Raw genomic sequence first — 115,343 nt, forward strand, 5'->3', positions numbered from 1 at the left:
CTCACTGCGTACCGACCCTAGCAACCGGTTTGCCTACGCGGGCAATCTTGGCGCGGATCAGGTCCTACAATATCGCCTCGACGCCAAAACCGGCGCGCTCACGCCCATCGGCCGCGGCTACATCAGTGTCCCGAGCAATACCGGGCCTCGGCACCTGGCCTTTTCCCCGAATGGCAAATACCTGTACGTGGTCGGTGAAATGAGCGGCACCGTCACCGCGTTTTCGATCAACGACAGCACCGGTGCATTGACTCAGATCAGCGTGGCGAATGGCATTCCCGAGCGTTTGAAACTGGCTCACGGCGAAGTGCGTGACGCGCGCAACAACGACCTCAAGGACGACCCCACGCCACGTATCTGGGCCGCCGACCTGCGGATCTCGCCGGATGGCAAGCTACTGCTTATGACCGAGCGCACCAGCAGTTCGGTGTCGGCGTTCGCAGTTGATCCTTCCACCGGCCACTTGAGCTTTCTCGAAAACTATCCGGTGGAAGAGAAGCAGCCACGCAATATCGCGTTTTCACCCAACGGTCGCTGGTTGCTGGTGACGGGTGAGAAAAGCGAAAAAGTCGGCACGTATGCCGTCAGCGACAAGGGCGCCTTGAAACGTGTCGGCGAAGCGGCATCGGGCAAAGGCGCGCTGTGGATAGAAGTGCTGCAGACGTCGGTGGAGTAACTTTCGGGAGCAAGAAGCACCGGACAGGGAGGTCGGGGCGGCGTGATTCGAACACTCGCCCCTCGCCTTCCTCAACACCCTGTGCAGGCTCCCGAGTGAGACGCCACAAACAGCATCACATGACCAGGATGTTCAGGCCGGACGCCATTTTGCACCCGAAAATGATGCATCGACGTTCTTGCGCAATGCCTCAACCAAGAGCGTAAACGCGGGAGACTGCTGACGTCGGCTGGGAAAATAAAGGTGGTATCCCGAGAAAAACGGGCACCATTCATCAAGCACCTGAACAAGCTCACCGGATCGCAGTTGTTCCTGCGCAACGTCCTCAGATATGAATGCCAGGCCGAAACCTTCCACCGCCGCTTGTTGCACCATGCGCATGTTGTTGAACGTCAGCGGGCCATCAACCCGTACATTCAAGTCACGTCCTTGGTGATGGAACTCCCAGACGTAGAGAGCCCCCGAGGACGGCAGGCGCACATTGATGCAGGCGTGACGGGTCAGGTCGTGCGGCCTGGTGATCGCTGGACTGCGCGCCAGGTACGACGGCGATCCGACGACGATCATTCGCAGATCAGGACCGATCCGTACGGCGATCATGTCCCGATCTATCTGCTCACCCAGTCGCACTCCGGCATCGAAGCGATCAGTGACGATATCGGTTAATGCCGAGTCGCTGGATATCTCGACCTTGATGTCTGGGTACTCGAGCAACAGCCGTGAAACCGTGGGCCAGAGAATGCCTTCCGCCGCGTGCTTGCTCGCGGTAATGCGAACGCTGCCGGCCGGTTTCTGGCGCATTTCACTCAGCTCGCTCAGCTTGGCTTCAATGTTGCCAAATGCAGGTCGTACGGTTTCCAGTAACCGTTCTCCCGCCTCCGTCGTGGCCATCCTTCGGGTGGTGCGAGCGAGCAATCTGACGCCCAGGCGAGCTTCGAGCCGGCGAATGGTCTGGCTGACCGAAGACTGCGACGTAGAGAGTCGGGCGGCTGCGCGAGTGAAGTTCAGCTCCTGCGCCACGACCAGAAAAACCGCCAGATCGCCGAGCTCAGACCGATCCATTTATTATCTCAAAGTATAAGTTCATGCAGATCCTAGCATCTAATCATGTGGATGCTGGCGATCTATATTGGTCAGCCATACGCCCCGCGACGGATGAGTCCGACACCCTTGAAGGTGTGTTGTCGGGCATGGCGATCCAGGATCACACGCACTTTTCAGTAAACGCTCACAGGACAAATACATGTTGAGTTGCATGGCGCACGTTGACGAAAGCTCAGAGATTATTGAAGTCCTGAACGCCTATCACACTGCCATGGTGGAGGCTCGTACGCCCGATCTTGATCGCTTGCTTGAACCGGGTTTCTCACTGGTGCATATCACCGGCTACGTTCAGCCCAAGCACGAATGGCTCGATCTCGTCTGGTCGGGAGACTTCAACTATCACCGAATCGAACTGGTGCAGAACTCGCTTGAAGTCAGCGTCAAGGGAACAGGCTCCACGGTGCAAGGCCGCGGCATTTTCAACGCCAGCATTAACGGCATGACTGCCCCCTGGAGATTGAGATTCGTTTTAGAACTCAAGCAGCACGAAGGTGCATGGATGATCGCGAGTGCCCGCTACACCGCGTTCTAAAGAACTGCGTTTGAACAGTGGCTGAGATGGTTAGTGATCTGCTGATCGGTGGCGGTGTCATAGCGGCAATGCGCGCAGGCAAGTTGCCCACTCCAGGCTGAAAATCATGGCCTGCGATTGCTTGCGAAAGCGATCAACCGGATGAATCAACTCAAGCCTGACCAAGGATCTGCTCATGAAAAATTATTCAAAAGTGATTGTCGTTATAGGCGCCGGCTCGATCGGCCAAGCCATTGCCCGCAGAGTCAGTGCCGGTAAGCACGTCGTATTGGCAGATCTCAAGCAGGAGAACGCCGATGCCGCGGCCAAGGTCTTGCTCGACGCAGGATTCGAGGTCACTACGGCCATCGTAGACGTCTCTTCTCGCGAGTCGGTTCAGGCGTTGGTGCAGACCGCAACGGCAATTGGAGAGATCACCGGCGTCATCCACGCTGCGGGTGTTTCACCTTCTCAAGCGCCCGTTGCAACCATCTTGCGGGTTGATTTGTATGGCACGGCGGTCGTTCTTGAAGAGTTCGGCCATGTCATCGCCGAAGGCGGCTGCGCAATTGTGATCGCTTCACAATCCGGCCATCGCTTGCCCGCGTTGAGCGTCGAACAAAACAAGGCGCTGGCGACCACACCAGCGGATGACCTGCTCGCGCTCCCGATGCTTCAAGCGGACCAAGTCACCGATCCTTTGAACGCTTACCAAATCTCCAAGCGTGGGAATTCGTTGCGGGTCATGGCAGAAGCCGTTCGCTGGGGTAAACGTGGGGCGCGAGTCAATACGATCAGCCCGGGCATCATTTTTACCCCATTGGCGCGGGACGAGTTGAGCGGCCCACGTGGCGAGGGCTACCGGCGCATGATCGACGTGAGCGCGGCAGGACGCGGTGGAACGCCCGATGAAGTGGGCGCCGTAGGAGCGTTGCTCATGGGGCCGGAGGGCACGTTCATTACCGGCAGCGATTTCCTGATGGATGGCGGTGTCACGGCGGCTTACTGGTACGGCGATCTGGCGCCCCGGTAGCGGGTGCGCCACGACCGGATTAATGAACACACCTCATCAGCCCTTGCCGATTTACCCGTCTAGTCCCCACCCGATAGCTCGCTTACTGTTTGCACAGCGCTATTGCACCAATCCGACATTCACTGACCACAGCCTTGTCCGATCTTTTATCCGCAAACCCCATGCAGATCGCGACAAGCAGGGAGATTGAAATGCAAAAACGCAAACTCGGAAACAGCTCTCTTGAGGTATCCGCACTGGGTCTGGGCTGCATGGGGCTCAGCCATGGCTACGGCCCGGCGACCGACACGAAACAAGCCGTCGCCCTGATCCGCACGGCAGTTGAGCGAGGCATCACCTTCTTCGACACCGCCGAGGTGTACGGTCCTTACCTAAACGAAGAAGTGCTCGGTCAGGCGCTGGCGCCGGTTCGCGATCAGGTGGTCATCGCCACCAAGTTTGGCTTTACCTTCGGGGCCGATAACAAACAACAGATCCTCAACAGTCGCCCGGAGCACATCCGGGTTGCCGTCGAGGGCTCGCTGCGTCGGCTGAAGACCGACTTCATCGATTTGCTCTACCAGCATCGGGTCGACCCGGACGTACCCATCGAGGATGTCGCGGGTGTGGTGAAGGCGCTTATCCAGGAAGGCAAGGTCAAGCACTTCGGTCTTTCGGAGGCGGGGGCGCAGACCATTCGACGTGCTCATGCTGTCCAGCCGGTTACCGCGCTGCAAAGTGAGTACTCGCTCTGGTGGCGAGAGCCTGAACAGGAAATTCTTCCGACACTTGAAGAGTTGGGTATCGGTTTCGTGCCCTTCAGTCCGTTGGGTAAAGGTTTTCTCACTGGAACCGTGGCGGCAGACGCCTCCTACGGCAGCGACGATTTTCGCAGCATCGTTCCCCGCTTCAGCCCCGAAGCCCTTCAGGCCAACCAGGCATTGGTGGTGCTGATCCGCAAGCTCGCGGCCCAGCAGGCTGCGACACCCGCCCAGATTGCACTTGCCTGGCTGCTCGCCCAAGCGCCCTGGATTGTTCCAATTCCCGGAACCACCAAACTGCATCGCCTGGAAGAAAACATTGGCGGTGCGAGCATCACGCTTACCGAAGTCGATCTCAAGGCGATTGATTCGGCGCTGTCGCAGATCCGCATCCAGGGCGACCGCTACCCCGAGTCTCTCAAGGCTCGAGTCGGGCGCTGACGGTGAAATGCCGTGAGTAACGGAATTGAACCGTATACGCCTCGATGTCTGAAATTGGAGTAGATCAATGAAAATTCGCAAGCTGGGCAACGGCCTGGAAGTGTCCGCTCTGGGCCTTGGCTGCATGAGCATGACCTCGGCCTACGGGCCAGCCGCTGACAAACACAGCATGATCAAGCTGATTCGCTCCGCGCATGATCAAGGGATCACCCTGTTTGACACCGCAGAGGCGTACGGCCCGTTCAGTAACGAGGACCTGCTGGGTGAAGCCCTGCAGCCGATCCGCGACCAAGTGGTGGTGGCCACCAAGTTCGGCTTCGACATTGACCTGATCACCGGCGAGCGAGGTGGCGGCACCAACAGCCGGCCGGAGCATATCCGGGCGGTGGCAGAGGCCGCGTTGAAGCGCCTTCGAACGGATCGCATCGATCTGTTCTACCAGCATCGGGTGGATCCCGAGGTGCCGATTGAAGATGTCGCCGGCACCGTCAAGGATCTGATCGCCCAGGGCAAGGTGAAGCACTTCGGCTTGTCCGAGGCTGGCGTGCAAACCATTCGCCGTGCCCATGCGGTTCAGCCGGTGACAGCGGTACAGAGCGAATACTCGCTGTTCTGGCGTGGCCCGGAGCACGAACTCCTGGGCGTGCTGGAAGAGCTGGATATCGGCTTTGTACCGTTCAGCCCACTCGGCGCCGGTTTTCTCACTGGCCAGATTGATGAAAACACCCGGTTCGATGCGTCCGACTTTAGAAATTTCGTACCGCGCTTCTCTCCTGAGGCACGCAAGGCCAACCTCGCACTGGTCGACGTGGTGAAGTCCGTCGCACAACGCAAAGATGCTACGCCCGCGCAGGTGGCGTTGGCTTGGCTGTTGGCGCAAAAGCCCTGGATCGTCCCGATACCTGGCACGACAAAACAACACCGGCTGGAGGAGAACCTTGGGGCTATCGAGCTGGAGCTGACCGGCGAGGATCTGCGCTTGATCGATGACCAAATGTCGCGGATCCAGGTGCAAGGTGAACGCCTGCCCGAGCCGGCGCTGAAGATGACCGGGCTCTGAAGCCTCCTATAGTCGTCGGCTCACCACCTTGCAGGAACGCTGCCTATGAATCCGTTGATTGCTCCGCTTGTTGCCTTGTCGCTCTTGGCCGGGGAAACCTGCGCCCAGGACTCTAACGAGATCCGCATCACCCACGTCGGCGCTCAGCCCTCAATCAAAGGCGCAGTAGAAAACTTCACGGGCACGGTGCGTGTTGATGGCTTGTTCAAGGGTGACCTGCCGGCTCGCATCAGCGGTGGCACAGTGACCTTCGAACCCGGCGCGCGCACGGCCTGGCATACCCATCCGCTGGGGCAAACGCTGATCGTCACCGCCGGCGTCGGCTACGTACAGCAAGAGGGCGCGTCCCGTCAGGAAATTCGCCCGGGGGACATTGTCTGGATACCGCCGCAAACACGCCACTGGCATGGGGCGACTGCCGACAATGGCATGACCCATATCGCAATCGCCGAAGCCGAAGACGGGAAAACCGTCGCATGGGCTGAAAAGGTTTCGGACGCGCAATACGAAGGCCGAACGCCCGCTCAGGGCCTGTAAATGAAGTATCAGGATGTGTCGGCGCCACTCACTCGACGCGGCGGCTTTGCGGCAACAAACAGCGTGTGCCCCCCGATTTTCCGGCTCTGCTTCATGGTTTCAACGCCCCTTGACGCTTGGACTCATGAGTTATCTTCATGAGTGCTTGCGCAATATTGGGGTTAATCGTCACAACCATCCTCCGTACGATCCAGTGACATCGACAGACAAGCCATCGTTGACTTTTCTCACAGCCTGTCTACATCAACCTCATTGGAGCACTGCCTGCCTGGAGCAGCGCTGTGCAATGGATGGAGCCTTTTACGATGTCCACTGACACACCGATTGCACATCGCAAGACCACCCCCCTCCCCGCGCTGATAGTCCTGTTTCTGGGCCTTGGATTGGTGTCGGGTATTGCCATTCAGAACGCCGAGGCATCGCAAACCATGACCAGCTCACAACCCGTGTCAAAAACGCTGTCGGCCAAGCAGCAAAGCATTCCACTGATCGCAGCATTCATGGCAACCAGTGACATGCCCAAGCTCAGTGCTGCATTGAATCAAGGCCTGGACGCCGGCCTGACGGTCAGCGAGGCCAGGGAAATCCTGGTGCAGCTGTACGCCTATGTCGGTTTTCCGCGCAGCCTCAACGCATTGAATGAACTGATGACGGTCGTGCAAGCGCGCAAACAACGTGGCATCCAGGATGCCCCCGGACGTGAACCCGGCCGTGCCATTCCAACAGGTGAGGCCCTGCTTGCGGCAGGAACAGCCAATCAAACCCGAATTTCGGGCGGCCCGGTCAAGGGGCCGGTGTTCGAGTTCGCCCCGGTCATCAACCAGTTTCTGCAAACCCACCTGTTTGGCGACATCTTCGAGCGCGACAACCTGGACTGGCAAAGCCGCGAACTGGCGACCGTCGGAGCGCTGGCGGCGACGCCGGGCGTGGAATCGCAATTGCGCTCGCACATGCAGGCGAGCATGCGGGTGGGCCTGAGCGCCGATCAGTTGAAGCAAGTCACAGAGCTACTGGCCAAGCACGCGGATGAACCAACCGCCAATCGTGCAAGCGCAGCGCTGACGCAGGCACTGGCAGCGTCTGGAGGTTGAAGATGAAGGTCGGAAAAACTCTGCTGGGCATAACCCTGCTCGGTTGACGCCGCTCTACGCCAGAACCTTGTGATTCGAGGACGTCTGCCAATTCTGGTTTCGCCGCCCCTACCGCGCGCCGCTGAGTAACACGCGTCCCGGACCCAGGCGGGACACAACTACATCGGATAATCCCGCGCTCCTCATGACAGGTTCCCATCAATGTCCCGAGCCAATCTCAACGACCTGCAAGCCTTCGTGGTCATTACCCGCGAGGGCAGCTTTACCCGCGCTGCCGCACAGTTGGGCGTTTCACCCTCCGCCGTGAGCCATACGATGCGCGCTCTTGAGGCACGGCTCGGCGTTCGACTGCTGACCCGAACCACGCGTAGCGTATCCACCACCGAGGCAGGTCAGCGGCTCTATCTCTCCATGGCACCACGCTTTGAAGAAATCGAACTTGAATTGGCTGCTGTCAGCGAGTTTCGCGATACCCCGGCGGGCAATGTGCGGATTTCAACCTCCGAACATGCAGCGAACAACATTCTTTGGCCCAAGCTATTGAAGGTTCTTCCCGACTACCCAGACATCAAGGTCGAAATCACCGTCGACTACGCCCTGTCCGACATCGTCGCGCAGCGTTATGACGCAGGCGTGCGCCTGGGCGATCAAGTCGCCAAGGACATGATTGCCGTTCCGGTCGGCCCTCAGTTGCGCATGGCGGTAGTGGGTTCCCCAGGATACTTAAAGCGGCAACCCTCACCGAAAGTGCCTGGCGATCTCGCGGAACATAATTGCATCAATCTGCGTTTGCCTACCCACGGAAGCCTTCTGCAATGGGATTTTGAAAAGGACGGCCACGAACTGAAAGCGCGTGTTGAAGGACAATGGACGTTCAACAGTAGCGTGCCAATCCTGCGTGCTGCTGTCGCGGGTTGCGGGTTAGCGTTCCTGCCAGAAGATATGGTGACGAAGGAGCTTGCCGACGGAAGCCTTGTGCGGGTACTGGAAGATTGGTGCCAACCTTTTTCTGGCTACCATCTCTACTACCCTAACCGTCGCGAACAGTCGTCAGCGTTTGGCGTAGTGGTTGATGCGCTGCGCTATGAGCCATGAGCCGTCCATCATTGAGGTGCTTTGGCGGCTACAGGAACAGTCGTTTTGTGGGGGTAAAAACGACCAGACATAAAAAAGGGCCGCGAGATAAAATCTCGCGACCCCTTTTGAATAATATGGTCGGGACGGAGTGATTCGAACACTCGACCCCTAGCACCCCATGCTAGTTCCTGGAAAATTTCAGCAGATCGCAAAATACCCAAAAAGAACCAACCAAGCTAGTATTTACAGGGGCTCCAGCACTCCTCTATGTCTAACGTCATCCAGCGAAATCCATCGGTAGCTGACGTCTTTGTGGGGGTAAACGTGGGGGTATTTTTTGGGAGGATAAAAATCATGACCAAACTCACTGCCAAAGAACTGGAATCATTAGACGCAAACGACGCAGGTCGAGTCGTCAGGGAAGACGGCGGTCTCTCTGGCAAGGTCCAACTCAAGAAAAAAGGTATCACCGTCGCGTTCTATTACCAGTTCCGATGGGAAGGGAGATTCACCGGTATTTCGTGTGGGACATGGCCAGGCACACCGCTGCCGGAAATACGCAAAATACGGAACATCGCCCGCGATCTTGTGGCGACTGGAGTGAACCCCAACGATCATAAACGAGCCGAAAAAGCGAGAGCCCGCGCAGAGCTCAACGCTCAACTTGTCGCCGCCGAAACGCTCAGGGCAAAGGAGTTGACCTTAGGAGACATGGCAGAAAAATGGCTGCTGAATGGCGTAGCGAGGAAAGACGGTAACGCTGAACTGCGCCGACGCTTCGCCAAAGACCTGTACCCCACACTGAAAAACAAAACATTGTCTTCCGTAAATGAGCACGACTTACGGAGCGTCGTGCGAACCGTCGTCGGTCGCGGGGCCAATCGACAGGCCATTGGTTTGTTTGCCGATATCACTCAGATGTTTGCATGGGCAGAAAAGCGCCAGCCCTGGCGGGCTCTGCTGGTTGATGGTAACCCGACCAACCTAATTGAGATTAATAAGCTGATCCCATCTGATTACCAAGAGGAAAGAAGCCGTATTCTCTCGCCTGGTGAGTTGTTGGACCTGCATAACCGCTTCCAGCAAATGACTATCGACTACAACGCCCTCCCCGCCGGCCAAAAATACGAGGGCATTCGGCCGTTAAAGAAGGAAACCCAACTTGCGCTCTGGATCAGCCTGGGCACCTTGTGCCGGATCGGCGAGTTGCTGCAGGCCGAATGGAAAAATGTCGATCTGGACCAGCAAACCTGGTTTATCCCGAGCGAAAATGTCAAAGGCTCCCGGGGCAAGAAACAAGACCACCATGTTTTCCTCTCGCCCTTTGCCCTGCATTTCTTTCAGGAACTCAAGACCCTCACGGGAGACTCCCGGTGGTGCTTTCCGAACAAGCAGGATGATCAGCATGTTGATGTGAAAGTGGTGAGTAAGCAGGTAGGCGATCGCCAGGCTCGATTCAAAAACCGCAAGGCTCTCTCACGACGGCGTCACGACGATACCCTGGTCCTTGCTGACGGCCAGAGCGGCGACTGGACGCCGCATGACCTGCGCCGCACGGGCGCGACCATGATGCAGGCTTTGGGAGTCAGCTTAGATGTCATTGATCGCTGCCAAAACCATGTACTGGCCGGCTCTCGGGTGAGGCGCCACTACCTGCACCATGACTATGCCGAAGAGAAGAAGCGCGCCTGGAACCTGTTGGGTGATCGACTCAGTGCCGTGCTGTCCTCAACCTACGAGCACCCACCAACCGTGTCGATGCTGTCTTTTCCAGCGTTCGCGGTTACAGAGACGTGGCCTCCCTCATAAGGGTGTTGCTTCCAGAACTCTTCGGAATTTAACATCCGCGACAACCCGTGTTGTGACCTAAAATTCGCGATGAACAAAGGTGACAGACTTCATGTACAAATTCGTGAGCTTCACCGTTGAGGAACTGTTCGAAAAAGTATGGGAAACGCCCATGGTCAAATTGGCCCACGACATTGGTGTTTCAGACGTCGCCGTCGCCAAAGCTTGCCGCAAAGCCAGTATCCCTCTCCCAGGCCGTGGCCACTGGGCAAAATCTGAAAAGCAGCGACAGCGCAAACCCAAGCCTCCTGCAGCCGAAGGTCAGGTCCGATTCCAGGTTCTCGACCGTGACACTCTGCCCGCCAAGACTGGCACTGATTCGAACTCTATAGTCCGGCGAACGATTGAAGCCCCCTTTGAATTGACCGAGCCTCACGCGCTAGTGAGTCAATGGCTAAAGAGCGCAAAAACGTCGAAGCTCAAGGACGGCTACCTCGATTACGCAGGCAAGCGAGTCTTGAATGTGATGATTTCGCGACATTGATCGAACGCTGCGCAATCCTTTTTGATGCGCTGATCAAAGAGAGTGAGGTTGAGGGTTATTCATGGAAGATCAACGCTGAAGGAAAAACCATTGTCACTGTTAACGGCGAGCCGATGGCCGTGCGACTCATGGAGCGTTTAGACAAACATCCGATACCGCCACCGCCTCCCCCCAAACGACGCCCTGGTGCTCCTTGGGAGCCTAATTTCATGTCCCTGCGAAGCCCGCAATTTGAATGGACCTCAACGGGCGAACTGACTTTTCAAATCGAAGCGCGGATGGATTACGGAGAACGGAAAAACTGGAAGGACACCAAGACCGCAAGCCTCGAGAAAAAACTTTCTAGCATCTTGGCGGGCTTGAGTTCCGCATCAGTTTCTATCAGTGCCCTCCGAGAGAAGGAGGAGGCAAGAGAACGTGAATGGGCTGAAGACGAGAGACGTCGTCTTGAACGCGCCCGCAATTCAGAGACTCAGCGTCGCCTCAGACGTAACCTCGTTAAACATACAGAGCTATGGGAACGCGCCGAGCGCTTAAGAGCCTTCATAAAAGGGGTGGAAAATCGCCTGAAATTTTCCCCACTAGTAGAACAAGAAATGGCGCAGACATGGGTTGATTGGGCTCATAAACAGGCCGACCTCCTGGATCCTATGCAAGGGAATCTGGCACTTATCACCACCTTGGACGTTCAGCTAGAAAGCTGGTTCAGTGGCTCACACTACGGTCAGGTGGAAAAAGGTTGGTGGCCTGAATAGTTGCCGATCCGCGGCACTATTGTCGTCCGTAGTAGGTAACACTGACCCGACTTTCACAGCCGACGCCATTCATTATTTCCATGAGGTAACTAGTGCAAAAAATCATAGATTCAACAGTAGCGATACTAATTAAAACTATTGACTCCAAAAAGGATAGCCGAAAGATTGCTTTGCAATTCATTCTTGAAGAACTCGATGCAGCAAGAAATGGAAATGACTTTGTTAGAGATAGAATTAAAAGCTTTTATTTTAATGAAAATGATTACATTGGCGCAATGGACCAAAGCTGGGAAGATGTTGATGGAGAATCTGGGCCTCAGCAGATTCTAGTTACGATTACCATAGCGCTTTCTCAGGAAGTAGGGGTTGATACGGCGGCGATGGTGAGAATATCCATCGCTGAATATTTAGCCCACCATTATAAATTTGGACGATTTTATAAAAGCTCAGAAGTTAAAGCCGCCTCGAAACCTCTAAACCTTTTTGAAATACTAGTTGATAATGAGAGCCTTCTCCATCCTCACTTCAAATTTTTATTAGAAAAAGAAAACAAGCCTATATGTGATGTATTATCTCGCTGGGCAAGTGGCTTTGAAGACAGAGACAATAAATTTAACTATGAATTTCAAACTACATTTAACTCGTCTTTTTGGGAGATTTATCTATACCAATGTTTTAAAGATTTAAATATGACAGTTGACTTTTCTAAAGCCAGCCCTGATTTTACAGTTAAGAACCCAAATGGGGAAATCATCAACATTGAAGCTGTAACGGCAAACCACGCTCATAATTCTGCCCCTGAGTGGAGCGGAGAGGAATTCAAACGCAATGATGATTTTTTAAATTTTGCTTGTGTAAGGATTTTAAATGCAATAAACAGTAAGCATAAAAAATTTTTTCAGACGTATTCACAATATGAACATGTCAAGGGTACACCATTTGTTGTTGCGATAGCCCCTTTCGAACAATCGATGTTTTTTATACAAAACAACGAAGCAATAAACAGAGTTTTATATGGACAAGGAATTGATAAATACAATGACTTTGTTGACATTGAGGTTCCTGTCGCCATAAAAAATGAAAATGTACCTCTCGAACTTGGAATATTCACAAATAACAAATACAAGGAAATTAGCGCCATCATTTTTTCGACTACAGCCACTATAGGAAAAGCTATCACGCAGACTTCATTAGCTAGAGATATAAGATCCAGTCGCTATCACGAGCAACGAGGCTTGATAATGGAGATAACGGAGAATGCAAAACACTTCGAAACACATCTTGACGGGTTACAAATTTTTCACAACCCTTACGCAATAAATAAACTCCCACCAGGTACTTTTGAACGTTACGAGGTGTCGCATTATCATTATGATACTGCCTCAAAAACTATTGACAACCAGCAAAAAAGCTACACTTTAATTTCAAGAAATATTTGGCCATCCTCATCGTCAGACAGCTAACAAGTTACCTAAACGGAAACAGTCGGCGATCGCCCTGCGATTATAACCAACCATTACTTTCCGCTTAACGAAGGAAATCGACGGTTTTGGCCGATTGCTGCCGATGGCAAAAAATAGGCAATATACCCATTGCGGACACTGCCTCACGGTTAAGCTAAAGGCTGCGGCACGCAGCCCCAATGAGTGCAACGAACTTTTGAAACTGGACGTAATTAATGGCGCTAGGACTAAATAAAAAGGCTATTGCCGCCAAGCCTAAAGGTAGAACTGCTGAACGCGAGTTTAGTGTTAGTCACGCTGGACGTTGGAGTTCCGTGATCATCATCTTATCGCGCGCCCTAGCGAGGGCCGTTGCACTTTCTTATTCTGCCCACTAATAACGAAGGGAAATCTTCTCGCCACAAGCGGGACACGAAACATCTACTTCCTTGAGGGCGCGTCGAGTTGGCTGCTCATAGGTCTCAGCTACAAGATTGGCACGCTTGCAATGCGGGCATTTATAGGAGGTTTTAAATACACTAAATCCGTTACCCAGGCTATGAAAATCGGCCCCTTCAGATGCGGCATTTAAAAACACTTGCTGATTTTTATCCATAGTGTGCCCCTTGCTTCAAGTAAATAAAAAATTGAGCGACGTCATCATACTCATCAATTGGTTGGCCTAAAGCAGTCGGACGTCGAATAGCACAAACTTATCGATCGCCACGCTACCTGCGTTTGCGTACACAATCGAGGGAGTGATTAAATTTCCGGCAGTAGATTTATTCGTCAACTTCGCCATCAGGCAGGTCGAGTTCGCCCCATAGGTCGTCGTCAGAAAGCTTTCTGAACTCAGGCATTAGATTTTTTGCAAGAGCCGAGGGAGCGCCCTCTAAGGCTGATGACGCAACTAGCGCATACCCGCCCCGATCAAGGCGAACTGACACCACACCTAAGTCCTCAAGGGCATCTCGAACGCTCACAACGAAAGACTCGCGCAAAGTACTTCGTCCCGCAAGGATGCGTAGGGTCTTTTCACTAACGCGAGCGCGTGTCTTCTCAGACCTCTTCAACAGCACGGCTAGCCTCAGGGCGACCGTCTCAGGCGTAGGGTATTTAGACCGCATGAAATCCTCCTCCAGAATCCGATTAGATCCCATAGTAGGATCTTAATTACAATCTGTAAAGGCCTCTAATTACTAACCAAGGTTTGAGCTAGCTTAGCTATTGGCGGTTCTTCGTCGTCGAATGCTGAGGGTCAGCGCCATCTGACAGCCCTACGTCAAACCACCCAAAAATTGGTCATCAGCGACAGCCTGCATAAAGCTTTCGTTGCAGATGATTGCTCAAATGGATGTACCGAGCACGACACATGCTTGCAGGATCTAACCTGTTAGCATCTCGACCAGACGCCGGCAAAGCGTCACCACAAGGCCCGCTCCACCAGCACTTGTCCTCTCCTTCCATCCAACCACCAACTCCGGACATCGAAATGTCCCCCCCGAATCCACCCTCCTACAGCGCTGGCGCAACAACGCCCAATCCTGGATCGAAGCCAAGCTCGCCAGTACGCGATAGTCGGGGTCGGGGTCGGGGTCGTGCTCGGCCAATGCCATTGTCGATCGTTGCCAGCGTCGACTATGACGCGCAGCTTCATGCTGCGCGCCCATAGCTGTGGCGTTTGGGGGATAACGATATGATTTGGATAAGCCGGCATCAGCCGGGTGTTGTATGTGAACCAGACACCCAAAGCTTGTAACCCCCTCCGCCGGCCGACGTTGCTCGACAAGCGCAGGCGTTGCGAATATCTGCGCCCCTATGAGCGAAAGTCCGCTATAGGCATTCATTCGGGCTCACACCTCTGAGGGAAATGATCACGTCCTGCAATTGCGATAGCGGAAGGGGGGCTGAGGTTGTCGCACAGGATCAAAGTGGCATCTGTCACCCGAGTGGGTCCAATGCGCCGCACAGTGCCAAGCAGCATATTGTTCTGTATAGCTTCGTTGGGGTACGTGGCCTGCGTGCCATCAGGCATGCTGACGATGCGGCGTAAGGCGCGGACGGGTACCCCATCCTGTGCGTCCTGTTGCACTGAACATCATTCCCCTGTTGGCCACCATGAACATAGCAAAGCCAAAGTATGGGTGAAGGGGCGGCCATTCGGGCGCGCTGACCGCGCTCATTCTACCCACGCCAATCCGGAAAAACGGCCTTCCCGATGCTTTTATTGAATCCCAAAGTTGGGTCGATAACAGAGTGACCCAGCGTCTGCAGCGAAGTCCCCAGAGTAATCAACTCCGCTACCGGTCCTTGACCCGCTCTGGTCAAGCATTGCAGATGTCCAAGGATGATGACCGCCTCACGTGCCCTGGACAAAGCCACGTTGATTCGATTTCTGTCCAACAAAAACTCGACGGGTCCAGAACTGCGCGTAAACAGTAGAATCACGATGTCTGCTTCATCGCCCTGTACGGCGTCAACCGTGGTGATAGCGCAAGAAAAACCCAGGTTGACCTGCGCCAAAGCGTCTTTTATCGATTCCTTTTGGGCTTCATAGGGGCAAATGATTAAAAACTTAAAAGCCTGGGCTTCCTTGCGCTTAGCTAATTGCCGTATCAACACTAACAGAGCTGCCCGTTCAGTACCGTTGACGCTGGATTTCGAAGCACCCACTTTCTTGTGTTTGTAGGACGTCACCTCTGAGAAGTCCAAAAACAGCGTCCGTTTGCGAGTGAGAGTCCATCCTGGCTGGTGGCGACTGGACTGCAGTTGATCGTCGTAAAACAATCGGCTCACCAACTGACCAATGTGTTCATCCATGCGGTGCTGCACCGTTAGCATCCCTTTGTTGCCAGCCGGCAACTGATCGAACCATTGCTGGAACATGTTTTCCTTCAGCAATGCTTCAACCTCCTTTAGAGGTAACCGGTAGCCCACCTCCTCAGAAAGCATTTCCGATGTCACGGTCGGCGGAAGCTGGTTGTGGTCACCCACCAGCACGACTTTATGAGCAACAGCGGCTGGTAAAAGAAGTTCGGCACCGAATGCCTTCCCCGCCTCGTCAATTATCGCGATGTCAAAGCTTGACCTACTCAGCGCGTAATCCTGACGCGCCATCCCGACGCACGTGACGGCATGGATTTTCCTTGGACCGAGCAACCATCTTGACGCACTGGAATATCCCGACGGCTCGTCCAGGAGCTTGAGCCAATCACGCCTTAGTTCGCCGTTGTTTTCCTCTTCGTCGCCCTCCCCCCGCACCGACTTCAAAAGATTGGGTTGCCAGCGCGTCTCGATTGGCGTGCCCTCGATGCGGTCGGCCGAGCCGTAACGGACAATTTCCTCTTCCAGCCAGGGTACTTCCTTGCGCAGTCGGCTAAGAAGATTGTCGACCGCTACATGGGTGGGGGCAGTAATCAGTATCCTTGGCCACTGCGTTTCCAACCCTTGCTTGAAAATGGTTTTGAGCCAATCGACCATCAGGGTCGTCTTACCGGTACCAGGTGGGCCCCAGATCGCAACCACATTCGCCTTGGATTGCAACAGCGCCATTACCTCATCGCGCCCCTTGTGTTGATGCGTAACGACCTCTGGAGACAATCCCATCAGCGTGTCACGGACGTTCGCGGACGCAAATTTCCCCAGCACCGCATTTTCAAGGGCGCGCGACAAAGTTTCCTGTTGATTACCCTCCATGGCCCGTTCAAGGCGATTGAGTGATGAGTGATCAATATCCTTGGAACGCATGCCCTTGGGTAGTTTGAGCTCAAGTCTGCAGGCACCGAGCGGTTGATCAATCCACTCGAATCTGGCTACTTGAAAAGCCTGCCACTGTCCGGATATCCGGAGACGAGGTTCGGCATCCTTGCTATCGCGGGTTAGCCATGAGTATTCAGTGCGTCCAACCAACACACCTTCGACAATTCTCCCTGCGCCGTCGGCACGTGCTGCGACGAAGCCACAGGAATTGACATCAGAGTAATGCTGCTGCTGATCTTGGTAAATTAACGAGAGCTTTCGCAAACGCGAGGCACTTTGCCGTTGTGACAGCATGGCCTTGTGTGCGTCCAACTCGTGGTGAAGCGCCAGAACAAACGGCATGAACAATGATCGGTCGGCATTGGTCTCATCTGCACCACCGATGACAAAAACAGTCAGCTCCGCATGCAAACCTAACGACACTGCCGATTTTGGGAGGTCATACGCAATGCTTTGAACCCTAAAGGCGCTCTTGTGCTCATCAACATGCGTCAAGATTGTGACTTTGCCCAACGAAAAAGCGATGTGTCCTGAATCGGCAACATGAATGCGAAGACGGCGAAACATATCGCCGCTCGCTTCAATCTTTTGATACGCCTCTACCAAAGCCGGCAGCTGCTCATCGCTGACTGCCAAGGGGATCGGTGACCAGCGCTCCCGGGTTCCGCTTACACGCTGGTGGCGCTGTACCCGCAAGCGCTTTGCGCCATAGCGAGCGATGTCCTGTAACCTCCAGATATCTGGGAAAACGTCAACGGTCTGACCCGGTTGCAAATCTTGATGATCTTTCCATCCGCAGACCAAGCTCAACTCTGCTGCCTGAAACTGGAGCACAATGCCATGGTCGTCGCGATCGACCACCTGAGCGCTGATCTGCTGGCCGCCATCGAAAGTAGCAGCCTCGAACAGCGCTCCCGCACCGGCGCAGACCACAGCAGAGCGGTGCTGGTGGTCAACGCTGACAAGCAAGCCGCGACGATCGACCACGAAGGGAGCATCAGTGGCTGTCAGACGATAACCGTGCAACCACCCTTCCCGTACTTGCGCTAGGGTGACAAGCCCCCCCTCGCGAGGAAAGTCTACTGGAAGCGCGAGAATGCCGGTGCCCGGCAAATCATCCGAATATCCCTCCAGAAAGCGTCGTGCGTACTCAGGCAATATGCGCTGTACAAACATAAGGTAAGCTCGCTCAGCCTGTACTTGCCCCAGCGCCAGATCCAGTTCGAACAAGCATTGACGAAAGGAGACACTTTCATCCCCGCCAAAGCGTTCGCTAACAATTTGTACGGCCTTGTCCCGACAGATCGTCAGTTCCGTGGCGATTGAGTTGCGTCCTTCAAGCTCGCCTGCGACCAATGCCAGCAGACGTTCGATATAAGCGTTTACGATCCCTGAACGCTTAGCTCGGTCGGCTGCGCGTATAACCTCAAGTTGGCGCTCCAGATCGGCGATCTCGCGCTTAACCTCCGCGGTGAGTTCACCGTTCCACCAAGTGACGGTCGAGGCAGCCAGCGTGATTCCCATCAGTAGCAAAAGTAACACGTGATTTAACCCTTTCTGAGTTCGACCATCTTTCCCGTAAGATCGAGCAAGACAGCCCGCATCTGGTTCTCTTCGGGAGAAAGCAGAGGGATCTGTTTCAACCGTCCCATCTGCTCATCAAAAAAATCGAAGATTCGCTGAAGGATTTCGTCCAACTGTTCCTGGTCCCTCATCCTGATCTGATTGTCCGATTGGGTCTTGGCCAACTGCACCTTTGCCTTTTCCAACTCGGCGTAAGAGATCTGTGCCCGACGCACCCACTGCGCCTCAGTATCCTTGTATCTGATATAGGCACTGCCTAGTTCCACGAACTGCCCGATTAACCCAATCGCTGCCTGCGCCGTCTGCATTTTGTGTGCGTAGTTCTTGGCGCTCGTCTCGATCGTGAGTTTTTCCAGCGTATGTGCATCGCGCTCAACTGACGCTGTGGCTGACTTCGCGACACTCGACACCTTCGGTAGATTCAACTTTCCAGCCATGCTGTTTTACTCCTCATCATCCTGGCTCAAATTCGACAGTGCCTGACGTAAATGGTCGTGTGCTTCTTCAAGTTGCTCATAGACCCGATCGAAGGCATCCAAATCAGGAAGGTCCGACTGACGGATATGCAGAAGCTCTTCAAAAGCCCCCTTACAACTTATTGCGCAGGCGATGACGAGTTCACTAATCCTACGATTGATATCGGCCTGTCGTTCGATGTCCCGCTTAGCAGACTCAAGAATCAGGGCTAACTCTTGCCGCTGTATGGCCAGCCGGTTGCTTTCACTCGACAAGGTTTTTTTCAATCCGTCGCGATGAGCCTCAGCATTCTTAAGATTGATATATGAGTTGACCGCTTCGAGCACAGCACCTGCTGCCTCCAAGACCATCAAGGCAGGATTTACCCGTGCACCAGCTTTGGCCACTGCCGATTTGAACCCATATTGGCCGGCATAGCGGGCGGTGTGAGTCATGAATATCAGGGTCTGCTTCATTTGATCGTCATCCTGCACCATTGGTGATCGATGCTGTACGGCTCGTCGCTGCAGAATCCGGGAATGAGCACAGAAAGGTCGATATATGGGATCGGGCTGACCACGTTATTCAATAGTTTTTCGTTGAAGGCGTCGGTGTTTTTTTGCAACCAAAAGGTGCTCGTCAACGGTTCGTAATAAACCATCGTCTCAATAAGTTGCCGTTGATTATCATGGGTGTGCATAGCGCACTTGATGATCATTCGAATTATCAAAACCTGTCGGCAACTACGTCGAGGTTTGTCCGCAGACCTCCAGGCACGAGGTCCTAGAGGATCGAAGGATTTCCACAGCCCACCTAGCAACCAATCAATGGGGACGTCAACATAGACTGTCTTCCAGGACTTTTTTCGTAACACGCAAATCCTGAGACGGGGATCATCTTGCAAATACTGCAATTGATCTCTTTGCGCAGCGCTGGCGATACCCTCCAAGACCAACTCGGTTACGGCTTTGCCGCCAAGCTGCGAGAACCGGCGCTCCTGCGTTGCATCGTAGGGGGGCCTGGGGAAACCCACTTGATCCTCGGGGGAGGAGTGAGCGCTGGCTTGCAACACGATTCGTCTGGACTCATCAGCAGCACTCAAAAAGAAACCTGATACCGCATTCACCCTCGACTCCCGCTCCAGGGCAACCGCTTCGACAAGACGATGACCGGCTAGAGTGGGTATCCCTTGCTCAAGCAAGCCGACTTGCGCCATCACCAGACCAATCGCTTGTACGGAGCTAAGCGGGAAACCCGTCACGGCCCCCAACTGTCCCATCGTGACCCCTTCACAGAGTCGCTCCAAAAAAAAACACAGGACACTGTCGAAGTCCGACGGTCGGTGTGCGACCGCTGTCAATTCAAAGGGCACTGCGCTGAAGGGCATTTTAACCGTCGGTACGTCAGGCTTTGGTACACAGGCGCGCAGGCTTCCTTCCAATCTGGTTTTGCGTTTGCGATCCTTCAGCCATCCAGAGGGACACTCCAGTCGCTGGAGGCTTACGGTTACGCTCGCTCCTAATCTCACCACTTCGCCAGCGTGGGAGATCCATTCCCACGACAATTCCTGCATTGGCACCCATATTTCATGAGCGTTCCAATCCAACTTGACGCCAGCACGCAAAATATCGACGACGACGGCGACTACCTGGTCGCCTACACTCATACGCGCAACAACCTGGCGCAAGCGCGCCTCACGAACGGCAGACAAACTGCCCTTCCACTCGCCAGCTTTCTTTTCGCTGGGTGCAAGCAGCAAGAACTCGACGGACTGCCCCTGCTGAACCACATCTTCGCAATGACTGATTCGACTTTCAGCCATTTCAGCTCGGAAGATGACGGCTTTAATGCCATCACAGGAGACCTTGATGAAGGTTTCGGCCACAAAGTCCACCGACCCGCTCAAAATATCTCCTTCCGAAACGCTGCGCGGGGTGTAGGACGGCGTCGATCCAGAATGTCTGGAGTTGCCCGGAGCAGACGGAGCAAACAGGGCACCAAGCAACTGATCTAAAAATGAAGACAACGGAGACTCCTTCCCTGGGATGGCTCATCGACATCAATAGCCTATAGCATCGGCCTCATGCATAAAAGCTTACGGGGCAAGATGAGAGTCGTTACTGCGGCACACTGTCACGGTCAAGCGTGAACCAATTTTAGCTGTAGACAAACCCTCCTCCAACTCACAATCAAAGCTCAGTGCCTCACGCGCAACGCGCGATGCTTGGCGCAACAAAAAAAATGCCGCTCAAATGAGCGGCATTTTTGCGTATGCGTATGGATCGGGAAACGAGACTCGCATCTAGCGTCCAATCCATTGAAGTCTAGGGGTTTTTTCCTGAGCAGGAAAAGACTCAATCCTGGACTTGTTTTTGGGGTATTTCAAGAGCGAAAAAAGGGTCAATTCAAAGCAAGGCTATTGGATTCTATCCAAAGCCAACGGACGAACGATCATCAAGCTGGCAGTGTCATTTTCAGAGGATCAACAGGGTATGAGTCCCCCCGAAAAGAAGTCCCAACCTCCCACGTTCACCAGTCAACTCACAACCGACACATAGGTGATTACGCCAACGATGCGCTACGCCTGTTGCTCAATCATGTGGGCCTTCCTTGTAATAACGCGGGTCTTGCTATCGAGATTGACGCGAACATCGTTCAGGCAAACACTGCACTCAATGTCGTAGGTGACCTGGACCCAGGCGATCTCGATTCGACTCTCGCCGATGTGGAAAACATGCTGCGCGAAAAATGGGATTGGGCGCTGCCGGAGCCTTTGCTTATGAAGTCTTTTGCTTCGATATCACTGGATATCACGAGTGCAATCCATTTCGCACAGCGGCAAACTAATAGTTAAGACCCAAAAGGAAGAGACAATGGAAGTCGTGATTTTGATCCCTGGCATCATGGGCACCAGCCTGGTTCTCCCGGCAAAGAATCCCGGCGATACAGAAGAAGAAGTCTGGCCGCCAACGCCGACCGAGGCGGCGCTGAGGTACAAGCGCCTGGATAAGTTGATGGACCCCGCCCTCAAGCCCGGCAGTCCGATTGACAAGGTCGCCTGTTATAACTTTTACAGCCTGCTGCGAACTCACCTAGACGATCTTAAGTATCCCCACGACGACAGCGCCAAGCGTCGGGTGGAGTTTGGCTACGACTGGCGACTCGATAACTTTCATACCGCCGACCTGCTCGCGCAGCGTATCGAGGCCGAGTATGCAAAGGGCGCCCGCAGTATTTCCCTGGTGGCACACTCCATGGGCGGGATGGTCGCCCGGCTGCTGCTGGAAGGCGGAAAATACGACGAAAGGCCCTGGTTCAAGAGCGTCCGGCTGCTGGTCACCCTGGCCACGCCCCACCTTGGAGCACCGCTGGCACTGGCCCGTATCTTCGGCCTGGATGGCGTCGCAGGGCTTAACGCGGCTGACGTTGCCAAGCTGGCCAATAATCCGGCGTACCCCTCGGCCTACCAGTTGATCCCGGCCCCGGATGAGGCGGCCATTTGGTCAATGGACAGCCCGGACCTGGCCAGCGTAGATCCCTACGACGCCGATAGCGCAAAAGACCTGGGCCTGGTCCCAGAATTGCTGGAGCGCGCTCGCGCCGTGCATGAGGTGCTGGCGCGCGAGCAACGCCCCGAGCATGTGCGATATGTCTATTTTGCCGGTAGCGGCCACCGCACCCTCACGCGAGTCAATGTGGTTCATACGCCTGGGCAAGCGGTTCAGCATTCGCAATCGCGGCTAACCTTCACGGACGACTCCGGCGACGGAACCGTGCCCGTCTACAGTTCATTGCCGAGCAAAGGGCAGCGCCAGATTGTTATCAATGAACACTCAACGGTGTTCAAGGGCTCTGCTTTTCGTCGAGCGTTCTTTCGTCTTTTGGGCGGTGATGCTGGCACGGCCCTGGAAAACGCGGACAACTTGGACCTAGAAGGTAACCTGCTGTCGGGTTCGCTGGACCGTCAAACCTATTCAATGGGCCAGGAAGTCGAATTGACGCTGCAGGTTGTCAATCGAAGCCAGGCGGATGAAGCGCCGCCGATCGATATGATCGCTGGTGAGCTAGTCCTGGAACGCCTGGACGCAGACAGTCTGAAGCCCTTGACTGTCACCCGTCTGCCCCTTGCCTACCAGGGCACGCCGCTGCGGCGGCTGAGTACTCTGCTTGCCAATATCACCTCAAACCCTGGACTTTACCGACTTACTTTCGAAGGCAAGCCGAGCCTGAGGGAGCCGCTGCCGTTTGTGGTCACCGCAAATGACTGAGATCGAGCAGTTTCGGCAACGCCTTGCCGCGGGTGCACTGTCAACGGGCCAGGAGAGTCAACTCGGCGCTGCAAACCTGAGCCCCGCGCGACGCGAGGCCTCCCTTGAACGATTGGCGTCCCTGATCAACGCCCGCGGGTTTAGCGGTGACACCGCAGGCCGTCAGTTGCTGATCGATGCAAGTCGTGGCCTGGATGCGATTGCCCCTGGCGCCGCCGTACCGCTGACCAGCGCCATGCGCGTCGGTATCGAAGCAATCATCCATGCCGACGGATCCCGGCCTTCGGTGATGACGTGCAACGACAGTATCGACGCACTGGATCCGACGCTGGGGTCGTGGCAGGTCAGGCTTTTGCAGGAGCCGGTGCAACTGCGCAAAGTCATAAGGGCCGTGGCCCGAATCAGCATTGTTTCCGCCATTCCGGAGCGGCCGATCCGCACCGTGGGTACCGGTTTTCTGACTGAAACGGGGCTGCTCACCAATCGCCATGTGCTGCAATGCATCGCCGTACCGGACAATCAGGCCCCCGGCCAGTGGCGTTTCCACGAAGGTGTCATCATCGATTTCGGGGCCGAGCGCGCCAGGACCGAGCCCCTGGCACCTCGTGCACTGCCAGTCCGCGTACTTGAATGCGGACCCGATGAGATCGGCCAAACCAGCAATCCGGCCTTGCTTGACCTAGCGTTGATCGAAGTGCAGGCAGACACCGCGGCTGTCGCGCTTCCGGCTTTTCTGGAGATTGAACGGGACAGCGCCAGTCTTCATTCAGGCAAGAACGTGTTTGCGGTCGGCTTTCCCGTCAGGCCCCAACCCGGCACCGAGGGTGGCCAGATTCTGCTGCGATTGTTCGGGGACGTGTTTGAGGTAAAACGCGTCTCGCCTGGCCTGGTGGACCTGGTACACGGTCAATTGGTTGGCGACAGTAATCCCCCCCGCTGCTTCAGCCATGACGCCTCCACCCTCGGCGGCAGTTCCGGCTCATGCATCGTTGATCTGGAAGGTAGTTGGAAAGTGATAGGTCTGCATTTTGGTGGTCGATCAGGTGTACGCAACCTGGCACATGAACTGGCGTGCGTTCAATGAGTGTGGTCATCAGCGACGACGACCGGCTGTTGGCGGAGCACGTCTGTGCGGGCGATTCGGCCTTTGCCGAGTGCTTCGCGGCAGCCCAGGACGGGGGCGACACAACCATTGCCTATGATGCGGTTGCCCCCTCTAACATAGCGTTGAAGGAGCGAATCGCTGCCGCCTTTGCCTACGCGCGCCTTGGGAAATGGCTTACGGAGCTTTGCACTCAATGTGTGGCTGAACGCGTGGTGTCACGCGACTTCATTGCAGCAGCCACCAGGCAGACCCCAAGTCTTAGGCTGGTGGGCTGGCAGAAGATGGTTGAACAGGACTCGCCCTTCAAACATACCGCTTTGCATGCAAAGGGTTTGATCTATGTCACAAACTATATTTGCCGCATTGTGATCGACGGACAACACGCAGGCACCGGCTTGCTCGTGCCCCCCGACATGGTGATGACAGCCGGGCATGTGTTCCTCAATCAAGCCCCGCTGATCCAGGGAGGCGCCGTGGAACCCCATTCATGGGAGCGAATTGAGGTGTTGTTCGACGACCGATTCGATTTCATCGAAAGGGATCTTGTGCGTGTGCGCCTCAAACCCCGCCCATTCAAGGTTGTAGAGAATTGGTTGCTGGCCCATGAGGCCCCCCTGAGCAACTCCGGCGGTGTCGCCACTGCCGATATCGATAAGCCGGACTATGCCCTAGTCCGTCTAGCCGGATCACCGCTCCCCTACGCCCGCCCGCTTCACATGCAAAGCGCCGCCCCCTTCCACAATGATCCGCTACTGATCATCCAGCATCCCCAGGGTAGCGCCCTATGCCACCATGATGGACTGGTCAAAGAACCTATCACTGGCTCAACGGCATTTCTGCATTCGGTCAATTCACAACCAGGCAGTTCCGGTGCACCTTGCTTCAACACCAACTTCGAGGTCGTTGGGGTACACACTGGCGAAGCGATAGGCTCGGACCCGGCGAGGAACGTCGCCTTGGGCATTAGCCTTCCTGCCAAAGAAGTAGCTAGATGGGTTGCGGAAGGCGAACCTGTCAGACCTTATTTTTACCGGTGCGCCAAGGGCACCATCCACCCGATTGTGCAACGGGAAAAGACACTCGACTGGCTGAAACAAGCGACCACCGGCGACAACAGTCGCATCCTGGCTATCAGCCCAGCCCCACGGTGCAAGACCGGCATGAGTTTTACAGCCGACCTCATCTCAGCGTTGCTGCCTAACGCAGAACATCGCGTTGTAAAGCTCTCCGCGCTGCAGTTTCACTCTCAAACGCCTCTGGGCTTTGTGCAAATGCTGATCGAAGCCTGCGGTGCGCCCTCCCCAAGGGATCTTCCTCTTCTCGATGGCGAGACCACCGCCGTGGCCTACATGCGCAACACCTTGGTCCCCGAGTTGATTCGCAAACTGCAGAAAATTCGCGACGGGCGCCTGTTCTGGCTGATCCTGGATGACTTGCGACGCCCGGACGATAGTCACGTCCCGCTGTCGGAGGGCACAGGCTTAAGGGAATGCCTGGATTTAATCTACGAGTCGGTGGCGGGATATGACTGGTTGCGCATTGTTTTGTTGGGTTACGACAGCGTGGCACCCGACAAAATCAAGAACTTCTGGACCAACGAAAAATTTGAGGAAGTGCGCCTGAGTGCATTTGTGGACTACTCACGCGGGCTTATCGATCGTATACCCGATCAAGGCCAGCGAAATGGCTACGGCTCTCTGTTTGACAGAAACCAACAGCAACTTGAAAACCTCCCACCGGAGCAACAATTGCCTATCGCGGCTGACTACGCCCGTTTTTTGCTGATGAATCTGGGAGTACAAGCATGATGGAGACTGAATCAAAAGCTCAATCTGCCGAACTCCTCGACGCATTCAAAGCTGGCCTTGAGGCCATAGGCACAACCGATCAGCCGGGTGACCCAGCCTCGGACCCGGTCGCCTGGGTTCTGGCGCTGGCCGCGCTTTGTGGGCCGTTCGATGTTCATCGTCTGGTGCGATTCGCCCGCGAATCCGAGCAGATGATGCTCGTAACAGAACTGATCAACAGAACCGAAGGCCTGACTGTCAACGGGCGCCGCCGACGCATGTTGGCGATCACCACGCGCCGCCGGATATTGGCCGATGTGCTTACCCGCCCTGGCTTGCTGCAATCGCTGCTCAACTCCTTTGCGCCGGCTCGCGAGGACGCCCAGGGCCGTGTGCTGCGCAAGCTACTCGCGGGCTGGCGGCCGGACCTGCGACGGCTTAGAGCCGAGCGCCTTAGCATCCTTTGCATTGCTCTGGGCTGGCTGCAAGGGCTGGCACCGCCCAAAGACGCCAATGGCCAGGACGGATTACCATGGCCGCAGATCGGCGAGGTCCAGCGCGAACAGGCACGCCGAGGGCGTAACTCGGAAATCCGCAGCTTGCTCTCGGGTGGCGTGGTTGGACGCGAATCAGATCTGCGCAACTTGCTCGCCTTCGTCGACAGCCCTGATAAGTCTAGCGCCATCATGATCGTTACCGGGGCCGGCGGAATCGGAAAGTCCACGCTGGTCGCCCGCCTGGCGAGTGCCTTGGCGACCCGCAAGAACCCGACGCCCGTGCTCAATTTCGACTTTGACCGACCCGCTCTTGATCCCGTTGGCCCAGGCCTGACCCTGGAGCTCACCCGGCAACTCGCCCAGCACCTGCCCCAATCCGCGGATGCGCTGTCCGAGGCAAGAACCCTGATCCGCGAAACCTTCGAACGCGGCGGCGGCCAGTCGGACTATAAGCAGAGCACCGAGACGAGCGCGGTGTCATCCAGCGGCGAGGCCGGCTTGATGATTGGTCGCGAGATCATAGGCACCAACTTTACCGGCAAGTCCGTGCTCGTCTTGCTCGACTCATTCGAAATGGCCGCCGCTCAAGGCCATACAGCGGTCACGGCGCTGCGCGATTGGCTGGCGTATCTGACTCATGACGTCGGTATGCGAGGTGTTCGCGCCATCGTTGTTGGCCGGGCAGCCGAATCAGCGGCGAACCTGTTGCGCATTAAAGAAGGCGCCATCTACCGGCTTGGACCATTGACCCCGCCCAATGCCATACGACTGCTGAAACAATCCGGGCTGGATGAGAAGCGCGCGGTAGAGGCAGCTAGTTCGCTGGGGGGCAATCCACTGGTCCTGCGCCTGGCCAGCCGTTACCTGCTCGAGCATCCCGAGGTCTCAGGAGATGCACTGCTTGAGGGTGTCGAGGTCAACGAAGCCCTGACCCAGGGTGTGTTGTACCGACGCATTCTCAACCGCGTGGGTAATGGCGATGACGATCCGTTACGTAAGCTGGCTTATCCTGGCCTAGCATTAAGGGTGATCACACCTGGGTTGTTGCGGGATGTCCTGGCTCCTATCGTGCTGAAAAACAGCGTCCACGGTGCAAAGGAAAACGCTGCACTGTTTGAGCGCCTGGCTCAACAGGTCTGGCTTGTGGATCAGGAATCCGAGCGCCGTGTGCGTCATCGCCGTGACCTGCGCGAGATCACTTTGCGTTTGCTGCGCAACGACAGCGCCATGGGCCCGCTGGTCGATGAATTGCACTCGAAGGCGATCGAGTATTACACCAACATCCGTGACCCTGACCTGCCCGCGGATCGGGCGCGTCTTGAGTTGGTGTACCACCGCTTGATGCTGTTGGCCCCCGACGAGGATCTGCCGGCCAGTGAGCGCAGTCTCGTAAACGTCACCATGGCGGGAGAGTTCGATGAACTACCACCCCATACAGCCGCCTTAGCGCGCTTTCATTCGGGGCAGCGCCCAACAGTTGATGACCTCAAGTTTTTACCGGAGGTCTATCAACGCGACGCCACCGCAGAGGTCGCGTGGGCCGCCATCGATACAGGCCGCCCCGAAGATGCGTTGGCACTCTACCGAGAGCAGCGTCCAGTTCCCGTGTGGCACCTGATGGCGCTGCATGACACTGTGCAATGGCGACTCCCTTTACGTTATTTAGACCTCGAATACCGTGCCAGGACTGCCAACGAACCCAACACGCAACGTCGCGAGAGCATTGACGAGTCAAGAGCTGTGACCGCTTTTCTACACTTGTGGCGAAGAGAGTTTTATGAAATCGCAAGCCCTGATGATGAAGCATTCACAATCAAACTTTCATCAAGTACGAGAACCGCTCACTTGCGGGCTGCCGCAGCATGGGGAGTAGCCGCTTTGCTTGATGGAGAACTCAAGCATCCGGGGTGGCTTGCGATGCGAAAGATGCTTGGGCCCGAATTCAAACATGGCCAAAGAGATGCGCTCGTTGCCAAAGCAGAGGCCCGGCTGTGGTTGCTACTTTGGAGCGCTGGGCACTTGAAACCTGATGACAGGATTCCGATTCTGGCTGAGTCCCTTGCACTGACCCCTAGTTTTTCGAGCAAACTGGTCAGTCTCTGGGATGACGTCCCCAATGAGCACCGGAACCAGGAAATGCACCAGGAAATGAAGATTCGCTTGCCCGCTCCAGTCGCGATGCTGACCGGAAAACTGGCACGCAATATTGAATTTTCCATTCAAAAGGATCGGGTCAACCAGCGAAGTAACTTGGAAGCTGCTGGTTTTGCTCCTCAGGATTTCCTGCCTGGCCTGATGACAGAACTTCAACCCGCGACCCGTAGATTGCTGCGATTGTTTGTCTCCAATAAGCATTCACGAGAAACCCTCGTTCATTCTCTGCTTGATTACCCCCACTCCCTATTTTCCGACTTTACGCCGAGTGACTTGAAACCAAATCAGTGGTTCAAGGCTGCCTCTGAAGGTGATGGCCTGCGAGCGACCTTGCCACTGATTGAATGGTGTGGGCGACTGGGGCAACTCTCCCAAGTGTGCCGCGTCGCTGGCAATATGTCCGATGAGGAGACCGGACCCTCGCTGCTTGAATTGGCGAGCGCCTGGCGCATGCTCGAAGGAGTCTGCGCCAGGGAAACGAATTACATACGACGGAAATTAACGCCTTAACGATAAGGTTCCAGCTAATTTGGGTAAGGCGCAGGCAATGTCCACTCGGCCTTGTCGACGCCCAGCTCTTTCGCCGCAAAGTACGCCTAATGCGGATCAGCCAAGTGCGCACGCCCCACGGAGACCAGGTCCAGTTGCCCGGCCACCGCAGCGTTCGATTAGCTGGTCAATTAAGCTATCTGAAAGTCGCTCGGCGACACCGGATCAGTAACGCTGTACAACACGTGAGAAGACAAGCTGGCGTCGCGCGGGCTTACGTGACTCACGGCCGGCTACTCAACCGTACCGTATTACCTGAGTGTACAAATCCTGCCCGGCATCGATCTCTTGACGCGCTATCACCTCGAGTTCCTTGGCAAATTGCGTCATGGTTGACTGATAATCCTTGCCGTCGGCCGGGTCTAGGATATAGGCCTTGGTATTGTCGAATGTCCCGTCGCCCACCACTCCGCGTAGCACTCGTACGTGGCGACGCAGCCCGCCGGCGTCCAGACCGGCCGCGATCCACAGCGGCCCGTGCTGCTTGAGCAGGCTCTCATACCCTTGCGGCTTGAAGTTTTGCGGCGCTTCAACTCCCATGCCCAGACGCGAAGCGAAATCTGCAAACTGCGGTCCGCTCAAGCCGGTGCCGTTATTGAACAGGCTCACGTACTGCGGGCCGGCCATCGTCGCCACTTCCAGCTCCGAATAAGCCCTGCCCTTCTTCCAGCTTACCAGCATGGCGGCAGCCGCTGCCCAGCAGCTCCAGCCTGTTGTTTGTTTGATCGGTTTTACATCCAGCATCGTATTGAGTGTGGCCATCACTTTTCCCTCTTCATGTAACAGATGGAGGCACCTGGGCGCCGCCGGAGCGATCGAACTTGACCAGTTCGACCCTGGAATCGGCGCCCGCGACTGTTGCCCAGCGCCAAATAAACAAAGCTCGGCGCCGCACCTGACCCAGCGCAAGGTCGCGCGTCAAATCCTCGAATTCGATGCGCTGCGGTAGCGGCCCCGCAGCATGCAACACCACCGACATCGATTTTTCTTCCGCACCCGGGCCGATCACCGAAAATACGCAGGGCGCCGGTGCAACCACTGCCTGGGCGACGATATCGACCTCCACCACCAACTCATGCGTGGCGTCGTAAAGCATAGACAAGGTCAGCCGGTCACCGGGGAGCAAAGCCGAACTGGTACTGGCTTCTTCCGGGGAGTACAACTGCGACAGTGCAATCGCGTACGGTTTGCCCTGGTCCAGTGGGTATCGTTTGTCGGGGCCGGGCGTCACATCTTCCACCGCCAGTGGAGCGGACAGGACGGGTTTATGATCGCGGTCCCCCGCACGGGAAAAAGTGATGCGCAAGCGCGGTTTGAAATCGCTGTCGTCCTTGGCAAACAAACCGGACTCGCGGGCCGTCACACCGAACGCCAGATACAAGGTCGACCCGACGTCATATTCCTTGCGGTCGGTCGCCAGTACGATGCGTTTGCTGTTCCCGCTGCCTGCGACTTCCTTGGCATGAAACCTGGTGGGGCTTGCCAGTTGCCGGTCGTACGAAGGATCCCCGAATGCGATGGTCGTGGTGCGAACCGGCAGCACGCTGCGGATGCCTGGATCGAGCACCAGCCTGATCGTGCACAGGCTTACCGTCGCTTCCGGCAGCGCGGCCGCGTTGCCGGAAGCGACATTCGATGGGCGCACCCAGAACAACAGGCGGATCGAAGTATCGACGCTGGCCGCGCGCAACAATGCGCGCACCTGCGCCACTTGCGTACATTCCCAGCTGAAGTCAGCGCTAAACTCCACTTTATTGATGACGCTCAGCGCGAACCTACTGCTGCCAATCTCCAGGCTCGCCGCGCGATCAAGCTCGAGGCCGGCGATCTTGTTGCCCCCCTCCACTCCGCCTGCCTTACGGGCGCTGACAGCGACCGACAGCTTGCCATTCCAGTTCTGCCCGATCAGTTCGCCGCCGAGGATGCGTAAGGCCACCCTGACTTGTCCTGTGCCGCCGCCGATGCGCAGGATGTCGACGTTGCCGTCAAAAGTCTTGAACAACGTGTAATGGCCTGCGCTGTCGAGGTCGGCCTCCGACAGGTAGGTTCGTCTGCGAAACGCCAGCTCAGGCAACCCGGTCTTCTGCGCGATCAACTCATCATCAGCATCGCCCGGCAACAGCGGCGAGCGCGGTGAGCGCAACTGGTGCGCGGCCACAGGCCCCGAATTGCCGGGCCGTCCGAAGCGGGCATGGTCAGGATCGAACGACCCCTCGTCGGCCGGAATCGTCAGAGACGCCACCGCCACCTCGAACACACCGGGACGGCGCCCTAGCGTGGCGCGCTCGATTCCCGGCAGCAGCAGCGGCTCGGCTCCGCCGGGGACACCCGTCAACTCCAGCAGGGCGCGTTCGACACTGCTACTGACCGGAGCCCGGCGCCGCACCGGCGCAGGTATCAGATGGCGCGCTGGCGGACCATCGAATGCCAGCGCGGTATCGCGATCATAGGCCACCCGGTTGGCGAAGCTGAGGTAGTACGCCTCGGGCGCGAGCGGCCCGCCGACGCCATCTTCAGGAAAATCTTTACACACCGCGAACGCGGGCCAGCCAAAACGCTGAAAGCGCGCCGCAAAGCCTGCTTCGGGCGACAGCACTGGCAGTTCGGCACCAAGGCTCGGCCCCATCCGCTCCAGTCCTTGCAAGGCGACCGAAGACGGCCAGCCTAGTGCGCCTGAAGGACCGATCCGGGGCATGAATTGGATCTCGGAGGCCGGCCGCGTCAGCCAATCGTCGAGCCGACCGGGAATCGACGCCACTGTGATCAGAGGGGCACCCTCGTCGCCCACTTCCTGGATCGCGATCAGGGCTGCGCGATCCTCATCAAGAGCACGCTCTACCAGCGCAGCATTGAGCTTGCTTCGCGGGCTGCCCATCAGGACAGCCTTGGCAACCAGACGGTATGCCCCAATCCGGCGCGCGCCATCGCGTGACAGCACGACCAGATCGGCAGGCAGCATCGTCACTGGTTCGCGATACGGTACTTGCCGTTGCGTGTCAGCGCGGATCTCGACCCGAATCACGCCCGGTCCCCGGGACGCATCGCCGTCAGTGGTGCACGGGTGCAGCGACGCGACATCCCATCCAGACACGGGCGGCTCAGGAACCGAGTCTACTCCGCCATCCTGGTACCAGCGCCGCGCCACAACCAGCAAAGTTCGCAAGAAGAACGGCGCTCTGGACAGGTCGGCGGCGGCCATCGGCATCGGTCTGGCCTGCTTCGAATCCCATTTTTCAAAAAAGCTTTGTTCAACGGGCAACATGTCGGCCAGGGACAGCCCGGGCGACGGTCCGGCCACTCCTGCTGCAGCAAACCGCCGTGCAACGTCGGGCGCGTCCACATCGGCGGCCAACCCGATCGCACGCAGCGACTCCATATTTGCCAACGAATGTGCCGACCAGATGTCGACGCTGGCGGTATGCCAAACGCCGCCGCGCTGCTCTAGCATGATGTCATTGCCGGGTAACTGGACCCATGGCATCACGGCCAGCAGCGAGCGCTCGAATTTGCCGAAGCGGAACTGAAGGGCCGAGCTGCCCAGAAAAAGCGGAGTGTGGGCGTGATCTCCGGCCAGCCCCTTCCATAGGTATTCAATCATGGAAGCATCGTAAAACCCCGACAGCGCGCGCGACATCGGCGCCAGTGTAGCCCTGATCAACTGGTCATCACCCGCGGTGCGGAATGTGCCGAACCGGTAGCGCGGTGCCCAATAGTAATAGCGTTTGCCAGGCTCGGCCGATACGTCGATGGCCTCCAGCATCGCCGCCGCAGTGGTGATCGAGATGGAGTCGAGTGACTGCCAGCGCGCCTCACGCGCAGGTTTGCCGGTTGGCACGTCGACCTGGATCAGCCGGTGCTCGGCTACAGCGAGCAGGCGTATCGGGACGCGCACGGTGACACGGGTATGGCGTACCAATTGGGCGGCGTCGATGCGATGACGTTTGAGCTGCAGCGTGACTTCATGCCGGGCAAGCCGGGCATCGGGCGCGATGCTGAATACGCGGCTCAGCGGGTTGAGCGGTGCCCCCGCCAGCCCCGGTTCGAACCAAGTGTCATCTTTCAGACCGAACTCGACCTCACCTGGCTTTCTCATGCCATTCAGCGGCCAGGCGATCGCGCTTTTGACGACAACCATTGCGTTGATGTCGAGCACGTGTTCGGTCTTCGCGGGTCCAGCCAGCAAGCGATGGTCGATGGCAGCATCGCCGGCCTTGGCAATGCAGGACACGCGCATCCATACGCTTGTCATCGGTATGCAGGTCGTGTTGTGTGTGAGGGGCCGGAGCGGGGGCCGGGCCGCAACGACAGCCTCGATATTTCCACTCACGACGTAATCGGTGTGCGTGATCGCGAACAGTGGAGCGCCGGTTCCAGTGCCGCTCAAGCTTGCGCTCACCACGCCGGTGTTGTGGTCAACCCACAGCACGGAATTGAGCGCCGCGTCGGCTTTCAGATCCAGCCATTGCCAACTACCGGTGCGAAACACGGCCAGTGCCGTAGCCACTGTCGGGGCAGTCGCGCCGTCTGCCATCACCGCCAGCGCGCCGTCGATACGCAGAGTCGAGCCGGCCTTGCGGATCGAGACGGTTGTGGCGACGTCGATCAGCCAGATGCCGTGCATGTTCGGGTCGTGCGCATCCGGCGCCGGTGCAGTAAATACCAGGTCTATGCCATCACCGACTTGTTTGTACGCCTCGCAAAAGAGGATGGCATCATTGCCGAATAACCGCGCACGCAGCGTGGCGTCACGACTCGTCAGTCCCAGACTGATCGTCGCCGCCACCGGTTTTTTCGAGCCGATGCCCTCGGCCGATGCGGCGAGTACGACCGAGCAGCCGACGTTATCGTCCTTTCGATCCATGAACTTCAACAGCCCGGTCTTGTCGTCGTGCACGCTCGCTACCGCAAGCCAGCTGTGGCTCCACGCGCTCGTAGCGGGATCGTGCTTGAGGGTGAGCTTGAACAGGTCGCCCCCACGGTAGACTTCATCAGGGCCGAAGGGCTTGGCGGCTTCGGCCGACAGTGCCGGATCGAGATCAAGACGCATGCTGCCGACAACCTGAATATCAGTGGGCACGCCATCGCTGTCGAAGCTGGCATGGAGCAGGCGTAGCGGCTTGAAGCGGAACGGGCCATAGGCGATATCGTGGCGCCTGACCTGCTCGGGGCCGTCGGGCGCCTCAAAAAAGCGCCATTCGTGCAGTGAGCCCGGAAAAGCAGAAGGCAGGAACGCTTGCCCGGTAACGCCCCGTGCGCTTTCCACCGGATTTTCGGCGCCCTCAAACTTGCCGTCAGCCAGAGCGAGGTCGCGCACATAAAAACACAAGTCGAGCGGGAAGCCCGGGTCAGCCTTTTTCGCACTGCCCTTTCTGAACGACACCACATCGGCCATCGTGAACAGGTTCCACTCTTTCTGCTTCACCGCTCCGTCTTCGTCCCGCATGCGGTGCGATACCAGCCGGCCTGAGGCCGTTGCCTCGGGCGCCATTCCGAAGCCGCGCGAATCCCAGCGTCGGTTCGCTGAATCGAACAGGCTGGCAGCAAAGCCGGCAACATGGATTGACCCCTTTGCGTCCGGCTTGAGTTCCGTGTCGTCAGCGATGAATGTCGCCCGATCCAGGCCGCCCACTGCCCGCTCGGGGGTGTATTCGACACCGTCGAGCGTGTAGCTACCGTACAGGCTGCTTGTGATGTCCACCTTGAACGATGTTTTCCAGGAGTAAGGCTCCACCAGCCCATCAACGGCAATCGCGGTGGCGGTTCCCCCCACCGTCTGCCATGGGCTGGCGAAGGCCGACTGGGTACGCGTCAAGGCCAGCCGCACCCGGTTCGCGCCCCACACCTTGCGCATGCCCTCCAGGTCGAGCGAGGTCACCGCGACGCTCGCAATCTTCTCGGGGGACACTTTGGTGTCCCGCTCAAGTGGCGGATCAGACCAGGCGAACAATTCGTCCAACTGCGGCACGTCGAACCGCAGCGCTGCCTCAATGGCCAAAGGTTGGCCGGGTATCGGGGGCAGAAACTCGATCCCCGCCAGGGAAGGAAGCAACAAAGTATCGGCCCGGAACTCAGCGCCGCGCTCGGGGAACACGTAATGCCATGTGAGTGCGCTTTTCGGGAGCAGACGCGGCAGTGCCGCATTGGCCTCCAGGCTCAGTGTGAACGTTGCCCCCAGGTTCATCGGCAACAGGCTGCGCGAGATCGATGGCTCGGTGGCCGAGGCGACGCTGCGAGTGAGCGTGTGATTACTGATGAAGGGGTTGGGCCCGGCCGGTAGCCAGGCAATGTGCTGCACCGGACCGGTGTCGAGGTTGCCTCCGACTATCTGTTCGACCTCGAGCTGCCAGCTATCGTCGGCAGCCTGCCAGGTGAACTTTCCCTTCAGGCCTAGTCGTGGGGTGCTGGCGCCCAGACAGATCGGAAGTTCGCGCGTGGCTGCCGGGCCGCGACGCAAGTCGGGCAGTGCCTCGGCTGCGGTGGGACTGGTCTCGGCAGCAAACAGGAAGCCACGGTACATCGCCTTGGCCCCGCTCACGGTCAACTGGCCCCGGCGCGCGCGGATCGGCCCGACGCCCGTCTCCCAGTGCATGGTCAGCGCCAGTGCCAACGCGTCATTAATCCGGATGCCTCGTCCTGCGCCGGTTCCAGTACCTGCCACGATGTTCCCCGCCAGCACCGACGCGGTTTTTTGAACGGACTCCGGCGGCTGCGCAGCCGTATCTTTCTCCTTTGGCAGGCCCAGTTGCAGCCAGCCACCAGCCACCGGGAAATACAGGAACGAGGGGTGCTTGTCATCGGGCGCTTTGGCACGCGCCTGACGGTACAGATTGAGCATACGCCCGGCGTGTTCGAACAAGGGAACGGTCACGCTCTGGGCGCCGGCCGTGCCGGTCAGTGCCGTGGTCCAGCCGTCGTCGGCCCCTTTGGTAAAGGCCAGGCTCAGCTCCGGGTTCTGGAGCGTACCGGCTGTCAGGTGCAAATCGAACCCGGCGGCCGTCTTGATCCACCTGATGCGCTCCACCAACACCGAGGCCAGCGCCGTCACCTCGCCCGGGTAATTGCTGCGTGTACGCAAGCGCACCGAAACCGCGCTGCGGTCGATCTCCATCTCGAAATCACCCGCAGACCCGGCGACAGGAATCAGCGTCAGGCGGTTGCCCTTGAGTTTCAGGGGCCAAATCAAGGGCGGCACCAGCGGCCTGCGGTCCAGACTGATGGCCAGCGGCGACTCCCCCTCAAGCGCCAGATCGGTGAATGCGGCTCCGATCCTCGCTTCCAGGGCGTCCATGGGGGCGCGGTCCGCACCCGGCTCAGCGACCAGCCGCAGCAGATAGCCGCCGTCCTTTCGGACCTTGTCCCGGGCCAGATCGTATTCGAGCCGGAATCGCCCCTTGATGGACGCATCGGCCCGGCCGCCATAGTCGCGGGTGGGGTCGGGCAGCGAGCCAGTGAATTCGATGCCTTCGGCCATAAGCGCCAGCGGCAGCCGAGAAACCGCCTCCGTCTTCAGGCCGCCGAACAAGCTCTTCTTTTCGGCGCCCAGGAGTATGCACAGTGAGCTGTCATCGAGCTGCAGCATCAGTTGCGTGTCCCCACCCTCGACCCGAAAATGCGGAACACTGGCCTGGGCCTTGTTGTGATCGGGATCCCACTTCCCGGACTTTTTTTCAGTGTCCGTCTGGTCCGGCCACTGTGCCGAGGCCGGCGTGACCAGCCAGTCTCCATAGTCGTGACCGGCGAGCGGCAGCACTTTGCCCTCTTTGCCGCCCACTCTGAGCCGGTCGGCGTCGTATTCCGGATACGCGGCTGCATGCAGCCGGAGTAAATAAGGCGTATGCAACTGCACTGTTCCGCCCGGATCGATCTCCACGTTTTCGGTGACAGTCGACATTATGAGCGCCCGCAGGCCCGCCGTTTCCCTGACCACTTGGTCGGTGACAACGTCTTTCAAGCGCAATGCGGCGCGCAGTTCGGCTTCATAGCACGGGGTATCGGGCCTGCCGCCGAAGACTTTTACACGTCCAAGCAGGGTATTCGGTACTGAAGTTGCCATTCGCTCTGCTCCAGTCAAGGAAGTTGCTTACGGCCGATATCGCTCAAAATGGGGCGGAGCGCGCCTTTCATCGCCGAGAACACCAACCGCCGGCCGTCACCGAACAATTGTTGCTTCGCCAGACCGTACAACCACTCACCCAATTCGCCGGACTGTTTGCCGATCAAGACCAGTTCGTCATCCGTGGGCGCGCGTCGCAGTACCACGCTCTGAATGCCAACACCCCAGTCAATCTCCGGTACGTCTCCACACAGTACAGTGAGCGCGGGCTTGACGCTGTCGATCAGATGGATCGGGAGTGCCAGTCTCAGCACAGTGCCAGGCTCTGGTTGCACGGCCCAGGCCAGCAGCGTGCCCAGCGCTTCTGGCGCCCGCTCAACCCCAGCGTTCACCTGCAGCAAGGCAACCACCGGATCCCACACGGCGCTCCAATCGTCAACGCGGGCCGCCTTGGTGAGCGTCACTACGCGCAAGCCGTCAATGGCACGTGCCAGCAACGCAGGTACAGGCATTACTGCCAGCGCAGTTTCCAGTGCATCACTCCACTCGGTGTCGAGTGGGGCACTCAAAGGCCGCGGTAACGCCTGTGCGTCGACGTACAGCGGCACCCGGATACGCCATTCGAGCGCATCGCTGTTTCGCAACGGAACAGGGTCGATACGCAGCGGTCCCGCATCACTGCCGTTGGGCGACAAGCGCAGGCGCGAGCCGCTCCTGTGCGCCAGATACAAGCCCTGGTGAACTGCCGGGGGGGTGCCTGCCTGAGTCGCCGCCGGGGCGGGAGTAGGCGCGGGCAAAAGGTCAACTTCGGTCTGGCGGGCCAGCGGTTCGTAGATGCGCTTGCCGTCCAGGCGGGTCTCAAGTGCTGTCTCGACCGCGATGCGGTAGCTCACGCCAGGTTCGGGCACATGCACTACGGATCGGATAAATTTCCAATGTTCGCCGTCAGCGCCGAACCACATCTGCGCTTCGTCCACAGGCATGCAATCGATGAAGCGCACGGCTGGCAAATCAAGCAGCAGCATCAGGTCTTCATTATCGCCTTCGCGCAGAACTTCGTAGAAAGGCGCAGCGGCTTTCCTGCGCCCTTTGTAGCCGCCCTCTTCATGCGCGAAGCTCAGGGTCGATGCGCCTTCCTCGAAGGTGGTTCCGGTTTGCTCCGACAATACGATGCCTGCCGAGAAATGCAGCAACGCATGCACACGGAAAAAGTACGGCGGCGGCACTGCCGTCACCATGGTCGCGCCCAGCCACGCATCGGGCACGCGCGCGCGCAATTCCACCAGCCGCGAAGCCGCTTTATCGGTGTTCAGCGGCGGCAGAATATGCTCGGGCACCTGCGGCGCGATGCTGCCGAATGGCGCCAGCGCATCAAATGTCACGCCGGTATCGCTGGCCAGCGCGGCCAGGGCGCGCAACCAGTCGCGGTGAGCAAATTCACGCCAGTAACCCACGGACAGGTCGAGCGGCGCCAATTGCGCGTCGTTACGCTGGTTGGCCTGGCCCAGCACCATGTCCAGCCCGTGCGCGACCACCAGTTCCAGGCGCCCGCTCGCTTCTCCATTTTCTGAAAGGTGGCGCATGGCCGACAGCACCACTGGTTTTTCCAACGGCTCGGTGCGTGGCAGCGTGAGGTCGAAAAACTGCTCGGTGGAATCCTGCAGCAGCGCACCTGCCAGGGTCGCCTCCCGCTCGAAACCGTTATTGGCAGCCTTGACCCAGCTTTCGTAACGCCCCACTGGTCGAACCGCGAACTTGCGCCGTGCTCCGCGCCGGCTCATGTCGGGAATCAACACCGAGATGTTGCCCTCCATATCGGGCGCGCAGCGCCACTGGCCCGGATCAGCCACGGTGCCGAGCGAGAAGTAAATTCTGCTCTCGCTCGCTGTGGCTGGCGCGCAGTGCTCAATGAAACGCAGCCAGAAGCGTACAAGGGAGGCAGCGACCTCGGCGCGCTCCTGGCGGGCCTCGGCGGATTCGACATTTACGCGATCTTCCTGCACCACGGCTCCTTGCCTGACGGTCAGGCGGGCAAAGCGGCGGCCTGCGTAGAAGGACAGCGTCTTGTAGGCCGTAACCGGCGCCACGGTATAAGTCTTCTCACCGCCCACCGGCCGGAACAGCGCATCAGCCCAGTCTTCCCCGGACAGCGCGTCGAACTTGCCAAACGCCGGATCGGTGACTGCGACCTCGCCGTCCTTGAGATTCAGGACCCCGAGGGTCAGTTCCTGCAAGCAGAAGCTGCGCGACGTCGCTACTTCTACTTCTTTATCGTTCCCATCAATCAAGCGCAGCTCAATCTGGCGCAGCTCAAGTGCCGCTTCGGCCAGTGCACGCGGCGTGCCGCTGCCTTGGCCGATCCGGGTGGCACGCACCACCGCAATGCGCTCGCCCTTTGCTGGCCGTGCACGCAACTGATACGGCGTAGCATCGGAAAGCCGCTGTGGGTGGTTGGCCACCAGGCTTTCGGTGCTGGCAAGCACGTCGTAACGCATCTGCGGCGCTTCGTTCGGGGTCGGCGCCTTGAGCGCGACGACCCAGTTGGCGATCTCTGCCGGCACCTTGTCGTCGCAAAGAAGCAGTTCAAAGTAATGGACATGAGGTCCGCCGTTCTCCTGCCCGACGCTCATGCCCAACCGGTCGGGCGCCGGCCGCAGGGCAATCTGCATCACCGCCAGCAGCTCCTTGCGGATCAAGTCCTTGCCCTCTGCCCGGTTCAGATTGCGGTAGCCGCCATCGAACCAGAACAGCTTGGCATTGCCCCACGGACGGGTCAGCAGGTCAGCGAATGCCTGGCCGTTGTAGCGTCGCGGCAAGCCCTCTTCATCAAGGTCGCGATAGCGGGCGAGCGCGCGCTCCATCGCGTCGTTGACCGCCGTCAATAAGTCCTGACCTTTGACATACTCGCCCGCTTCTGGATCGTACAGCCGAAAGCCGTACGCCAACCCGAGCGTACGCAAGGCGCCCCAGCCGTGCGGGTCGCGCTCGGGAGGCGATTCGTCGATCCAGTCGCCGAAGGTACGCGCCTTGGTTTCGGGCGCTGCATCAGGCACCAGCGAATAGCGTCGGTACACCTGCCCCGGCGATCCCGCTCCGCTCACAGTTAGCGGCGCATAGGCCAACAGCGCCAGTGTGTCGGCCAGCACCGGATGCAGCGTCGGCGCCAGGTCGACCAGTACTTCCTGAGTAGCCGTCACGGCCAGCACCTGCGACGAGGCTTTCCGACTGGGCAGGTAAAGCGCCTCGACCTTGACGTTCACGGCGGCCAGATAGTGCGGGTCGTCGATGCGCTGCTGGAGCACAACATCTTCCTGATCGTACGCCTTAAGGAAGTGTTCTTCGTTGGGCACCAGGCACAGGCTTTGCAGCAGATCGCGCACCAGTGCGACCGTGATCCGTCCGGGTTGGGATCCACCGTAAGCGAAGTACGCCACCTTGACCGCTTCCGGGTTGTCGGGGGCCACGACCGTCAAGTCCCCGTCCACCGCCTGCAGACTCCCCGCGGGGTTTTCTGCCCTGCGAATATCCCAAGCGCCCAGCGGGTCGGCGTTCTTGAGGTTCCAGGCCGGAATCGATACCCGGATCACAGTTGGCGCCCCACCCGCGAATAGCGCGGCCAGCATGTCCTCGTCGGGATCGGCCATCAGGGACCGGCGGATGGCGGGCCGGGGAAACAGTGCCGTGCTCTCGGCCAGCGAGAACCACGCGGCCTGGCGTACGCCCGACGCCCCCGACGCGGAAGGCGCCTTCAACTGGCGCAGGGTATCGCTCGGATAGGCGCTCTCCAGGTTGCCGAAGTCGCCGAAGCCTTCCTGTTCCAGCCCTGCCAGTGATGGCGGCAACAACGTGACCCGGCCCAGTGGACTGGCGAAGTTTGCCAGGTCCGCACCTTTGGGCACCCCGTCGATATCAATGCGGTGCAGGTCGAAGCCACCGACCCAGCGAAACAGGTTTGACACGGGAGTCTTGACTGCAGTCGGAGTGAGCTGCAAGCGCTCGGGCCGCGCTTTCCACGTCAGACGCGAGGCGGTGCGACGGGTGCGGTCGCGCACGGTCTCGAACGGATCGATGCCTTTGTCGACCTCGGCACGCACCAGCATCGACAGGTCAGTGCCGGCGCCGGGCTGGATGATGTGCAGGCGACCGCTTTCGCCAGACACCATGTCGCTTCGGGACAGTGCGCGAAATGCCACGTCGACCGGCTGCTCGAACTCTTCGACCATCGCGCTGATGTGAGTCTTTTCGAGGTCGGCCACCACGATGTTCGCATTCACGGTTCGCCATTCGCCATGGACTTTCTCGTCCAGCAGTGCAAGCGATGGAAGCTTGCTGGAGGGGGTGCGCTCGAAGTCGAGCCTGCGCAGGAACAGCCGATGAGTCAGGCCCACCTGAGCAAAGTCTGCACCCAATACATTGGCGATGTTTTCCATGCCTGCCAATACCAGCGCGGAGCCGGAAATCCTGTGTATTTCCAGCCGATACCGCTGCAGCGGAAACTTGCCGGGATCTTCGCCTTCCGGCACGTACTCGCTGACCAGTTGTCCGGGCCCAGTATCGCTATCGGCCAGCTTCATCTTGACGGTAATGAGAAAGTCGACGACATCGTCGCCCTGCAAGTTGTCAATGGCACCCTCGTCGAGCCGGCGCCCGGTCGCGTCGATGGCATCGGTACCGTAAGCGCCGGTGGCGCGCGCCGGTTCTGACAGAATCCGCAGTTGGAATACCTGTTTCTCGTCCGGCCACTGAATCTCGTCCACGTTATTTATGGTGACGATGCCGGGACGGGCAAGCAGGCGCAACTGTGGCGTCTGCGGTTGAGCGGGAAACTCCGGCAGGCGGCGGTACACCAACTGCAAGGTCACCTCGCGAGGAGACACAGGCCGCCGTTTGGCCATTTCAAAACCGGTTACAGAATAAGGCCGTCCGAAATCGCATGTACCTGCGATATCGACCGCGACAATCTGGTAATTGATCCGAACATTAGAGAGATCATCCGTTCCAACCTCATTCTTCCATTCTTCATGACTGCCCTGCCCCAGCAGCACGTCGCGGATTGCCTGCGGAATGTCCTCCTCGCCTCGCTCATTCCAGGCACTTCCCTGTCTGCGCAGGTCGTCTACAAACTGGAACGGTGGACGCATATACGTGGCGCGGATGGCGCCCGGGGTATCGGCATCATCGGTGATCGTCACCGGCGCGGCAGCTTTGACCATAAACTCGGCGCGGAACCGCCGTTCGCCAATCCCTTCGATGGTGCGCACGATGCGGTAATGCTTGAGGTGGAATTCGGGGTCGTGATAGATGCCCTGCGAGTTGCCCCAGGACGGCTCAAGGTCCCAGTCGAGCTTGATGCCTTGCGGTTCGATCTTATGAGCCGGGGCGAACGCAGGCTGGGCCTCGCGGAACATGCGCTCAGGCGGGTTGAACAGCAGGACACTGCCCGCTCCTGCGACGTCCGATTTGGTGACGGTGAAGCGTCCACGCCGTGGAACCAGCTCGCCAAGGTCCTGGAATAGCTGATCGACAGCCTTGCGGTTCAGCAAGAATGTCAATCCGAAGTCGCGGGCGTCTATCTCTGGATGACGCTTTGGCCAGACACCCCCTGCAACTCCCTGCTGCGCCAGTCTGGCGGCACTATCAACGACTGCGGCGAGCACAGCGGAGCGCGATTCTTCGATTTCCGCTTCGCGTTTGGCCAAGGCCTGAAGATTGGCGCGGGTGCGGCCGGAACGCGCCAGTTGCCGCGCCGAGGCTTCACGGTCTGTATTGAGTTCATCGAGCCCGGAGGTGATAAGACGGGGCCGGGGCTCGCCATACGAACGAACTTGAGTGTCGTCTTTTTCCCATTCCAGGAACAATCCCATCAGAAGCGTATGGATAGTGACATCGTCGCTACCCTGGCCGGGGCCGGCCTTCTGCACCACCCCCCCGAGATTGACCGGGTGTCCCTCATCCCATCGCTTCGGCGGGGCCAGATCCAACGTCTTCTCGCAGCCCTCCCACAACGCAGGCACGATGATCGCGCCGGTGCCCTCAATGTTTGTCGAGCACTCCACAAGGTGCGCTACCGTGCTGCCCGTGTCGCGCGGCGAGGTATAGAAGCTGGCAGGCGCAGCGCTCCAGTCCATGATGTGGTCGTCGTGGCCGTCGACCGGGGTATGGTCACGCGGGACGATCTGCATCACATACCAGTCCCCCGCCTGGCCGGCCGGCGGGACGGTCGGGAACAGCATGGCCCAGAAGTCGGTTTGAACGATAGGACGTCCGTACAGCTCCTCGGCATCGTTGGCGGCCTCGGTATCAGGCGGTGCGGCAGCATTGTCGTCGACCACCTGATCGCCGATCGCAGCCACTTCGCTGCGCTGGGGTTGCGGCGGCGGGTTGTTCTCCACCCGACTGCCATCCTTACTGCGATCGGGCACCGGTGCCGACAGCCCCATTACACTGTAGCGCGCGACGCGAGCTCTTGCTTCAGCCAGCAAACCGTTATTGAACGAAAACCCGATGCCGATCGAGGCCGAGCGGCCGAAGGCACGGATACCCACCGAGGCATGAGCGCGTCCGCCCAGCCCTCCTTTGGCGGACAGCACGGCCTCGAGCGCGATCGATACGGCCAGATAGAGCGCGAAGCCGGTCGATAAATGAATGCGGTGACCGAACACTTTGAAGCTGAGCCAGACTTCAACACTGACCTGAATCGTCACATCGATTCGCAGTTCACCGTAGAACATCGTTTCAGCGGGTGAACGCAGCGACATGAAGGACAGGATCTTCGCTTCGATGGCGAAATCGGCGTGTGCCACGGCGGCCGCACCAAAACTGCTGGAACCGAAGCGACCTTCCAGGTGCACCGCACCGACGGCGCGAAAGGCCATCCCGAACAGGACCGAAAAATCCTCCATCCGGTGGATCAGGCCGCCGTTGATCTTCATGTAGAAGTTGTCAGTCGGCTTGCCCAGCTCAATGCCCAGCTCGTACGGCCAGCCCAGTTCGAAATGGAACAGACCGGGGCGGATATACAAAGTAGCGGAAAAATCGGTGCCGCGAATGGCGTCGACCAGTTGGGACGGCAATTGGGGATGGACGCCGATGTGGCCAGCCTTATTGGCGATGAAACGGCCCAGGAACTCCTTGCGCGGTACCGAAAAGTACAGGTAGCCACGCATGGTTGGATTGGTACGCCACACATCGCCTGGCGCAGCGGTGGTCCAGTCGTGGTAGTTGACTGCAATCCAGGCCCGCACATTGATCAGGAAGGTCAGGTCGGTGCGCAAGGCGGCCACGATATCGAGCAGCAGAGGATTGGGGAGATCCTTCTCCTTGTCGGCGTTGTAGCTTCCCCGTTCCGACGCTGCCGCCATCGAAAACATGCCGCGCAGGGCGAACGTCAGATCGGCGTTGTCGTAAGTCGGCTGCCACGCTTCGAAGCGATCCAGACTGCCCTGAAATCTGGACACCTCATCGAGGATCTGGATCAGTTCATTCGGACTCTTGGCCGTTTCGGCCCGGGCGATGCCGGCCAGAGTGTAGCGGTAGCCAAAACCGAAGCCGTATTCGCGCAGGTAGATGCGCCCGACTGGCGTGTCGATAGGCTCAGTCTGCTTTTCAAGCTGCCCGTAGATAAAGAAGGCATGGCGCGGTGCGCTGTTCTTGTCGTTCTTGTTGCGCAGCTCAAGGAAACCCATGGCTGCCGTCATGGGCGACCAACCGGGAAACTCGATCTTGCCGGACGCGAGAAAACCGTGCGCCGTGACATTGGCCGGCAGCACGTCGGGCTTGTACAGACTGGGCAGGCCGCCATCGACCGTGATCGCAGTACCCTCGACCTTGACGCCGCCCAGCGCCAGCCCCACGGTCAGGCCGTCGCAGCGAAATCGCGGCTTGCCGTCACCGAACGAACACCAGAGGTCATGGAAGTCCATGCGGACAGTGTTCTTGTCGCCGCTCTTCATGAACTTGATCTGACCGCCGATCGAGATGGCGGGATCGCCGTCGAAAGCGGGCGACGCGGGATGATAGCCAAAGGAGCGCAACTCAAAGCTGAAGATGTCGAATGCCTTGATGGTCTTGACCGGGTCGACCTTGACCTTGAACGACATGGCGCGCATCAACACTCGCGGGTCGGCTGCGACCGGGGCCTTGTCGAGCTTGATTTCGACACCGCCGAAATGCTTGAGCAGCCCGTTGGTGAATTCGCCTTTACCGGGATTGAAGCTGGCGCTGCCCGTGACCTGGAAGAAGAAATGGTAGCTGCCTCCTTCGCGCACGAAGTCGAAGCCCAGTTCCGTAATCTTGAGGTCGAACCGGGTTGCGGTGCAGCGAATCGGATCGCCGCTCTTGTCAATGCGCGCCGTGGCTGCTTCCACCACAATGCTGTTGTCCCGCCCGGCCAACGTCAGGGCGATCGAAGCGTTGGCTTCGCCGATCAGCGACTGCGGTAGCTGGCCGCTGCCTGTGAGTGAACCGCCGCTGAAACGCGAACCGCTGATGGCAATGTGGCCCGCATCGAACTTGAACGGCACATCCACCCCGCCGAGCGTGACCGGATCCGGCTTGATGTGCGCTTCCAGATCGATGCCGCCGCGCCCCACCCGAAACACCGGCACCCTGAACTGCAAGCCCTTGCCACTCGACGACACACTGCCGTAGGAAAGCTCGGCCACCGCTTCCGACCCCAGCCCCATGCTCTCGCCGCCATGGGCCAGGTCGAGGTAGAACTGTTCATAGTCCTTGTTATCGGGCAGATCAGCGTTCTGTGGGCGGACCAGCAACTCCACCCCGAACGGGGTGTAGCTCTTTTTGCCCTTGCCCCGAATCGCAATACGGTCACCGCCGGTGAGCTTGACGGCCAGGTTGTTCAGATCGACCGAGACAATCAGCTTGGTGTCGGGTGCGAAATGGGTATCGAGGTGAACCTTGATTGAAAATTCAATTTCGAGGTTGCGATCATTGAAACGGGGTGTGACTTCGATGATCTCGATTTTCTGTTTGAGCTCGTCCAGAACCCCGCCGCCACTTGTCGGCGCACTTGTGGTGTCGGCCTTGGGCATGAGGGCCAGCACCTGCTCCTTGAGTTTCGCCACATCGGCACTGTAATCGACGATCAAGTCGTTGCTCGCGCCCGTACCGATGGTGGCGTCAACCAGCGGGCCGGACTGGCTCAACGAAATGACCGGCGCATTGGCGCCAATCGGTAACTGGATCTCGGTAGGCGCTGCGCGCTGCACGGGTGACTGGATTTTCTGGAACAGGCGCAGATTGCCGCGCTGGACCGCAATCACCACCAGTTCATGCGCTTTGGCTCCGCCCGCGGGATTGTAGGCTCCTGGTTTCGCGCGAATCTGAATCAGCCGCTCTTTGGCCGCCCGTTGTGGGTTGTCTACCGTGCTGACTGGCTGGCCAGGGCCTGTCTCCCGGTTCAGCCACAGGTCAGTCCCGAGCGTAATTTCTGCGCCCACCTGCGGCTGCACCACCAGACCGAACCACTGGTCAGGACCGAAATCGATCACCAGCGACGGTTCCAGACGGGCCGAAACTCGCAGGTCGAAATCGAGCGCACTCAGGTCCAGGTCGCGATCAAAGGCTTTCCAGCCTGTCGGTTGCAGAATGATCTGCCGCAGCTGGTATGTCTTGGGGTCGAGTCGGACTTCGATGATGACGTGGCTGAATGCCTGTTCGCCTTCCTTGGCCAGGGTCTCGATCAGACTGCCGAGGGCTTTGGCCACTGACTCCAGCAGTCCCGCCAGCATCCCCGCGGCGGCGCCAGCCTGACGTGCCAGCCAGGTAATGGCCGAACCGAGCATACGGCCCAGGTGCGCCAATAGTCGTTTCAAAGGGTCGGCGCCCGGCGCTCCCGCCTTGGGCAGCGCGACCGGACCGACCAGCCGGATCAGTTCGCCCACGGCATTAGCAAAGTAAGCTGAGCCCTTCTTGATCAGTTCGATCGGATACGGTGCCACCACTTCCAGTGTGGTCACACGGGTCGCCAGCATGCCCTCGCTGGAACTCGTCTCTAGATGGAGGTCGAGCGTTATGAACAGATCAGGCTCGGTGCGCGATACGATTTTCAGACCGCTGAGCTGGTAGTTGATCTTTATTGCAGGAGCTTTTGCATTCGCAAGATCGATGGCGGCGATCTCTGTTGTCACTGCCAGCTTTTCGACATTGAGCAAAAAGGGCAGCCACGACTTGTCAATGGTGACATTGTCCCGCATGTATGAAGAGGTAAAGGGTTCGATCGTAGCGGTGAAATTGAGACGGCCATTTTCGAGCAGCAGCGTGAGGTCTGCGACGCCCAGCATTTTTTCGACGCTGCCATCGGCCTTCCTGGACTGGAATTCACCTGCACCGGGCTCCGCCGTGGTGATTCTGATCTGGCCATCGCTCGCCGCGATATCGAACCTGGGTGCCTTGGTGATTTCAAACAGCATGTCCTTGCCGAAAGAAGGGAACGCCAGGTCGAACAGCGACGGGAACCAATTCTCTGGCACCTTGAACCTGAGCCCGTCGAGGTTGAGATTCGGCAGCGGAATCGCGTGCAGCTTCAGGTCGAACCCCGGGAATGCCGGCATGTCTACATCGAGTGCAGCCATTACGGCTTTGGCGATGTCTTCCAGCTTGCGCCGCCGCACTACAATGTTCAGGTTCAGCCACCCGGCAAGCTCGGGGGGCGCCTTGTAACTCTTCAGTGCGTAACTGAATTTGAGTTCTCCGACAGCCTTCAGCTTTAAAATCCAGTCATCGAGTTCGATGCCTTCCAGGCCATCGAGAATGGCAGGCGAGATTAAGCATGAAGCCTTGATGGCAGCTGCGCCGCAAGCGCGCACGCCGAAAAAATCCTGGGTGGCGTCGCTCAGCGAGAGGACAAATGGCTGGGCCAAACGCTGCCGCACCCGCTCGCGCAATGCCGACAACTCGTCCTGAGGCAGCTTGACCAGTTCCTTGCGAGACGCCAGGGAATACTCACCGGTCGCTTCGTCTTTTTTCAGCAACTTTGCTGGCAGAACCAGACCCGTGGCGACTTTGGAATCAATTGAAAACGAAACGTTCTTCCCGCTCGCCTCAAAATGAAGTCTTTGAACATGAAGATCGTGCATGTCGGCGTCACCGCCAACAAGGGCGGCGTCAGCAGACAGCTGAACGGTGTTGTTTTTATCGGCAAACAGAACGAGCTTGGCCAAGGTAATCCCCTTTGCATTGCGACAGGGACGACGATGGACACCTTCCCTGGCGCTTCGGATTGACGCAAATGTTCAGAAGCAGATGTTCAGTAACATGCAGACAAAAAACGCAGGCGAAATTTAGTGTAAGGAAACTTATCTTAATAATATCGATGCAGATCAAATAATTATTTAACAAAGGACATTGTAGTTAAGAAAATGGCCAGCGCTTCACAAAACCCACTATTTGTAGGTGGAAAAGTGTTCGGAGCAAATCCATCGCTATCGCGATGGCTGAACCCGTCGGTGCCAATCGCCGTTTTTCGTCTTTTCAGTGCAAGCTCACATGTTCATCGGCTCGGTACCTAACCAGATCGAATCTACGGAAATCATCGCAGCATGGACTCGGCGCGCTGGCGCTTGAGTATCGCTGCAGGCGCCCGAGAGGAGAAATGCCCCGCTTTATAAGGCGCAAAAATATGCTTGCATTGACCTCTCCAACATTGAGTTCAAGCCGTTTGAAATCTTCAAGCTCACTGGAGAATGTCAGCCTTAAGCGGCAGTTGAACATCGGAATTACTTGGCATGCTCGCTTCAGAAGATGTTTGGCGCGAAAAATTGAAAAGCAGACTGATGAAGATTCCCACAATAGTCTTGCGGGTCAACTCACTCAAAAGTGGTTGGCGTCAGAACCTTTCATTCTCCTGCGATCCGGTAACTGAGCCATAACTGAACATACCTCCTGATTCGGACGTCACCCTGGTAGTCAAGCACCGAGCCAGGCAGCAACTCCTCCTCTTTATCCAGAAGTCTCTGTGCAGGATGATCGACATCTAGCAAGTCAAGGAGCTCAACAGCAACTGCGCGATCACGGCTTCCCTCCTCCAACATCGCCGTGTTCGACGAACTGCAATCGCATGGGTTAGTCGAGTCGACCCCAGAAGGCAAAGCCATCCGGACCGCGCTTGTCGCTCAGGGAAACTGGCAGCAGAGCTTTACCTTTCTGCGCCTTCAATCGGCGTTGATTTGGGGGAGCGAAATTCGGCCTGAGGCCTTCAGCGGAACCGTGGGCGTTATAGCTGATGACCAATCGAATGACGCTTCGGCATCACCACCGGCGCCGAAAATTGTCAGTACAGGATCGCATCAGAGCTCTTCGCCGAGAGATCCCATGGCGAAGGAAGATACCGACTACCTCGGCACTCTGCTCGATATGTTCGAGTTGGAGGGGCCAGAAACCAGTGACTCGCCGTCAGAAAGCCCGCCCGAAACTTCCCCCTCCCATCGGATAACCCTGGCCAGGCATTCCTAAATTGGGTCAAAGAAGGCATCCAGAGCCACAAGCTGATCATCAACGACAGCAAGGCTAAAATCCACACGGTGAGCGGTAGCGTATTTCTGGTCACGCCGGGACTTTTCCAGCGCTATGTTCAAGAGTGTCCGGCATCTCACAGGGTGCGGATCAAGAGATTGAATAATGGCGCTGTGTGCAGAAGTAGGTTGAGAAACTAAAAATCCACAGGAAGCGTGAAAATGGCTTGAACATCTGGACGTGCCAAATCGAAGGTCCGCGGAAGAGAGCGACACTCAAAGGCTATTTACTTGAAGAATCAAAACTGCTGTTCGAATCGATACCATCCGATAATCCCTTTCTTAAAATCGAAAAACCTCCAATGGCATAGCGCCAAATAAGCCAGGCGCATAATTCGGTGGGGCACCGCGACTTACCTGGGCACGGACGGGGCCGTCACATACATCGTCTTACTAAGCTCATGGTTGGCGAAGGACAGTGGCAGCTACATTGACAGCATTATGTCTTTTAGCCACTAATACAAATAGATGGAAATCATCAATGGCCACCGGCTCTGCGATCAAGAAGATCACAAGGGAACCCACATGACATCGCTTACCAAGGTAAAGGCCCCCAAGGGTTCACTTAAGACTCTACTGGAGCAATGGACGGCGATGGTGGAGCGTTACGCGGCGATCCATAAGTATGTCGATAACTGCTGGTGGTACAACGAGCGTGCCACTCTTAGCTCGCTGGCCGGCGCCGCCTGGTCCATGGAAAACTGGGTGGCCTTGGAGGAGTTCTCCACGGGCAAGCGCCACAAAGTTAAAGCAGATGGCGTGGAATCGGGCGACCTGCGCCCGGGACGATGTGATCTCTATGTCACCAATCGCAAGGTTTGCTTCGGTTTCGAGGCCAAGCAAGCTTGGCAACGGGTTGGGCCACGCTCCAACCCGACACGCAATGTGCACAAGGGCTTGCAAGCTGCCTGGGAGGACAGCGGACATCTGGCTAACGATACAGACCAACGTTTCGCCGCCACCTTCATCGTGCCTTCGCTGCCACTAAACGCCGTCACCGACGAATTAGGGAATGTGGACCCGGAACAAGTCATGGCGCTGCTAAATACCTGGCTAGAGGGGCAGCGGGGATTTGTACGCCCCGGAGGCAAAGAAACCAGTTATGCCTACACCTTTCCACACCTCGGTCATGAAGGCTTCATTTCCGGTCCCAGGTATTACCCCGGTGTGGTGCTGGTGCTCGAAGAGAGGTTCAGGGCGGCTAAGTTGTTGGATGGGGAGAACTGAGTTTCGGTGCAATGCAACGTTACCGGATTAGCACCTTTGGCACGGGATCGCCTGACACCATGACCTGCCTTGCTCACTCGATACATACGCCTTGATCAGCGCCCAAACATTACTCCACCTCAGTATCTAATTGTATCGACACGACTAACGCTCGACGATAATGTAAAGGCGATGCATGCAAATCAACGACCAGCACGTGAGGTGCAACGGACACCAATGTCTTTATCCGTTCCACAGGAACTGAGACGTAGACCGAGAGCAATCGACCATTTGCGCTCATCGAGCCAATACTTGGAGTAACAGATTCTTTGGGGATAAAGGCAACCCCTTCCACCAATTGAATCTCTATCTCCGGATACTTAAATTCCTCCGGACAAACCACAGTACCTTTGAAAATGAGGACAGCGAATTCTTGGATAGCGTCCTCCCCAGACGATACTTCGCGTCGGGTAGCCATTCGAAATGACCACGAAAAGTCCCAAGAAGTAATCTTCGCTTGGTACCATTTAAGAGAATATGGTGAACGAGTCTGAGCACGTCTAGCACTTTTACATCGACCGTTGTTAGGCTTGACCATATCCACCTCCCTACAGGGCCGAGCTAGACAAGAAAATCAACCACCAAACTCGACAATGAAAGGGTAGACCTATCCAGTGAACTACACACTGCGCATAGTTCTGCTTTCTTTACACGAGAGTGGTTATACCTCCGGCCCTCTATAAATACATCCACTTGTACATGTCTCGTGAATACGTATTGCGGATAGCTCTGGAAGCAGTGGCTTTAGTTCCTGCCAAACCCAAACGGCTAAAACCTCGCTCGTCGGATTTTCCAGTCCGGGAATTTCATTAAGATAATTGTGATCTAAGCGTTCATACAGAGGCGCGAAAATTTCCTTTATCTCGGAAAAATCCCTGACCCAACCCGACGTTCTATCGACAGGGCCATCAATATAAATTGCAATACGAAAGGAATGACCGTGCAGACGCCCACATTTGTGCCCTTTTGGAACATTGGGCAGTCGATGAGCGGCCTCAAAAACGAACTCTTTAAAAATCTCCACTGATTCCTCCCGTATCTCACGCGACAAAAAACAAAACAGCTAGACTAAACCTTCCAAGACTCAAGATCGACGCATAACGTTTCAAACAAAAACTCTACAACTTTGGCTCGCCCCTCACCCAGCGCTGATGCAATGGTGATCACGGAAACCAAAATGGAGTTAACAGTGTGCAAATCGGTTACATCACTCAAACAATTCAATATTTCTGCGAATTTCCCCAACATAGCAGTTTGGGAAAAATTTAATGCCTGCACCACATGGGTAGATGGCGTCAGGTAGAGAATATTCGCACGCGTCCGCAAACCGTAGGCTTCAGTCAGCATGCCATACCCTTCCGAAGGGAAAGCTTCGTCCTGCCCTGCGAGCCTCCTCAATGCCTCCTGAAAAGCCATGGATAGATGAAGAATGACTTCAGAGAACTCTTTTACACTGGCGTCACTGGCCAGGGCTGGAGCCAGATCCGAGGAAACCAAAGTAGTCATAATGCCTCCTAAATATTAGTAATGAGCACCAGTTAGCTAGATACGAGTTCCGAACTTCGAACCACCCTGGTCAAATGATCAGTCAAAAGATGAATATCACCATGTAAATTCTGAACTCCATTCCACGGCCGGTTGCCTGTTTTAAAGGACCACTCTCCCGAATCGAGCGTCCAAGCTGTATATCCTTGTAGCTTTCTGAGGCCTAACTTGAATACTGGGGCCAGTGGCGCTCCTGTAGCACACAACTGTTCCATGACGAACCCCATGGAAATAATCCCCGCGCTATGGACGAGACGAGAGCTTTTAGGTGTATGACCATGCCAAGCATTTCCAAACACCTCCTGGACCGCCTGGAAAAACTCACTGATGGCCAAGAAACACCGATCCTCACCTCCCGACGATTCAATCACCTCCCGACAGTAACCGTCGGATAGGGAATTCATTACCAGTTTTTGGAGCGACGTATCGCCGATGACTCCTGAGGGGTTGGTATGCTGCTTAATCTGACCTTGCAAAGAAGATCGATCGTCATAATTCAGCATTTCTACGATGCGGGCTGCGCGGGCGCGGGAAGTCATTCTGAATGGAAGGCCGCTGACAGACGGGAGCAGTTCATATACCAGCGACTTCGGTAATGGGCTGGTGTTGTTGACGAGAATAAATTGCCGGCGAAGTTCTTCCTGATTTTCACACACGAGAGCTGACACCAGTAGCTGGAACGAACTCCCCTCGAGCCCAGCTAACGCAGATAGGCGCTGCTGGCCATCCACAACGAACCCAGGAGGGCCGGATGAAATATCCACCTCAATTTCTGCATAGGCTCCATTTCCTTCCACCACCCGGACTCCACTGGTAAACGCTAACACCACAGCATTGGGCATTACCGCATCGGGACGGGAGAGGTAGTCGCGGATCTCTCGTATGTGCTTGGACACCTGTGGCCGCTGAAAGCCATGAAGGGCGCCACGATCGTCACGCTTGACTCGGTCGATGCTAGCGATCGCCAAAATCTGCTCAACGGTAGCCGCAAACGATACCACTTGGTGGGTGGGGCTCTGTAACGCCTTGATTGCGCTGAACTTAAGCAATGAGTCTCTTCCTTCATCGAACGCCCCCCCCAGAAAGAGGGGCAGCAGCAGTATTGAGGCTCTTATACCAACCCTTCCGCATAAAAACTAGCCTAAGCGCATTGGCCCATACAGTTATTAAATGGTAAATTGTCAGCCTCAGATAAATGCAACACCCGTCAAAACAGGCCTACAGTTTTCCCATGAGAACCGTCATCATCACCAACTGCACCAATCGAAAACGTCTCGACGGCCTGCCACCGGTGGTGCTGAACGACGAGTGTTATTCATCGATTGCAGCCATGGCAAAGGCGTGGAAGGGGCAAATAGACGAACGCCCCACCACTCTGATGGCATCTTCACTTTATGTGGGCAGAAGCGTTTCTGACGCGAGGCGCGTAGCAACGAAGTTGGACGCGAAGCTAATGTTTGCGTCGACCGGCTTAGGGTTAATTGAAGGCGATCAGAGATGTCCACCGTACAACCTGACGGTGGCTCAGGATCCGAATTCTATCATCCCACGTCTCGAAAAATTGGGTGTGCGCGCATCAGATTGGTGGGAAGCCGTGAATGTCACCCAATCAAAGGGAAGCGCCCTCGCGGACCTCGTCAGCCAACCCGACATCGACTTGGTGCTCATTGCCCTCTCTTCAAACTATGTCCAGTTGATAGGCGAAGACCTTGGAAAAATCAGGGACACGCAGATCGACAAGCTCAGAATATTCACTTCGCGCCCAGGCATCGAGATGCTTCCCAGCCATTTACGACGCATCGCGATGCCCTACGACGAACGCCTTGAAACCTCAACATTACCCGGCACTCGCAACGATTTCCCTCAGAGAGCCCTGCGTCATTTCATTGAGATTCTTGAACTGTCGAGTGCTCCTGCTGAGATCGCTCGAAAGAGCGTCAGCGCGGCGATGGATCTTTTATCCCTAGCAAAAACGACCATCCGGCGGCGCGCATCGGACAGTGAAATTGCCTACATGCTTGAGTGTGTGTGGGCTGACTACCAAGGCAGTTCCACCCGATTGTTACGCTACTTAAGGGACGACGCCCTGGTGTCGTGCGAGCAATCGCGCTTTCGGAGGATCTGGCAGGACATCAAAGGTCAAGACAGCATAGAGAGCAAAGCATGACGAGCGAAGATGCGATTGTGGTGCGTGCACTACGCACCACGCAAGGCGACAACCTTGATGTGTATGCATTATTCATCAGGGGATCTGACCTGGTCCGAATTGCCGACATCAGCCGCCTGTCGCGCGAAGACAGCAGCCCCCTCAAGGGTTTTCAGCGCCCCGAGATTAAGAGTCATGTCAAAGGGATCACTGAGTACCTCAATCAGGGAAATGTACTTTTTCCCAATGCAATTATCTTAGCGCTGTCTCCTGACCTGCGTTTTGTTGCAGCACGCGGAAGCAAGCCGACAGGCGACGCGGGGCTTTCGCAAGCGGGTACGCTGACGATCCCTATTAGGGAGGAAGGAATGAGGTCTGCCTGGATCGTGGACGGGCAACAACGCTCATTGGCGTTGGCGAAAGCGGCCAATTCGGATCTTCCTGTGCCAGTGATCGGTTTTGTATCCGACAGCCTGACCACCCAGCGCGAGCAATTTATTTTGGTCAACAAGGCCAAACCCTTGCCCACTCGACTGATCAACGAACTACTGCCGGAGACAGGCAGCATCCTTTTGCCCCGCGAACTGAGTGCTCGCAAGGCACCAGCTGAGTTGTGCGGGCTTCTTAGCCGCGATCCCAACTCCCCTTTCCACAAACTCATAAAGCGGTCGTCTGAGCAAAATAGCAAAGCAGTGATCACTGACACCGCTGTAATAACGATGATCCGCAATAGCATCAGTAATCCGTTGGGGGCGTTGGCCCCCTACACCTCCAGCACCGACGGTGCGGCGAACGTTGAGTCCATGTACAACCTGCTGACGACCTTCTGGCGGGCAGTGCGTGATACGTTTCCAGAGGCGTGGGCACTTGAATCCAAGAGCAGTCGACTCATGCACTCAGCGGGGATCATCGCCATGGGAGTGCTTATGGATCGGATCTACGCCAAAATCGGTGGTCAGCGCGAAACCTACGAAGCCGTGCTACAAGAACTGGCCAGAGTAGCCCCTTACTGCGCATGGACAACAGGTCAATGGCCGATGATTAATGTCCAGTGGAATGAAATCCAAAGCACCCCTCAAGATATCAAGGCGCTGCAAGAAACCTTGATCCGCCTCTATATGACCAGCGCTCACCAATGAAATTTTTATACGCCGACACCCAAGACTACGTAGACCCGGACTACGATTTCATCAACGATCGAAATGCGCCGGGCCGGAAGAGATACTGGGATGACCAGTATGCGCACGAAATGATGACCCCCGTCCCTTATGATGGGCTCTTGGTCTCGATGAGCGCAGTGCGACCTGCAAATGGCGTCGCTAATTCAAAGGTTCGGTACTCGACTTCCGAGCAGCAGCGCTTCCTCAGAGAGGGCGCGCGCAAATTTCTACGACTCGATGGCATTCAGTTCAAAGATACGATGGTCCTAGGCGACTGCGGGGCTTTCGCCTATGTAGAGCACCCTACCCCTGCTTATAGCCCAAGCGAAGTAGTAGAGTTCTACTCAGATGCGGGATTCACCCACGGTTGTTCGCCGGACCACATCATATTCAACTGCGACTCCAGCAATCCTCCAGCGCTGAGCCAGTCGGAAGATGTGCTGTTTCGGTACGAAATTACGCTCAAAAATGCGCAAGAGTTTCTGCGTTTAGTGAAGGAGGCGGAATGGCCTTTCGAACCTCTTGGAGCGGTACAGGGTTGGTCTCCACAAAGCATGGCGAACGCCGCAAAACAACTCGAGGACATGGGTTATCGCTACTTGGCGATCGGAGGTCTAGTACCTTTGAAAGTCGATCAAATCCATGAGGTTTTGAAAGAGCTTCGAGCGGTCCTTAAGCCCGAGACAAATATTCATCTGCTGGGTTTTGCTAAAGCTGAGAACATCCATGAATTCACCGGATATGGCATTACCAGTTTTGACTCAACCTCCCCCCTTATACGCGCATTTAAAGATGCGAAGTGTAATTACTACATGGGCAACAATACAAGCAAACTGGATTACTACACAGCTATCCGCATTCCTCAGGCGATTGAAAATCCACGCCTGATGCAAGGAATAAAAAAAGGCACTTTGAGCGCAGAAGAGTTACAAATCAAAGAAAAAGCGGCGTTGCTAGCGATCCGCGACTACGATAAAAACCTGCTCGACTTTGATACAACTTTAGCTGTGCTAGTAGACTATCTCCGACTGACTCTTTCCGGAACGATATCATCATCAATAGAAATGGAAAAAGAAATCGCCAAGCATGTCCGACTAATCTCACCCACGCTGAGAGATAAACCGTGGCAAAAATGCCAATGTTCGATTTGTCAGTCAGCGGGTATAGAAACTATTATCTTTCGAGCCAGCAATCGAAACAAAAGACGCGGATTTCATAACTTAGGCGTGTACCACCGCCACCTTCAGAAAACTCTGGAACTTTCGAAACAATGATCTATCGATTTAAGGGTGTGCGCGCCCAACAGGCCTCCGGGCATGATGTATTTTCGTTTGCGGCCACTCCAAATGAAATTTTAGAGTTTTCTGAAATTGAGAGAGTCGGCCGCGATGAAGAAGGCCACCTCAAAGGCTTTCAGCGCCATCAAGTCGCGTCGCACATCAGAGATATTCGTGACTATCTTCAGCGCGACGATGCATTGCTTCCTAACGCAATTATCTTGGCCTTTCTGGATGGGGTAACGATTAAAGACCTCGGCGAGGGTATTGTAGAAATCATTATTGATGCTACCGAATCAAAACCAGGCTTTGTGGTCGATGGCCAACAACGACTCAGCGCCCTTGCGACGATGGAAAAGCCTGGATTTCAGGTATTTGTATCTGCATTGATTTGTAAAGACTACAACGAACTGCGACAGCAGTTTGTGCTCGTCAACAATACGCGACCGCTGCCAAAATCGCTGATCTATGAACTTTTACCGACTGTTGACGGCCTGCCAGAACGGTTCACCAGTCGTAAATTTGCTGCTCGCATTATTGATTTGTTGAATTTTCTGCCTAACTCCTCTCTATTTGGCGAGATCAAGCAACATACGAATCCTAGAGGAGTACTAAGCGACATGGCGATGCAGAAGTTCGTGATGCACTCTGCAAATGATGGCGCGATCCGTAGCTTCATGAAGTTTGATGACTTTGAGGGACGCAGCATCGAACTTATCAACAACTTCTTCCATGCAGTGCGAGTAGTTTTCAAATCAGAATGGGAAGGACTAGCGCCCAGGAATTCACGCTTGAAGCACGGGGCAGGTCTGGTTTCTTTGAGCTTCGTTATGGAGTTGCTTTACTCCGATCAAGGCACAACCAGCAAGGAAGGCTTTATCAAAGGTCTAAAACTTTTGAAACCTCATACGGCATGGACAAGTGGCGATTGGCACATTTCTGAAACCGACCGCCGCCCCTGGAATGGTATCCAGAACACGCCCACTGATATCGGATTGCTCACTAAGTATCTGACCGAAAAACTCAAGCAAGAACTGAAACGGCGCTAAATCAGACCCAGTTCCGAGGAGAGCAGTATGCACACCAAAGCCTTAGTTCTTTTTTCAGGCGGACAAGATTCAACCACCTGCCTTGCCTGGGCGCTGGAACGTTACGAGCACGTCGAGACCATTGGCTTTGATTATGGCCAGAGGCATCGAATCGAACTCGAATGTCGGCTGAATATCTTGCAGGAGGTACGTAACAGATTTCCAAACTGGGCCAAGCGACTCGGTGAGGACCACGTGCTTGACCTCAAATTACTCGGCCAGATCAGCGATACGGCGATGACCGCTGAGAAAACTATAGAGTTTGAAAAGAATGGACTTCCCAATACGTTTGTACCCGGGAGAAATCTGCTGTTCTTGACGTTCGCAGCCACTATTGCCTACCGACGGGGCCTCACAGTGCTAGTCGGGGGGATGTGCGAAACAGACTACTCAGGCTACCCAGACTGCAGGGAAAACACGCTTAAAGCCACCCAGGTGGCCTTGAGCCTCGGGATGGATGCTCCGGTGATCATTGAGACGCCCTTGATGTGGCTCAACAAAGCTCAGACCTGGCGTCTGGCCGAAGACCTAGGTAATCGAGATTTTGTCAGCCTGATTCAAGAAGAGTCCCACACCTGCTACCTCGGGATTCGACAACAGAAACATGAATGGGGCTACGGGTGTGGAACGTGCCCAGCTTGCGAACTGCGCAAAACTGGATATGAGCAGTACATTCAAGAACGAGATTGACGATGGTTCAGCGGTGGCGGATCAGTGCACTCGCCACCTTTTTTGAATCAGATGAGTAAACCAAATGACTTACAGCATCAAAGAAATGTTTTACACCCTTCAAGGGGAAGGCAACCAAGCGGGTCGACCCGCGGTATTTTGCCGATTTGCTGGATGCAACCTCTGGTCCGGACGGGAACAGGACAGGGCTAGCGCGATCTGTACTTTCTGCGACACGGACTTTGTGGGAACGGACGGGTTGGGTGGTGGAAAGTTCAAGGATGCGAATGGCCTTGCCCTCGCAATAAATTCATTATGGCCTATCTCCGATCAAGGTCACAAGTATGTGGTATTGACCGGAGGAGAACCACTGCTGCAGGTAGATGATGCTTTAGTAGAAGCACTGCACAAACATAGTTTTACTGTGGCTGTGGAAACAAACGGCACAATAATACCGCCAAGCGGAATTGACTGGATTTGCGTCAGCCCTAAATCCACAGCCGAATTAAAGATTACTCAAGGCGATGAATTAAAATTAGTTTTTCCACAAACTGAAGCACAACCAGAAAAATTTGAACACCTCACCTTCAACCATTTCTATCTCCAGCCAATGGATGGACCAGAGGCCCACCAAAACACTGAACTGACCATAAAATATTGCAAGTCTCATCCAAAGTGGAAGCTCGGCCTACAAATGCACAAAGTACTGATGATCCCTTAGAACAAGTCTGACTGAAATATCAGTTCACACCAGCACCTAAATAGCCTTCCGCTTTAACCCTTCTATAAACTCACGAACTATGCTTGAAGCACCTTTACCATACGGGTAGATAATATCCCTTCTTACATTTATCACCGGATAGAACGCCTGATGCTTTGAACTACGAGAAGAGAACACAAAATAATCGGCCGTTTTGGCCAGATGGCACAAGGCTGGAGTAGCGGTATGATCACTGTTAATCTCGACCTTGAGTCCTGTGAAAATTATTTCCAGTACGTCCCGAGCGCGGCGCGCGGCACCTTCTGTGAGAGTGTAAATACCCAACAACTTCCCTTGTAAATTAGGGGCTAATTCTATCGCTGAATCGATGTCTGATTCAGACTCCGTGCTATTGCTAAAATCTGGGACTGGTTCACCCACCTCAAAAATTTCTTGCATTAGCGCAAAGGTTAAGTGACGTATTGCTGGATCTTTTATTTGCCTCCAATGCTTTGTCGCAAAATCCTGTAGCGACTGCCAGACTTGACGACGCAATGGTGCTGCTGGGCAGGGCGCGTCCAGCAGTACATCCATCAACTCCATCATTCTGATATACGCTTCAGGTCCTTTATTGATATCCCATAACATCAGTATCGCGTCAATCAACCTCGTATACTCATCAACTGTGAACGGTTGCTCCAACATCAACTGCGTCAGTTGTGCTGCCAGTGACAGCAATGCGGGGTTGACTATAGAATCAAGAGCTAGCAACTCCAACAACTCTAGCCAGAGAACTCCCTGACAAGTCACGTCCCGTTCCTCCAACCAATCCAGCAGCAACGGCAGCGTGTTACGAAGAATTGTCTGCCCCGCAGGAGATCCAGCCTGAATGCATTTAAGCAATCTGTCCGAGCTAAAAGATTCAACTGTCCAATTTTCGCAATACTCTTGTGCCCTTTTCTCCAGCCCGTCAGTTTGCGACTCAGTATCAGTCAAGCGCTGAAACCAACTATCCCAGCCACCCAACTGTTCTCTAGAAAAGCGGTTTTTCATATCTTGCAAAATTGCAGTCATCATAGGCAATGATTGCAATGGCTCAAACCAAGACGCAGGCATGGTCTGCAATTGCTGCCATAACTGCTGCAATTCAACTAATGACACATCCAACGAGCGTTGCAGTAACGCCTGGACCGCCCCGGGCCCCTCCTTCTGATCTTTCGGTTCATCAACAACTGGCTCTATTTCAATTTCAGATTGAACTTCCTGAGCAAAATCTGCCCAATGTAGTAGTTTTCGCAACCAGTCCGACTCAATAAAATCGGGCATTTGCTGCCGAACCTGTGCACTCCCTAAAGCAGCGGCACCAGCAACCCACAACTGCCAATCTTGTTTAAAGCTTTCGTGAACTTCAAACAGCGGAACCGTTATAAATAGTGGACTTAACGGGTAGCACAAATCGGCCAACTCGCCCCTGCTTTCCTCACTTATGAGTTCAGTAATTAGCAGCCGATTAAGCCCTAACTGCCCCAGCGCTCGAAGCAATAGCCGAACTAATCGTAACGGAACACGACCGCCGAGCAAACTGGGCAGTCGTGAATGGTTAATGATTTCCTGCCAACGATCTGCTGAAGCCAAAGCCTGCAACTCCAACGACAGCAGATTAAGTGGACTGAAGCCTCCCAAACTCTTAAGCTCTACGTAAAAAAGCCAAGCATTTTCGCCATCATGTAATCGATAAGCCAGCATGAAATCACGCAACACTCGACCTATTGGTCGTTTGACCAAAGATGTAAGCACGGGGCGTTGACGATACAACTTCAGTACATTAGCAAGTACTGTAAAGATTCTATGTTTCTGCTGCTCGCACACCCCGTAGAGCAAATCAATACGCAACAATCCTGAGGGGGCACGTGCTAGCAATGCACTTTGCCCCTCGTTACTTGGAGTGTTAATCAGTCCATAATCAGGTGAGGTACCCGCTGTCCCTAAAAACGCAGAGAGCACCTGACGTAACTCCTCCAGCGCACGGCGATCCTCAGCGGCTGCGTAGAAGCATAATTCCGGCGGACAGCTATACGGTAACAGTAACGGCCACTGCCCCGCACAGGCGCTTTGCACCAAAGGCTCCAACAAACTCTGATACGGCTGCGGATATTTTCCGGCAAACACTTTGTCTGGATCGATCTGGTTGTCAACTGCAAAAAATGGCTGCAACCATATTGGCACTGTGTTCATGAATACGCCTCGAAACGGTAATGATCTTCAAACTCCAGTAACGCTTCAGAAATTATTTGAGAATTACTGGTCAGCATGACGTGCTCGTCATTACGGTTTGTTCCACTCCAAGTGTAGTTCATTGATCCCTTCAAAAAACAACTGGGGGTAAGTAAACCTTTGGTATGAACCTGCTCACTAAACTGGTAACAAAAATCATGACCGACAACTAAACGACCGTTCAACTGCTGGACAAACCGGCGACTGTACGCGTCGTTACGAGTCACCACCCTCAACCGACACCCGCCGTTAACTGCTCTCGCCAACACTTCATTAAAACTTACGTCTCTACCGCCCCAACCAGGCTCAAGTACATCCCACTGCCCAGAACAGTTATCCAGAACAGGAAAGTCACTTAGCCAAGGCGACACTAACCATATGGGCTCTGGGTGGAGCAATAGACCTGCCATTAGCCCGCCTAGTACTTCACGAAATTGCCTACGCCCCAGTGGGCCATGTAAAAAAATTTGCCGCTGATCATTCATGCTAAAACTCTTATTAAATGGCCTCGGCCAGTTCGACGCGCAATACCAAACCATCCTGCAACCTAGTTATAGCCCCAATGCGCGGATATAACCAAAGCCCTGAGTGATCAACAGGCTGTAACTGAATATCAGAAATCAGTTGCGAGATTTTGGTGATCTGCGCACGCGGCAGTAACAGGTCTGCTCGCCCTGCTCGGCATAACACTTTGTGTAACTCAGCCAAGTAATCAGGAGAAAATTGAACATGCGACTGGGTCTCGGCAAACAGCAAACTGCCAAGCAAACGCTCGGTGGTAGCAACACTATTTTGGAATGGGTTGTAGTAACTCATTTCAGACTGGCGAATGGCATTACCACGTGGCCACAACAACCCCTGATTGCGACAAAGGCCTTGGAACACCTCAACGGGAGATGCCTGCCTACCCAACTCTTTGGTCGCTAGTGCATGAGCAACGATATTCAGACCCCACTCAAGGCCGCTATGGGCCTCCAACGCTCGCCAGTTGCTCAGTAAATCAAGCAAGTTTGCGTCAGTGGAGTCACTGCTACCAGGTCTTAAAACTCTCGAATGCAACACACTCAAAAAACTGTGACTCAGGGTAAAGCCCTCGCTGAGCAGAAGCCGGTGCAACTCTGCATTGGCATCACGACGCTGCTGCAAATCACCGGCCCCTCTCACCGCGGCTAGCGCATCGGCCAGACTACCCCCTGGGGCTACCTGCTCCAGCAATTGGAAAAGATGAAAATCGATCTGCTCATAGTCACCTGGCTGCAGGCTACGCGCGAGAGTATTAAGAACGCGAAGCGGATCCTCGAAATATGCTTGCTCCAGGCGACTTATAATTCCGTTGCCCCCAGCCTCCGCCTCATTCAACCAAACTTCTAGGCAGTCCTCCAGCCAAAAAGCATCGGCCACCACCACCCGTTCATCAACATCTGGCAACAGTACGCACATTGCTCGCTGGGCAGCGCCAGCCAGGGTATTGGCTAGCAACGTGCGACTCCAGAGGAGCAATTCAGGTAGCAAATCTACATCAACCCACAATGCACGGGCGCACTCCTGTAGGCCGTTGAGCAGATCATCTCGTGCTAGCAACTCACGTAAATCTGTTTGCAGTTTTTGCTCTTGAACAGAGTCCAACTGCTCATCGGGTTGAAACAAACTCTGCGGAATTATGCGCAAACGCTCAATACCGGCAGCCGTGTGCAACCGGGTGAGCGCACTGGTTATTGGTTGAGGTTCTGTAGGATCCAGATTAAGGAACTCTCCAGCCAGCGCAGCTAAATAACACTCAGCAACCCAATTTGCCTTGAACGAATCACCACCAAAAATATCTAGTTGATCAACAAGATGACGGAAGAACACAGGGCGGAGTCCATGTAAAACCTGCGGATTTGCCAACATATCGACAATCACTTGATCACTAATCCGAAATCGAATACGCATACCATCGACCCACTGCCGAGCACCGATAGCAACAGGTTCACCACTGCGCTCCCAATCAAATCTGACTCGGGTACTTGCACCGTTGGTAAACCGCAAAGTGGCTTGCGCCGCTGTGCTAAAACGCACCACCTCCAGAGGAGTCATTTGCTGGTGCAAACAGAAGGTCACATCGGTAAGATTTCTCCCCCAACTGCCAACTGGAGGCTCATGTAACTCAGTCAGTGACGGCACACGAAACTCGGCCTGCCACACTAGTCGCGCGTTGCTTTTCTCAGTTAAATTTAACTTCGGCTCGAGACGGCGGGTATAGACAGCATTAGGACGCAGTACTGCCAAGGACTGAGCAGCGCTACTGCCAACCGAGCCTTCATCGAGCAACTGCTCGCCAAAAGCCTCACAGACCTCAAACCCAGACTGTTGGATGGAGTCAGGTTCAGGAACAAAATTTACTGGAATTAGCCAGTCAGCATCCAAGTTACTGTCAATGGCATACCGCTTTGAAATCCGTCCTGGGGCAAACTCGCGTAGCGCTTGGAAAATTGGCAAATCTCTCCACTCGACGCTCAAATCTACCCCGCGCACCAAGGCGATAAACAGACTAGGTAAGCTGAGTTCGCTAAACAGCGCTTCGGGGATAAATTCGGGCAGCGGCGAACTCCCTTTAGCCACATCCTCCCACAGTTGGCCATTGGCGCTCCAATCGGTAACTAGTTTGCGCTGCAGCGCAGGTAGTAGTTCAAACATTACCGAACGCGGGGGTGCCCAGAGAATGCGCAGCAGAGTACCGTTATCAACCTGGAGGGCATCTTTTAGATAGGCGGTAAACTGATCTTGCTGGCTGCTTGGTTGCAGTAATTGCTCAACCAAAATCAGTAGTCGCTTGCAACTACTCTTATTAGCCTGAGGCTTGCGAAGTATCGTCCACACGGCACCACTACCTAATTGCGCACTTAGCCAGTCGAGCAGTGCCATAGCCGCCTGCATTTTCTGAATATGGCTGTTGTGCAGCGGTAGACCCTGCCGCTTAATTTCTGGGCTAAGCAACTCTTCGTAGCGTTGAAATGCAACTCGATCACGACCGAACTCGGAGAGAACTACCAACATCCAAGGACGCATGGTGCGAGAGCGGCCTGCACGACCCTTGCGCTGCAAATAGGATGCAACATCACGCGGTGCCTTATGCTGCAGGACTGCCCCCACTGCCGGGTCATTGAAGCCTACCTCAAGTGAAGCCGTAGCAACGACAATCTCAGCGTCAGCATCGACCCCTGCATCCTGGCTCGACGTACGACCGACTACCGCCCGATCATCCTCACCGAGCAAATGGCCGATATCTGTGCCCACTCGCCAGTCTTGCCCCAGACGGATACGTTCTAGTGGATGCGTCGCTTCCTGCTCATCTTCATCCTGCCGATCCCTTGGACCACGCAGGCTAGCCAGTGTTGGGTGATGGGGTGTTAGCCCCCACTTATTTGTGCGCCATCCTTCAGCATCTGCTAGCTGGTGATAAAGACGATTGTTCGCGTCCAAGTCGTCGGTAAAGACAAATGCTTTACTTCCCCACGTCCCCTTAGAACAGCTCTTGCGGGCATCCAGAATACGCCTAGTTAGCATGCTGGCCTGAATGGTGGTCGACAGCAAAGCAGTCTGCGAGACCGGATCACCGCGCAGTACCATCAGGTACTCCGCGCCTTCATCAATCATTTCATCAGACAACGGTTCAACCAGTTCAACATGCTCGTCGCGCGCCCCGACCAGTTCGGCAAAAAAACGTGCGGCATCGACTAAGGTTGCAGATAGCCCAACAAAATGTGGTCGGCATTGAGCGCGTTTCATCCAACGCCGCAGTAAATAGGCCGTCTGAGCTCCGCTACCGCCACCGTAAGTGTGCACCTCATCGAGTAACACTAGCGTTGGCCCCGCTTGCGGGCCAACACCAAACAGATGGTTACAACTGTAATCCCCAAGCCTCCGATTGAGCATCTCAGTGGTGGTAAACAAAATGTCCGGCGGAACATCTGTCTGGCAGCGACGAGTCAAAGCCACCTCGTCATCGGCTACATGGTGCCCGCAGCGATTGCAGTTAACCTCTTTAAGGTTGGCACGCCATTCCATCTTTCCGCCGCAACTGCTGCTCGGGCAGCGTAGTAGGTCAAACGCCAAACTTGGTTTCTTCGTTTTAAAATCTACCCCCGCCCATCGCCACTCAGTAGGAGTATCTCCGTACAGTGCACCGATGCGAATCTTGCGGCCAGTTCCGGTTTGCATCAGACCATCGAGTTTACGACACTGGCTCCATGCTTCCATAAACTGGTCTTTGAGCAGTTCATTGCGCGGATAGATGGCTAGAATCCGCACCCTGGGTGTGTGATCACTCAGCAGGTCTGCAGCTAGCGAGGCTAGGCCTGGTAAATAGAACGACAGCGTCTTACCACTACCAGTACCGGCACAAACGATGGTGCCGGAGGCATGAGTCGGTCGGTAGCGATGCTCACTAAAAGCCTGCAAAATACTTGATGTGGCGCGGGACTGAAAACCGGCCAAATTCCGCAGATTGCTGGCTGGATTGAGTAACAACTCAATGGCGGCCTTTAAATGTTCAGGATCACACAGTGTCGACAACTGCAACCACTTCGGCAGCAATTGCGCCACATCATGATCGCGTTTGGGGTAACTACGAGGCCGACGCAAAAATCGGAAATCCGACACTAACGTACGAGCGCGATCTATCGGTTGGTTGAGAAACCATTGCCGAAGGTTGCGGTACAGGTGCGCCGCCTCGCCCATACGCGTCCGGTAAACATTTGTGAGCCCTTCAGGATGGGGCACCTCGATGAGCATCGCGTGCTTGCTCAACGCAATCAGCACATCATAGGGATCGTGATCGGGCAGTACTTCTTCCAGGATTGTCAACACCTCATCTTCGCTGAAGAAACCACCGGTATCGCCCCAAACCAACAAGCTGGTTTCCTGCTCTTCCAACTTGTCCAAGCAAGCGTGCAACTGCTCCAGAGTAATGGTCATCAGAAAGCTTTCCGACTAACTGTGAACTGCTCCAGCAGATCGTGTTTTTGAAGCCACTGAAAAGCCTCCAGCGTCATCATGGACAGCGGTGCCCGCCCAAGACTTGCGAGTTGATTAAGTTGATTAAAAAAGCGGCCAACATCTGCTGGCAGATCGAAATCCATCTGATCCCGCACCTGCTGCATGCGTTCAGCCAGTTTCTTTAACTCTTGAATAGACCAAACGGTCTCAGGCATCTGTTTGGCTTGTGCCAAGAACTGCTTACGAAGAGCGACGTATTCCGTATAGTATCTCTCGACCCCAGGAATACCGCGCTGGGTATCGAGCATCACCTGTTCAACCCGGCATAAGCTATCAAGTTGAGCAGTCCAATTTTTCCAACACGATATAACTTTTTCTTCTAACTCAGTGGTTAGTTTGCCGAGTGCTACCTGAGCATTATCAAGCGCATCATCCTGACGGGCCGCAGATTTTTTCTGAGACCAAACGTCAGTGAAAGCTTTAAGACTTACAATTGCTTTTCCGCATTGCTTCTGTAGTTCAGTACTTAATTGCATCGACTCGGGAGCATCTACCGGAAGCGCCTTGAGCACCGCCGCATTGGCCACCATAACTTTAAGACTACTGGCGATATTTTGGAAGCGCTCATAGATATGCTTACAATCCTCGATGGATTCACGGGACTGTCCAGCAGACTGACTTAACAGTTGTTCACTGCGCAGACTTTGGATCTGCTGTTCAAGCATGCTCATGATTTTCGTCCCGCAGATCAGTCACAGTTTTAGCCATTTCATCAAGTAGACGGGTCACACTGTCTTGAGACTGCTTCAAAATGTCGCCTCCCCACTTCTCATTTTCCGACTCCAACCTAGGCAACACGAAACCGTAAAATATGTTCCAATTGGTTAGCACCTTCACTACTAACTCCAACCGTAGACCATCAAGTTGGTTGACCCGTTGCAAGCGCCTAATCACATCCGTTTCTTCACGGAGTGCAAGCAGGTCTTTAACCACTCTCCAACTCTCACTGTCTTTCAAGGCAACCAGTGAGGCCTGCATTTTCTTAGCATTAGGGAAATCTGGCAGTGTTGGATAATACTGCCCACCAACACTGATATCACGCACCAGGCCCGCCATCTCATCTAGCAAAGAACAGAAGGTATCTTGTCGAGTGCAACCATCTAACACTTCAACAACATTGATTGACGGTCGCAGAGCTTGAGTTATTGTATTTGACAATTTCACTAGTTGAGGGTCTTGATTGGTCTTGGCGACTTTAAAAGCGTTGAGTGCTAGATCCCCATCCATCCCATGATCATTCGCGGAAACTAGTTTCAACCAGGCCTCACGCTGATCATCCCATTTCTCAAGCACTTGCTCGCGTGCTTGCTTTAGCTCTGGCACAACTGCCGACATCTCACTCTCACGAATCTCCTCAGCGGTTCTGAGTAATTCGTTTAAGCGCTGACGGTCATTATTGCTGTCCGTCAGCAAACCCAGTGTCATGGCCGATTGCAGTTGCTTACCTAGTACGCCTGGTAAGGCTTGCCGCATCTCGACCGCCAGTGTCTGCAACATGTCCGGCACCCAGTAAGCGGCGAAACTCTGATAGAGGAGATAATCCCCGAACCCGTTGGGATACCCCCACCCGATGTCGCGGTCAGACTTGCGGTTAAAGTATTCGTAACGGAGCAGTGCAAGTGCTACACCCTGCAGAAATTCTGCTTTCTGCGGAAGCTTAAAATCCTCTTCCAAGCAAAAATGCATCTTACTTCCCGCGTTATTACCCATAGCATAAGGAAGCTCGATAAGTATACGACTTGAAATCTTCAGAGAAGGCTTTTCCTTTAGGCCAATCCAGTCCAGGCGTGCATACTGCTCATACATCCCCAAGAGGCCTGCACGCAGAATACGAGCCTCTTCTTGCCCAAGCTTTTGCTTACGCTGAAACCAAAGGGTGACAACCTCTTCTAATAGGTGCAACTCTAGCTGATTGGAGTCAACCGTCTCAGGGGATAAGTCTTGTAAGGCACCCTGTTTTACCGCTCGAATTGAGGTTTCCGAAACTATGGATCCACTCGGGGCAACCTCATAAATACTCAATCCGTCCTTGAGCATTGCAGCTAGGCCGTCTAAACCAAAGATCCAGGCAACCCGGCAATCCATCTTTCTTTGCAGATCTTCGATCGAGCGACTGTCATATCCCCAGATCGCGGCTAGTGTTTTGCATCGCTCTGGCTTTTCAAGCTTCTGCAAAGCACCTGACAATCCAGCCTTAACTTTAATCCCGGCAAAGTCAGCGGGCGGAAACGCCTTCGACAAACATGTTTTCCGGTAATTGCTTAGCGTGCGCAAGAGAATCTCGTTCAATACCTGGCGGGGATTAAACTTGAGTTCTTCATCGCCTTTACGACAAAAACTATCTGCCAGTGCAGCAATGGCATTACGATTAAAAGGGAATAATGGCACTCCAAACGTAGCATACCCGAATGCTTTTAAGTCATCTCTATCGTCATCGGAATCTGACCAAACTGGCGGCCACGAATCAGATTTTCGACCTAACCAAGAAGATTTCAGCGCCTCACTGCCAAAGCGGGCGGCATTCAGATAGCGTCCGCAGAAATTGACAATTCGCTCTAAGGTCTGCTCAGGGCCTTGCCCCTGCTCACGAATATGCCACTCATATTGCGCACGGGTTTTAATTGTATCCTGACGCCGCAAATAGCCTTGGTAGCCATCGGTTACCGCAATCGCCGAACGCAGCGTGCATAACTCCTGCTCACCATCACGCACCGATTCCTCTAGCAAACTGTCTATCAGGACGTCTTCAATAGCGGAGATTGCCGCCATGTCCTCTACCAGTACCACCAGAGTGCGGTTTTGTTGTTTCAGTGAGCGGCGTATCTCTTTGAACAGGTCTTGAAAACTGCCACCATTGAATTGAAAAAGATATCCAAAAACCGTACGTGTAGACTCACCAAGAACTTCATTCAGTACGCGGGCCGCACCCTCACGCGCAAGTTGGTTGGTGTTCAACTGGGTCTGACTGACACACTGCCGTGCGCTTAGGCACAAGTCATCAAGATTGAAACTAAAGTCAAGATCCCCGTCCTTGATTTGGTAATCGTTACGGAGAAGTTCATGATCAGTTGCCCCCTGCGTCAAACGACTAGCAAACTGGTGTATGCAATGCTCTGGTTTAAGCAGGCTTTTTTTGAAGTTAGGATCAGTAATTAACTCTGAGAGACCCCGACCAGGCAGTGTATAAGTTTGAATATCTCGCAAGCGCTGCGCCTCTTCAGCCCTCAACTGCTGACGTGCCGATGGATGTTCACGGTAATACGCAACCTTCTGAGCAGCATCTTGGTGCAACTCATTCAACTGCTGAGACATGAATGTTAGCAACAGGTCCGCAACCGCCTCGGTCTTTAATTGCTCACCAACCGAACTTATCCTACTACGAGCCTGCTCGAAATCCTCTCCCTCAAGTCCAGCCAATAAGAGTTCCAGTACCTGGCGCAGACTGGCATTTTTCGGAATGCGCACGACATGCCAACTCTGGCAATCAGAGTGTAATTTTAGTTTGGCATCCAACCAGCGAATCAGGTGGGATTTACCTACCCCGGAACGTCCAATGATAGGGATCGGTCGTTCTATCGATAGAAAGTGTTCAAGCAGATTTTCTTCGTCGCATAATTGATCCGCACCAGAGCCCACACGTAGCAACTGCATAGGCTCATGCACCGCCAGCAGTACATGCTCCGCCAGTTCTTCGGCCTCCGTGCGAATGCATTGGGTGACATATTCAGGCTGAGGCCAGTAATTAATCAGGCTCATACAGTCACCGCTGGAACGTAGACAACCTCACTAACAAAACGATGGACTCCGCCAGGAAGTTGTAATTGCATGCTAGTGGTGTCGTCGGAGGCCTTCTCAAAGCGCAGGCGAAAAGCACTCTCCAAACGCACCAATGCGTGGCTTAGTGCCGGACTGACCTGATGAGCCTCCCTCGGATGCCAACCTAACTCCTGCATCAAAGGTTCGAGTAAACAACGGAAGTGACCCCCGTCCAACAGGGGTATTTGCTCGGCCAATCGCTCAATAAAAACCCTTAGCGACAATTTGCTTTCACCTAAAAACATCGTTTCTAAATACGGCACAATAGCTCGAGTTGGATCGACAATATATCCCGCACCGAAAGGCTCGAGAAATCCAAAAAAATCACCGTACTGTAAAAAAATAGGTAACTCGTTAGTGAGATTAAGGCCCCGTTCACCAGGTAGCCAGCGATTTACCGCTTCTTGTGCATTGCTAGACAACAACGGTTCTCCCCCCATAAAGGTATAGCCCTGCTGCACCAGCAGACAGGTCATAGCCCGAAAAAAAGGTTCAACTCGTCTATCATCCAGAAGGGCCTGATCAGTATTTTTTTTGGCATTGCCGATTATTAATGCCAACACTCTATGTGCTAAATTTCGATCTGTCGCGCCCTCAGGTACAGAGATCATGCCAGTGTCATCTTGCAACCAAAGTCCTTCCTTTAGCCAAAAATCCAGATTCCACTCAAACCGTTTTTGAGCATTTGCGGATTTAGGTAAAAACTCAGGACGAAGAATCTCCAATACATCGACACGAGATATAGATTTACCTTTTCGCACTAGCACTCGATCAATGAGATTCAGCAACACCAAACTGCTGCCTGGATTGGCATTATTCACCATCGACATTATTGAGACTCCTGTACAAAATTTTCCAAAACCTTGCTGCCGGGGTGACATTCCCACCACGTGCGATATGGCAAATACGGGTCAGCCAATCCTTCAGGTGCGACAATAACTCTTAGCGGATCATCAAAACTCGGCAATGGCAAATGAGTTTCTCCAGGCATCAGTAGCACCAACTCCAGCCATCCCCCAGCACTATCTTGAGGTGCAAGCGCACACCAGAATGGTAGCGTCTTAAGGGCGTCGTCTTGGTACATCTCATCCAGCACTACCTGACTGGCGCGTACAGCCTGAACTTGCCTGGTACGCAGTAAGTTCTGCAACCAGAAACGCCAATTGTGCAGCATCGCTTTGGACGTAACCCTAGCGTACGACTCAGGTCGGTAGCGGACCCGCAACAACTGTGAAGATGGCATCCAACTCGGAACAGATAATGGCTCCACGCCGCGCAGATGGAATAGATGCCCCAGCGTCGGGGTAAAAGCGCCTCGTCCTTGATTACGACAGCCAGGACATCCCCCACAGCTACGTTCAGGGGCGATGCCACTAGGGCGATAAAACTCATCCAACTGCCAACATAGCGGTTGCCGCGTGTCCTTTAGCCATCTGGTTAGACGAGAAAAACCATCAGCCCTGGCCTTTTTTTCCTGATCGCGGCGCGGGGCTACCTGTTGCTGCCATACCTCAGGAGCCAAATGGGCGTCAATGAGGATCTGAACGCCAATACGGCTGAAATAATCCTCAAAATAATCATTAAGAACCTGCTCATTCTCTGGAGTTATCTCACCCTCGAACTGTGGCGGTTCGGGTGGAGTAAAAAACAGACGAATAACCCCCGCACGCTGCATCAACTGCAGGGTACGCAGGTTCCATTTTTCATTACGCTTGCTATGTCGTGGCAGGCCGCGATGCAGAGCAGATCGAGAAATTGTGAAATATTCACCGCTGCTCTCCCTGCTTTCCAACAACATTTTCCAGCGCTCCACCCCCAACTCCGCAGAGATCAACTTCTCCTGCGAAAGTCTTTCCGCCACACTCAACTGTCCTGGGTGGTAGATAAGCCAAGACCAGCAGGCTGTACCGTCACGCCCCCCTCGACCAGCCTCCTGATAGAACCGATCTAAACTCTCCGGTACAGCCGCATGCAGTACCGAACGCACCCCGGACTTATCCATGCCTACACCGAAGGCGGAGGTAGCGACCATGATGTCTAGTTCGTCATCTCCCCACTTGCGAATCAGCGCGTCGCGCTGATCTGCGGCTGTTGAGCCATGGAATAATCCGACTCTAGTGAACCCATTGCCAAGCAGTAAATGTTTCCAGTTTTCAGCCTCTTTTTTCTGTGTGGTATACAAAATCAGTGGCCGAGGTAAACACCGAAGCGCGTCCAATACAGCAAGTTGATGTTCTGTAGGGTCCGCAGTTTTCAACACATTAAAATTCAATTCTGGGCGTAAAAAGCTGCCATGAATTTCAATGGCTTGTTTGCCTTCCAGAACAAAAGAATCTTTAAGCAACTGCAGCGTCGGATCACTGAAGGTTGCCGACATCAAGACTGTACGTATGCCTTTCGGTGAATGCTCCCTCAGCGAGCGAAACAGGGGTGCCAGCAACTGGAATTCAGGACGAAATCCTGCCCCCCAGTGGTCAATAATATGCGCCTCGTCAACAACCAGAGCCTCCAACTGCCCTTGCTGTGCCAACCGAAAAAGCGCCGGCCGGAGTTTGCCGCTAGCTAACTCCGGCGAGCAGAACAAAATACGCTGCCCCCCGTCTTTCAAACGCTCGAGGACTTGCTGGTGCTCAGCATCCGCCTGGCCTCCATACAAGACATAACTACCTCCATGACCACAGTCTGCACGGTTAAGTACCTCAGCGGCACGGGTTGCCTGCTCCAGCGCCAACCCTACTGTTGGTACAATGACCAGTACCAGTTTCTGCTTGCCCGAAAACAGGCTCAGCGCATGAATGACTAGGGTCTTTCCGCTACCGGTTGGCAGGTTGATGATCAGCGTACTGTCAGGAGGGGATGTTAAAACTGTACGTATTGCTGCTTGCTGCCCAAGCCCCTGGTATGAAGCGAACTGCTCATTTTTGAGCCTTTGCCGCAGAGCTACATCCATTGGCACGGCCTTCAGATGTCGACGGGGATGATGTCCATAAACATCAAGCGCATCATTATTTTGAACATCCGCCATCCGCACGTAACCCGTCATGGCATCCCGGACTACTCCAGCACGAGAAAGATGCATGTCACTAACGGCATTGGCAGGTAGTCGCAACACGGGGTCGACGATGCTGTGCGCTAATGCACAACCCAAAGCATCCCGGCACACCGCCGCGCGGTCCGCCGGACCTGATTTAAGATCCCGAAAAACCTTTAATAACCGAATAAAAAACGATTCAGACAGTGTGCTGGTCTCGCAAACTAAGCCTGGATTCAACAATGCTGCTTGTAGGGCGTTCCACTGTGCTTGCATCAAGCCCCCCTCAGCATCTTGTTTGTACACACAACTACCGCATGCATCGATAGTAGTTGCAGTTGCGGCTCAAACGAACAGATTTGCACCTGGGGCAGGTCAGCCAAAATCTGTTGGCGACTTCTAGAGGCGATCTCCAAGATCATTCGCTTCCAGTGCTCTGCAGGTAACAAGGACTCAAACTCAGGCCAGGCGTCACTGCGCAGATTGAAATCTTGAAAGCTGGGATTAGCTTTGTCATAAGGCCACTCCAACGACCTCAACATGCTCTCAGCAACCACCAGACTGCCATCCTCCGCCAGCCAATGGCTCTGCACTGAAGGCATCAACATCTCATCGCCACAAACTTGTTCCAGACGACTAGACCCAAGCTTCACAGCGGTTACCAACCAATTAAGTCGGAAGAATATTTTCGGTGCGCTCAAATTGCCTTTTTCAAGTATGCGCAGAAAAGCACTGGTTGCTCCTCGCGAATCAACAGTAATCAAATTATAAACTGAGTCTACAAACGGCTGACCATATCGAAATGGATACACACCGGACTGACCAGCAACCTGGGTTCTAGAAACACTCATTGGCGCAGTTGCCGGGGGATTGCCACTTTTGGGATCGATACCGGTTAGGCAGGTAGCAACAAAGGTTTGGACGTCCACTAACGTCTTGGTGCCCTCACGTGATCCCTCTACGGCGAACCTGAGTCTAAATGGACTTTGCAAGTCACCCTCAAAATTGAAGGACAGCCCCTTAGTCATCCATGCGCACATGCGCTTGGCTTGCTCTTCTGCGGAGTCGTCGGCGTTGGCTATTTGTTCAGCGAAGTCCTTAGCCTCGCTGACCTCATCATCTAGCGCCAGCAACTCTTCCTGAACCTTCACGCGACGTCGCTCACGTACAAGCAAGCCATCATCGCCACTTAAGCCTGTTGCGCTCCGTAGCAGCGCCTCATCACCCGAAGAGGCTACTGTTTTCCAGGTGCTCTCAAGATGCTCCTCCAGTACATATTGCAAGCTAGCTACCGTGTTGTTGAATATGCCTACTGACAGATCCAGCACATCAATCCAGCGGCGGATTAATCCGTCATTCGCAGGAAGTAGCGCCAAACTTTCTACTGGACGAACCCCGACCAAGTTGGCACTGTAACGATTAAGTCGGCCAAGTCGCTGCTCAATACGACTGAAGGAGCGTGGCAAACTGTAATGCACTGCAATTCGCTGTCCCCCATGCAGGTTAAGACCGTCCTCACCCCGCTGGTCACATACCAACACTCTGACAGAATTCACAGGGCGGATGAATCGCAACTCTCGTTCGGGGATATAACGTTCAACCGCCACATCTAATTCGAAAGCCAGCAAAGTGAATATATGTTGCGCAACTTCCTCAACCCCACAGAATACCACTGCCTTGCCGTTTTTATGTTCAGCAAGCCAATTGCGAAGGCTTTCAATCAAGCAATTGTCTTTATCTACCTGTTCGTGAAGGGCTTGCTGGGAGATATCATCAAGAAACTCCTGTTCAGCCTGCTTCAGCGAACCGGACAGACGTTGAATGATCTGACTAGCGCGCCGACCGACTAGCAAAGGACTGACCAATAGATCATCTACCCATTGCAAGTACACCTCTGCATTCATCGCCTGGAAATCATCAGGATCACGACTTGCTTGACTGCGATACGCCTCCAGCAACAAATCTAAAGAAGGCATTTTCTCTGCCAATGGCCAATAACTACGTTTCAAGCCGGCAAGACCTGGAAACAGCCATGCCAGTTGCTGCGACTCGCGCCGGTTACGCAACATTCGCTGATGAAGTCGGTAGTGTTCGCCGATATAACGCCTTAAAGTTTGGACTGCCTGCATTCTCAGATCACCACTTTGCTCAGCAAAAAAATCTACAAGCGGAAGGGTCTCATTGACTAAAGATTGCAGAGACGGATCATCAGGGAATTTACTCACCAAACTTTGAAGTATATGCTCCAAAGCTGCGTTGGAGTTGCTTGGCGTTAGGGCGCTGTACCAACCACCGACTAATTCTCGCTCAGCAATCTGGGTAGTAAAACGACGCACACCCTCCTGTGACAATTCATAGGCCTCAGGACTAAGGCAGTGCAGCATTGCCAAAAAGTTCTTCTCATTACCGTTTAGCGGAGTACCAGAAAGAAGCAGTACAACCGAGGCCACCTGACAGCCTTCGGCCAGGGCACGAAAACGCTCACGCACTGCAAACTGTTGATCCCATGCCCAAGGTGCAATTTGGTGAGCCTCATCGACCACCAATAAGGTCGGCAACCAACCCTTGAGGACACTATTTACTTGCTCATGCGAGCAGATTCGAATCAATCGCTGCGGCTCAGCATGACTTGCCAACAACTCACTAAGGTGAAAGCGTCCAGACAACTCATCTCGCCATTGCTCGATAAGTGCCGCAGGTACTGTGATAAGCACTCTTGAGTTATGTTTTTTCTCTAACACATGCTCACGAATGATCATGCCCGCTTCAATGGTTTTGCCGAGGCCTACTTCATCTGCCAAGAGGTATTTAGGTATTGGATCCTGGAGAACACGACGCACTACAGCAATCTGATGCGGCTCCAACTCAACACTGCTGCTGGGAATTGACGAAATTGAACGACAGGCTGCGCGCTGCTCGATATAAGCGCTCAAAAAATCATGCCGTAAGGAGCAAAAATAGGGTGCGTCATTTGACCGCGCAGCCAAAAACGCCGCCGGGTCGAGCAGTTCTCCCGGCCCTATATTCAGGCAATTAAGTTGATCAATGTCGACCTCTTGCTGATCTCCACCAGCCCGAAAAATCACTAGATGCCTGTTACCGGGGCGAGGACCAGCGTACCTACCCCTCCTCCAAATACCGCTTGCACGATCCTGACAATACACAATCGACTCTTCGTACAACTGTACACTTTCAAGCAAAGCAACATCTACGGCTTTCAGTCGACACTCAGAACTAATGGGCGACTCAAAAAACCCCACCACCCCCTCATTGCTCTTGTGATCCACGCTCAGTAATTTTCCTATACCGGAAAAATTACTGGAACACACGAGATCGCCAACCATCAATCCATTCATTCCATTCCCTAAATGTTCGTCATGTAGCGATATTCGGGTGCAACAAAACCACAACCACTATTGGCACGGACAGACAGCAGCGTACACAGATGATCCAGATTATGCGTGTCGATTGCTTTGAACCGTTTCTGGAGGGCCACCCTTGGAGAACCGTGACCTGCCTCACATGAGCAAAGCGTTACATTACCCATGTCACCAACAGGCGGTAAAGCAAACCAGGTAAGCCAGCGGTAATTTTTCGTATTTCTATTCAACTTATTCATCTACTGGCCATCCTTGTCTTCACAGCGATCCGCATCACCGCAATCCTGACTTCAACTGCCTTCATTATCGAGATCACGATCTGTGCCGCTTTTGTCGTGACCCCATCGGAGGTCGATACCCAGATCGCATTCTGGGTCTACCCTATTGTAGACCTACTGACCATCGGTGCTCAGCTCACGTTTCTGAGTCGGAATGCTGATTTATGCCGGCATGACGAGCGAAGTCAAAATAAAGCTACGGAGCCGCAAGGCAACTCCTTTGCTTGGTTTAAACACTGTAGCGATTGAATCGCTGCATTCTCTCGCCCACTCAAAAACTCACTGCCACGCCACTCAGGTAATCTGTGAGCAAATCTTGGATCAGCAGCACTTTGCGCTGCAACTGCTCGACATGCGCACGCTCTGCTCGTAGTGCCGAGTACACCTCCCGATATTCCTGCATCAGCCTCTTGCTGACTGTCTGTTGGTGAGTTAAGGCGTCGGCCCGTTGCGCGAGAGCATCCTGGATAGTGCGCAGGAGCAACGCTTGAATCAGTAACGCAACCATCAGCGTGATGATGACCAAGCCTGCCCCTCCCAAAATTGACCACACCAACTCCTTACCTTCCATCTCGTTTCCCCCGGCACTAGCGGTCAATCTTGAACCGCGATCGCAGAATATGTAGCCTTTGACGACAGGTCTATGATGTAGGCATATACAGGTAAAGTTTCTGCACAGATGGAGACGTTATGAAACGCAAGCAATCGATCGAACAAGTACGCTGGGATCTGGCCTTACGCTATCGTCTGATCGAGACCATTACCTGGTGGGAGGGCCGCCTGACCACAGGGCACCTGATGCAGAGCTTTGGCATCAGTCGGCAGCAGGCGTCGAAGGACATCAACAGCTACATAAATGAATATGCGCCTAAAAACCTTACATATAGCAAGTCGCTGAAGGGCTATGTGCCGAGCAAAGCGTTCAAGCCACTTTTCATCGATGACAGTGCCAGCGCCTATTTACACCTACTCAACCAGAATCACGAACGCGCGCCGCACATCGACGGCCTAGCCCTGGCCTATGCCCATACTGAAGTACTGCATGTGCCGGACCGCACGATCCGCCCAGAGGTACTACGACCGCTGCTTAAGGCCTGCCGTGAAGGCCTCCGACTGGAAACCGAGTACGTATCATTTTCCACGCCGATTTCAGAAATCCGCCTGATTGCTCCACACACACTGATCTACACCGGCATGCGCTGGCATGTACGCGCTTACTGCGAGAAGAATGGCGAGTACCGTGACTTCGTACTCAGCCGCTTGCGGGGTGAGCCGGACGTATTAGACACCTCGGCATTTAGCCGCGAGGCAGATACCGGCTGGAACACCCTGGTTGATGTAATCATCGAACCTGACCAACGCCTGACACCTGAACAAAAGAACATCATTGAGATCGACTACGGTATGCAAAACGGCCAACTCATACTCCCTAGCCGCGGCGCTCTCGTGCAATACGTACTGCAACGTTTTCAAATTGACGCGAACAAAGTGGAATCCAGGGCGAGCGCACAGCAAATCGTGGTAACCAATCTCAACGCGCTACAGCCCTGGCTGTATCACTGAGGACAGCAGAATACGTGTGAGCGGCGACTGCGCCCGCGTAATTTGCTTCAAATTCCGCTGGCAGCCATAGGCTGAAATAGCAGACACCGGCATAAATATGGGAATGCCAAGCAGCGCTGCCCCCCAAGCAGGACAAATACGATGATGGCGAGTACCAGATATACGTTGCCTGCCGAAGACTGGCGACTGCCTACGGCTCACTACCCACCTATCCTCATTTAGATTGGGGGACGCGCAGAGAAATGTTCGTGTTTCAGGATGATAGATGCCTAATAGATCTCTGTCAGAGAGTGACGGGAATCGACCCCCTACAGAAACTGGCGGACCGAAACGGCTAAATTACAGAAGGGTGCTAACGGAATTCTTAACACTAAAGACCCTGCAAAATTCGCCAGTCACATGCATTCTTGCCGGGGCAAAGTATCTCGCGCGCTTACAACTAGGCAACATCACGATTTATGGCCGAAAAATCTGTGGGGGTAAATGTGGGGGTATTTTTCAGACATGAAAAAGCCCAACCTTTTCAGATTGGGCTAAGTCATTGAAAAATATGGTCGGGACGGAGTGATTCGAACACTCGACCCCTAGCACCCCATGCTAGTGCGCTACCGGACTGCGCTACGCCCCGACTAGGCGTCAAACCTGTTCCTCAGCTCGAGGAACGCTCAAGAATATATCGCAAGCTTTTGAAAACTGGAAGTATTCAAACGCAGGAATTTATTTCTTGAGGACAACCAATACGTCTTCCAATTCAGCAATCATCTGCCGAATCATCTGTTTGTATTGGGTGGTGTCGTCTTTGGCTTCATCGCCGGACAAACGCAAGCGTGCGCCGCCGATGGTGAACCCTTGATCGTAAAGGAGCGCGCGGATCTGCCGGATCATCAGCACGTCTTGTCGCTGATAATACCGGCGGTTTCCGCGGCGTTTGACGGGGTTGAGTTGAGGAAACTCCTGCTCCCAGTAGCGCAGCACGTGTGGTTTTACCGCACACAGCTCGCTGACTTCACCAATGGTGAAGTAGCGTTTGCCTGGGATGACGGGTAGCTCGTCGTTATGACTTGGTTCCAGCATAAGCCTCAACTCGGGCCTTCAACTTCTGCCCTGGACGAAAGGTGACCACACGGCGAGCCGTGATCGGGATTTCTTCACCCGTTTTCGGATTGCGGCCAGGCCGCTGGCGTTTGTCCCGAAGGTCGAAATTGCCGAAACCGGACAATTTGACTTGTTCGTTGTCTTCAAGAGCGTGCCTGATTTCTTCAAAAAACAGTTCGACCAATTCCTTGGCCTCCCGTTTATTCAGGCCCAGCTCTTCATACAGACGTTCCGCCATCTCAGCTTTCGTCAGAGCCCCCATACGTCACTTCCTTAACGTGGCGTTCAACCTTTGTTCGAGCGAGGTGAGGATATTTTGCGTCGTGTTATTCACCTCATCGTCATTAAGAGTGCGCGATGGATGCTGCCAGGTCAAGCCAACTGCGAGGCTTTTTCTATCAGGATCAATGCCTTTACCCTGATACACGTCAAATAGCCTGAGGTCCGTCAGCCATTCCCCTGCATTTTCACGGATTACGTCCAGTACGGCGCTGGCTGCGACGTCTTTTTCGGCAATCAGTGCAAGGTCACGACGCACTTCAGGAAAGCGCGACAACTCTTGGAATTTAGGCATTTTACCCAACGCCACTTCCGCCAGAACCAGCTCGAAAACGAAGACCGGACGGTCGAGACCGAGGGTTTTCGATAATTCCGGGTGAATCGCGCCGACGTAACCGACCAAGCGACCTTCACGCTCGATGCGCGCAGTCTGACCTGGATGCAGCGCCGGATGCTTGCCTGGCACGAAAGTGAACGAATCCAGTGCACCGGCAAAGCCCAACACCGCTTCCACGTCAGCCTTGACGTCGAAGAAATCCACGACATCGCGACCTTGCGCCCAGCCTTCCGGCAGACGGCTACCGCACACAACACCCGCCAGCATCGGCTCTTGCTTCAAGCCTTCCAGCTGACCGACAAAACGCAGGCCGCTTTCGAACAGACGGACGCGATCTTGTTGACGGTTCAGGTTGTGCTGAAGCGCCTTGACCAGACCTGGCCACAGGGACGAGCGCATCGCCGCCATGTCGTTGGAAATCGGGTTGGCCAGCAGCAGCGGTTCAACACCCGGATTAAACAGTTCGAATTGTTTCGGATCGATGAAGCTGTAGGTGATTGCTTCCTGATAACCACGGGCTACCAGCAGACGGCGCAGCTCAGGCAGGTCGCTACGAGCTTCGGCCTTGGCTTGCGGCGCCAGACGGGCTTGCGGGTAACGAACCGGCAGACGGTTGTAACCGTACAGACGGGCCAATTCCTCGATCAGGTCAACTTCCAGGCTGATATCGAAGCGATGGCTTGGCACTTCTACGCGCCACTGCCCTGCCCCATCGGCGGAAACAGTCAGGCCCAAGCCGTTGAGCAGACGCTCGACTTCGGACGGTTCCATTTCCATGCCCAGCATCTGGGTGATGCGTTGCGCGCGCAGGGTAACCGGCGCGATTTTCGGCAGGTGCTGCTCGCTGACGGTTTCGATGATCGGGCCGGCTTCGCCGCCAGTGATTTCCAGCAGCAGGCCAGTGGCGCGCTCCATGGCTTCACGGGCCAGTTGCCAGTCCACGCCACGCTCGTAGCGGTGCGAAGCGTCGGTGTGCAGGCCATAGGAGCGGGCCTTGCCAGCGACAGCAATCTGATCGAAGAACGCGCTTTCAAGGAACACGTCGCGGGTGGTCGCGGTGTTGACGCCGCTGTGCTCGCCACCCATCACGCCAGCAATTGCCAGGGCGCGGGTGTGGTCGGCAATCACCAGCGTATCGCTACGCAGGCTGACTTCCTGACCGTCGAGCAGAACCAGCTTCTCGCCTTCTTCAGCCATGCGTACGCGGATGCCGCCATTGATTTCGGCGAGATCGAATGCGTGCAGCGGTTGACCCAGCTCCAGCATCACGTAGTTGGTGATGTCGACGGCAGCGTCGATGCTGCGCACGTCGCCACGGCGCAAGCGCTCGACCATCCACAGCGGCGTTGGCTTGGACAGGTCGACGTTACGGATCACACGACCCAGATAACGCGGGCAAGCAGCTGGTGCCAGCACTTCAACCGAACGCACTTCATCGTGCACGGCTGGCACGACAGCCACTACCGGACGGGTGACTTCGGCGTTGTACAGCGCGCCGACTTCACGGGCCAGACCGGCCAGGGACAGGCAGTCGCCGCGGTTCGGGGTCAGGTCGACCTCGATGCTGGCGTCGTCCAGGCTCAGGTATTCACGAATGTCTTGACCGACTGGCGCATCGGCTGGCAATTCCATCAGGCCATCGTTGCCTTCGCCCACTTGCAGCTCGGCTTGCGAGCACAGCATGCCGTTGGACTCAACGCCACGCAGCTTGGCTTTCTTGATCTTGAAGTCGCCTGGCAGTTCGGCACCGATCATGGCGAACGGAATCTTCAGACCCGGGCGCACGTTAGGCGCACCGCACACGACCTGGAAAGTCTCCGAGCCATTGCTGACCTGGCAAACACGCAACTTGTCGGCGTCCGGGTGCTGCTCGGTGCTCAGCACCTCGCCCACCACCACACCGGTGAATTCGCCGGCGGCCAGCGTAACGCTGTCGACCTCAAGACCGGCCATCGACAGACGAGCAACCAGCTCGTCACGACTTACCTGCGGGCTTACCCAGCCACGCAGCCATTGTTCACTGAATTTCATCCTGCTCTCCTAAGAATTCGTTACGACTAGCGAAATTGCGCGAGGAACCGCAAGTCGTTGTCGAAGAACAGACGCAAGTCGTTCACGCCGTAACGCAGCATGGCCAGACGCTCAACGCCCATGCCGAAGGCAAAGCCCGAGAACTCTTCCGGGTCGATCCCGGACATACGCAGCACGTTCGGGTGAACCATGCCGCAGCCCATGACTTCCAGCCAGCCAGTCTGTTTGCAGACACGGCAGCCTTTACCGCTGCACATCACGCATTCCATGTCGACTTCGGCGGATGGCTCGGTGAACGGGAAGTACGAAGGGCGGAAGCGCACGGCCAGTTCTTTTTCGAAGAACACGCGCAGGAATTCTTCGATGGTGCCTTTGAGGTCGGCGAAATTGATGTCGCGATCGACCAGCAGGCCTTCGACCTGGTGGAACATCGGCGAGTGGGTGATATCGGAGTCGCTACGGTACACACGGCCTGGGCAGACGATGCGGATCGGCGGTTGCTTCGATTCCATGGTGCGGACCTGTACCGGCGAGGTATGGGTGCGCAGCAACATGTTGGCATTGAAATAGAAGGTGTCATGCATCGACCGGGCCGGGTGATGGCCTGGGATGTTGAGCGCTTCAAAGTTGTGATAGTCGTCTTCGACCTCAGGGCCTTCGGCGATGCCGTAGCCGATGTGGGTGAAGAACTGTTCGATACGTTCCAGAGTGCGCGTAACCGGGTGCAGACCACCAGAGGTCTGGCCACGGCCAGGCAGGGTCACGTCAATGGACTCGGCAGACAGTTTGGCGGCCAGGTCGGCCTCGTCAAACAGTGCCTTGCGGGCATTGAGAACCTCTGTGACACGCTCCTTGGCAACGTTGATCAGTGCGCCGACTTGCGGACGCTCCTCTGCCGGCAAATTCCCCAGGGTCTTCATCACCTGAGTCAATTCACCCTTTTTGCCAAGGTAGTGAACCCGGATTTGCTCCAGGGCATTGATATCTTCAGCGCTTTGCACAGCCTCTAGAGCTTGAGAGACCAGCGCGTCCAGGTTTTCCATGTACAGACTCCAGATACAAAATAGGGGAAGAGCTTGAAGGCTCTTCCCCTATTTATGACGTTTAACACCTGGCCCCACAGAGGTGAGGTCGGGTGACTGTCGGGGGTACTTAAGCCAAGGTGGCTTTAGCTTTCTCGACAATCGCAGCAAACGCCGCTTTTTCGTTCACTGCCAGATCAGCCAGAACCTTACGGTCGATCTCGATGGACGCTTTTTTCAGGCCGGCGATGAAACGGCTGTAGGACAGACCGTTGATACGTGCACCAGCGTTGATACGAGCGATCCACAGAGCGCGGAACTGACGTTTTTTCTGACGACGGTCACGGTAGGCGTATTGGCCTGCCTTGATTACCGCTTGCTTGGCAACACGGAATACGCGCGAGCGAGCGCCGTAGTAGCCTTTAGCAAGTTTCAGAATTTTTTTGTGACGTTTACGGGCAATGACGCCACGCTTTACACGAGCCATGAGTTACTTCCTCTATTCTTGACTAAATTAACGAAGGCGCAGCATGCGCTCGACTTTTGCCACGTCACACGGTGCCAGCAAGCTGCTACCGCGCAGTTGACGCTTACGCTTGGTCGACATTTTAGTCAGGATGTGGCTCTTGAAAGCGTGCTTGTGCTTGATACCGTTAGCAGTTTTCAGAAACCGCTTAGCAGCACCACTTTTAGTTTTCATTTTTGGCATGTTCGGATACTCCGCATTCAGTTGATAAACATAATCAGAAGGCCTGCCGTGCCCTATTGATTACTTCTTCTTTTTCGGGGCGATGACCATGATCAGCTGGCGTCCTTCCATCTTAGGATGCTGTTCGACCGAACCGTACTCGAGCAAGTCACCTTCAACTCGCTTGAGGAGTTCCATCCCCAGCTCCTGGTGGGCCATCTCACGGCCGCGGAATCGCAAGGATACCTTGGCCCTGTCCCCATCACTCAGGAAACGTACCAGGTTGCGCAGTTTTACCTGGTAATCCCCTTCCTCCGTCCCTGGACGAAACTTGATTTCTTTAACCTGGATCTGCTTCTGGTTTTTCTTGGCCGCAGCAACCTGCTTCTTCTTCTCGAAGATCGATTTGCCGTAGTCCATCAGTTTGCAAACAGGGGGTACTGCATCGGCGGAAATTTCCACCAAATCCAGTTTGGCCTCTTCAGCCTTAAGAAGCGCGTCTTCAATTGACACAATCCCAAGCTGCTCACCCTCAGCCCCAATTAACCGAACCTCGCGTGCCGAGATATTCTCGTTGATCGGGGCTTTCGGTGCAGCTCGTTTATCTTGTCTCATTTCACGCTTAATAGTAATTACTCCGAATCTGGGCGACCACGCCGGGAAACCGCTTGAGCGAGGAACTCAGCGAATTGGGCGACGGGCATCGAGCCCAGGTCAGCACCTTCACGAGTACGCACAGCGACAGTCTGCATCTCGACTTCCCGATCTCCGATAACCAAGAGATAAGGAACCTTGAGCAAAGTATGCTCGCGGATTTTAAAGCCGATCTTTTCATTTCTCAAGTCAGACTTGGCACGAAATCCGCTTTCGTTGAGAGTTTTTTCAACCTCAGCGGCGAAATCAGCCTGCTTGTCAGTGATATTCATGATCACTGCCTGGGTCGGAGCCAGCCACGCAGGGAACGCACCCTCGTAGTGCTCGATCAGGATTCCGACAAAACGTTCGAAGGATCCGAGGATCGCCCGGTGCAACATAACCGGGTGCTTGCGACTGTTGTCTTCGGAGACGTATTCGGCTCCCAAACGGACAGGCAGATTAAAATCGAGCTGCAGGGTACCACACTGCCAGACACGACCGAGGCAATCTTTCAGCGAGAATTCGATCTTCGGACCGTAGAACGCACCTTCACCCGGCTGCAAATCGTACGGCAAGCCCGCGCTATCAAGGGCTGCAGCCAAGGCTGCTTCGGCGCGATCCCACAATTCGTCCGAACCAACGCGTTTTTCCGGACGAGTGGACAGCTTCATCTCGACGTCTTTAAAGCCGAAGTCGGCATAAACGTCCATGGTCAGCTTGATGAACGCAGCGGATTCGGCCTGCATCTGCTCTTCGGTGCAGAAAATGTGTGCGTCGTCTTGGGTGAACGCACGTACACGCATGATGCCGTGCAAGGCACCCGATGGCTCGTTACGGTGGCAAGCACCGAATTCAGCCAGGCGCATCGGCAACTCGCGGTAGCTCTTCAGGCCTTGATTGAACACCTGCACGTGGCAAGGGCAGTTCATCGGCTTGATGGCGTAGTCGCGGTTTTCCGACTGAGTGGTGAACATGTTGTCGGCGTAGTTGGCCCAGTGCCCGGATTTCTCCCACAGGCTGCGGTCAACGACTTGTGGAGTCTTGATCTCCAGATAGCCGTTGTCGCGCTGAACTTTGCGCATGTACTGCTCGAGCACTTGGTACAGGGTCCAGCCGTTCGGGTGCCAGAACACCATGCCCGGCGACTCTTCTTGGGTATGGAACAGGCCCAGGCGCTTGCCGATCTTGCGGTGATCGCGCTTTTCAGCTTCTTCGATGCGCTGGATGTAAGCCGCCAACTGCTTCTTGTCAGCCCAGGCAGTACCGTAAACGCGCTGCAATTGCTCGTTCTTGGCATCGCCACGCCAGTAGGCGCCGGACAACTTGGTCAGCTTGAAGGATTTCAGGAAGCGCGTGTTCGGCACGTGCGGACCGCGGCACATGTCGACGTATTCTTCGTGATAGTACAGACCCATGGCCTGCTCGTTGGGCATGTCCTCGACCAGGCGCAACTTGTAGTCTTCGCCACGGGCCTTGAACACTTCGATCACTTCGGCGCGCGGAGTGACTTTCTTGATCACGTCGTAATCTTTCTCGATCAGCTGCTGCATGCGCTGTTCGATCGCGGCCAGGTCGTCCGGAGTGAAAGGACGCTCGAAGGCGATGTCGTAATAGAAGCCTTCGTCGATGACCGGACCGATGACCATCTTGGCCGTCGGGTACAACTGCTTGACCGCGTGGCCAACCAGGTGGGCGCAAGAGTGGCGAATGATCTCCAGCCCCTCTTCATCCTTTGGCGTAATGATTTGCAGCGTGGAATCGCTGTCGATGATGTCGCTGGCGTCAACCAGCTTGCCATTGACCTTGCCGGCCACGGTGGCTTTGGCCAGGCCAGCACCAATGGATGCGGCGACCTCGGCTACGGAAACCGGGTGATCGAATGAACGTTGACTGCCGTCGGGAAGAGTAATAGTTGGCATGGCGCCTCCTCTCCTAGTGGTGACCCCTACCAAAGGTCACGTGGGTTGGGATGAGCCAGTACAAGATCCGATCCAGGCCATTCAATAACGAACGCCTGCCTTACAGCGGCAGGAGCCTTGCGGCCAACCGGAAAACCGAACCAGAGTGACTGGGATTCAAATCAGGGTTATTCGTGCCTCTGCCGCTACCGGGACCAATGGTCACCGGAGCCCGCAAAAGCCCGAGCGAGGCATGCTAGCACAGATGAACGGTCGTCGCGGTAGAGAGGTTTTCTGCTGGGGCAAATCAGGCGATTTTATGCCAGAGTGATGAACTTGAACCCCGCTTTACCCCTCAGATAACAAGACATTGACCCACAAGGAGCATCCCAGCATGCGTCTGAATCGTTTGTTCGCTGTAGTCGCCCCCATCGTCCTGCTGCTGCCAATGGCCGCCCATGCCGAATGGCCAAAGGGTGAGCGCGAGAAATACATGGCTCAGTGCACCCAGGCAGCCACCCCGCAAATCGGCGCGGCTGCTGCCAATGCTCACTGCGCTTGCGGTGCTGACGCGATCAAATCGTACCCGGCCAAGGACCTTCAAGCCCTGATGGACAACAAAGCTGATGAAGCTTTGCAACGTAAGGCGCTGACCCAGATTTCTTCCTGCAAAGCCGATAACAAGGCAAAAAAATAAGCCCTGAAAAGCGCTTTAAAGGCTCCTTCAGCCAGTGAAAAGCCTCCGAAAAGCGCTTTTTTGTACAATTTATGCAGGTTTTACAGCTTTTTTTATCGTCTTTACTTTCGGCTGAAAGCCTTTTAAATCGGGGCTTTCAGCGCGATGAAGCAGTAAAGAAAGCGCGACTGTTTGGCAAACAACCCCTCTGGGGGGCTCCCAAACCGTACATTTCGACTATGATAGTCCCGTGTGCCCAGTTGGCCTGAGCAGCACAGTACTACTGAAAATATATGTTTCTTGGAGATACACCATGTCTAATCGCCAAACCGGCACCGTTAAATGGTTCAACGATGAAAAAGGCTTCGGCTTCATCACTCCTCAAGGTGGCGGTGACGACCTGTTCGTACACTTCAAAGCTATCGAAAGCGACGGTTTCAAAAGCCTGAAAGAAGGCCAAACCGTTTCCTTCGTGGCTGAGAAAGGCCAAAAGGGTATGCAAGCTGCACAAGTTCGCCCAGAGTAAGTTTCTGGCGCACTAAAAAAACCCCGTCCATGTGACGGGGTTTTTTATGGGCGAAACAAAAGCTGCCAGCGATCAGCCGCAGTTGACGCGCGTGATCACCAGGTTGTCATCGGTGTTCAGGTTCAGGCGATCCGAGCGGTACTCCAGAGTCACCATGTCGCTGGGCTTGAGGATCCGGGCATTCTGCGCGCCTGCGCGAGTGCGGGCCTGTTCCAGCAGTTCTGGTGAAGCCTTTTTGCCGATGGTGAATTGCGCCGCTTCTGAATCACAGCGGCTGTGGCCGGTGTCGGTCACCACAGGGTCCTTTGCTGCCGACTCGGTGGAGGGAGTACTGCAACCGGCCAGCATGGCAACGGCCAACAAAGTACCCAATGACGCGAGCTTCCAAGGCATGAAGCCTCCTTCTTTCAATAGTTAAGCTGAGTTCGTGCGACCGCCAATCCGGCCTTTGGTTTCACAGACAGCGCTATCGCCCTGTCCCTCTGTCTGGACAATCAGCGAGTTTGCCTGAGCGTCGCCGTGCCGTTCAGCACTCAATCGTGACTGAATATGAACAGCACTCAATAGATGTCGATGTAGTCGAACGGCGGCGTCGGCCAGTTCTCTTTCAGCGCATTGAAGATCTGCATGACCCAGACCTCATCACTGGCGGCGACCAATCCCACGTAGCCCGAGCCCTTGGCCCACGTCTCAAGACGAAACAGCAGCCCACCGATGTCGGTGCCGCCCACAACGCCCGACGAAATGTAAGCGATGCCAGCCTTGGTCACCCGCAACTGGGTGTGCTCATCGTCGCTGGCGGAGGCCAGCAGTTGGCGCACAGCTTCAAGGGTCAAACCGTCAGGGGTATTCAAATCGATCTGCACAGCGCGGTCCTTGAAAATCCATCAAAGACCAAGTGTCGCATAGCCCTCCCCTCATGCCTAAGTCGGAGTGCCAAACAGCGCGCAAAATGGTTAACTCGGAACTCAGACTTTTCCGACTTCACGAGCGCCATCATGACCACCCTAAGCATCGACGCCGACATCAAAGCCAAGTGGGCACAGGGCCACAGTTCTTACAGCCCTGGCAGCCCGGAAGAGCTGGCAATCATTGGAATCGATCTGTTGGTCAAGGAGCTGGGAACGCAAGCCGCGCAGTCGTTCATCGCCCAGGTATTCGAGAAATACCCGGCTGACTATCTCGGCGTGGTGGATTCAGGCAGGGAATAAAAACCCGCAGGCTGGCACCTGCGGGTATACGACTTACTTCAGACGACCCAGACGCTGGGTCAGCAGGTCGAAGAAACCCTGGGCATCGCCATTCTCGACCCAGAAAGCATTCTTCGGCGCTTTCAGTCCGTCATACCAATCGACGACAGTCTGGCCAAAGGTGATGCCTTCGCGGCTGTCGATCGCCACGTTGACCGAACGACCGGTGAACAGCTCCGGCTTCAGCAGGTAAGCGATAACGGTGGCGTCATGCACCGGGCCGCCAGGAATGCCGTAGTGCTCCATGTCGCCCTTGACGTACTCATTGAGAATATCGCCCACGATCTTGCCGGCATTGTTGTTGAGCGCGGCGATCTGTTTCAGGCGCGCGTCGCTGGTGAGGATCTTGTGGGTCACGTCCAGCGGCAGGTAAGTCAGCTTCACGCCGCTCTTGAGTACCACTTCCGCCGCCTGTGGGTCGGCGAACAGGTTGAACTCGGCCACCGGCGTGATGTTGCCGCCATTGAAGTGCGCACCGCCCATGATCACCACTTCCTTGATGCCCTGAACGATTTCAGGTTCCTGGATCAGCGCCAGGGCCAGGTTGGTCTGCGGACCGAGCATGGCGATGGTAATGCTGTGGGGCTTGGCAGCTTTCAAGGTATCGATCAGGTAATTGACCGCATTGCCCTCGGCCAGGCCTTTCTTCGGCTCGTGCACGGTGACACCCGACAGGCCTTCCTTGCCATGGATGTTCTCGGCATAGATCGGCGTGCGCATCAGCGGTTTCGGCGCGCCAGCGTAGACCGGCACGTCTTCGCGCCCTGCCCACTCACGAGCCAGCCGCGCATTACGCGAAGTCTTGTCCAGACGCACGTTGCCCGCCACGGTGGTCAGCGCGCGAATGTTCAGTTCTTCCGGCGAAGCCAGCGCAAACAGCAAGGCAACCACGTCATCGGCACCCGGGTCGGTGTCGATGATCAAGTCGATCTTTTCCGCCGCCTGGGCGCTTGTTGCAGTGATGAAAGACAAAAGCAGCAGACTCCGGAGCAGATGATGCAGTTTCTGAGCATAGCGGTGCATAGCGCACTCCTTGTGCATGGGAAAGCAGAAAAGGTTACAGCGAGTTAGAACGTCACCCCGGACACCAGCACGATGTTGCAGTACGGCGAACATTCGCCTGTACGAACAATCGCCCGTGCCTGTCGGCTGAGGACTTTGAATTGCTCATGGCTGAGCAGGTCACGGCGGCCCAGCGAGCCTTCGGCATTCAGCTCATCGAGTGTCGTCAGGGCCGAGGGTTGCTTGTCCAGGATCTCTTGGGCGAGCACATGGCTTTCGACCTGCATTTCGCTGAGCAGCACTTTCAAGGTGCTGACGAAATCCGGAATGCCGTGGGTCAAGGCCAGGTCGATCAATTCCACGCCCGGCGGCACTGGCAGGCCGGCATCGCCGATCACCACCATGTCGCCATGGCCCAGGGATGCGATCAGCCGCGATAGCGCGACGTTGAGCAAAGGTGTCTTTTTCATGGTGTCTTAAAGGCCTGTACTTCGGACAAGGTAGGAATCGAAGGCTGGGCACCCGCACGGGTAACCGAGAGCGCTGCGGCGACCTGACCAAAACGGATCGCTTCGGCCTCGGTTTTGCCAGACGCCAACGCAGCAGCGAAACCACCGACAAAGGTGTCACCCGCCGCCGTCGTATCCACCGCTTTCACGCTCGGCGCAAGGAAATGCTCGAAGCCGGTGCCGTTGGCAAACAGCGAGCCTTGGGCGCCAAGGGTAATGATGACTTTCGCGGCGCCCATGGCGAGCAATCGGGTCGCGGCAGTTTCGGCGGTTTCCAAGGAGTCCACCGGCAAGCCGCTCAGGGCCGACGCTTCGCTTTCATTGGGGATCAGGTAGTCGATGGCCGAGTACCAATCCGCTGGCAGCGGACGGCTGGCCGGGGCCGGATTGAGGATGACGGTCTTGCCCAGTTCACGGCCGCGCTTGAGCGCATGACCGACCGTGGCGTCCGGGACTTCCAGTTGACAGATAATCACGTCCGCCGCTTGCAACACCGAGTCGAAACGGTCGATCACTTCAGGCGTCAGCGCACCGTTGGCACCGGCGACAATCACGATCGCGTTCTGGCTATTGTCATCGACCACTATCAACGCTACGCCGCTGGCGCCATCGACAATGCTCACTGCCTGACAATCGATCTGTTCGGCCAACAGCGCCCCGCGCAATTCCTGGCCATAGGCATCGGTGCCGACGCAGCCGACCATCGACACCTCAGCACCCAGACGCGCGGCAGCCACGGCCTGGTTCGCACCCTTGCCGCCGGACACCGTGGCAAACGACTGGCCGATCAGCGTTTCACCGCCGCGAGGCAGTCGTGGCGCCCGGGTCACCAGGTCCATGTTCAGGCTGCCTATTACCACTACTTTTGCTGGCATACGTCACTACTCATTAATTCGGTTTCTGCTGTGCTTTCAGCGGAATTCGGAGAACACACCGGCAAGCGGCGCGGTCGACTCTCGCAAGACAATGCTGGGGGTCACGATCCGTTGATCAGTGGCCAGGCCCGGCGTGGCGATCCGGCGCAACAGCACTTCGGCGGCCATCTCTCCCAGTTGCAGGATCGACTGGCCGACAGTGGTCAGCGCCGGGTAGACATAACGACTCATCTGAATGTCATCGAAGCCAATCACCGATAACTCGGTGGGGACGCGAATGTTGCGCTCGGCGGCCGCTCGCAGCACACCGATGCCGATCATGTCGTTACCGGCGAAAATCGCACTGGGCGGGTTCTTTTCCAGCAGGATCGCGGCTGCACTGTAACCGCCGGTACTGGTGAAGTCGCTTTCCAGCATGCGCTCGCTAGGCACCTCGACGCCCGCCTCTCTCAGCGCCCGGCAATAACCCGCCAGACGCATTTGCGCCACGCTGGTGTCCGCCGGCCCGCCGATGGTGGCGATGTCCCGATGCCCCAACTCCAGCAAATGCCGGGTCGCCAGATAGGCGCCGTATTCGTGATCGATGCGCACCAGGTCGGCATTTACGCCATCCAGCCCACGGTCGACAATCACCATTGGTGTGCGCACGCCCGCCAAGCCTTCAGCGAGCACGGCATCACCACCGGCCGAGGCCACGATCAAGCCGTCGATGCGTTTTTCCAGCAACACCCTTAAATAGCTGCGCTGCTTGTCCGGGTTGTCGTCGGAGTTGCAAAGGATCACGCAATAGCCGTTACGCTCGCAGTAATCCTCGATACCCCGGGCCAGTTCGGCGAAGTACGGGTTGAGGCTGTTTGGCACCAGCAAACCGATAGTCGCCGTGGTTTTCGCTTTCAACGAGCGCGCGACGGCGCTGGGCACGTAGTCGAGGCTTTTTATCGCCGCCTCGACTTTCACCCGCACTTCTTCACTGACCGGCCGCGTCTTGTTCACCACATGGGACACCGTGGTGTAGGAAATTCCTGCGAGTGCCGCCACATCCTTGATCGTTGCCATGAATCAGGTCCGCCGGCTTGCGCGCTGACTGCGATAAGTATCAAGCACCACCGCCACCACGATAACCGCACCGGTGATGATGCGCTTGGTCGGTTCGGTCGCACCGATCTGCGCCAGACCGGCCGCCAATACCGAGATGATCAACACACCGAAGAACGTACTGATCACCGAACCGCGCCCGCCCATCAGGCTGGTGCCGCCGATGACAACGGCGGCGATCACTTGCAGCTCCAGGCCGGAACCAGCATTCGGGTCTGCGGCTTCCAGACGGGAAATCTGAAACAGCGCAGCGATGCCGGCCAACAGCCCCATCAGGCTGAATACCAGAATCTTGTAGGGTTTTGGATTGATCCCCGCCAGACGCACCGCTTCTTCGTTGGTGCCGATGCCGATCAGGTAGCGGCCGAACACCGTACGGGTCAGCACTGCCTGGGCGACGATGATGATCACAAAGGCAATGATGAACGACGGCGAGATGCCGAAGGCGATCGGGTTGGACAGCCAGGCGAAGGCGTCACCGATGTAGGCCGTACGCGAGCCGGTCATCTGGTACGCCAGGCCACGGGCCATTTCCAGCACGCCGAGGGACACGATGAACGACGGAATGCGCCAGGCCACGGTGATCGAACCGGTGATGGTCCCGGCCAAAGCCGCCACCGCCATGCCGAACAGGGCTGCCGGCAAAACGCTCCAGCCCCAGCCGAGAATCGCCACGCTAACCGCCGAGGCCGCAAGCGCCAGCACCGAACCGACCGACAGGTCGATGCCGCCGATGATCAGCACGAAAGTCATGCCGACCGCCAAAACCATCAAGTCCGGGATCTGGTTGGCCAGGGTACTGAAAGTGTCGTACGACAGGAAATGGCTGCTCAGCATCGAGAACAGCACGACCATCGCCAGCAAGGCACCGGCCAGGCCCAGATAGGTGCCGAGGCCGTAAAAATTGCCACTACGTTTACCGGCAGACGTTGCAGTTTTCATGGAAGATCCCTAGGCGCTGCTTCGTTGAGCAACGCATCACGTTTTTGGTAGCCGGCGAAAGCGGCGGCAAGCAAATCATCCTGGGTCCAGCTGTCGCGCTCGAACGTGTCGATCAGGCGCCCCGCCGACAACACGCCGATCCGGTCGCAGATCAGCATCAGTTCACGCAGGTCACTGGACACCACCACCAGCGCTTTGCCCTGGCGAGTCAGTTCGCCGAGCAAGGCATAGATGTCGAACTTGGCACCGACATCGATGCCACGGGTCGGCTCGTCGAACAACATCACCGAACAATCGCGTTCCAGCCAGCGGCCGATCACGACTTTCTGCTGGTTGCCGCCGGACAGCTCGGACACCAGTTGCGTCGGGCTGGAGCTGCGGATCCGCATCGCGTTGATCTGACGTTGAGCCAGGGCCATCTCGTCACCGTTGTTGACGACGCCCGCGCTGGAAATCACCGGCATGTTGCCCAAGGCAATGTTGGCGCTGATCGACTGGGTCAGCAGCAGGCCTTCGCCCTTGCGGTCCTCGGTGATCAGGGCGATGCCGTGACCCACCGCATCGGCCGGCGAACGAATGCTCACGACTTTGGCCGGAGAGCCCAGCGCGACCGTGCCGCTGTCTGGCGTGTCGGCGCCGAAGATCAGGCGCAGCAACTCGGTGCGCCCTGCTCCGATCAACCCGGAAATGCCGAAGATCTCACCGGCGCGCACTTCGAAAGACACGTCACGGACCTTGTCGGAACGGGTCAGCCCCGTAACAGTCAAGGCTGGCGCACCGATGTTGCGCGGCCCCATGTCCATGTGTTCGCCCAACTCGCGCCCCACCATCAGGGTGACCAGTTGTTCGCTGTTGTAATTGGCCATCGGCTCGACGCAGACCAGGTTGCCGTCGCGCAATACCGCAATGCGCTGGGCCACTCGCGCCAGTTCTTCGAGTCGGTGGGAAATGTAGATGATTGACACACCACGAGCTTGCAGGCGGGTGATCTGTTCGAACAGCATCTCGACTTCCCGCGCCGTCAGCATCGCGGTCGGTTCGTCGAGGATCAGCACATGGCAGTCGCCGATCAGGTTGCGGGCGATCTCGACCATTTGCTGGTGACCGATGCCCAGTTCGCCGACCAGGGTGTCCGGGTCAATCGCGTCAAGGCCGACCTGGGCCATCGCTTCGATCGCTGCCTTGCGCAATTGCTTGCGGCTGATCCAGCCACCGTTGCTCGGCAGGTTATCGAGAAACAGGTTTTCCGCCACCGACAGGGTCGGCAACAGATTGAGTTCTTGCATGACCATGCGGATGCCCAGGTCTTCAGCCTGGGTACGGCTGCCGGGGCGGTATTCCTGACCCTGGAATTGCATCTGGCCGGTGGTCGGTGTGACCAGGCCGCCGATGATCTTCGACAGGGTGCTTTTGCCGGCGCCGTTTTCACCAGTCAGCGCCAGCACTTCACCGCGCATCAGCGTCAGGTCGATGCCGGTCAGGACCGGTTGGGCATAGGTCTTACCGATACCGCTGACCGAGAGGACAGCGTTCGGGGCGGAAACTGACATAAAAACTCTCCATGCGCTCGCCCGGACGGGCGAGCACCGTTGTGTCGCCAGAAGGACTACTTGGTAACCAGCTCTACCGGAGTTTCGATCACGCCGTTGGTACCGCTGTCGACTTTCTCGCCTTTGATGATTTTCAGCGCAGTCTCGATCCCGAATACAGCTTGCTTGGCGGCAAACTGGTCAGCGGTGGCCAGGACGCGGCCATCCTTGAGCATCGGCTTGATGGCGTTGATGTTGTCGTAACCGACCACTTGCACCTTGCCAGCCTTGCCGGCGGCACGGACAGCGGAAACGGCGCCGACGGCCATGCTGTCGTTACCGGTCAGCAGGGCTTTGACTTCCGGGTATTCGCTGAGGATCGACGCGGCAACCTTGTTGCCTTTGTCGATTTCCCAATCACCGGACTGCAAGGAAACCACCTTGATCTGCGCCGCTTCCATCGCGTCTTTGAAACCCGCGGTGCGCTGCTGGGCGTTGGTGGTGGTGGATACGCCTTCGATGATGCCGACTTCGTCACCGGCCTTCAGTTGCTTGGCCAGGTACTCACCCACCAGACGCGCGCCTTTGCGGTTGTCCGGGCCTACGAACGGTACGGTGATGTTTTTGCTTTTGACGACGGCCGGGTCAAGCTGGTTGTCGATGTTGATCACGGTGATACCGGCATCGACGGCTTTCTTGATCACCGGCACCATGGCTTTTGAGTCAGCCGGCGCGATGACCAGTGCATTGACCTTGGCCAGAATCATTTGCTCGACGATGCGGGTCTGGCCAGCGGTGTCCGTTTCGTCCTTGATGCCGTTGGAGATCAGGTCGAAATCGGCGGAATGGTCTTTCTGATAGGCCTTGGCGCCGTCTTCCATGGTCAGGAAGAATTCGTTGGCCAGGGATTTCATGACCAGCGCGACTTTAGGTTTTTCAGTATCGGCGAACGCCGAAGAGAGGGGCAACGCGGCGGATGCGGCAGCCAGCATAGCGACAGCGAGAAGACGTCCAGCGAATGGCAGCTTCATGGGTTCACTCCGATCTTATGATTATTGTGAGCAACGCTTGCGCTGGCGTAGGCTACAGGGTGTCCTTCGATGGATCGAGCCATCGAGAACGCCGCGCAAACGTTTGCGTAGACCGAACTATGCGAACCCTGCCGAGATTTGTCAACGATCAGAATTGACCATTTTGTGCGCTGGCTGGCAAAGCCAGGCATAAGCCTCAGGCCGTGGTATTGACCATCGAGCCGGTGCTGGAGCCCTTGGCCATTTCCTTGACCAGTGCGCCGGACACTTCCAGCAGCGCGCCGTTGGTGTCGGCAATCTGCCCTTGAATCGCCATGACTACTGTCGACTTGGCTTCCGGCGTCGGATAAGACGCTGCTTGGGCTGCGGCCAGTTGTTGCTGTTGCTCACGCAGTTGCTGTTGCAGCTCTTGCATGCGCTTGAGCAGGATTTTTACCGCGGCGCTCTGATTGCTCTTTCCTTCAGATGCGGCCTCGGTATCCGTGCTTTTATCCAGCCCCACCGGGCCAGTCTTGACGACCTTGCCGTCATCTTCTTGAGTGCCCAACGCTTTGGCGGCCTCGGCCTGCGTGGCATCGTTCAACGCGCGGATCGTGGCAGCGGATTTGCCGCCAATGGTCACGCCTGCGGCGTTGGGAAGACCGACTGATAACGACATGTGAACTCCTGAAAAAAGATTCCTTTGAAGACCATCGACCTGTGCGGGGTTTTCTTTAGCACTGATTTGGAATTCGGCAAGGTAACTAATCAACAAGGATCGTAGGCCCTTTCGGAGAACCGAACGCAAATACTCAACGTATTCGGAAACCCGGACAAAAGGTTGTGTAATTTCATTACCGCCGACATAAATACTGATATAAATCATCAGCTTAAAGTTTTCTCTCCTTCAAAGTAGGGCTGGTACAGATCCTGCTCTTTCTTGTGCACCCCAGGCGTTCAGATCTGCCGGGGGCGTATCTAGATGAACCTGCATCAGCACCGTCACTACTAGAGAGAAAATAATGAAATCTGCATTCAACACCTTTATTCCGGGCGCTTTGGCCCTCCTGCTGCTCCTGCCCACCGCCCTTCAGGCGAAAGAAGCTGAAACCCAACAGAAACTGGCGAACGTGGTGATCCTGGCCACCGGCGGCACCATTGCCGGCGCTGGCGCCAGTGCGGCCAACAGCGCTACCTATCAGGCTGCCAAAGTCGGTATCGAACAGTTGATCGCTGGCGTGCCGGAGCTGAGTCAATTGGCTAACGTGCGTGGCGAACAAGTCATGCAGATCGCGTCCGAAAGCATCACCAACGACAACCTGTTGCAGTTGGGTCGCCGCGTCGCCGAATTGGCCGACGACAAAGCCGTCGATGGCATTGTCATCACTCACGGCACCGACACCCTGGAAGAAACCGCCTACTTCCTGAACCTGGTGGAAAAAACCGACAAGCCGATCATCGTCGTCGGTTCCATGCGCCCGGGTACCGCGATGTCCGCCGACGGCATGCTGAACCTGTACAACGCAGTCGCCGTGGCCAGCAGCAAAGAAGCACGCGGCAAAGGTGTGCTGGTGACCATGAACGATGAAATCCAGTCCGGTCGCGATGTCAGCAAAATGATCAACATCAAGACCGAGGCCTTTAAAAGTGCCTGGGGCCCGCTGGGCATGGTGGTTGAAGGCAAATCCTACTGGTTCCGCCTGCCGGCCAAGCGCCACACCATGGACTCGGAATTCGACATCAAAACCATCAAGAGCCTGCCTGACGTAGAAATCGCCTATTCCTACGGCAACGTCAGCGACACTGCCTACAAAGCCCTGGCGCAATCAGGCGCCAAAGCGATCATCCACGCCGGTACCGGCAACGGCTCGGTATCTTCCCGCGTGGTGCCAACCTTGCAAGCCCTGCGCAAGGATGGCGTGCAAATCATCCGTTCGTCTCACGTCAACGCCGGTGGTTTCGTCCTGCGTAACGCCGAACAGCCTGACGACAAGTACGACTGGGTCGTGGCGCATGACCTGAACCCACAGAAAGCGCGCATCCTGGCCATGGTCGCGCTGACCAAGACCAACGACAGCAAAGAGCTGCAACGGATGTTCTGGGAGTACTGATACGCCCTCGCCCGACCGGTTCCGGTCGGGCACCGTTTGCGCCACTTGCCTGTTCTGGTGAGTGGCATCTCCTACAAAAGAACGCCAATCGCCTTACACCAAACGGGAAAAACCACTGTCAGAGGATTTTCTTGAATTTTAAGCAGTTGCGAAAATGCTTACAGTTAAATACTGTATGCCCGTACAGCTTAATAAGGATAATTCCGTGGCCACTACCGCTGCCTCTCCTGGCTCCTTTGAACGCATGGGTCTGCGCGTTCAAAAAATCATCAACTCCCCTACCGCGCAAAAATCCAAAGCCGCGCTGATTTTCCGTCTGCCGGACGAACCGGTGGACGAATGGGAACAGCTGCTCGAAGAAATCGACGAAAACGATAACGTCACCCTCGCCTATCGCGACGATGGCGGTGTGCAGATTTTCTGGGTTGTGCCGAAGGAAGATTGAGTCAATGAGTGTCCGCTGTTTTGCTTTGCTGTTTCTGTTCATTGCCATGGGCGCCCAGGCTGGCGCCCCGCGCACCTTCAACGAAGCCAAGAAAGTCGCGTGGAAGCTCTACGCACCGCAATCCACCGAGTTTTATTGCGGCTGCAAATACACCGGCAACAAAGTCGACCTCGCTGCTTGTGGTTATGTGCCACGCAAAAGCGCCAAGCGTGCCGCCCGCATCGAGTGGGAGCACATTGTCCCGGCCTGGCAGATCGGCCATCAGCGCCAATGCTGGCAGTCGGGCGGACGCAAAAACTGCACACGCTACGACCCGACTTATCAGAAGGCCGAGGCCGACGCACAACCTGGTGCCGAGCATCGGTGAGGTCAACGGTGACCGCAGCAACTTCAGCTTTGGTTGGCTGCCGGTGCAATCGGGTCAATACGGTTCGTGCCTGACCCAAGTCGACTTCAAGGCCAAGAAGGTCATGCCCCGCCCGTCGATTCGCGGGATGATCGCCCGGACTTACTTCTACATGAGCAAGCAGTACGGGTTGAAACTGTCCAAACAGGATCGCCAACTGTATGAAGCCTGGAACAAGACTTATCCGGTGCAAACCTGGGAGCGCCAGCGCAATCAGAGCGTGGCGTGCGTGATGGGACGCGGCAATGAATTTGTCGGCCCAGTGGACATGAAAGCCTGCGGTTGAATAACTGTTGAAAACACAAAGGCCTCGGGCATTCAAACCCGAGGCCTTTGTTCGTTCTAACCGCCGACTTTGTTGTAGCGCCAGTAGCCCATCAGGTTGAGCGACTCCCGGGGAATGCCGCGTTCCTTGATCAGGTACTTGCGCAGGCTCATCACTGCGACTGTCTCTCCGGCGATCCAGCCGTAGAAGCCATCACTGGCCGACGCGGAGGTTTCCCAGAGGATCTCCTCGTCCACATTCACTTCCGCCAGCTCCACGGACTCTTTCGAAACATATGACGGCAGGTTCGCCCGTTGGACCGCCTCGACCATCAGCGACCCTGCGCTGGCGTGGTCGCGAACCAGCCACTCCACCGAAAGCCCCGGCCAGTCTGGAACCGGCAGCGCATCTTCCAGGCTGTCGACCTCAAAAAACGCCTGGGTCAGCGGCGGCTCATCAAGAACGGACAACTCGTCGAGGATTCCGAGCGCCGCCGGCAACGCCGTGGCATCGGCGACCAGCAACAATTGCTTGAGCGCTTGCGGCGGCTTCCATTCAAAACCGCCTGCGTCCTGGGCCGTGAAGTGCCGATCCGGCGCGGTGATCTGAATCGAAGCGCCCGGCACTGATCGAATCGCCCAACGGGAAGCCGGACCGGTTTCACCGTGCAACACAAAGTCGATGTCCACTTCGCCTTGATCGGCGCGCAGATGGCGGATGGTGTAAGTGCGCATCGCCGGACGCTGGGCTACCGGCATCGAACGATAGCGCGCGTACCAGCCATCTTCATGGGACAGCCGGGCCGGCGATCCATCTTCGGCGGGGAAGAACAGTTTTACCCGCTGATCCGGCGCCCAAGTGGCCATATCGGTGACCATCGGCCCGGCCAGGGTGACGCGCATCATATGCGGGCTCAAGGTCTGCTTGCGCTGCAAGACCGCGTCGAAGATTTTGTAAGGATTGGCGGAGGCCATGGGGAGCTCCTTCTGGGAATCGACAGTGACTACGTACTAGATACGAGTCACCGCGGCCACCCTTTAGGACTCCCCGCTGAACGGCGCCTGAACCGTTACGCGATTACTGAGCCGCCGGACGCTCGATGATCAGCGATTCGATGTTCATCTTTTTTGCCCGGGTCAGCGCTGCGTTCAAGTCAGCCTGCCTGGCCTCAGCCTCGGCTTTGGAAGCGAACGGCCCGAGCAGGATCCGGTCCTTGCCATTTTCCCGGACCACATTGGAAACGAAGCTGTGCTCGATCAACCAGCCGCTCAAGTCGCTGACGGCCTGGGTTGTTTCGCCCCGCACCTCGAGATCCCATTGCGGACCCGTTGCAACAGCGGGCGCTGTTGCCGGTGCGGAAACAGTCGCAGAAGGCGTCTTTTGAGCGCTTGCATCCTTTCCTTCACCGCATCCCGCCAACGCCAATACTGCGATTATCAAGGCCATTTTGCGCACAACGTTTCCCTCTGAATGCTGAAAGCGCGGATTTTAGCATTCATGAATACTTCCCGAGTGCCGCAAAATGGGCACAAAACAACGAGAATCATGGATGCGGCCTCTGTATAGTTACGCCTTGGGAATTAATGCAGCATCTGCGCGTCAGAAAGAGGCACCCAAACCGTGAAACTTCGCACTAATCTATAACTACACCGACCTCTGCACTGTCTGAATCAGGTGCCCTACAAAGCAATCAAGGAGAAGACCATGCTGATACTCACCCGCAAAGTCGGTGAAAGCATAAACATTGGTGATGACATCACTATCACCATCCTGGGCGTTAGCGGCCAGCAAGTCCGAATTGGCATCAACGCCCCGAAAGACGTTGCCGTGCATCGCGAAGAGATCTATCAGCGCATTCAGGCCGGGCTGACCGCTCCAGACAAGCCGCAACCCTGAATCCTGCTGCAGTCAGTAGCCAGCCCGTTCGCTTCAGCGCAATGGCTGGCTAAAGATTCATGCACATTGTTTCGCCCCGCCCTGCCCCACCGTTCATCCCCCTCGTGATGTGAAGCCGATACTACCGGCTTCGGCGACGCCTTGGCTGTCAGACAATTCGCTTTAACCCCGACGAATACGTCACCGCTACCCGAAGGTCACAGCCCGTGCCATGCCAGTGGCCGCGATCACCATGAGCATCATCAACAGCGCTTCGACATGGCTGATCCGGGCGAACAGCTTCGCCCGCCCCAGATCCACCGTAGCGCCACGCCCCAAGGCGATCCGCCACTTGATCAAGGTGATCATCGGCGCCAGCTCCAGTAGCAGGATGATCACGAACAGCGTCATCTTGAGATGAAACAGCGGCTGATGAAGATAATAGTCGGTGCCTTTTTCGTACCCGCCGAAAGCCCGCATCAGCCCCGTGATCAGCAAAATCCCCGCACAGATCCCCCACACGTTGTCGGCGACCAGCACGCTGCGAACCTGCGCCGTGCCCGCAGCCAACCGGCTTAACGCCGTTCCCCGAGTCAGCACACCCCAAAGGCCCATGGCAAATGCCAAGAGATGGATCGCCGCGAGAAACCAATGAGACAGCATAGGGATGCTCCTGACAGGGAAATGGAAAAGGGCTTGTCAGTAGTAGCCCAAAACCTGCCAATCTGCCTGCCAGTGACCTACAGAAAAAGAGGCCGATTCTGACCAGCATGCTGTGAGTCAAATGCGCCAGAATAGGCACTCACCAAGGATGGAATACATGGACCGATCAAAGCTGCCGACGCTTGTCCTGCTACCGGGAATGGATGGAACGGGCGAACTGTTCAAGCCTTTCGTGTTGGCGTTGCAGCACGCTTGCGACATCGTAGTAGTGACCTATCCCTGCGATATCCCGCTGAGTTACGGGGAGCTGGAAACCATTGCCAGACAGTCGCTGCCCACCGACCGACCGTTCGTATTGCTGGGCGAATCATTCTCCGGACCGATCGCTATCGCGCTGACGGCTTTGCGCCTGCCGCAACAGGTCGGGCTGGTGCTGTGCTGCACGTTTGCTCGAAACCCTCGGCCGTTGCTCAGTCCTCTGCGCTTTGTAGCCAACATGCTGCCAATTGGAGCCGTGCCCGCCAAATGTCTCAGCCCGCTGTTACTCGGTCAATTTGCTACCGCTGCATTGCGCACGGCCCTGAGCCAAGCGATAAATCGGGTCAGCCCCGCCGTGATGCGTTCGCGACTGCGGTCGGTGCTCGATGTCGATGTGTCGGCGCAACTTGCCCAAGTGAACGTGCCGAATGTTTACCTGCGGTCCACCGAAGATCGCCTGGTTCCACAAACCGCCTCCACGCGGATCTCTCAACTGAAGCCACAGACGCAGATGATCGACGTCAACGCACCGCACTGCCTCCTTCAAGCGGCACCCGAAGAGGCTGCACGCCTGATCATTGAATTTTTACGAGCCGCTGACACCTCGTAACGCATTACAACTTTGTCATTGAGTTGTCAGCGTAGGTCGCACCCTCGATTCATACAGTGTCGTCGTCAGCCACCCAATCCGGGTGGCTCGCCTTCTACCGATGATGACAAGGGTCGACACCATGAAACCAATGAACAAACTCTGCCTGATCGCCGCCAGCCTGTTGATGCTCGGCACCGGCTCAGCCATGGCCGCCAACATTGCGCCCGTGAAGGCCAACAACGTCGTGCTGGTGCACGGCTCCTGGGCCGATGGTTCGAGTTGGTCAGAGGTGATCACGCGGTTGCAGGCCGCCGGTTTGCACGTCACTGCCGTGCAGAACCCGCTGACCTCCGTGGCCAACGATGTCGCCGCCACCCAACGCGTACTCGACCAACAAGACGGCCCGACCGTTTTGGTCGGCCACTCCTACGCGGGCACCGTGGTCAGTGAAGCCGGGGTGGATCCGAAGGTCAGCTCGCTGGTCTACGTCGCGGCACGCGCCCCGGATGCCGGTGAAGATTTCGTCGCCCTCTCCGGCAAGTACCCGACCATGCCCGTGCGCGCCGGCACCGAAGAGCACGACGGTTACGTCAGCTTGAAACAGGACGCCTTCCTCAAGTATTTCGCCAGCGATGTTCCCCACGACAAGGCTATGGAGCTGTTCGCCGTGCAACAACCGATCGCCAAAACCCTGTTTGGCGAACGCACCACCGCCGCTGCCTGGCACACCAAACCGTCGTGGTACGCGGTGTCCAGCCTCGACCAGACCATCAACCCGGACCTGGAACGCTTCCTCGCCAAGCGCATGGGCGCGACCACCATCGAGCTGCCATCGAGCCATTTGTCGCTGGTCTCGCACTCGAAAGAGATCGCCGACCTGATCCTCGAAGCCTCCGGCCGCCAGCCGTAATCCCGGGCTGAATTGCATTACAACTTTGTCATTCAACTGTTGGTCGGCTGTCCGTATCGCCTCGTTAACCTGAGCTCACTGCCCAGTCACTCAACCGGCAGCCACCGTCATCCAGATTAGAGAGAGACACACCATGAAAATGTTAATCCTCGGTTTCGCCGCCCTCCTCGCCACCGGTTCGGCTTTTGCCGACACCCAGCCACAAGCGCCAGTGATTCATGACAAGACCGGTTTCTTCGTCCACATGGACGTCGCGAAAGTGCTGTCCAGCACCGACATCTCACAACAGTGCGGCATTATTCCTGCGCGGCTGGACTACCTGGACCACAACGGTCAGGAGCACGTGCTGGATTACCAGGTCGAAGGCTCCGGCTGCATCAATGACAATTGAGTATGCTGCGCCCACGATGTGTGGCCCGAGTCACGCGCAATTGATCGGGCTACACTGGCTCACGCCCCTCACGTCGCAATGAATTCTTTACGGACATCGACCATGAACATCCTAGTCGTTGAAGACGAGCCCAAGGCAGGCAACTACCTGCTCAACGGTCTGCAGGAACTCGGCTACTCGGTCAGCCTGGCGCGCAATGGCGTGGACGGGTTGCACCTGGCCCTGGAAACCTCGTTCGACGTCATCGTGCTCGATGTGATGATGCCGAAAATGGACGGCTGGGAAGTGCTGCGGCGCTTGCGTAAGGAAGCTGATACACCGGTGCTGTTTCTCAGCGCCCGCGACGACATCGCCGACCGCATCAAGGGCCTGGAACTGGGCGCCGACGACTACCTGATAAAACCGTTCTCCTTCGCCGAATTGGTGGCGCGCCTGCGCACCCTGACCCGACGCGGTCCGTCCCGGGAAGAAGAACAGCTGCAAGTGGCCGACCTGCAAATCGACGTGCTTAAACGCCGCATCACCCGCGACGGCGTGCGGATCACCTTGACCAACAAAGAATTCGCCTTGCTGCACTTGTTCGCTACCCACCAAGGCCAAGTGTTGTCGCGCTCGCTGATTGCCTCGCGGGTGTGGGACATGAATTTCGACAGCGACACCAATGTGGTGGACGTCGCGGTACGGCGCCTGCGCCTGAAAGTCGACGACCCGTTTCAACTCAAGCTGATCCACAGCGTGCGCGGTATCGGCTATCGCTTCGACACACAGCCATGAACAACAAGCCCCATTCCCTGACCCTGCGTCTGGCATTGCTGTTTGCGTTGCTGGCCTTTGCTTCAGTCATCACGCTGGGCGTGTGTTTGTATCGCGAGCTGGAACGCGAGTTGATCCGGCGGGACGATGCCGCGTTGATCACCCGGGTCGATCAACTGCGCACCTTTCTGAATGACAGCAACACCCTGGACCTGATCAAGAGCAAACCGGCCTTGTTCCAGAACATGCTCGGCAACCGCGAATCGGTGCTAGTGATCGGCGCGACCGGACAAAAACCGTTGCTCGTGGTCAATCCCGGCAGACTCGACTTGCCGAACCTGTCTCCCGTGACCATGGACCATCCGCTGGTCCTGGCCGACGTGCAGCATTTTTCCGGCGTGGACGGTGTGCCCTTCGCGGCGCTGGCGGCGACCATCGACTCCGGCGACCTGGGCAGCCTGCAAGTCGTGGCCGGGCGATTGATGACGGAACGCACCAGCGTGTTGGCCAACTACCGGATACGCGTTTACCTGCTGGCCGGTGTCGCCGCCCTATTGCTCGCGGTCTGCGGCTATTTACTGCTCTATCGCGGGCTGCTGCCGTTGCGGCGCCTGGCCAAACACGCCCACGGCATTGGCGTCGGCAACCTCACCGAACGCCTCGACAACCACGGCGCACCGCTGGAAGTGCAGCCGATGATCGACGCCTTCAACGGCGTCCTCGACCGCCTCGCCAAAGGCTTCGTCCAGCTCGGCCAGGTCTCCACCGACATGGCCCACGAACTGCGCACCCCGATCAACAACTTGCTCGGCGAAACCCAAGTCGCCCTCCAGCAAAACCGCAGCGTCGAAGCCTACCAACAACTGCTCGCCTCCAACGTCGAAGAACTCGAACGCCTCGCGCGCATGCTCGACAACATGCTGTTCCTCGCCCGAACCGACCCCGCCAGCGCCCTGCGCCAACGACAGGAACTGGACGCCGCGGACGAAATGGAACGCATGGCGGATTACTTTGAAGGGTTGGCGGCGGATGTCGGGATCAGCATCAACGCCCATGGCAGCGGCGTGATCTGGGCCGAGCCGATGTTGCTGCGGCGGGCGTTGGCCAATCTGTGTTCGAACGCCATCAAGTATGGCGCGCCGGATTCGGAGTTGGTGGTGAATGCGACGCCCTCTTCCGAGGGGATCAGTCTGCGGGTGAGCAATCACGGCGCGACCATTGCGCCAGAGCATCTGCCGAAACTGTTTGACCGGTTTTATCGTGTGGATGAGTCGCGAGAGCGGTCGGCGCAATCGAACGGGTTGGGTTTGTCGATTGTGGCGACGATCATGCAGTTGCATAGCGGAGGGTATGGCGTCACCAGTGAGAATGGGGTGACGTGTTTTGAGTTGTTTTTTCCTGGGAGAAACCGAAACGAATAAATCGACTGCCTCTCCCCTCGCCTACCATTTGGCAACTGCTGGGTACAAAAGCGTTACAAACGCACACTATTCAATTCCAAATTGCCATCCCTTTCGCTAAGATGCGCGGCCCAACGTAAATCAATACAAAACATTACTTTACGGATAGCCGAGCCAGAAAGAATGGATAACAAAAAAAAACTGGACGCCCTGACCTCCCTCAGGTTTTTTGCTGCTGCGCTCATCGTAGCTTTCCACACAGGCGCTATTCTTGGCATCGGTGATATCTCAAAAGTCATACCTGCTTCACAAGCAGTGTCATTCTTCTTTGTACTAAGTGGTTATATTTTAGCCTACGCTTATCCCGACTTATCCAAACCGGGAAGTGTTCGCAAGTTCTATGTTGCGCGGGTGGCCAGGGTATGGCCCCTGCATATAGCAACCATATTTATATGGATTTTTCTGATCTACAAACTGAACCCGGCACCCCTGCTTTGGGAACATGGTATTTACCGAACGATTGCAACTGTATTCATGGTGCAATCCTGGGTTCCAATAGAAATCTGGGCCACTTCGATCAACGGGGTTTCCTGGAGCATATCAACTGAAATTTTCTTCTATCTATTATTTCCTCTCATTGCCAAACGCTTCACAAGCAGATGGAAGCAAATACTGGCAGTTGAACTAATTATTATTTCCGCAATATTGCTGATCAGTAATTTATTCCCGAACAAAAATCCCTACGGCATCAGTGCAAGCGGATTAATGTACTTCTTTCCGCCAACACGACTGCTCGAGTTCACGGTTGGAATAGGCCTGTTCCACCTGACGCAAAGTTTTAAAATATCAGATAACGCACTGAGCAAATCACAATGGACCGTAGTGGAAGTCTCTGCTCTATTGTTGACCTACGTAACCATGATGGCGACCAAAAGTCATGCCATAGGTAACTTATTTGGCCAAAGCGTTTCCTACTACGTGAGCACTGCAGGCTCATTCCCGGCGTTCGCCGTACTGATTGGCATTTTTTCGTTCGGCAAGGGCCACATCTCGAGCATCCTCAAAACGAGGCCGCTGGTATTTCTCGGCGAGTTAAGCTTTGCGCTGTACCTGGTCCACTACGCCGTAGTTGTATATTTCAAGCAATACACCAATCCACTGTCCTACGACTGGACCTCTTACTGCTTGATCTGGGCAATATCGATCTCGGGAGCATGGATTCTTTCAAGCACCGTAGAAGGCCCGTTCAGAAAAATCTTAATCAATGTGTTGGCTGACTCGCCGGTAATGGCAAAGAAGAGAAAAGCCTTTGTCTACAGGACCTTTCAAGCCGCACTGGCTGCGTCCGTCATTGGTTTCGGATTCTACGCCACGCCAAAAGTCCTGGACTACGCCTACCCTCCAGTTGCGATATTCTCTACACCAGCAAACCTGGACGTGGCGAAGTATAGCAACGGAGTTTCCATTACACGCTTTGAGATCCTTGTGCGAAGAGATAAGTCTTTGTACGCAAAAATACAGTTCAAGGCCATCGAAGCTGGCGAGCTCAACTCTACCGTAGCCATCCATCTCAACGACAAAGATGGAAAGATCCTGTTCAACGTAGGGGCTATTGTCTTGAACAGTCAATTCACTACAGCCGATCGCCTTCAAGCGGAAGCCTCGATAGAGCTTTCGCCAAACCAGTATTTCTCCACGTCCTCCATCGGTATCGCCGTATTTAACGACCCACAAGTGCTCTTCTCCGTGGAGTCACCTAACTACGATTGGGGTCGTACGAGAGCGATAATTTTTGCTCAGCCTAAGGCCCAACCGCAGTCTGAGGTGATCGTCGAACCACTTTCATCTGACGCCGCCGTTGTTGGACCTAAACAGATCGACGGCAACAGTTAAAGACCAACGGTCCAGTATCGTTTGAACATTGGTGCCCAGAGCCCCGTGGCCTGACGTCTAGGCGAGAGCCAAATGAGTTTTGCCCCGGATCCAGCCTTCAGCCATGTGTACAGGCCTCTGTGCACCGATGTTATCGTCCGAAAATGACGCCCCTATAATTCCGCTTTTTTCGGCAACTGCTGCGACATGGCGGACAGGTTCCAACCAAGGGAATCCGTGCTCGCGGCCGCAGCAGGTTTTCTATAGATCGTTGGAATTATCGACAACACTTCTATATATTACCGCCATACTCGAATTTGGCTTGCGCAACCGCCAACCTTTCTAGAGATGCAGTCAGTGAAGCCACTCAAAGAAAAAAATATTGATATACAAATATTACGCGCAATAGCAATTATCGCTGTGATAATTCAGCACATCAATGGCCGACTGCCAACTCCGCAGAGCTACAGCGAACTATTTAAATATGCTCTTTTCTGGACGGGCGTTGATATATTTTTCGCAATATCTGGATATCTCATCTGCAAGACTTTTTACAGAGACATTGAGATATCACCAACTAAATATGAAGCCATCTCTTCCTTTTGGAGAAGACGGGTATCGAGACTATTTCCCGCAGTTTTGGCCTGGGTATCAATATCCGTATTTATCTCTTTGTTTACAACCAGCTATCCCAATAGCGACTCGCTACTCATCGCAAAAAGCGCCATAACGGGGCTACTTGGATTTTCAAATATATACTGGGCCTCCTGCGTCCAGTTTTCTCTGCAATGTGGCAGCGCAGATTACAATGCGGTAACTTGGTCATTATCTCTCGAGTGGCAACTGTACGCCCTGTCAACGATATTAATCGCCCTACTCGGATTCAAGCGTGGCATCCTTATCCTTGCTATAACGGCGTTAGTATTCTCTATATTACCAGCTCCCAGCTTTTCATTCCCCTGGGTGCTACGACCACAGGCTTTTGCAATTGGAGCAATAATTTACATAGCCACTAAAAATTCTGGAGTGTCAGTAAGCGCTCCAATCAGCATATCGATGCTATTGGTCGGCCTGCTGATTTGCTTTCTGGCACCGCTTCATATCCCCCAACCTTATTTGATTCCCACCATTTCTCTAGGAGCGGGGATATGCTTATTTTCTTCGCTTAGCGGACGAGCGTTGGCGGCTTTACTTCCAAGCAAATTATTAACCTGGATAGGAGAGCGCTCATATTCAATATACTTATGCCACCTGCCACTCATCCTGTTTACCAGAGAGATCTCTATTCGATTAAATTTTAACGAGCCAACCTATTTGAATTTCTCAATATCACTGGCAATCGCTGTTTTTTTAATTGCAGTAATGTCTGATCTTTCATACAGGTTCATCGAGATTCCCTTCCAAAACAAGCTATTGAAGTCCACGGACAAGAAATCCAACGACCTCATTCAAAGCTAATTTTCGAACGCCGCCTGCCTGTTTGTGGCATGCGCGGCGCGGCACCGGCGTGCCTGCCAACTACTGATTGTGTGTGTACGGCCAAGTTTCCGCCGATATAGCCCACGATCTGCACACCCCGACCAACAACTTGCTTGGCGAAACCCGAGTCGCCCTCCCGCAAAACCGCGGCGTTGAAGCCTACCAACAGCTCATCGCCCCTTCCCAACACTGAAGAACTCGAAGCATCGCTCGCAAGCTCGACGACATGCTATTCCTGGACCGAATCGACGCGGCCGACGAAATCGAGCGGATGGCAGATTGCTTGTGTTTTGAGTTGTTCTTCCCGGGCCGGGTGTTGGGATGATTGGACTCACGGAGCGATTTGAGTGACAAACCGCAACATTACTGGCCAGCAGCCATCTATCTCCCTATCATGCCGCCCACTGGCCCTTGCGTAAGGGGTCAGAGGACAATCATTCAAAAGGGAATAGACGTGAAAGAGTTCGTAATTGGCGTAAACAACGTAGTTCTGTATGTCGCGCTGGCCGTTATCTGGATCGCCGCAGTGGTCATGATCTTCGTTCAGGGCTTCTGGTCGGGCGCCGGCGTTTTCATTACCGGCACTCTGACCTGGTGCATCATCTCCGGCTTCTGGTTTGTGCAGTCGGCGACTTATGAAGAACTGAAAAAGTTGAACGCCAAACAAGGCTGACACTTGTTGGCTGGACCTACCGCACAGGTCCGATATTGCTTCATGCAACAAGTGTAACGAGGGGGCAATCCCCTCGTTACAGTGCCTGGCGACTACCCAGGCTTGTGGTTATCCAATACCCGATTGACCGCTAACTCACCCAACCTGATCACCTGCTGCAACACCAGCATCTTCCCGCGCTGTGGGCCGTCCATTGTGCTGGCGATTTCATTCGCTATCTCAGTGGCAGACCCCAACGATTCGCAGGCCTGGACGAGCAATGTTTCGTCATTCGCCGCTGGGTTGATGATGAAGGTGTCGTTGCTGGGGCTGTGGGGCGGTATCTGCGTTTTCGTCGCCCCGGGGTTGAGGTAGAAGTTGAGTGCGCGGTCGGCTGCTTCTTTTAGTTTCTTGGGGTCAAGATCAAGGGAAGCGTCGTAGGGTACTGGATTGGTGTTCGGGGGATTGGGCGTTACTTTGAACATAAATTGCTTACTCCAAACTGGGGCCGCAACCGTTCTCGACTAAAAGTAGGGTGGCGGCTGTACGCAGGTTAGTCGACCGAGGGAGTTAGCAAACCCGGCGCGCCCTAGGGCGCCCTGCGCACAACCACCATCAAGTGCAGGAATAGAATGACCTGACTGAATGGCGCTTATGCACCTCACTAACAACCTCGGGCGACTAAACCCGACCACTGATGGGCAGTGGCAGGTAAACGATAGAGGCCGGGCGCAAGAGGCACAAGCCGGAGGATTCTGGCGTACGCGTAGGCAACGGCGCAAGGGTTTGTAGCCTTTAGGACGTAACACTGAGTGTCTTTAAACATTCAGCCCTAGGCAGTTAAACACCCGCCCAAAAAACCCGTAATCCGTCGATCAGAGCCAGCAAAAAGGTAACGACGCCGTGTCCGCCACAAAGGTGAATGGCAGGTCGATCAGCGCAAACGGACCAATAAACTGCGCGAGCTGGTACTCAACGTCCAACCCGCTATAGCAGTCGTATGAGTGGTAGAGGTTCGTCACTGCACCAAGCCAGGCACAACTGCTCAACTGCAAAATAGCCGCTATCAAAACAAGCTTCCGTAGCACGTAATTTCCCTATTACTTTTCCATGCGTGAGGCATAAGCGCCTCAAATATTGCAGGTGTACTGATATTCGAAAGGGAAAAACACGGTATCGACCACAAAAGAAAACGGCGCGTCGATCAGCAGGAACGGGATGAGTTTTCCGTGGGAGGTGCCAACTAACCACCAATCAAAACGAAGCCCCGTGTAAGGGCAAGGGTGGTTGTAGTCCATTCGCATCGCGACCGCCATGCAACCACCCAAACAGGTGAACATAACCAGCAAAATCACTTTCCAAAGCACGTAACGTCCTTATTACTTTTATACGCAGAACTGCAGAGACGGCATCGCAAGAAGTTAGTCACCAATGCCGAGTTCGTCAGCGACTGCGATGCCCTTACGCGCTAGATACCTTGGAGCGCGGGATCAGCTTAAGGCATTGCCCTCAGAAGTGTTCGCACCAGCCAAAATACACATCGTCACCTTCCAGAAAGACAAAGTTCTTTCTAAGGCCATCTTGGTATTCGTTGATAACCAGTGCATAGACCGCTGACCCAACGCCAAGTCCCTGATCTAGCTGCATGGTTGTTACCACTTTGAAGCTGTTTTCTGTCGATCCGGGGTCAATGACCTGAGGCGCGGTGACGTAGGAGTTTTTCAGTGCTCCCGCCATCAATCCAGTTCGCCTTTCTACTGTGAACTGTTTGCCGATGAACAAGTGGCCTACTGAGTTTTCAGTTGCTGAGTCCGCCCTTTCGACAGTGCATCGATAGTCCGTTGCGGCGATTGCCTGCACACAGCCTAGAGCTGCCAACATTCCAACCATCGTAATCCCGCTGCTCATCGATGTATTCCTTCCTTGGCTCAGTGACAGCTGGTGTTCACTGTCTGGCCGAACTTGGTAGAGGTACAGTTTATCTGAGGCTGGATAGCGGGCTTCTGCTGTTGCAGGTTTTGCAGCGTTTGTTGGGTTTGCTGGTTTTGTAGGTTCTGCTGCTGTTGCATGTTCATGATGAACGCTTGGGCCGCACGTTGTTTCTGAGCGGCGCTTTCGGTTTGTTGGTCGCTGGCGATCTTCTTCAATTGAATACGGCAGTTCACATAGGTATCGGTGCCGGGCTGGGCTCCGAATGACTGGCATTCAGCATCGTCGCTATTCGCCTTTTGGCCTTCGGCTGCTGCAAGGTTCTTCAAACTTTCCTGCCGGATGACATAACCCTTGGTACCAGGTAGGCAATCGTCCCACGCGATCAGCCCTGTAGCACAGTCCAATGGGTGATTTGCACACCCAGACATTAACAACGCTACAGTCACAATCGCCCATGCCTTCATTGGTTAAGTCCTTGTGTTAGATCGGCTGAGCTTACAGTCTCGGTTAGCACCGTGCCATCACGTCACACCTTCTCCCAGGAGCTGGGTATCAATCCTCCTTGAATCCCAACATGCCTTGAGCAGCACGCCATTCCTTCACAGTTTGGGTAATGCCTGATGCTGAATCATCGGCTCCGTCTTCCGGGTAGAAAATCAGATCAGACCCGGCAGGGTGCTCGCTCATCTCTTCAAAGTGAAACACCAGTTGGTCCACTTCCGGCTCCGTGCCATCGTGGCTAATGATGCGCTGTAGCAGGGCTACAAATTCGCTTTCTGTGCAGTCGCTGAATGTGTTTTTGATTGTTTCTGCCTGTCTTCCTTGTGGATTCATGATGGTGAGCCTCCTTGTGCGTCACCCGATCCCACTCCTTCGTTGTGCCCTGTCGTCACACCTTCTCCCATGAGCTGGAAATCAATTCTCCTTGAATCCCGGCAAGCCTTGAGCAGCACGCCATTCCCTCACTACACGCGTAACGTCTTCTGCTGATCCGCTTGACCCGTCCTCTGGGTAGTAAATGAGGTCGGAGCCTTCTGGGTGACCAGTCATTTCGCAGAATTGGTCTAGCAGGACATCTAACACCTCATCAGTTGCTGCTTTGTTTTCAGCCAGCAGTTTGTGCATGAAGCTGATGAATTCGCCTTCGGTGTAGTCGGTGATATCGTTTTTCATTACCAGTGTTATCCGTTTCTATGAATGTCGATGTGGTGCTTGGGGGTCACGACGTACAGGTTATCGACATCGTAAACTTTCCCACCCTTGGCGACTTCGTCTGCATGGTGCACCTCGAATGATCCACGCTTTCCCGCTCGGTCTCTGTAACGTGCCTTCGGTGCTTTGCCTTCCCGCATACGGTCAGTCCAGTGCTGATGTCCGCACAACAAAAAAAGTGGAGGGGCACCGTCCGCCTACCCCGTCCTGGAGTAGCGATAGAAGCCGGATTTATTTATGGGTGGGCCTATGAAAAATAGATCCGTCGCCTTTTTTAGCTATCTCCTATCATGCCGCCCACTGGCCCTTGTGTAAGGGATCAGAGGACAATCATTCAAAAGGGAATAGACGTGAAAGAGTTCGTAATTGGCGTAAACAACGTAGTTCTGTATGTCGCGCTGGCCGTTATCTGGATTGCGGCAGTGGTCATGATCTTCGTTCAGGGCTTCTGGTCCGGCGCAGGCGTTTTCATTACCGGCACCCTGACCTGGTGCATCATCTCCGGCTTCTGGTTTGTGCAGTCGGCGACTTATGAAGAACTGAAAAAGTTGAACGCCAAACAAGGCTGACACTTGTTGGCTGGACCTACCGCACAGGTCCGATAGTGCTTCATGCAACAAGTGTAACGAGGGGGCAATCCCCTCGTTACAGTGCCTGGCGACTACCCAGGCTTGTGGTTATCCAATACCCGATTCACCGCTAACTCACCCAACCTTATTACCTGCTGCAACACCAGCATCCTCCTGCGCTGTGCGCCGTCCATTGTGCTGGCGATCTCACTCGCTATCTCAGTGGCAGACCCCAACGATTCGCAGGCCTGGACGAGCAATGTTTCGTCATTCGCCGCTGGGTTGATGATGAAGGTGTCATTGCTGGGGCAGTGGGGCGGTATCTGCGTTTTCGTCGCCCCGGGGCTCAGGTAGAAGTTGAGTGCGCGGTCGGCTGCTTCTTTTAGTTTCTTGGGGTCAAGATCAAGAGAGGCGTCGTAGGGTACTGGATTGGCGTGCGGGGGATTGGGCGTTACTTTGAACATAGGGACTTTCTCCAGTAGAGCTGCAACCGACTCGCTACTAATACGAGAGGGTGGCGGCTGTGCACAGGTTAGTAGACCGGCAAAGTCACCTAAAACCCGGCGCGCCCGGGGGCGCCCTGTACACAACCACCATCAAATGCAGGCGAATACCTGACTGGATGACGCTTGTACAACCGAAGATGACTGCCGAGCTACTAAACCCGACCACTGATGAGCAGTGGCAGGTAAACGATAGAGCCCAGCCGCCAGGCGAACAAGCCGGCGGATTCTGGCGTACGAGTAGGTAAAGGCGCAAGGATTTGTAGCCTTTGGGACGTTACACGGAGTGTTTTTAAACACGAATTCAAAAATGTGTTTATGCGCCCCAAAAATCGAGAAAATATCCGGCAGTTGTGAGGGGATATCGCCAAGGCTTGCCAAATGGAGCTACCGCTATTGGGTCAATCTTCTTCGTCGTCATCATCGTCCGATGAAGCAATCCCGCTACCTCCCTCAACGAATGACTGACAGCCTTCATTGAATGACTGAGATGGGGTATCGCAGGAATCCTCATCGTCAATGTCATTCTGCTCCGCCCAGTCATACCCAGCCTGATGCCCCGAACAATCTTCCGTACACTCGTAACCATCAAAAGTGGCAGCTGAAGCTATTGCACTACTCACTACAGATGCCAGCAGCGCCAATGTAGATAACGTCTTCATGGAGAACCTCCTTATGATTGCGTCGATACTACTGAGTACTTTGGCCCAATGTAGCCACGCTTTCGCGCTTACCATCCAGACATCTGCATAACATCAGCACCGTAAGGTACTTTCAATCCATTATGAAAAAAAAAGATCTGTCATCTTTCCCCCCTGCTGGTTTCACAACCAGCCGATCAAGTACCGATAGGTCTGTTTAACTTTTCTGGCGACCGGAAAAAA

At 55.5% G+C, this 115,343-nt stretch carries 94 protein-coding genes, 1 tRNA gene and 3 pseudogenes (1 of these 98 running past the window's edge); 42 read left to right on the forward strand and 56 right to left on the reverse strand.

The window, feature by feature from the left end; all coding sequences use genetic code 11:
• Positions 1 to 676 carry the 3' portion of a lactonase family protein gene (locus NK667_RS16075; protein WP_054615420.1) on the forward strand. 458 nt of this gene lie to the left of the window's left edge, so 676 of the gene's 1,134 nt are visible here — the last part of the coding sequence; the start codon falls outside the window, past its left edge; its stop codon occupies positions 674 to 676.
• A gap of 132 nt (positions 677 to 808) precedes the next feature.
• On the opposite strand, the gene NK667_RS16080 is transcribed toward NK667_RS16075, so the two are convergent.
• Positions 809 to 1,738 (reverse strand): LysR family transcriptional regulator, encoded by a 930-nt coding sequence (locus NK667_RS16080; RefSeq protein ID WP_054615421.1) that lies wholly within the window; start codon positions 1,736 to 1,738, stop codon positions 809 to 811.
• A gap of 193 nt (positions 1,739 to 1,931) precedes the next feature.
• Here NK667_RS16080 and NK667_RS16085 point away from each other — a divergent pair, with 193 nt between their 5' ends.
• The 11 genes from NK667_RS16085 (at position 1,932) to NK667_RS16135 (ending at position 12,820) form a co-directional block, all read left to right on the forward strand.
• The gene (locus tag NK667_RS16085) at positions 1,932 to 2,312 is read left to right on the forward strand and encodes a nuclear transport factor 2 family protein (RefSeq protein ID WP_161807667.1); all 381 of its coding nucleotides are present in this window, start codon (positions 1,932 to 1,934) and stop codon (positions 2,310 to 2,312) included.
• A 175-nt stretch (positions 2,313 to 2,487) separates the two neighbouring features.
• Positions 2,488 to 3,324 (forward strand): SDR family oxidoreductase, encoded by an 837-nt coding sequence (locus tag NK667_RS16090; protein ID WP_054615423.1) that lies wholly within the window; start codon positions 2,488 to 2,490, stop codon positions 3,322 to 3,324.
• A gap of 191 nt (positions 3,325 to 3,515) precedes the next feature.
• A complete protein-coding gene (locus tag NK667_RS16095; RefSeq protein ID WP_054615424.1) occupies positions 3,516 to 4,505 on the forward strand; it encodes an aldo/keto reductase in 990 nt (329 codons plus the stop codon).
• 67 nt (positions 4,506 to 4,572) lie between these two features.
• Positions 4,573 to 5,565 (forward strand): aldo/keto reductase, encoded by a 993-nt coding sequence (locus NK667_RS16100; protein WP_054615425.1) that lies wholly within the window; start codon positions 4,573 to 4,575, stop codon positions 5,563 to 5,565.
• 45 nt (positions 5,566 to 5,610) lie between these two features.
• The gene (locus NK667_RS16105; protein ID WP_054615426.1) at positions 5,611 to 6,102 is read left to right on the forward strand and encodes a (R)-mandelonitrile lyase; all 492 of its coding nucleotides are present in this window, start codon (positions 5,611 to 5,613) and stop codon (positions 6,100 to 6,102) included.
• 305 nt (positions 6,103 to 6,407) lie between these two features.
• A complete protein-coding gene (locus NK667_RS16110; RefSeq protein WP_054615427.1) occupies positions 6,408 to 7,193 on the forward strand; it encodes a carboxymuconolactone decarboxylase family protein in 786 nt (261 codons plus the stop codon).
• 201 nt (positions 7,194 to 7,394) lie between these two features.
• Positions 7,395 to 8,288 (forward strand): LysR family transcriptional regulator, encoded by an 894-nt coding sequence (locus NK667_RS16115; RefSeq protein ID WP_054615428.1) that lies wholly within the window; start codon positions 7,395 to 7,397, stop codon positions 8,286 to 8,288.
• Between the two features lie 336 nt (positions 8,289 to 8,624).
• Positions 8,625 to 10,079: a tyrosine-type recombinase/integrase gene (locus NK667_RS16120; RefSeq protein ID WP_054615429.1), complete on the forward strand. Its 1,455-nt coding sequence runs from the start codon at positions 8,625 to 8,627 to the stop codon at positions 10,077 to 10,079.
• Between the two features lie 91 nt (positions 10,080 to 10,170).
• Positions 10,171 to 10,602, forward strand: a complete 432-nt coding sequence (locus NK667_RS16125) for a hypothetical protein (protein WP_236708602.1) — start codon at positions 10,171 to 10,173, stop codon at positions 10,600 to 10,602.
• Positions 10,509 to 11,357, forward strand: coding sequence for a hypothetical protein (locus NK667_RS16130; RefSeq protein ID WP_236708603.1), 849 nt, complete (start codon positions 10,509 to 10,511; stop codon positions 11,355 to 11,357). The genes NK667_RS16125 and NK667_RS16130 overlap by 94 nt, the downstream gene beginning before the upstream one ends.
• 92 nt (positions 11,358 to 11,449) lie before the next feature.
• Positions 11,450 to 12,820: a hypothetical protein gene (locus NK667_RS16135; protein ID WP_054615430.1), complete on the forward strand. Its 1,371-nt coding sequence runs from the start codon at positions 11,450 to 11,452 to the stop codon at positions 12,818 to 12,820.
• 373 nt (positions 12,821 to 13,193) lie between these two features.
• Here NK667_RS16135 and NK667_RS16140 read toward each other — a convergent pair whose 3' ends face one another.
• From NK667_RS16140 to NK667_RS16160, 5 genes are all read right to left on the reverse strand, one after another.
• The gene (locus NK667_RS16140) at positions 13,194 to 13,415 is read right to left on the reverse strand and encodes a hypothetical protein (protein WP_152980974.1); all 222 of its coding nucleotides are present in this window, start codon (positions 13,413 to 13,415) and stop codon (positions 13,194 to 13,196) included.
• A 1,568-nt stretch (positions 13,416 to 14,983) separates the two neighbouring features.
• On the reverse strand, positions 14,984 to 18,100 hold the full coding sequence (locus NK667_RS16145) for a DEAD/DEAH box helicase (RefSeq protein ID WP_054615433.1): 3,117 nt from the start codon (positions 18,098 to 18,100) through the stop codon (positions 14,984 to 14,986).
• Between the two features lie 5 nt (positions 18,101 to 18,105).
• On the reverse strand, positions 18,106 to 18,579 hold the full coding sequence (locus NK667_RS16150; protein WP_054615434.1) for a hypothetical protein: 474 nt from the start codon (positions 18,577 to 18,579) through the stop codon (positions 18,106 to 18,108).
• 6 nt (positions 18,580 to 18,585) lie between these two features.
• Positions 18,586 to 19,074 carry a hypothetical protein gene (locus NK667_RS16155; RefSeq protein WP_054615435.1) on the reverse strand — a complete coding sequence of 163 codons (489 nt, stop codon included), beginning with the start codon at positions 19,072 to 19,074 and terminating at the stop codon, positions 18,586 to 18,588.
• On the reverse strand, positions 19,071 to 20,624 hold the full coding sequence (locus NK667_RS16160; protein ID WP_152980976.1) for a hypothetical protein: 1,554 nt from the start codon (positions 20,622 to 20,624) through the stop codon (positions 19,071 to 19,073). Before NK667_RS16160 ends, NK667_RS16155 begins: the two co-directional genes overlap by 4 nt.
• Before the next feature lie 393 nt (positions 20,625 to 21,017).
• Here NK667_RS16160 and NK667_RS16165 point away from each other — a divergent pair, with 393 nt between their 5' ends.
• The 5 genes from NK667_RS16165 to NK667_RS16185 are packed head-to-tail and all read left to right on the forward strand — an operon-like array spanning position 21,018 to position 28,919.
• Positions 21,018 to 21,452: a hypothetical protein gene (locus NK667_RS16165; protein ID WP_236708604.1), complete on the forward strand. Its 435-nt coding sequence runs from the start codon at positions 21,018 to 21,020 to the stop codon at positions 21,450 to 21,452.
• Positions 21,453 to 21,471: 19 nt separating this feature from the next.
• Positions 21,472 to 22,866: an alpha/beta hydrolase gene (locus NK667_RS16170; protein WP_054615438.1), complete on the forward strand. Its 1,395-nt coding sequence runs from the start codon at positions 21,472 to 21,474 to the stop codon at positions 22,864 to 22,866.
• Positions 22,859 to 23,950, forward strand: a complete 1,092-nt coding sequence (locus NK667_RS16175; protein WP_054615439.1) for a trypsin-like serine peptidase — start codon at positions 22,859 to 22,861, stop codon at positions 23,948 to 23,950. Before NK667_RS16170 ends, NK667_RS16175 begins: the two co-directional genes overlap by 8 nt.
• Positions 23,947 to 25,779, forward strand: coding sequence for a trypsin-like serine peptidase (locus NK667_RS16180; protein ID WP_054615440.1), 1,833 nt, complete (start codon positions 23,947 to 23,949; stop codon positions 25,777 to 25,779). The genes NK667_RS16175 and NK667_RS16180 overlap by 4 nt, the downstream gene beginning before the upstream one ends.
• On the forward strand, positions 25,776 to 28,919 hold the full coding sequence (locus NK667_RS16185; protein WP_054615441.1) for an AAA family ATPase: 3,144 nt from the start codon (positions 25,776 to 25,778) through the stop codon (positions 28,917 to 28,919). The genes NK667_RS16180 and NK667_RS16185 overlap by 4 nt, the downstream gene beginning before the upstream one ends.
• A gap of 14 nt (positions 28,920 to 28,933) precedes the next feature.
• Here the strand turns inward: NK667_RS16185 and NK667_RS16190 are convergent.
• The 4 genes and pseudogenes from NK667_RS16190 to NK667_RS16205 all read right to left on the reverse strand — a co-directional run.
• Positions 28,934 to 29,071: pseudogene (locus tag NK667_RS16190) on the reverse strand (NADH:flavin oxidoreductase/NADH oxidase); the annotation flags it as partial.
• Between the two features lie 124 nt (positions 29,072 to 29,195).
• On the reverse strand, positions 29,196 to 29,720 hold the full coding sequence (locus tag NK667_RS16195) for a papain-like cysteine protease family protein (RefSeq protein ID WP_054615442.1): 525 nt from the start codon (positions 29,718 to 29,720) through the stop codon (positions 29,196 to 29,198).
• 13 nt (positions 29,721 to 29,733) lie between these two features.
• Entirely contained in the window at positions 29,734 to 37,011 is a 7,278-nt protein-coding gene (locus NK667_RS16200) for a hypothetical protein (protein ID WP_054615443.1), read from the reverse strand.
• A 14-nt stretch (positions 37,012 to 37,025) separates the two neighbouring features.
• Positions 37,026 to 48,191: a hypothetical protein gene (locus NK667_RS16205; protein ID WP_054615444.1), complete on the reverse strand. Its 11,166-nt coding sequence runs from the start codon at positions 48,189 to 48,191 to the stop codon at positions 37,026 to 37,028.
• Between the two features lie 853 nt (positions 48,192 to 49,044).
• On the opposite strand from NK667_RS16205, the pseudogene NK667_RS16210 reads away from it, so the two are divergent.
• Positions 49,045 to 49,852: pseudogene (locus NK667_RS16210) on the forward strand (conjugal transfer nickase/helicase domain-containing protein); the annotation flags it as partial.
• A 157-nt stretch (positions 49,853 to 50,009) separates the two neighbouring features.
• Entirely contained in the window at positions 50,010 to 50,768 is a 759-nt protein-coding gene (locus tag NK667_RS16215; protein ID WP_152980978.1) for a hypothetical protein, read from the forward strand.
• Between the two features lie 109 nt (positions 50,769 to 50,877).
• On the opposite strand, the gene NK667_RS16220 is transcribed toward NK667_RS16215, so the two are convergent.
• The 4 genes from NK667_RS16220 to dbpB (NK667_RS16235) form a co-directional block, all read right to left on the reverse strand.
• A complete protein-coding gene (locus NK667_RS16220; protein ID WP_152980980.1) occupies positions 50,878 to 51,225 on the reverse strand; it encodes a hypothetical protein in 348 nt (115 codons plus the stop codon).
• A 243-nt stretch (positions 51,226 to 51,468) separates the two neighbouring features.
• Positions 51,469 to 51,831 carry a 6-carboxytetrahydropterin synthase QueD gene (gene queD / locus NK667_RS16225; RefSeq protein WP_083471338.1) on the reverse strand — a complete coding sequence of 121 codons (363 nt, stop codon included), beginning with the start codon at positions 51,829 to 51,831 and terminating at the stop codon, positions 51,469 to 51,471.
• A gap of 44 nt (positions 51,832 to 51,875) precedes the next feature.
• The gene (locus NK667_RS16230) at positions 51,876 to 52,313 is read right to left on the reverse strand and encodes a hypothetical protein (protein WP_054615447.1); all 438 of its coding nucleotides are present in this window, start codon (positions 52,311 to 52,313) and stop codon (positions 51,876 to 51,878) included.
• Between the two features lie 32 nt (positions 52,314 to 52,345).
• Positions 52,346 to 53,401, reverse strand: a complete 1,056-nt coding sequence (gene dbpB, locus NK667_RS16235; protein ID WP_054615448.1) for a DGQHR domain-containing protein DpdB — start codon at positions 53,399 to 53,401, stop codon at positions 52,346 to 52,348.
• Between the two features lie 182 nt (positions 53,402 to 53,583).
• On the opposite strand from dbpB (NK667_RS16235), the gene NK667_RS16240 reads away from it, so the two are divergent.
• The 6 genes from NK667_RS16240 to queE all read left to right on the forward strand — a co-directional run bounded on the left by NK667_RS16240 (position 53,584) and on the right by queE (position 59,413).
• Entirely contained in the window at positions 53,584 to 54,519 is a 936-nt protein-coding gene (locus tag NK667_RS16240; RefSeq protein WP_029290756.1) for a hypothetical protein, read from the forward strand.
• Positions 54,516 to 55,637, forward strand: coding sequence for a DGQHR domain-containing protein DpdB (dbpB, locus tag NK667_RS16245; RefSeq protein WP_029290753.1), 1,122 nt, complete (start codon positions 54,516 to 54,518; stop codon positions 55,635 to 55,637). Before NK667_RS16240 ends, dbpB (NK667_RS16245) begins: the two co-directional genes overlap by 4 nt.
• Positions 55,634 to 56,932, forward strand: coding sequence for a tRNA-guanine transglycosylase DpdA (dpdA, locus tag NK667_RS16250; RefSeq protein ID WP_054615450.1), 1,299 nt, complete (start codon positions 55,634 to 55,636; stop codon positions 56,930 to 56,932). The genes dbpB (NK667_RS16245) and dpdA overlap by 4 nt, the downstream gene beginning before the upstream one ends.
• On the forward strand, positions 56,929 to 57,984 hold the full coding sequence (gene dbpB, locus NK667_RS16255; RefSeq protein WP_054615451.1) for a DGQHR domain-containing protein DpdB: 1,056 nt from the start codon (positions 56,929 to 56,931) through the stop codon (positions 57,982 to 57,984). Before dpdA ends, dbpB (NK667_RS16255) begins: the two co-directional genes overlap by 4 nt.
• 27 nt (positions 57,985 to 58,011) lie before the next feature.
• Positions 58,012 to 58,713, forward strand: coding sequence for a 7-cyano-7-deazaguanine synthase QueC (gene queC, locus NK667_RS16260; protein WP_054615452.1), 702 nt, complete (start codon positions 58,012 to 58,014; stop codon positions 58,711 to 58,713).
• A 64-nt stretch (positions 58,714 to 58,777) separates the two neighbouring features.
• Complete coding sequence (queE, locus tag NK667_RS16265; protein ID WP_054615453.1) at positions 58,778 to 59,413, forward strand: 7-carboxy-7-deazaguanine synthase; 636 nt, start codon at positions 58,778 to 58,780, stop codon at positions 59,411 to 59,413.
• Positions 59,414 to 59,449: 36 nt separating this feature from the next.
• On the opposite strand, the gene dpdD is transcribed toward queE, so the two are convergent.
• The 10 genes from dpdD to NK667_RS16315 form a co-directional block, all read right to left on the reverse strand.
• Positions 59,450 to 61,627 (reverse strand): protein DpdD, encoded by a 2,178-nt coding sequence (gene dpdD, locus NK667_RS16270; protein WP_054615454.1) that lies wholly within the window; start codon positions 61,625 to 61,627, stop codon positions 59,450 to 59,452.
• The gene (gene dpdK / locus NK667_RS16275; RefSeq protein ID WP_083471339.1) at positions 61,624 to 62,151 is read right to left on the reverse strand and encodes a phospholipase D-like domain-containing protein DpdK; all 528 of its coding nucleotides are present in this window, start codon (positions 62,149 to 62,151) and stop codon (positions 61,624 to 61,626) included. The genes dpdD and dpdK overlap by 4 nt, the downstream gene beginning before the upstream one ends.
• A gap of 13 nt (positions 62,152 to 62,164) precedes the next feature.
• Positions 62,165 to 66,622 carry a protein DpdJ gene (gene dpdJ, locus NK667_RS16280; RefSeq protein ID WP_054615455.1) on the reverse strand — a complete coding sequence of 1,486 codons (4,458 nt, stop codon included), beginning with the start codon at positions 66,620 to 66,622 and terminating at the stop codon, positions 62,165 to 62,167.
• Positions 66,622 to 67,374 (reverse strand): hypothetical protein, encoded by a 753-nt coding sequence (locus NK667_RS16285; protein ID WP_054615456.1) that lies wholly within the window; start codon positions 67,372 to 67,374, stop codon positions 66,622 to 66,624. The genes dpdJ and NK667_RS16285 overlap by 1 nt, the downstream gene beginning before the upstream one ends.
• Positions 67,361 to 70,459: a protein DpdH gene (gene dpdH, locus NK667_RS16290; RefSeq protein ID WP_054615457.1), complete on the reverse strand. Its 3,099-nt coding sequence runs from the start codon at positions 70,457 to 70,459 to the stop codon at positions 67,361 to 67,363. The genes NK667_RS16285 and dpdH overlap by 14 nt, the downstream gene beginning before the upstream one ends.
• Positions 70,456 to 71,349, reverse strand: coding sequence for a protein DpdG (gene dpdG / locus NK667_RS16295; protein ID WP_054615458.1), 894 nt, complete (start codon positions 71,347 to 71,349; stop codon positions 70,456 to 70,458). The genes dpdH and dpdG overlap by 4 nt, the downstream gene beginning before the upstream one ends.
• Positions 71,349 to 73,826: a protein DpdF gene (dpdF, locus tag NK667_RS16300; RefSeq protein WP_063869679.1), complete on the reverse strand. Its 2,478-nt coding sequence runs from the start codon at positions 73,824 to 73,826 to the stop codon at positions 71,349 to 71,351. The genes dpdG and dpdF overlap by 1 nt, the downstream gene beginning before the upstream one ends.
• Positions 73,826 to 76,906: a protein DpdE gene (gene dpdE / locus NK667_RS16305; protein ID WP_063869680.1), complete on the reverse strand. Its 3,081-nt coding sequence runs from the start codon at positions 76,904 to 76,906 to the stop codon at positions 73,826 to 73,828. The genes dpdF and dpdE overlap by 1 nt, the downstream gene beginning before the upstream one ends.
• 8 nt (positions 76,907 to 76,914) lie before the next feature.
• Positions 76,915 to 77,169, reverse strand: coding sequence for a hypothetical protein (locus NK667_RS16310; protein WP_152980985.1), 255 nt, complete (start codon positions 77,167 to 77,169; stop codon positions 76,915 to 76,917).
• Between the two features lie 310 nt (positions 77,170 to 77,479).
• Positions 77,480 to 77,779 (reverse strand): hypothetical protein, encoded by a 300-nt coding sequence (locus NK667_RS16315; RefSeq protein WP_054615461.1) that lies wholly within the window; start codon positions 77,777 to 77,779, stop codon positions 77,480 to 77,482.
• Between the two features lie 119 nt (positions 77,780 to 77,898).
• Here NK667_RS16315 and NK667_RS16320 point away from each other — a divergent pair, with 119 nt between their 5' ends.
• Positions 77,899 to 78,771: a BrxR family helix-turn-helix transcriptional regulator gene (locus NK667_RS16320; RefSeq protein WP_054615462.1), complete on the forward strand. Its 873-nt coding sequence runs from the start codon at positions 77,899 to 77,901 to the stop codon at positions 78,769 to 78,771.
• 551 nt (positions 78,772 to 79,322) lie between these two features.
• Here NK667_RS16320 and NK667_RS16325 read toward each other — a convergent pair.
• The 9 genes from NK667_RS16325 to thrS form a co-directional block, all read right to left on the reverse strand.
• Positions 79,323 to 79,399: transfer RNA gene (locus NK667_RS16325), tRNA-Pro, on the reverse strand.
• A gap of 89 nt (positions 79,400 to 79,488) precedes the next feature.
• Positions 79,489 to 79,845, reverse strand: coding sequence for a MerR family transcriptional regulator (locus tag NK667_RS16330; protein WP_003179985.1), 357 nt, complete (start codon positions 79,843 to 79,845; stop codon positions 79,489 to 79,491).
• Positions 79,826 to 80,128: an integration host factor subunit alpha gene (gene ihfA, locus NK667_RS16335; protein WP_002553164.1), complete on the reverse strand. Its 303-nt coding sequence runs from the start codon at positions 80,126 to 80,128 to the stop codon at positions 79,826 to 79,828. The genes NK667_RS16330 and ihfA overlap by 20 nt, the downstream gene beginning before the upstream one ends.
• Positions 80,129 to 80,131: 3 nt before the next feature.
• Entirely contained in the window at positions 80,132 to 82,513 is a 2,382-nt protein-coding gene (gene pheT / locus NK667_RS16340) for a phenylalanine--tRNA ligase subunit beta (RefSeq protein WP_054053059.1), read from the reverse strand.
• 26 nt (positions 82,514 to 82,539) lie between these two features.
• Positions 82,540 to 83,556: a phenylalanine--tRNA ligase subunit alpha gene (pheS, locus tag NK667_RS16345; protein ID WP_054053056.1), complete on the reverse strand. Its 1,017-nt coding sequence runs from the start codon at positions 83,554 to 83,556 to the stop codon at positions 82,540 to 82,542.
• 109 nt (positions 83,557 to 83,665) lie between these two features.
• Positions 83,666 to 84,022: a 50S ribosomal protein L20 gene (rplT, locus tag NK667_RS16350; protein ID WP_007905879.1), complete on the reverse strand. Its 357-nt coding sequence runs from the start codon at positions 84,020 to 84,022 to the stop codon at positions 83,666 to 83,668.
• Between the two features lie 27 nt (positions 84,023 to 84,049).
• Positions 84,050 to 84,244, reverse strand: a complete 195-nt coding sequence (gene rpmI, locus NK667_RS16355) for a 50S ribosomal protein L35 (RefSeq protein WP_008145659.1) — start codon at positions 84,242 to 84,244, stop codon at positions 84,050 to 84,052.
• 60 nt (positions 84,245 to 84,304) lie between these two features.
• Complete coding sequence (infC, locus tag NK667_RS16360) at positions 84,305 to 84,856, reverse strand: translation initiation factor IF-3 (protein ID WP_176469887.1); 552 nt, start codon at positions 84,854 to 84,856, stop codon at positions 84,305 to 84,307.
• Positions 84,856 to 86,778 (reverse strand): threonine--tRNA ligase, encoded by a 1,923-nt coding sequence (thrS, locus tag NK667_RS16365; RefSeq protein ID WP_010455934.1) that lies wholly within the window; start codon positions 86,776 to 86,778, stop codon positions 84,856 to 84,858. Before thrS ends, infC begins: the two co-directional genes overlap by 1 nt.
• 373 nt (positions 86,779 to 87,151) lie before the next feature.
• Here thrS and NK667_RS16370 point away from each other — a divergent pair, with 373 nt between their 5' ends.
• Complete coding sequence (locus tag NK667_RS16370; RefSeq protein ID WP_054053054.1) at positions 87,152 to 87,454, forward strand: hypothetical protein; 303 nt, start codon at positions 87,152 to 87,154, stop codon at positions 87,452 to 87,454.
• A 292-nt stretch (positions 87,455 to 87,746) separates the two neighbouring features.
• Complete coding sequence (locus NK667_RS16375) at positions 87,747 to 87,959, forward strand: cold-shock protein (RefSeq protein ID WP_003179963.1); 213 nt, start codon at positions 87,747 to 87,749, stop codon at positions 87,957 to 87,959.
• Positions 87,960 to 88,031: 72 nt separating this feature from the next.
• Here NK667_RS16375 and NK667_RS16380 read toward each other — a convergent pair whose 3' ends face one another.
• Entirely contained in the window at positions 88,032 to 88,352 is a 321-nt protein-coding gene (locus NK667_RS16380; protein ID WP_054615463.1) for an I78 family peptidase inhibitor, read from the reverse strand.
• A gap of 167 nt (positions 88,353 to 88,519) precedes the next feature.
• The gene (locus tag NK667_RS16385; protein ID WP_054053050.1) at positions 88,520 to 88,825 is read right to left on the reverse strand and encodes a hypothetical protein; all 306 of its coding nucleotides are present in this window, start codon (positions 88,823 to 88,825) and stop codon (positions 88,520 to 88,522) included.
• A 132-nt stretch (positions 88,826 to 88,957) separates the two neighbouring features.
• Here NK667_RS16385 and NK667_RS16390 point away from each other — a divergent pair, with 132 nt between their 5' ends.
• A complete protein-coding gene (locus NK667_RS16390) occupies positions 88,958 to 89,170 on the forward strand; it encodes a hypothetical protein (protein WP_054053047.1) in 213 nt (70 codons plus the stop codon).
• 33 nt (positions 89,171 to 89,203) lie between these two features.
• On the opposite strand, the gene NK667_RS16395 is transcribed toward NK667_RS16390, so the two are convergent.
• From NK667_RS16395 to NK667_RS16430, 8 genes are all read right to left on the reverse strand, one after another.
• A complete protein-coding gene (locus tag NK667_RS16395) occupies positions 89,204 to 90,232 on the reverse strand; it encodes a nucleoside hydrolase (protein ID WP_054615464.1) in 1,029 nt (342 codons plus the stop codon).
• Between the two features lie 44 nt (positions 90,233 to 90,276).
• The gene (gene rbsD / locus NK667_RS16400) at positions 90,277 to 90,681 is read right to left on the reverse strand and encodes a D-ribose pyranase (RefSeq protein WP_054615465.1); all 405 of its coding nucleotides are present in this window, start codon (positions 90,679 to 90,681) and stop codon (positions 90,277 to 90,279) included.
• Positions 90,678 to 91,595 carry a ribokinase gene (gene rbsK, locus NK667_RS16405; protein WP_054615466.1) on the reverse strand — a complete coding sequence of 306 codons (918 nt, stop codon included), beginning with the start codon at positions 91,593 to 91,595 and terminating at the stop codon, positions 90,678 to 90,680. Before rbsK ends, rbsD begins: the two co-directional genes overlap by 4 nt.
• 36 nt (positions 91,596 to 91,631) lie before the next feature.
• Positions 91,632 to 92,651, reverse strand: a complete 1,020-nt coding sequence (locus NK667_RS16410; RefSeq protein ID WP_054053039.1) for a LacI family DNA-binding transcriptional regulator — start codon at positions 92,649 to 92,651, stop codon at positions 91,632 to 91,634.
• 3 nt (positions 92,652 to 92,654) lie between these two features.
• Positions 92,655 to 93,632, reverse strand: a complete 978-nt coding sequence (locus NK667_RS16415) for an ABC transporter permease (protein ID WP_054053037.1) — start codon at positions 93,630 to 93,632, stop codon at positions 92,655 to 92,657.
• Positions 93,629 to 95,182 carry a sugar ABC transporter ATP-binding protein gene (locus NK667_RS16420; protein ID WP_054615467.1) on the reverse strand — a complete coding sequence of 518 codons (1,554 nt, stop codon included), beginning with the start codon at positions 95,180 to 95,182 and terminating at the stop codon, positions 93,629 to 93,631. The genes NK667_RS16415 and NK667_RS16420 overlap by 4 nt, the downstream gene beginning before the upstream one ends.
• A 56-nt stretch (positions 95,183 to 95,238) precedes the next feature.
• The gene (locus tag NK667_RS16425) at positions 95,239 to 96,192 is read right to left on the reverse strand and encodes a sugar ABC transporter substrate-binding protein (protein WP_054615468.1); all 954 of its coding nucleotides are present in this window, start codon (positions 96,190 to 96,192) and stop codon (positions 95,239 to 95,241) included.
• 196 nt (positions 96,193 to 96,388) lie between these two features.
• Positions 96,389 to 96,850, reverse strand: coding sequence for a hypothetical protein (locus tag NK667_RS16430; RefSeq protein WP_054053032.1), 462 nt, complete (start codon positions 96,848 to 96,850; stop codon positions 96,389 to 96,391).
• 343 nt (positions 96,851 to 97,193) lie between these two features.
• Here NK667_RS16430 and NK667_RS16435 point away from each other — a divergent pair, with 343 nt between their 5' ends.
• The 3 genes and pseudogenes from NK667_RS16435 to NK667_RS16445 all read left to right on the forward strand — a co-directional run bounded on the left by NK667_RS16435 (position 97,194) and on the right by NK667_RS16445 (position 99,419).
• A complete protein-coding gene (locus NK667_RS16435) occupies positions 97,194 to 98,282 on the forward strand; it encodes an asparaginase (protein ID WP_054053030.1) in 1,089 nt (362 codons plus the stop codon).
• A gap of 154 nt (positions 98,283 to 98,436) precedes the next feature.
• A complete protein-coding gene (locus NK667_RS16440) occupies positions 98,437 to 98,727 on the forward strand; it encodes a DUF1654 domain-containing protein (RefSeq protein ID WP_054615469.1) in 291 nt (96 codons plus the stop codon).
• Between the two features lie 4 nt (positions 98,728 to 98,731).
• Positions 98,732 to 99,419: pseudogene (locus NK667_RS16445) on the forward strand (endonuclease).
• A 56-nt stretch (positions 99,420 to 99,475) separates the two neighbouring features.
• On the opposite strand, the gene NK667_RS16450 reads toward NK667_RS16445, so the two are convergent.
• On the reverse strand, positions 99,476 to 100,372 hold the full coding sequence (locus NK667_RS16450) for a siderophore-interacting protein (protein WP_054615470.1): 897 nt from the start codon (positions 100,370 to 100,372) through the stop codon (positions 99,476 to 99,478).
• A gap of 103 nt (positions 100,373 to 100,475) precedes the next feature.
• Positions 100,476 to 100,853: a hypothetical protein gene (locus tag NK667_RS16455; RefSeq protein ID WP_054615471.1), complete on the reverse strand. Its 378-nt coding sequence runs from the start codon at positions 100,851 to 100,853 to the stop codon at positions 100,476 to 100,478.
• A 249-nt stretch (positions 100,854 to 101,102) separates the two neighbouring features.
• On the opposite strand from NK667_RS16455, the gene csrA reads away from it, so the two are divergent.
• A complete protein-coding gene (gene csrA, locus NK667_RS16460; protein WP_017337657.1) occupies positions 101,103 to 101,294 on the forward strand; it encodes a carbon storage regulator CsrA in 192 nt (63 codons plus the stop codon).
• A gap of 186 nt (positions 101,295 to 101,480) precedes the next feature.
• On the opposite strand, the gene NK667_RS16465 is transcribed toward csrA, so the two are convergent.
• Positions 101,481 to 101,936, reverse strand: a complete 456-nt coding sequence (locus NK667_RS16465) for a DUF2214 family protein (RefSeq protein WP_054615472.1) — start codon at positions 101,934 to 101,936, stop codon at positions 101,481 to 101,483.
• Positions 101,937 to 102,093: 157 nt separating this feature from the next.
• Here NK667_RS16465 and NK667_RS16470 point away from each other — a divergent pair, with 157 nt between their 5' ends.
• The 8 genes from NK667_RS16470 (at position 102,094) to NK667_RS16510 (ending at position 110,264) form a co-directional block, all read left to right on the forward strand.
• Positions 102,094 to 102,804, forward strand: a complete 711-nt coding sequence (locus NK667_RS16470) for an alpha/beta fold hydrolase (protein WP_054615473.1) — start codon at positions 102,094 to 102,096, stop codon at positions 102,802 to 102,804.
• A 121-nt stretch (positions 102,805 to 102,925) separates the two neighbouring features.
• The gene (locus tag NK667_RS16475) at positions 102,926 to 103,696 is read left to right on the forward strand and encodes an alpha/beta hydrolase (RefSeq protein ID WP_054615474.1); all 771 of its coding nucleotides are present in this window, start codon (positions 102,926 to 102,928) and stop codon (positions 103,694 to 103,696) included.
• Positions 103,697 to 103,829: 133 nt separating this feature from the next.
• Positions 103,830 to 104,087, forward strand: coding sequence for a DUF2790 domain-containing protein (locus tag NK667_RS16480; RefSeq protein ID WP_054053015.1), 258 nt, complete (start codon positions 103,830 to 103,832; stop codon positions 104,085 to 104,087).
• 102 nt (positions 104,088 to 104,189) lie between these two features.
• Positions 104,190 to 104,861, forward strand: a complete 672-nt coding sequence (locus NK667_RS16485; protein WP_054053013.1) for a heavy metal response regulator transcription factor — start codon at positions 104,190 to 104,192, stop codon at positions 104,859 to 104,861.
• Positions 104,858 to 106,261, forward strand: coding sequence for a heavy metal sensor histidine kinase (locus NK667_RS16490; RefSeq protein ID WP_054615475.1), 1,404 nt, complete (start codon positions 104,858 to 104,860; stop codon positions 106,259 to 106,261). The genes NK667_RS16485 and NK667_RS16490 overlap by 4 nt, the downstream gene beginning before the upstream one ends.
• A 162-nt stretch (positions 106,262 to 106,423) precedes the next feature.
• Positions 106,424 to 108,133 (forward strand): acyltransferase family protein, encoded by a 1,710-nt coding sequence (locus NK667_RS16495; RefSeq protein ID WP_054615476.1) that lies wholly within the window; start codon positions 106,424 to 106,426, stop codon positions 108,131 to 108,133.
• 336 nt (positions 108,134 to 108,469) lie between these two features.
• Positions 108,470 to 109,570: an acyltransferase family protein gene (locus NK667_RS16500; protein ID WP_161807668.1), complete on the forward strand. Its 1,101-nt coding sequence runs from the start codon at positions 108,470 to 108,472 to the stop codon at positions 109,568 to 109,570.
• Between the two features lie 475 nt (positions 109,571 to 110,045).
• Complete coding sequence (locus NK667_RS16510) at positions 110,046 to 110,264, forward strand: hypothetical protein (protein WP_054053006.1); 219 nt, start codon at positions 110,046 to 110,048, stop codon at positions 110,262 to 110,264.
• Positions 110,265 to 110,356: 92 nt separating this feature from the next.
• Here the strand turns inward: NK667_RS16510 and NK667_RS16515 are convergent, their stop codons facing one another.
• The 8 genes from NK667_RS16515 to NK667_RS32660 all read right to left on the reverse strand — a co-directional run bounded on the left by NK667_RS16515 (position 110,357) and on the right by NK667_RS32660 (position 113,527).
• A complete protein-coding gene (locus NK667_RS16515) occupies positions 110,357 to 110,728 on the reverse strand; it encodes a DUF6124 family protein (RefSeq protein WP_054053004.1) in 372 nt (123 codons plus the stop codon).
• A 390-nt stretch (positions 110,729 to 111,118) separates the two neighbouring features.
• Complete coding sequence (locus NK667_RS32655; protein ID WP_054615477.1) at positions 111,119 to 111,331, reverse strand: YceK/YidQ family lipoprotein; 213 nt, start codon at positions 111,329 to 111,331, stop codon at positions 111,119 to 111,121.
• Positions 111,332 to 111,373: 42 nt separating this feature from the next.
• Complete coding sequence (locus NK667_RS16520) at positions 111,374 to 111,610, reverse strand: YceK/YidQ family lipoprotein (protein WP_152980987.1); 237 nt, start codon at positions 111,608 to 111,610, stop codon at positions 111,374 to 111,376.
• A gap of 142 nt (positions 111,611 to 111,752) precedes the next feature.
• Positions 111,753 to 112,151 (reverse strand): hypothetical protein, encoded by a 399-nt coding sequence (locus NK667_RS16525; RefSeq protein ID WP_054615478.1) that lies wholly within the window; start codon positions 112,149 to 112,151, stop codon positions 111,753 to 111,755.
• Positions 112,152 to 112,171: 20 nt separating this feature from the next.
• Positions 112,172 to 112,639 (reverse strand): hypothetical protein, encoded by a 468-nt coding sequence (locus tag NK667_RS16530; protein WP_063869681.1) that lies wholly within the window; start codon positions 112,637 to 112,639, stop codon positions 112,172 to 112,174.
• Positions 112,640 to 112,727: 88 nt separating this feature from the next.
• Positions 112,728 to 113,009 (reverse strand): bacteriocin immunity protein, encoded by a 282-nt coding sequence (locus NK667_RS16535; RefSeq protein WP_054615479.1) that lies wholly within the window; start codon positions 113,007 to 113,009, stop codon positions 112,728 to 112,730.
• A gap of 81 nt (positions 113,010 to 113,090) precedes the next feature.
• The gene (locus NK667_RS16540) at positions 113,091 to 113,348 is read right to left on the reverse strand and encodes a bacteriocin immunity protein (RefSeq protein WP_054615480.1); all 258 of its coding nucleotides are present in this window, start codon (positions 113,346 to 113,348) and stop codon (positions 113,091 to 113,093) included.
• A gap of 8 nt (positions 113,349 to 113,356) precedes the next feature.
• On the reverse strand, positions 113,357 to 113,527 hold the full coding sequence (locus NK667_RS32660) for an HNH endonuclease signature motif containing protein (RefSeq protein ID WP_054615481.1): 171 nt from the start codon (positions 113,525 to 113,527) through the stop codon (positions 113,357 to 113,359).
• 210 nt (positions 113,528 to 113,737) lie between these two features.
• Between NK667_RS32660 and NK667_RS16545 the strand changes: the two genes are divergently transcribed.
• Positions 113,738 to 113,956: a hypothetical protein gene (locus NK667_RS16545; protein WP_054053006.1), complete on the forward strand. Its 219-nt coding sequence runs from the start codon at positions 113,738 to 113,740 to the stop codon at positions 113,954 to 113,956.
• A gap of 92 nt (positions 113,957 to 114,048) precedes the next feature.
• Here NK667_RS16545 and NK667_RS16550 read toward each other — a convergent pair whose 3' ends face one another.
• Entirely contained in the window at positions 114,049 to 114,420 is a 372-nt protein-coding gene (locus NK667_RS16550; RefSeq protein ID WP_054615482.1) for a DUF6124 family protein, read from the reverse strand.
• Between the two features lie 440 nt (positions 114,421 to 114,860).
• Positions 114,861 to 115,121, reverse strand: a complete 261-nt coding sequence (locus tag NK667_RS16555; protein ID WP_054615483.1) for a hypothetical protein — start codon at positions 115,119 to 115,121, stop codon at positions 114,861 to 114,863.
• Between the last annotated feature and the right edge of the window lie 222 nt (positions 115,122 to 115,343).

The organism is Pseudomonas nunensis, assembly GCF_024296925.1.
GTDB lineage: Bacteria > Pseudomonadota > Gammaproteobacteria > Pseudomonadales > Pseudomonadaceae > Aquipseudomonas > Aquipseudomonas nunensis.

Bases quoted from the DNA above. Each gene is read 5' to 3' on its own strand.
- NK667_RS16080 (WP_054615421.1), bottom strand. From the start codon at position 1,738: ATGGATCGGTCTGAGCTCGGCGATCTGGCGGTTTTTCTGGTCGTGGCG.
- NK667_RS16085 (WP_161807667.1), top strand. From the start codon at position 1,932: ATGGCGCACGTTGACGAAAGCTCAGAGATTATTGAAGTCCTGAACGCC.
- NK667_RS16090 (WP_054615423.1), top strand. From the start codon at position 2,488: ATGAAAAATTATTCAAAAGTGATTGTCGTTATAGGCGCCGGCTCGATC.
- NK667_RS16095 (WP_054615424.1), top strand. From the start codon at position 3,516: ATGCAAAAACGCAAACTCGGAAACAGCTCTCTTGAGGTATCCGCACTG.
- NK667_RS16100 (WP_054615425.1), top strand. From the start codon at position 4,573: ATGAAAATTCGCAAGCTGGGCAACGGCCTGGAAGTGTCCGCTCTGGGC.
- NK667_RS16105 (WP_054615426.1), top strand. From the start codon at position 5,611: ATGAATCCGTTGATTGCTCCGCTTGTTGCCTTGTCGCTCTTGGCCGGG.
- NK667_RS16110 (WP_054615427.1), top strand. From the start codon at position 6,408: ATGTCCACTGACACACCGATTGCACATCGCAAGACCACCCCCCTCCCC.
- NK667_RS16115 (WP_054615428.1), top strand. From the start codon at position 7,395: ATGTCCCGAGCCAATCTCAACGACCTGCAAGCCTTCGTGGTCATTACC.
- NK667_RS16120 (WP_054615429.1), top strand. From the start codon at position 8,625: ATGACCAAACTCACTGCCAAAGAACTGGAATCATTAGACGCAAACGAC.
- NK667_RS16125 (WP_236708602.1), top strand. From the start codon at position 10,171: ATGTACAAATTCGTGAGCTTCACCGTTGAGGAACTGTTCGAAAAAGTA.
- NK667_RS16130 (WP_236708603.1), top strand. From the start codon at position 10,509: ATGGCTAAAGAGCGCAAAAACGTCGAAGCTCAAGGACGGCTACCTCGA.
- NK667_RS16140 (WP_152980974.1), bottom strand. From the start codon at position 13,415: ATGGATAAAAATCAGCAAGTGTTTTTAAATGCCGCATCTGAAGGGGCC.
- NK667_RS16150 (WP_054615434.1), bottom strand. From the start codon at position 18,579: ATGGCTGGAAAGTTGAATCTACCGAAGGTGTCGAGTGTCGCGAAGTCA.
- NK667_RS16155 (WP_054615435.1), bottom strand. From the start codon at position 19,074: ATGAAGCAGACCCTGATATTCATGACTCACACCGCCCGCTATGCCGGC.
- NK667_RS16170 (WP_054615438.1), top strand. From the start codon at position 21,472: ATGGAAGTCGTGATTTTGATCCCTGGCATCATGGGCACCAGCCTGGTT.
- NK667_RS16175 (WP_054615439.1), top strand. From the start codon at position 22,859: ATGACTGAGATCGAGCAGTTTCGGCAACGCCTTGCCGCGGGTGCACTG.
- NK667_RS16180 (WP_054615440.1), top strand. From the start codon at position 23,947: ATGAGTGTGGTCATCAGCGACGACGACCGGCTGTTGGCGGAGCACGTC.
- NK667_RS16185 (WP_054615441.1), top strand. From the start codon at position 25,776: ATGATGGAGACTGAATCAAAAGCTCAATCTGCCGAACTCCTCGACGCA.
- NK667_RS16195 (WP_054615442.1), bottom strand. From the start codon at position 29,720: ATGGCCACACTCAATACGATGCTGGATGTAAAACCGATCAAACAAACA.
- NK667_RS16200 (WP_054615443.1), bottom strand. From the start codon at position 37,011: ATGGCAACTTCAGTACCGAATACCCTGCTTGGACGTGTAAAAGTCTTC.
- NK667_RS16215 (WP_152980978.1), top strand. From the start codon at position 50,010: ATGGAAATCATCAATGGCCACCGGCTCTGCGATCAAGAAGATCACAAG.
- NK667_RS16220 (WP_152980980.1), bottom strand. From the start codon at position 51,225: ATGGCTACCCGACGCGAAGTATCGTCTGGGGAGGACGCTATCCAAGAA.
- NK667_RS16230 (WP_054615447.1), bottom strand. From the start codon at position 52,313: ATGACTACTTTGGTTTCCTCGGATCTGGCTCCAGCCCTGGCCAGTGAC.
- NK667_RS16240 (WP_029290756.1), top strand. From the start codon at position 53,584: ATGAGAACCGTCATCATCACCAACTGCACCAATCGAAAACGTCTCGAC.
- dbpB (WP_029290753.1), top strand. From the start codon at position 54,516: ATGACGAGCGAAGATGCGATTGTGGTGCGTGCACTACGCACCACGCAA.
- dpdA (WP_054615450.1), top strand. From the start codon at position 55,634: ATGAAATTTTTATACGCCGACACCCAAGACTACGTAGACCCGGACTAC.
- dbpB (WP_054615451.1), top strand. From the start codon at position 56,929: ATGATCTATCGATTTAAGGGTGTGCGCGCCCAACAGGCCTCCGGGCAT.
- queC (WP_054615452.1), top strand. From the start codon at position 58,012: ATGCACACCAAAGCCTTAGTTCTTTTTTCAGGCGGACAAGATTCAACC.
- queE (WP_054615453.1), top strand. From the start codon at position 58,778: ATGACTTACAGCATCAAAGAAATGTTTTACACCCTTCAAGGGGAAGGC.
- dpdD (WP_054615454.1), bottom strand. From the start codon at position 61,627: ATGAACACAGTGCCAATATGGTTGCAGCCATTTTTTGCAGTTGACAAC.
- dpdK (WP_083471339.1), bottom strand. From the start codon at position 62,151: ATGAATGATCAGCGGCAAATTTTTTTACATGGCCCACTGGGGCGTAGG.
- dpdJ (WP_054615455.1), bottom strand. From the start codon at position 66,622: ATGACCATTACTCTGGAGCAGTTGCACGCTTGCTTGGACAAGTTGGAA.
- NK667_RS16285 (WP_054615456.1), bottom strand. From the start codon at position 67,374: ATGAGCATGCTTGAACAGCAGATCCAAAGTCTGCGCAGTGAACAACTG.
- dpdH (WP_054615457.1), bottom strand. From the start codon at position 70,459: ATGAGCCTGATTAATTACTGGCCTCAGCCTGAATATGTCACCCAATGC.
- dpdG (WP_054615458.1), bottom strand. From the start codon at position 71,349: ATGTCGATGGTGAATAATGCCAATCCAGGCAGCAGTTTGGTGTTGCTG.
- dpdF (WP_063869679.1), bottom strand. From the start codon at position 73,826: ATGCAAGCACAGTGGAACGCCCTACAAGCAGCATTGTTGAATCCAGGC.
- dpdE (WP_063869680.1), bottom strand. From the start codon at position 76,906: ATGAATGGATTGATGGTTGGCGATCTCGTGTGTTCCAGTAATTTTTCC.
- NK667_RS16310 (WP_152980985.1), bottom strand. From the start codon at position 77,169: ATGAATAAGTTGAATAGAAATACGAAAAATTACCGCTGGCTTACCTGG.
- NK667_RS16315 (WP_054615461.1), bottom strand. From the start codon at position 77,779: ATGGAAGGTAAGGAGTTGGTGTGGTCAATTTTGGGAGGGGCAGGCTTG.
- NK667_RS16320 (WP_054615462.1), top strand. From the start codon at position 77,899: ATGAAACGCAAGCAATCGATCGAACAAGTACGCTGGGATCTGGCCTTA.
- NK667_RS16330 (WP_003179985.1), bottom strand. From the start codon at position 79,845: ATGCTGGAACCAAGTCATAACGACGAGCTACCCGTCATCCCAGGCAAA.
- ihfA (WP_002553164.1), bottom strand. From the start codon at position 80,128: ATGGGGGCTCTGACGAAAGCTGAGATGGCGGAACGTCTGTATGAAGAG.
- pheT (WP_054053059.1), bottom strand. From the start codon at position 82,513: ATGAAATTCAGTGAACAATGGCTGCGTGGCTGGGTAAGCCCGCAGGTA.
- pheS (WP_054053056.1), bottom strand. From the start codon at position 83,556: ATGGAAAACCTGGACGCGCTGGTCTCTCAAGCTCTAGAGGCTGTGCAA.
- rplT (WP_007905879.1), bottom strand. From the start codon at position 84,022: ATGGCTCGTGTAAAGCGTGGCGTCATTGCCCGTAAACGTCACAAAAAA.
- rpmI (WP_008145659.1), bottom strand. From the start codon at position 84,244: ATGCCAAAAATGAAAACTAAAAGTGGTGCTGCTAAGCGGTTTCTGAAA.
- thrS (WP_010455934.1), bottom strand. From the start codon at position 86,778: ATGCCAACTATTACTCTTCCCGACGGCAGTCAACGTTCATTCGATCAC.
- NK667_RS16370 (WP_054053054.1), top strand. From the start codon at position 87,152: ATGCGTCTGAATCGTTTGTTCGCTGTAGTCGCCCCCATCGTCCTGCTG.
- NK667_RS16375 (WP_003179963.1), top strand. From the start codon at position 87,747: ATGTCTAATCGCCAAACCGGCACCGTTAAATGGTTCAACGATGAAAAA.
- NK667_RS16380 (WP_054615463.1), bottom strand. From the start codon at position 88,352: ATGCCTTGGAAGCTCGCGTCATTGGGTACTTTGTTGGCCGTTGCCATG.
- NK667_RS16390 (WP_054053047.1), top strand. From the start codon at position 88,958: ATGACCACCCTAAGCATCGACGCCGACATCAAAGCCAAGTGGGCACAG.
- NK667_RS16395 (WP_054615464.1), bottom strand. From the start codon at position 90,232: ATGCACCGCTATGCTCAGAAACTGCATCATCTGCTCCGGAGTCTGCTG.
- rbsD (WP_054615465.1), bottom strand. From the start codon at position 90,681: ATGAAAAAGACACCTTTGCTCAACGTCGCGCTATCGCGGCTGATCGCA.
- rbsK (WP_054615466.1), bottom strand. From the start codon at position 91,595: ATGCCAGCAAAAGTAGTGGTAATAGGCAGCCTGAACATGGACCTGGTG.
- NK667_RS16410 (WP_054053039.1), bottom strand. From the start codon at position 92,651: ATGGCAACGATCAAGGATGTGGCGGCACTCGCAGGAATTTCCTACACC.
- NK667_RS16415 (WP_054053037.1), bottom strand. From the start codon at position 93,632: ATGAAAACTGCAACGTCTGCCGGTAAACGTAGTGGCAATTTTTACGGC.
- NK667_RS16420 (WP_054615467.1), bottom strand. From the start codon at position 95,182: ATGTCAGTTTCCGCCCCGAACGCTGTCCTCTCGGTCAGCGGTATCGGT.
- NK667_RS16425 (WP_054615468.1), bottom strand. From the start codon at position 96,192: ATGAAGCTGCCATTCGCTGGACGTCTTCTCGCTGTCGCTATGCTGGCT.
- NK667_RS16430 (WP_054053032.1), bottom strand. From the start codon at position 96,850: ATGTCGTTATCAGTCGGTCTTCCCAACGCCGCAGGCGTGACCATTGGC.
- NK667_RS16435 (WP_054053030.1), top strand. From the start codon at position 97,194: ATGAAATCTGCATTCAACACCTTTATTCCGGGCGCTTTGGCCCTCCTG.
- NK667_RS16440 (WP_054615469.1), top strand. From the start codon at position 98,437: ATGCTTACAGTTAAATACTGTATGCCCGTACAGCTTAATAAGGATAAT.
- NK667_RS16450 (WP_054615470.1), bottom strand. From the start codon at position 100,372: ATGGCCTCCGCCAATCCTTACAAAATCTTCGACGCGGTCTTGCAGCGC.
- csrA (WP_017337657.1), top strand. From the start codon at position 101,103: ATGCTGATACTCACCCGCAAAGTCGGTGAAAGCATAAACATTGGTGAT.
- NK667_RS16465 (WP_054615472.1), bottom strand. From the start codon at position 101,936: ATGCTGTCTCATTGGTTTCTCGCGGCGATCCATCTCTTGGCATTTGCC.
- NK667_RS16470 (WP_054615473.1), top strand. From the start codon at position 102,094: ATGGACCGATCAAAGCTGCCGACGCTTGTCCTGCTACCGGGAATGGAT.
- NK667_RS16475 (WP_054615474.1), top strand. From the start codon at position 102,926: ATGAAACCAATGAACAAACTCTGCCTGATCGCCGCCAGCCTGTTGATG.
- NK667_RS16480 (WP_054053015.1), top strand. From the start codon at position 103,830: ATGAAAATGTTAATCCTCGGTTTCGCCGCCCTCCTCGCCACCGGTTCG.
- NK667_RS16485 (WP_054053013.1), top strand. From the start codon at position 104,190: ATGAACATCCTAGTCGTTGAAGACGAGCCCAAGGCAGGCAACTACCTG.
- NK667_RS16490 (WP_054615475.1), top strand. From the start codon at position 104,858: ATGAACAACAAGCCCCATTCCCTGACCCTGCGTCTGGCATTGCTGTTT.
- NK667_RS16495 (WP_054615476.1), top strand. From the start codon at position 106,424: ATGGATAACAAAAAAAAACTGGACGCCCTGACCTCCCTCAGGTTTTTT.
- NK667_RS16515 (WP_054053004.1), bottom strand. From the start codon at position 110,728: ATGTTCAAAGTAACGCCCAATCCCCCGAACACCAATCCAGTACCCTAC.
- NK667_RS16525 (WP_054615478.1), bottom strand. From the start codon at position 112,151: ATGAGCAGCGGGATTACGATGGTTGGAATGTTGGCAGCTCTAGGCTGT.
- NK667_RS16530 (WP_063869681.1), bottom strand. From the start codon at position 112,639: ATGAAGGCATGGGCGATTGTGACTGTAGCGTTGTTAATGTCTGGGTGT.
- NK667_RS16535 (WP_054615479.1), bottom strand. From the start codon at position 113,009: ATGAATCCACAAGGAAGACAGGCAGAAACAATCAAAAACACATTCAGC.
- NK667_RS16540 (WP_054615480.1), bottom strand. From the start codon at position 113,348: ATGAAAAACGATATCACCGACTACACCGAAGGCGAATTCATCAGCTTC.
- NK667_RS32660 (WP_054615481.1), bottom strand. From the start codon at position 113,527: ATGCGGGAAGGCAAAGCACCGAAGGCACGTTACAGAGACCGAGCGGGA.
- NK667_RS16550 (WP_054615482.1), bottom strand. From the start codon at position 114,420: ATGTTCAAAGTAACGCCCAATCCCCCGCACGCCAATCCAGTACCCTAC.
- NK667_RS16555 (WP_054615483.1), bottom strand. From the start codon at position 115,121: ATGAAGACGTTATCTACATTGGCGCTGCTGGCATCTGTAGTGAGTAGT.